The 115343-nt window shown below is 72.9% G+C and carries 93 protein-coding genes (1 of these 93 running past the window's edge); 37 read left to right on the forward strand and 56 right to left on the reverse strand.

What is annotated here, in order from left to right; genetic code table 11:
* The 4 genes from WMF42_RS33235 to WMF42_RS33250 form a co-directional block, all read right to left on the reverse strand.
* Positions 1-437 carry the 5' portion of an MXAN_6640 family putative metalloprotease gene (locus tag WMF42_RS33235; RefSeq protein WP_437686903.1) on the reverse strand. The gene continues 1210 nt to the left of window position 1, outside the view, so 437 of the gene's 1647 nt are visible here — the first part of the coding sequence; its start codon is at positions 435-437; the stop codon falls past the left edge of the window.
* A complete protein-coding gene (locus tag WMF42_RS33240; RefSeq protein ID WP_081426772.1) occupies positions 434-1252 on the reverse strand; it encodes an HmuY family protein in 819 nt (272 codons plus the stop codon). Before WMF42_RS33240 ends, WMF42_RS33235 begins: the two co-directional genes overlap by 4 nt.
* A 37-nt stretch (positions 1253-1289) precedes the next feature.
* On the reverse strand, positions 1290-2966 hold the full coding sequence (locus tag WMF42_RS33245) for a hypothetical protein (RefSeq protein WP_437686905.1): 1677 nt from the start codon (positions 2964-2966) through the stop codon (positions 1290-1292).
* Between the two features lie 760 nt (positions 2967-3726).
* The gene (locus WMF42_RS33250) at positions 3727-4530 is read right to left on the reverse strand and encodes a Uma2 family endonuclease (RefSeq protein WP_437686907.1); all 804 of its coding nucleotides are present in this window, start codon (positions 4528-4530) and stop codon (positions 3727-3729) included.
* A gap of 173 nt (positions 4531-4703) precedes the next feature.
* On the opposite strand from WMF42_RS33250, the gene WMF42_RS33255 reads away from it, so the two are divergent.
* The 3 genes from WMF42_RS33255 to WMF42_RS33265 all read left to right on the forward strand — a co-directional run bounded on the left by WMF42_RS33255 (position 4704) and on the right by WMF42_RS33265 (position 8476).
* The gene (locus tag WMF42_RS33255; RefSeq protein ID WP_437686909.1) at positions 4704-7007 is read left to right on the forward strand and encodes a glycosyltransferase family 39 protein; all 2304 of its coding nucleotides are present in this window, start codon (positions 4704-4706) and stop codon (positions 7005-7007) included.
* A 60-nt stretch (positions 7008-7067) separates the two neighbouring features.
* On the forward strand, positions 7068-7700 hold the full coding sequence (locus WMF42_RS33260) for a TonB family protein (protein WP_437686911.1): 633 nt from the start codon (positions 7068-7070) through the stop codon (positions 7698-7700).
* A 464-nt stretch (positions 7701-8164) separates the two neighbouring features.
* Complete coding sequence (locus WMF42_RS33265) at positions 8165-8476, forward strand: hypothetical protein (RefSeq protein ID WP_155798384.1); 312 nt, start codon at positions 8165-8167, stop codon at positions 8474-8476.
* A 100-nt stretch (positions 8477-8576) separates the two neighbouring features.
* On the opposite strand, the gene WMF42_RS33270 is transcribed toward WMF42_RS33265, so the two are convergent.
* From WMF42_RS33270 to WMF42_RS33280, 3 genes are all read right to left on the reverse strand, one after another.
* A complete protein-coding gene (locus WMF42_RS33270) occupies positions 8577-9014 on the reverse strand; it encodes a hypothetical protein (RefSeq protein ID WP_437686913.1) in 438 nt (145 codons plus the stop codon).
* A 259-nt stretch (positions 9015-9273) separates the two neighbouring features.
* Positions 9274-10425: a hypothetical protein gene (locus WMF42_RS33275; RefSeq protein WP_437686915.1), complete on the reverse strand. Its 1152-nt coding sequence runs from the start codon at positions 10423-10425 to the stop codon at positions 9274-9276.
* Positions 10412-11068, reverse strand: a complete 657-nt coding sequence (locus WMF42_RS33280; RefSeq protein WP_061613022.1) for an RNA polymerase sigma factor — start codon at positions 11066-11068, stop codon at positions 10412-10414. Before WMF42_RS33280 ends, WMF42_RS33275 begins: the two co-directional genes overlap by 14 nt.
* A gap of 749 nt (positions 11069-11817) precedes the next feature.
* Between WMF42_RS33280 and WMF42_RS33285 the strand changes: the two genes are divergently transcribed.
* Entirely contained in the window at positions 11818-12114 is a 297-nt protein-coding gene (locus WMF42_RS33285) for a hypothetical protein (protein WP_437686917.1), read from the forward strand.
* Here WMF42_RS33285 and WMF42_RS33290 read toward each other — a convergent pair.
* Together WMF42_RS33290 and WMF42_RS33295 are read right to left on the reverse strand one after the other, a co-directional pair.
* Positions 12083-12877 (reverse strand): class I SAM-dependent methyltransferase, encoded by a 795-nt coding sequence (locus WMF42_RS33290; protein ID WP_061613024.1) that lies wholly within the window; start codon positions 12875-12877, stop codon positions 12083-12085. The two genes, WMF42_RS33285 and WMF42_RS33290, sit on opposite strands and share 32 nt — an antisense overlap.
* A 69-nt stretch (positions 12878-12946) precedes the next feature.
* Complete coding sequence (locus WMF42_RS33295) at positions 12947-13993, reverse strand: glycosyltransferase family 4 protein (protein ID WP_061613025.1); 1047 nt, start codon at positions 13991-13993, stop codon at positions 12947-12949.
* A 427-nt stretch (positions 13994-14420) separates the two neighbouring features.
* Between WMF42_RS33295 and WMF42_RS33300 the strand changes: the two genes are divergently transcribed.
* Positions 14421-16142, forward strand: coding sequence for a hypothetical protein (locus WMF42_RS33300; protein ID WP_437686919.1), 1722 nt, complete (start codon positions 14421-14423; stop codon positions 16140-16142).
* A gap of 78 nt (positions 16143-16220) precedes the next feature.
* On the opposite strand, the gene WMF42_RS33305 is transcribed toward WMF42_RS33300, so the two are convergent.
* Positions 16221-18038, reverse strand: a complete 1818-nt coding sequence (locus WMF42_RS33305; RefSeq protein ID WP_437686921.1) for a glycosyltransferase family 39 protein — start codon at positions 18036-18038, stop codon at positions 16221-16223.
* A 363-nt stretch (positions 18039-18401) separates the two neighbouring features.
* Here WMF42_RS33305 and WMF42_RS33310 point away from each other — a divergent pair, with 363 nt between their 5' ends.
* A complete protein-coding gene (locus WMF42_RS33310) occupies positions 18402-19736 on the forward strand; it encodes a dihydrolipoamide acetyltransferase family protein (protein ID WP_437686923.1) in 1335 nt (444 codons plus the stop codon).
* Positions 19733-21004 (forward strand): serine hydroxymethyltransferase, encoded by a 1272-nt coding sequence (glyA, locus tag WMF42_RS33315; protein ID WP_437686925.1) that lies wholly within the window; start codon positions 19733-19735, stop codon positions 21002-21004. The genes WMF42_RS33310 and glyA overlap by 4 nt, the downstream gene beginning before the upstream one ends.
* 80 nt (positions 21005-21084) lie before the next feature.
* On the opposite strand, the gene WMF42_RS33320 is transcribed toward glyA, so the two are convergent.
* The gene (locus WMF42_RS33320; protein ID WP_081426228.1) at positions 21085-21906 is read right to left on the reverse strand and encodes a hypothetical protein; all 822 of its coding nucleotides are present in this window, start codon (positions 21904-21906) and stop codon (positions 21085-21087) included.
* 347 nt (positions 21907-22253) lie between these two features.
* Here WMF42_RS33320 and WMF42_RS33325 point away from each other — a divergent pair, with 347 nt between their 5' ends.
* Both WMF42_RS33325 and WMF42_RS33330 read left to right on the forward strand, forming a co-directional pair.
* A complete protein-coding gene (locus WMF42_RS33325; RefSeq protein WP_233561170.1) occupies positions 22254-22463 on the forward strand; it encodes a hypothetical protein in 210 nt (69 codons plus the stop codon).
* A gap of 219 nt (positions 22464-22682) precedes the next feature.
* On the forward strand, positions 22683-23300 hold the full coding sequence (locus WMF42_RS33330; protein ID WP_437686927.1) for a hypothetical protein: 618 nt from the start codon (positions 22683-22685) through the stop codon (positions 23298-23300).
* A 389-nt stretch (positions 23301-23689) separates the two neighbouring features.
* On the opposite strand, the gene WMF42_RS33335 is transcribed toward WMF42_RS33330, so the two are convergent.
* Positions 23690-24031 (reverse strand): HU family DNA-binding protein, encoded by a 342-nt coding sequence (locus WMF42_RS33335; RefSeq protein ID WP_061618793.1) that lies wholly within the window; start codon positions 24029-24031, stop codon positions 23690-23692.
* 365 nt (positions 24032-24396) lie between these two features.
* Positions 24397-36666 (reverse strand): tetratricopeptide repeat protein, encoded by a 12270-nt coding sequence (locus WMF42_RS33340; RefSeq protein ID WP_437686930.1) that lies wholly within the window; start codon positions 36664-36666, stop codon positions 24397-24399.
* A 714-nt stretch (positions 36667-37380) separates the two neighbouring features.
* On the opposite strand from WMF42_RS33340, the gene WMF42_RS33345 reads away from it, so the two are divergent.
* From WMF42_RS33345 to WMF42_RS33360, 4 genes are all read left to right on the forward strand, one after another.
* Positions 37381-38064 (forward strand): hypothetical protein, encoded by a 684-nt coding sequence (locus tag WMF42_RS33345; protein ID WP_061605661.1) that lies wholly within the window; start codon positions 37381-37383, stop codon positions 38062-38064.
* 551 nt (positions 38065-38615) lie between these two features.
* Positions 38616-39164, forward strand: coding sequence for a hypothetical protein (locus WMF42_RS33350; RefSeq protein ID WP_061605662.1), 549 nt, complete (start codon positions 38616-38618; stop codon positions 39162-39164).
* A gap of 194 nt (positions 39165-39358) precedes the next feature.
* Positions 39359-40369 carry a methyltransferase gene (locus tag WMF42_RS33355; RefSeq protein ID WP_437686932.1) on the forward strand — a complete coding sequence of 337 codons (1011 nt, stop codon included), beginning with the start codon at positions 39359-39361 and terminating at the stop codon, positions 40367-40369.
* A gap of 93 nt (positions 40370-40462) precedes the next feature.
* Positions 40463-41080, forward strand: a complete 618-nt coding sequence (locus WMF42_RS33360; protein WP_437686934.1) for an AAA family ATPase — start codon at positions 40463-40465, stop codon at positions 41078-41080.
* Positions 41081-41338: 258 nt separating this feature from the next.
* On the opposite strand, the gene WMF42_RS33365 is transcribed toward WMF42_RS33360, so the two are convergent.
* Together WMF42_RS33365 and WMF42_RS33370 are read right to left on the reverse strand one after the other, a co-directional pair.
* The gene (locus WMF42_RS33365; RefSeq protein ID WP_061605664.1) at positions 41339-42607 is read right to left on the reverse strand and encodes a PAS domain-containing protein; all 1269 of its coding nucleotides are present in this window, start codon (positions 42605-42607) and stop codon (positions 41339-41341) included.
* Between the two features lie 96 nt (positions 42608-42703).
* Positions 42704-43801, reverse strand: a complete 1098-nt coding sequence (locus WMF42_RS33370) for a Gfo/Idh/MocA family protein (RefSeq protein WP_437686937.1) — start codon at positions 43799-43801, stop codon at positions 42704-42706.
* An 81-nt stretch (positions 43802-43882) separates the two neighbouring features.
* Here WMF42_RS33370 and WMF42_RS33375 point away from each other — a divergent pair, with 81 nt between their 5' ends.
* Together WMF42_RS33375 and WMF42_RS33380 are read left to right on the forward strand one after the other, a co-directional pair.
* A complete protein-coding gene (locus WMF42_RS33375) occupies positions 43883-44584 on the forward strand; it encodes a TetR/AcrR family transcriptional regulator (protein ID WP_437686939.1) in 702 nt (233 codons plus the stop codon).
* 80 nt (positions 44585-44664) lie between these two features.
* The gene (locus tag WMF42_RS33380) at positions 44665-45588 is read left to right on the forward strand and encodes an alpha/beta hydrolase (protein ID WP_437686941.1); all 924 of its coding nucleotides are present in this window, start codon (positions 44665-44667) and stop codon (positions 45586-45588) included.
* A 37-nt stretch (positions 45589-45625) separates the two neighbouring features.
* Here the strand turns inward: WMF42_RS33380 and WMF42_RS33385 are convergent, their stop codons facing one another.
* The 5 genes from WMF42_RS33385 to WMF42_RS33405 all read right to left on the reverse strand — a co-directional run bounded on the left by WMF42_RS33385 (position 45626) and on the right by WMF42_RS33405 (position 50859).
* Positions 45626-46276, reverse strand: coding sequence for a glutathione S-transferase N-terminal domain-containing protein (locus WMF42_RS33385; protein WP_437686943.1), 651 nt, complete (start codon positions 46274-46276; stop codon positions 45626-45628).
* A gap of 548 nt (positions 46277-46824) precedes the next feature.
* Entirely contained in the window at positions 46825-48072 is a 1248-nt protein-coding gene (locus WMF42_RS33390) for a trypsin-like serine protease (protein WP_437686945.1), read from the reverse strand.
* Complete coding sequence (locus WMF42_RS33395; protein WP_155799082.1) at positions 48063-48956, reverse strand: hypothetical protein; 894 nt, start codon at positions 48954-48956, stop codon at positions 48063-48065. The genes WMF42_RS33390 and WMF42_RS33395 overlap by 10 nt, the downstream gene beginning before the upstream one ends.
* 320 nt (positions 48957-49276) lie before the next feature.
* Entirely contained in the window at positions 49277-49732 is a 456-nt protein-coding gene (locus tag WMF42_RS33400) for an SH3 domain-containing protein (RefSeq protein WP_437686947.1), read from the reverse strand.
* 158 nt (positions 49733-49890) lie between these two features.
* A complete protein-coding gene (locus tag WMF42_RS33405; RefSeq protein WP_061613041.1) occupies positions 49891-50859 on the reverse strand; it encodes a mechanosensitive ion channel family protein in 969 nt (322 codons plus the stop codon).
* A 197-nt stretch (positions 50860-51056) separates the two neighbouring features.
* On the opposite strand from WMF42_RS33405, the gene WMF42_RS33410 reads away from it, so the two are divergent.
* A complete protein-coding gene (locus tag WMF42_RS33410; RefSeq protein WP_437686950.1) occupies positions 51057-51887 on the forward strand; it encodes a helix-turn-helix domain-containing protein in 831 nt (276 codons plus the stop codon).
* Here the strand turns inward: WMF42_RS33410 and WMF42_RS33415 are convergent.
* On the reverse strand, positions 51844-53286 hold the full coding sequence (locus tag WMF42_RS33415) for a family 43 glycosylhydrolase (protein WP_437686951.1): 1443 nt from the start codon (positions 53284-53286) through the stop codon (positions 51844-51846). The genes WMF42_RS33410 and WMF42_RS33415 overlap by 44 nt on opposite strands.
* A 236-nt stretch (positions 53287-53522) precedes the next feature.
* Here WMF42_RS33415 and WMF42_RS33420 point away from each other — a divergent pair, with 236 nt between their 5' ends.
* Positions 53523-53744, forward strand: coding sequence for a DNA-binding protein (locus tag WMF42_RS33420; protein WP_081427086.1), 222 nt, complete (start codon positions 53523-53525; stop codon positions 53742-53744).
* A gap of 100 nt (positions 53745-53844) precedes the next feature.
* Here WMF42_RS33420 and WMF42_RS33425 read toward each other — a convergent pair whose 3' ends face one another.
* The 3 genes from WMF42_RS33425 to WMF42_RS33435 form a co-directional block, all read right to left on the reverse strand.
* A complete protein-coding gene (locus WMF42_RS33425) occupies positions 53845-54429 on the reverse strand; it encodes a hypothetical protein (RefSeq protein ID WP_061613044.1) in 585 nt (194 codons plus the stop codon).
* A gap of 130 nt (positions 54430-54559) precedes the next feature.
* Entirely contained in the window at positions 54560-54748 is a 189-nt protein-coding gene (locus tag WMF42_RS33430) for a hypothetical protein (protein WP_155799083.1), read from the reverse strand.
* Between the two features lie 599 nt (positions 54749-55347).
* Positions 55348-56265 (reverse strand): NmrA family NAD(P)-binding protein, encoded by a 918-nt coding sequence (locus tag WMF42_RS33435; protein ID WP_061613045.1) that lies wholly within the window; start codon positions 56263-56265, stop codon positions 55348-55350.
* 135 nt (positions 56266-56400) lie between these two features.
* Here WMF42_RS33435 and WMF42_RS33440 point away from each other — a divergent pair, with 135 nt between their 5' ends.
* The 3 genes from WMF42_RS33440 to WMF42_RS33450 all read left to right on the forward strand — a co-directional run bounded on the left by WMF42_RS33440 (position 56401) and on the right by WMF42_RS33450 (position 59052).
* Positions 56401-56544, forward strand: a complete 144-nt coding sequence (locus WMF42_RS33440; protein WP_155799084.1) for a hypothetical protein — start codon at positions 56401-56403, stop codon at positions 56542-56544.
* Between the two features lie 32 nt (positions 56545-56576).
* Complete coding sequence (locus WMF42_RS33445; RefSeq protein WP_061613046.1) at positions 56577-57311, forward strand: iron-containing redox enzyme family protein; 735 nt, start codon at positions 56577-56579, stop codon at positions 57309-57311.
* 280 nt (positions 57312-57591) lie between these two features.
* Complete coding sequence (locus WMF42_RS33450; RefSeq protein ID WP_437686955.1) at positions 57592-59052, forward strand: hypothetical protein; 1461 nt, start codon at positions 57592-57594, stop codon at positions 59050-59052.
* Between the two features lie 244 nt (positions 59053-59296).
* Here the strand turns inward: WMF42_RS33450 and WMF42_RS33455 are convergent, their stop codons facing one another.
* The 4 genes from WMF42_RS33455 to WMF42_RS33470 all read right to left on the reverse strand — a co-directional run bounded on the left by WMF42_RS33455 (position 59297) and on the right by WMF42_RS33470 (position 63666).
* The gene (locus WMF42_RS33455) at positions 59297-60325 is read right to left on the reverse strand and encodes a sialate O-acetylesterase (protein WP_061612571.1); all 1029 of its coding nucleotides are present in this window, start codon (positions 60323-60325) and stop codon (positions 59297-59299) included.
* Positions 60326-60963: 638 nt separating this feature from the next.
* Entirely contained in the window at positions 60964-61839 is an 876-nt protein-coding gene (locus tag WMF42_RS33460) for a hypothetical protein (RefSeq protein ID WP_437686957.1), read from the reverse strand.
* Positions 61840-62289: 450 nt separating this feature from the next.
* Positions 62290-63297 (reverse strand): cupin-like domain-containing protein, encoded by a 1008-nt coding sequence (locus WMF42_RS33465; protein ID WP_437686958.1) that lies wholly within the window; start codon positions 63295-63297, stop codon positions 62290-62292.
* A gap of 51 nt (positions 63298-63348) precedes the next feature.
* On the reverse strand, positions 63349-63666 hold the full coding sequence (locus tag WMF42_RS33470) for a hypothetical protein (protein ID WP_437686960.1): 318 nt from the start codon (positions 63664-63666) through the stop codon (positions 63349-63351).
* Positions 63667-64400: 734 nt separating this feature from the next.
* On the opposite strand from WMF42_RS33470, the gene WMF42_RS33475 reads away from it, so the two are divergent.
* Positions 64401-65345, forward strand: coding sequence for a hypothetical protein (locus WMF42_RS33475; RefSeq protein WP_061612348.1), 945 nt, complete (start codon positions 64401-64403; stop codon positions 65343-65345).
* Positions 65346-65390: 45 nt separating this feature from the next.
* Here WMF42_RS33475 and WMF42_RS33480 read toward each other — a convergent pair whose 3' ends face one another.
* On the reverse strand, positions 65391-66692 hold the full coding sequence (locus WMF42_RS33480; RefSeq protein WP_437686962.1) for a serine hydrolase domain-containing protein: 1302 nt from the start codon (positions 66690-66692) through the stop codon (positions 65391-65393).
* A gap of 361 nt (positions 66693-67053) precedes the next feature.
* On the opposite strand from WMF42_RS33480, the gene WMF42_RS33485 reads away from it, so the two are divergent.
* The gene (locus tag WMF42_RS33485) at positions 67054-68562 is read left to right on the forward strand and encodes a sigma 54-interacting transcriptional regulator (protein ID WP_437686964.1); all 1509 of its coding nucleotides are present in this window, start codon (positions 67054-67056) and stop codon (positions 68560-68562) included.
* Positions 68563-68566: 4 nt separating this feature from the next.
* On the opposite strand, the gene WMF42_RS33490 is transcribed toward WMF42_RS33485, so the two are convergent.
* The 9 genes from WMF42_RS33490 to WMF42_RS33530 all read right to left on the reverse strand — a co-directional run bounded on the left by WMF42_RS33490 (position 68567) and on the right by WMF42_RS33530 (position 81244).
* Positions 68567-71407, reverse strand: a complete 2841-nt coding sequence (locus WMF42_RS33490) for a serine/threonine-protein kinase PknK (RefSeq protein ID WP_434042656.1) — start codon at positions 71405-71407, stop codon at positions 68567-68569.
* Positions 71408-72098: 691 nt separating this feature from the next.
* Positions 72099-73019, reverse strand: coding sequence for a hypothetical protein (locus tag WMF42_RS33495; RefSeq protein ID WP_061607817.1), 921 nt, complete (start codon positions 73017-73019; stop codon positions 72099-72101).
* 261 nt (positions 73020-73280) lie between these two features.
* Positions 73281-74873: a cellulose binding domain-containing protein gene (locus WMF42_RS33500; RefSeq protein ID WP_437686967.1), complete on the reverse strand. Its 1593-nt coding sequence runs from the start codon at positions 74871-74873 to the stop codon at positions 73281-73283.
* 676 nt (positions 74874-75549) lie between these two features.
* Positions 75550-76491, reverse strand: a complete 942-nt coding sequence (locus tag WMF42_RS33505; protein WP_437686968.1) for a putative glycoside hydrolase — start codon at positions 76489-76491, stop codon at positions 75550-75552.
* A 105-nt stretch (positions 76492-76596) separates the two neighbouring features.
* On the reverse strand, positions 76597-77484 hold the full coding sequence (locus tag WMF42_RS33510) for a PfkB family carbohydrate kinase (RefSeq protein ID WP_437686970.1): 888 nt from the start codon (positions 77482-77484) through the stop codon (positions 76597-76599).
* A gap of 157 nt (positions 77485-77641) precedes the next feature.
* Positions 77642-77839, reverse strand: coding sequence for an ABC transporter permease (locus WMF42_RS33515; RefSeq protein WP_061608234.1), 198 nt, complete (start codon positions 77837-77839; stop codon positions 77642-77644).
* Positions 77836-78153 carry a thioredoxin gene (gene trxA, locus WMF42_RS33520; RefSeq protein WP_061608235.1) on the reverse strand — a complete coding sequence of 106 codons (318 nt, stop codon included), beginning with the start codon at positions 78151-78153 and terminating at the stop codon, positions 77836-77838. Before trxA ends, WMF42_RS33515 begins: the two co-directional genes overlap by 4 nt.
* Before the next feature lie 365 nt (positions 78154-78518).
* Positions 78519-79877: a hybrid sensor histidine kinase/response regulator gene (locus tag WMF42_RS33525; protein ID WP_437686972.1), complete on the reverse strand. Its 1359-nt coding sequence runs from the start codon at positions 79875-79877 to the stop codon at positions 78519-78521.
* A gap of 86 nt (positions 79878-79963) precedes the next feature.
* Positions 79964-81244: a hybrid sensor histidine kinase/response regulator gene (locus WMF42_RS33530; protein WP_061608237.1), complete on the reverse strand. Its 1281-nt coding sequence runs from the start codon at positions 81242-81244 to the stop codon at positions 79964-79966.
* 153 nt (positions 81245-81397) lie between these two features.
* Between WMF42_RS33530 and WMF42_RS33535 the strand changes: the two genes are divergently transcribed.
* From WMF42_RS33535 to WMF42_RS33555, 5 genes are all read left to right on the forward strand, one after another.
* Positions 81398-82012, forward strand: coding sequence for a response regulator transcription factor (locus WMF42_RS33535; protein ID WP_061608238.1), 615 nt, complete (start codon positions 81398-81400; stop codon positions 82010-82012).
* A gap of 693 nt (positions 82013-82705) precedes the next feature.
* Positions 82706-83224, forward strand: a complete 519-nt coding sequence (locus WMF42_RS33540; protein ID WP_061608239.1) for a peptidylprolyl isomerase — start codon at positions 82706-82708, stop codon at positions 83222-83224.
* Positions 83225-83429: 205 nt separating this feature from the next.
* A complete protein-coding gene (locus WMF42_RS33545; RefSeq protein ID WP_155798387.1) occupies positions 83430-83573 on the forward strand; it encodes a hypothetical protein in 144 nt (47 codons plus the stop codon).
* Positions 83574-83701: 128 nt separating this feature from the next.
* Complete coding sequence (locus WMF42_RS33550; RefSeq protein WP_437686976.1) at positions 83702-87688, forward strand: ATP-binding protein; 3987 nt, start codon at positions 83702-83704, stop codon at positions 87686-87688.
* Positions 87689-87742: 54 nt separating this feature from the next.
* Complete coding sequence (locus WMF42_RS33555; protein WP_437686978.1) at positions 87743-88741, forward strand: alpha/beta hydrolase; 999 nt, start codon at positions 87743-87745, stop codon at positions 88739-88741.
* A 75-nt stretch (positions 88742-88816) separates the two neighbouring features.
* On the opposite strand, the gene ureG is transcribed toward WMF42_RS33555, so the two are convergent.
* From ureG to WMF42_RS33590, 7 genes are read right to left on the reverse strand one after another with little or no spacing between them, the layout of a single operon-like run.
* Positions 88817-89461 carry an urease accessory protein UreG gene (gene ureG, locus WMF42_RS33560; RefSeq protein WP_061608242.1) on the reverse strand — a complete coding sequence of 215 codons (645 nt, stop codon included), beginning with the start codon at positions 89459-89461 and terminating at the stop codon, positions 88817-88819.
* A complete protein-coding gene (locus WMF42_RS33565) occupies positions 89458-90138 on the reverse strand; it encodes an urease accessory protein UreF (protein ID WP_437686980.1) in 681 nt (226 codons plus the stop codon). The genes ureG and WMF42_RS33565 overlap by 4 nt, the downstream gene beginning before the upstream one ends.
* Entirely contained in the window at positions 90135-90722 is a 588-nt protein-coding gene (locus WMF42_RS33570; RefSeq protein WP_437686982.1) for an urease accessory protein UreE, read from the reverse strand. The genes WMF42_RS33565 and WMF42_RS33570 overlap by 4 nt, the downstream gene beginning before the upstream one ends.
* A gap of 1 nt (position 90723) precedes the next feature.
* The gene (ureC, locus tag WMF42_RS33575; protein WP_437686984.1) at positions 90724-92445 is read right to left on the reverse strand and encodes an urease subunit alpha; all 1722 of its coding nucleotides are present in this window, start codon (positions 92443-92445) and stop codon (positions 90724-90726) included.
* A 12-nt stretch (positions 92446-92457) separates the two neighbouring features.
* A complete protein-coding gene (locus WMF42_RS33580) occupies positions 92458-92772 on the reverse strand; it encodes an urease subunit beta (protein ID WP_061608246.1) in 315 nt (104 codons plus the stop codon).
* 18 nt (positions 92773-92790) lie between these two features.
* A complete protein-coding gene (locus tag WMF42_RS33585; protein ID WP_061608247.1) occupies positions 92791-93132 on the reverse strand; it encodes an urease subunit gamma in 342 nt (113 codons plus the stop codon).
* Between the two features lie 10 nt (positions 93133-93142).
* A complete protein-coding gene (locus WMF42_RS33590; protein WP_437686987.1) occupies positions 93143-93997 on the reverse strand; it encodes an urease accessory protein UreD in 855 nt (284 codons plus the stop codon).
* Positions 93998-94450: 453 nt separating this feature from the next.
* On the opposite strand from WMF42_RS33590, the gene WMF42_RS33595 reads away from it, so the two are divergent.
* On the forward strand, positions 94451-95374 hold the full coding sequence (locus tag WMF42_RS33595; RefSeq protein WP_437686989.1) for a transposase: 924 nt from the start codon (positions 94451-94453) through the stop codon (positions 95372-95374).
* A gap of 553 nt (positions 95375-95927) precedes the next feature.
* Here the strand turns inward: WMF42_RS33595 and WMF42_RS33600 are convergent.
* Positions 95928-97184: a cytochrome P450 gene (locus WMF42_RS33600; RefSeq protein ID WP_437686991.1), complete on the reverse strand. Its 1257-nt coding sequence runs from the start codon at positions 97182-97184 to the stop codon at positions 95928-95930.
* A 190-nt stretch (positions 97185-97374) separates the two neighbouring features.
* On the opposite strand from WMF42_RS33600, the gene WMF42_RS33605 reads away from it, so the two are divergent.
* From WMF42_RS33605 to WMF42_RS33615, 3 genes are all read left to right on the forward strand, one after another.
* Positions 97375-98124, forward strand: a complete 750-nt coding sequence (locus WMF42_RS33605; RefSeq protein WP_061608251.1) for a TVP38/TMEM64 family protein — start codon at positions 97375-97377, stop codon at positions 98122-98124.
* A gap of 178 nt (positions 98125-98302) precedes the next feature.
* Complete coding sequence (locus WMF42_RS33610; protein ID WP_437686993.1) at positions 98303-99160, forward strand: hypothetical protein; 858 nt, start codon at positions 98303-98305, stop codon at positions 99158-99160.
* Between the two features lie 19 nt (positions 99161-99179).
* Entirely contained in the window at positions 99180-100511 is a 1332-nt protein-coding gene (locus WMF42_RS33615; RefSeq protein ID WP_437686995.1) for a PAS domain-containing protein, read from the forward strand.
* A gap of 39 nt (positions 100512-100550) precedes the next feature.
* Here the strand turns inward: WMF42_RS33615 and WMF42_RS33620 are convergent, their stop codons facing one another.
* Positions 100551-101498: a matrixin family metalloprotease gene (locus WMF42_RS33620; RefSeq protein ID WP_437686997.1), complete on the reverse strand. Its 948-nt coding sequence runs from the start codon at positions 101496-101498 to the stop codon at positions 100551-100553.
* A 132-nt stretch (positions 101499-101630) separates the two neighbouring features.
* Here WMF42_RS33620 and WMF42_RS33625 point away from each other — a divergent pair, with 132 nt between their 5' ends.
* Positions 101631-102239 carry a Mut7-C RNAse domain-containing protein gene (locus tag WMF42_RS33625; protein ID WP_437686999.1) on the forward strand — a complete coding sequence of 203 codons (609 nt, stop codon included), beginning with the start codon at positions 101631-101633 and terminating at the stop codon, positions 102237-102239.
* Between the two features lie 228 nt (positions 102240-102467).
* Positions 102468-102893, forward strand: a complete 426-nt coding sequence (locus WMF42_RS33630) for a hypothetical protein (protein WP_061607569.1) — start codon at positions 102468-102470, stop codon at positions 102891-102893.
* Between the two features lie 11 nt (positions 102894-102904).
* On the opposite strand, the gene WMF42_RS33635 is transcribed toward WMF42_RS33630, so the two are convergent.
* Positions 102905-103609 carry a hypothetical protein gene (locus WMF42_RS33635; RefSeq protein WP_061607568.1) on the reverse strand — a complete coding sequence of 235 codons (705 nt, stop codon included), beginning with the start codon at positions 103607-103609 and terminating at the stop codon, positions 102905-102907.
* Between the two features lie 544 nt (positions 103610-104153).
* On the opposite strand from WMF42_RS33635, the gene WMF42_RS33640 reads away from it, so the two are divergent.
* Together WMF42_RS33640 and WMF42_RS33645 are read left to right on the forward strand one after the other, a co-directional pair.
* Positions 104154-104744, forward strand: a complete 591-nt coding sequence (locus WMF42_RS33640; RefSeq protein ID WP_061607567.1) for a hypothetical protein — start codon at positions 104154-104156, stop codon at positions 104742-104744.
* A 34-nt stretch (positions 104745-104778) separates the two neighbouring features.
* Complete coding sequence (locus tag WMF42_RS33645) at positions 104779-105129, forward strand: 4Fe-4S binding protein (protein WP_437687002.1); 351 nt, start codon at positions 104779-104781, stop codon at positions 105127-105129.
* A 37-nt stretch (positions 105130-105166) separates the two neighbouring features.
* Here WMF42_RS33645 and WMF42_RS33650 read toward each other — a convergent pair whose 3' ends face one another.
* From WMF42_RS33650 to WMF42_RS33665, 4 genes are all read right to left on the reverse strand, one after another.
* Entirely contained in the window at positions 105167-106732 is a 1566-nt protein-coding gene (locus tag WMF42_RS33650) for a hypothetical protein (protein WP_437687004.1), read from the reverse strand.
* A 157-nt stretch (positions 106733-106889) separates the two neighbouring features.
* Positions 106890-107825 carry a hypothetical protein gene (locus WMF42_RS33655; protein ID WP_437687006.1) on the reverse strand — a complete coding sequence of 312 codons (936 nt, stop codon included), beginning with the start codon at positions 107823-107825 and terminating at the stop codon, positions 106890-106892.
* 350 nt (positions 107826-108175) lie between these two features.
* Complete coding sequence (locus WMF42_RS33660) at positions 108176-108340, reverse strand: hypothetical protein (RefSeq protein ID WP_437687008.1); 165 nt, start codon at positions 108338-108340, stop codon at positions 108176-108178.
* A gap of 229 nt (positions 108341-108569) precedes the next feature.
* Positions 108570-109385, reverse strand: a complete 816-nt coding sequence (locus WMF42_RS33665; RefSeq protein WP_437687010.1) for a formylglycine-generating enzyme family protein — start codon at positions 109383-109385, stop codon at positions 108570-108572.
* A gap of 1241 nt (positions 109386-110626) precedes the next feature.
* On the opposite strand from WMF42_RS33665, the gene WMF42_RS33670 reads away from it, so the two are divergent.
* Entirely contained in the window at positions 110627-112135 is a 1509-nt protein-coding gene (locus WMF42_RS33670) for a serine/threonine-protein kinase (protein ID WP_081426231.1), read from the forward strand.
* Positions 112136-112203: 68 nt separating this feature from the next.
* Here WMF42_RS33670 and WMF42_RS33675 read toward each other — a convergent pair whose 3' ends face one another.
* The 4 genes from WMF42_RS33675 to WMF42_RS33690 are packed head-to-tail and all read right to left on the reverse strand — an operon-like array spanning position 112204 to position 113951.
* Positions 112204-112707 (reverse strand): hypothetical protein, encoded by a 504-nt coding sequence (locus WMF42_RS33675; RefSeq protein WP_437687012.1) that lies wholly within the window; start codon positions 112705-112707, stop codon positions 112204-112206.
* Between the two features lie 43 nt (positions 112708-112750).
* A complete protein-coding gene (locus WMF42_RS33680; protein WP_061606536.1) occupies positions 112751-113143 on the reverse strand; it encodes an ABC-2 family transporter protein in 393 nt (130 codons plus the stop codon).
* Positions 113144-113173: 30 nt separating this feature from the next.
* Entirely contained in the window at positions 113174-113617 is a 444-nt protein-coding gene (locus tag WMF42_RS33685; RefSeq protein WP_061606537.1) for a hypothetical protein, read from the reverse strand.
* Between the two features lie 10 nt (positions 113618-113627).
* Complete coding sequence (locus WMF42_RS33690) at positions 113628-113951, reverse strand: carboxymuconolactone decarboxylase family protein (RefSeq protein ID WP_061606538.1); 324 nt, start codon at positions 113949-113951, stop codon at positions 113628-113630.
* Positions 113952-114210: 259 nt separating this feature from the next.
* Here WMF42_RS33690 and WMF42_RS33695 point away from each other — a divergent pair, with 259 nt between their 5' ends.
* Complete coding sequence (locus tag WMF42_RS33695) at positions 114211-115200, forward strand: phosphotransferase family protein (protein ID WP_437687015.1); 990 nt, start codon at positions 114211-114213, stop codon at positions 115198-115200.
* Positions 115201-115343 lie beyond the last annotated feature (143 nt).

Consider the following 115343-nt stretch of genomic DNA (forward strand, 5'->3'; position numbering starts at 1 on the left):
CTGAACACCCCGTCGCCGATGCCGGCGAAATCGACGAGGTAGACGTCGAAGCGGCCGTCGCCGCCGTTGTCGGGGAGGTCCTCGTCGCTGGCCGGCGGCCGGAAGCCGAGGACGTCGCGGTAGTGGACGATCACCTCGTCGTAGACGGCCGCGACCTCCTCGACGAAGTCGGGGACGCCCGTGGCGTCGGCGTCGGCCGCGGGCACGGCGCTGCGCCCCTCGCGCGCGAAGTGGATCAGGAAGCTGCCCGAGGCCGACGCGAAGGTCTCGACAACGTCGTCCGGATCGAACCGGAACTGGAGCTGGGTGCCGCGCGTGTCGGGCCGGTCGAGCGGCGCCGCCGTGGGCCCGTCGATCGGCCCTGCGGCCGGATCGCCGGCGGCGCAGGCCGCGAGCAGGGCGGCGAGCGAGGCCGCGGCCCCGGGGCTCCGCGTCACGGGAGGAAGGCCCACCGGATCTGGAAGCTGGCGGAGCCGTTGTCCATCATCGGGACCATCCCGGTCTCCTGGCACTGCGCCTGGGCCTCGTCGTTGTAGAAGTGCGTGACGGTCAGCTTGAGCATGCGCGCGTCGGCGAGCCCGAGGACGTAGACGAAGCCGCTCATCTTCACGCAGCCGGGGTACGTCCAGTAGCCGGAGAGCGCCGTCGCGGGCGACTCCAGCCCGGAGCCGTCGGGGATGAGCTCGCAGCTCTCGGTGAAGTACTCGTCCTGGCGGAGCCTCGGGTCCGCGGGGACCTCGGTGAGCGCGTCGTAGTCCGGCGTGCCCGGGAGCCGCGCCGCCGTCACGCAGGACGGCCCGGAGTGGCCGCTGTTGATGCGCACGACGTAGCGGCGGAACGCGATGTCCCAGTCCATGGATCCGAGCGCTTCCTCGTCGGAGAGCTCGACCTTCTCGAGGCCGCCGTCGGTGAACCGGGCATAGACGTAGGCGTCCGGCTCGGAGGCGAAGGCGCCGCCCGCGGTGGCGTCGATGAAGGAGCGGAACCCGCCGCCGTCCGGCTCGCTGCGAATCTCCCCGGGCGCCACGGTCGCCTGGAGGTTCATCTGCTGGAAGACATCGTCCTCGCACGGGACCGGCGTCGGCTCCACGCACGACGGCCCTGGCTCCGGGGAAGCGCCGCCGCCCGCCGCGCTCGATCCGCCGCCCTCGCCGCCCGCGTCCGGCGGGTCGTCGGAGCCGCACGCGCACAGGGCGAGGAGGGCGAAGCCGGCGGCGAGGAGCGCGGGAGCGGACGAGGGCGCGGTGCGCATGCGCGGCATGGTAACAGAGCCCGGGTCGGGGCGCGCGCTACGGCCCGCTGCTGCGCCGGTAGAGCCACCAGTCGCCGACGTGATCGACGGGGACGATGCTCGGGTCCTTCGCGAAGAGGCGATCGGCCCCCGCCCGCCGGCGGACGAGGAACCAGTCGAAGAAGGCGCCGTGGCGGCGCACGTCGAACTTCTCCGGCGTCCACTCCCACCGCAGCGGCGTGGGCGGCGGGACGACGGCGCCCGGCTCCGAGCGGGGCCTGTAGGCGACGGGCGAGGCGTCCCAGACGGCGAAGTGGAAGCTGAGCCAGCCGCCGCGCGTGGCCTGCACCCAGGCGGGGAGATGGATGAACGGCGTCGTCGTCCGGGTCGAGCCGCCGTGATCGAAGACGAGGTAGAGCAGCCTGGGGGCGGGCGGGATGCGGGCGATGATGGCGTCGAAGTCCCGGGTGCTCTCGTCGAAGCGGCGGTAGTTGTCCTGCGCCACGGCGCCGAGGGAGATGGCCGCGGCCGAGAGCGCGAGCACGGCGGGCGCCTTGAGCCAGGGCGATCGCGGCAGGTCGGGGAAGGCGCCGAGGGCGAGGAACAGGGCCGCGACGATCTCGCGCGGGTAGACGTACCACCAGAGGCCGATCTGGAGCGGCAGGATCAGGAACAGGCCCAGGAACACGGCAGCGCAGGCGACCGGGACGAGGGCCGCGAGGCGCGCGAAGGCGCTGTCGCGCGCGTCCGCGGCGGGCGAGCGCGCGGGGCCCGGGGAGGCGCCGGCGAGCTGCGCGGCGGCGCCGGCGGCGCACACGAGCAGCGCGGCGAGCACGAGGCGCGCCGCCCGCCGGGCCGCCGCCGCCTCGGCGGGATCCGTGAAGCTCGTGAACAGGAGCGAGGGGATCTCGCCGAGCCGCTCCCAGTGCAGCGCGGGCGCGAAGGGGGCGGCGTGCAGGGTGTCGGTGCGGACCGCGAGCCACACCGTGAAGAGGGCGAGCGAGGGCGCGAGCGGGAGCGCGATGGGGCGGAGCCGCCGCGTCGCCGGGAACACGACGATCGCGGCGCCGACAACGGCGGCGAGCGCGAACGGGAAGCGGAAGACGTGGGTGAAGAACAGCGCGACGAGCGCGAGGGCGAGCGCGATCTGCCGGCCGCGCGAGGGGCGATCGACGAGCAGGAGGGTCAGACCGACGACCATCGCGAAGAGGCCGAGCGCGCCCATGTGGTTGAGGAAGCCCCAGTGCGTGAGGTTGCACCAGACGAGGACGAGGCCGAGGACGCCGAGCAGGGGGCTCCGCTTCAGGCCGTGGAAGAGGACGGCGAGGCCGGCGGGCAGGAGCGCGAGCATCGCCCCCGCCGCGACCTTCACGGCGGCCGCGGGCGGCAGGACGAGCATGAGCAGGGCGCCGAGCGCGTACATGGACATGTACGGGACCGCGAGCGGCTGCAGCGCGAACTGCTCGCGGAAGTGCCACGCCGGATCGAGGTAGTGCCTGAGCGCCGCCGTCTGGGCCGCGTGGAACGGGAGGTCGGTCATCGGCGGATAGCGGGCGACCGCGAGCGGGACGGCGATCACGTAGACCGCGACGGTGATGACGACGAGGGCGAGCGCCGCGCCGAGCGGGGCGCGGCGCGCGGCGGTCAGCGCGCGGCGGAGCGGGCCGGAGAGCGGCGCGCGGCGCGGGCGGCCGGGCGCCGCCGGAGGCTCCGCCGGGGGGGACGGGTTACCCAAGGTGGCGGGAAGCTACCATCTCGGGACGGCGCAGGGACTGCGTCTGCCGTGGCCTGACGCCGCCGTGAGCTCACGGCGGCGGCGCCCGTCGCGGCGGTCCGTCGCGTCGAGGGGAGCGCGCGGAATCGTCGCCGGAACGCGGCGCACGCTGCCGTGAGCTCGGTGGACTTGCGGGTCTGCGGGTCAGCGCGCTGCTTCATCCTCGGGGCCGGAAGCGGGCGGCGCCGCGGCGGGGGGCCTGGGGCTGCCTGGCAAGAACACCGACAGATCCGGTTTGCGGCCCCGCGCGCCTTTCAGCGCGAACCTGGCGTCCGACGCAAACACGAACCCGACGCCCCGGAGGTCCGCGCGGAGAGGTCGCGATGTGCCCGCAGCCCCTCGCGAGGGGGTATGCGTCGATCCAGAACCGAAACCGACCCCCCCGGAAGCCCGCGCGGAGAGGTCGCGATGTGCCCGCAGCCCCTCGCGAGGGGGTGTGCGTCGATCCAGAACCGAACCCGACCCCCCGGAAGTCCGCGCGGAGAGGTCGCGATGTGCCGCAGCCCCTCGCGAGGGGGTGTGCGTCGATCCAGAACCGAAACCGACGCCCCGGAAGCCCGCGCGGAGAGGTCGCGATGTGCCCGCAGCCCCTCGCGAGGGGGTGTGCGTCGATCCAGAACCGAACCCGAGGCCTCGGAAGCCTGCGCCGAGAGGTCGCGGCATTCACCTCATGCGGCATCGCCGTGAGTCCGCGGCCTGGTGGAAGCGCTGTGATGAATGATCACTGCGCTCCGGGTCCCTTGCCGCCCGCCTCCGCGGCGCTCGCGATCTGCGCCTCGAGCACCGCGATGCGCTCCAGCGCCGCCTCCTTCGCCGCGCGCTCCGCCTGCTTCGCCGCGCGCTCCGCCTGCTTCGCCGCGCGCTCCGCCTCCACGTCCACGCGCTCGGCCTCCGCCGCCGCCGAAAAGAGCTCCTCGCCCTCGGGGCCCGTCGCCAGCCGCAGCCGCACCTCCTCGCCATCGCCGGTCACCCGCAGCCAGCAGCCCAGCACCCGCGCGTAGATCCGGTCGACGTTCGTCGCCTCCACCCGCACGAACCCGCGCGCCTTCAGCCTGCGGTAGCGCAGCCAGCGCACCCGGTCGCGGCTCTTCTCCCAGTCCGGGTCGAAGATCACGAGCTCCTTCACCCCGAGCTCGCGATAGCGCTCGAGCGCGTCCGCGTACTCCTTGTATGGGTCGTCCGACGAGACCACCTCCAGCGCGAAGCTCGGCGCGATCCCCGTCTCCCACACCTTCCAGCTACGCACGCGACGCCCTGGCGCCACGCCGGGCAGGACGTACACGTCCGGCGCCACCACCTTCGAGGGGTCGAACTGCTGGTCGTAGATGAACTGGTCCGCGCCCACGAACCTCGGTCGGCCCAGCTCGCTGTACCAGCGCTCGATCAGCGGACGGAGGAGCTCCACGATCCACGTCTGAAGCGAGTCCTCCCCCATCTTCTTCTCCACAGGATAGTGCGTCGGGTCGCGCCCCCTGCCGTCGCCCTGCGCCCGCCGATGCTCCTGCCTGTGCGCCTCGATCGACATGCCCCATTCTACCCGACCCGCGCCCGCTCAGCGGCCCGCGCCGCGCCAGGCGCCGAGCCACGGGCCGCCGCGTGCGCGAGGTAGACGCACGCCCGGGCGGGCCCCACATCGACGCGCCCGGCGGGAACTTCTCGCCTCTCCAGAGGGCTCCATCGACATAAGCTGCGCGCGCCTTGCTGCCGCCCCGCCCAGCCCCCCGCCCGACCGACCTCCGTGGCCTCCCCTGCGCGTCCCGGATCGAGACCCGCGCGGCGCTCGCCGTCACAGCGATCGCGACAGCGTGGTTCGCGCTCGCGGCGGCGTGGGAGATGTTCGGGCCCCTCCTCGCCGGCCACTACGCGTCGTCGGCGGGCGTCGGGATCATCGCGGAGAACATGCTCCGCTGGAAGATCGTCGGGCCCGTCTGGGAGTACACGGCGAGCCGGCCGCCGCCGGAGATGTACTACTGCCACCACCCGTGGGGGATCTTCTGGACGAGCGCCGCGTTCATGAAGGTCTTCGGGCGGCACGACGTCCTGTGCCGCCTGCCCGCCGTCCTGCTCAGCGCCGCGACGCCGCCCCTGCTCTACGCCATCGGCCGGAGCATCTACCGCCCCGCCGCGGGGGCGGCCGCGGCGGCGGCGTTCGTCGTCCTGCCGATCACGCTGTCGTTCGCGAACCTCAACGCGCTCGAGGTCCCTGTCATGGCCTGGACGCTGCTCGGGCTGTGGGGGTACGTCCGGATGACGCAGACGTCCCGGCGCCGCTACCTCGCGGTGAGCGCCCTCGGCCTCGCGCTCGGGATGAACGCCGACTGGCCGGCGTTCGTGCTCACGGGCGGGCTGCTCGTGTTCGGCGCGATCCGGGCGTACCTGCTCCCGAAGCGCGTCTTCGGCCCCGTCCACGAGCGGCGCTACGCGCAGTGGTGGGTGCTCACCGCCTTCACGGCCGCGCTGACCGCCGCGCTCTACCTCGCCCTCTTCCACCACGCCGGCAAGCTCGGCGACCTCCTGGCGAGCTACGGGTTCCGCTCCTCGGGCAACAACGAGCCGCTCAGCGAGGTGCTCGCGAGCCGGCGGTACTGGATCGAGCTCTCGTTCACGCCTGTCGCCATCGCCGCCGGAAAGCTCGGCGCGATCGTCTGCGCCGCGCGGCTCGCCCTGCTCCGGCGCGAGCACGACGCGCTGCCGCTGCTCTACCTCGCGACCGCGACGGTGCAGTACGTCGTCTTCCGCCAGGGCGCCGACATCCACATCTTCTGGCCCCACTACTTCGGCGCGTACTTCGCCCTCGCCGCCGCCGCCCTCGTCGACACAGGCGCGGCGCTGCTCGAGCGCGCCACCGCCACGCGGCACGACGGGCCGAGCGCGACGTCGGCCGCCCCGCCGCCCCCGTGGCCGGCGCTCGCGGCGCTCGCGCTGTGGCTCGCGCCGCTCGCCGTCGTCCTGCGCGACGGGCTCCCGGCGCTGCGCTACGCGCGCGAGACGGGCGGGCGCTTCAACGAGCGGGGGCACCTCATCGACTCCGACGGGGCGAAGACGGCGTTCCTTCGCTGGCTCGCGCCGGGGCTGCCCGCGGACGCGGCCGTCGAGCTGCACGAGGGGATGAAGGCCACCTGGGCCCAGGTCTGGGCGCTCGGCGGGCGCGTCGTCAGGACGAGCCGCCCCGCGCCGAGGCAGGAGCCGCCGCGCGGCGCCTACCTCGCGGACACGCGGTTCATGCTCGACAGGGACCAGGCGAGCCTCGCGCGGCGCTTCGACATCACCGCGGTGGGCCCGTTCTGGGCGCTCGGCGCGGCCGTCGGCGCGGACGTCGGCGCGGACGTCGGCGCGGACGTCGCCCGCGCGCGCGGGATCGAGGCGTTCTCGTTCCGCGAGCGGGAGCCGGGGCTCCTCGCCTGGTACCTCGTCTCGGGCACCGAGCCCGAGCGCGAGATCGTGCCCGATCCGTTCCTCACGTGGGAGCTCCGCGCGCACTTCGGACAGCCGGCGGACCCGCCGGCCGAGGCGCCGGAGACGCTGGAGCAGAAGCGGATCGCGCACAACATCGCCCTGGCCGCGGGCGACGGCGCGCGCGCGGCGGCCCTCTTCGCGGAGATCAGCGCCGCGCTCGCGCCGCTCGGGGCGCGGTTCGACGACGGCACGGAGCTGCTCGGGACGACGTTCCACGAGGGCGCGCGCTCGCTCCTCACGATCTTCGTGCGCGCGGGCGGCCCCGCGGCGGACGACGTGGCGCTCGCGGTGCGCTCCCGGGTCGTCGAGCGCGCCCCGCTGTCGACGACCATGGCCGACCCGGTCACCCGCGATGTCGGCCTCCCGACGGCGATCTCGCCGCAGCGCTGGAGGGCGGGCTTCCTCTACGCCGATCCGGTGCCGATCCGGAAACGCCCGGGGACGGAGGTGTTCTGGGCATCGATGAGGGCGCGCGAGCGGGGCCGCGCGCCGAGGCTCGTGGACCGCGGGGGCGCTTCGGAGGTCGAGGTGCTGCGGCTGCGCTGAGCGGGGGACGCGCCGCCATCCTCGTGGACAAGGGCCCGCATTCGGGTTTTACCTTCGGGCATGAGCTCTCGCCGAACAGGTCTGGTTCTGGTCCTCGCGCTCGCGGCGGGCTGCGCCGCGCCGCCGTCCGCCCAGGCGCCGGCGCAGCCCGCGTCGCCGGAGCCGTCGGGCACGGCCGCCCCCGACGCGGCGGGCACCGCCGCCCCGACCACGGGAGCCCCGCCGGTGACAGGGGGGGCGCCGGCCGCCGGGGAGGCGCCCCCGCCGGGGTCGCAGGTCCCCGGGGCGGCCGCGCCGGCCGCGACCGCCCCGCCGAGGCCGGGCGCCGCGAGCGGCGGCGGGGGCGTGAAGCCCGGCGCCGCCGTCGCGACAGGGACGCTCGGAGGCAGCATCTCGGAGGCGCAGGTCCGCGACGTCGTGGAGAGGCACGCAGAGCTGTTCGACGAGTGCTACAAGATCGGCGTCAAGACCTCGCCGAAGTTCATGGGCAAGGTGACCGTGAAGGCGACCATCGGGCCGAGCGGGAAGGTCAACAGGGCAGACGTCCTGAAGTCGACAACGAAGAGCCAGCAGGTCGACCGCTGCGTGGCCGACGCCTTCGAGAAGATGCAGTTCCCCAGGCCCGAGGGCGGCGTGACGACAGTCATCACCTTTCCCATCGAGTTCAGCGGCGTCGAGCTGGTGCAGCCCTGAAGGGGCCCCTGCCCGCAAACCCCGCTTCCGGGTCCCGCAGCGGGCTGACGGCGGCCGGCCTGCCGCGCCCGTGGAGCGTGGCGATCTGCGACAGCTGAGGCGGGATCGTCCGCCAGGGCCGCGCTGACCTCGCGTGCCGGTCGGCGCGCTCCCTCGGGCTCGGCCGGAGGAGGCGCTACGCCGGCCAGGGCACGGAAGCTGCTATCACGACAAGACAACCACAAGCCACGTGAGACGCTGCTGAGACGAAGCTGCAAACACGGTTGCATGTCGAGACGCTGGAACGCCGAGCGCCGACAGCGACAGCCGGCTGCCTGATCGGCCCTGCGGGCGCGATCAGCAGACGACCAGGGCGAGCCGCCTCCATGGATGGATGCACCGGAGGCGGGACAGCGCGACGCCCGCGGCAGGTAGCATCGAGATTGACCATCGCCGACAACGGAACGGGTGAAGGCATGGAGAGGATGGAAGTTCAGCGGGATGTTCGGAGCGCCATCGCGATTGCCTATGAGCTCTCGCGACACGAGCACGTGCAGCACCGGGAGCATGTGTCCCAGGCGCTCGGCGAGCTCAAGGACGAGCTCGCTCGCATCGAGGCGAAGCTCGGAGGAGAGCGCATTCACGAGGTCACCGCGGAGGGCTTGCCGCCCGTGCTCGAGCAGATCGAGGGGCTCGTCGAGGACGCAGGCCCGGTGGTCGGTGACCAGATCAAGACGTTGATGCAGAGCGTGCAGCGCATCGCCAGGGAGCTCGACCCGGGTCAACCGGGCCAGTAGCTCCCGCCCCGTCTGCTCCCGGGTGGCCCCCGTGGTCGGTCGTCCGGAGGGCGACAGCGTCGCGTCCCCGGCAGCCGGGCGCGGTCGGCGGCGTGTCGGGCTACTCCGGCAACGCAGGCCACGCCGGGCAGCAGAGGTACGCCGCCTGGAGCACCGCCCCGTCGCACACCTCGTAGTCCGCCTTGTCGACCTGGAGATCGCGCAAGACCAGCCCGAGCCCCTCGCAGAGGGGGATGCCCTGCGCGATCAGCGCGTTCGGATCCTGGCATGTCACCCCGTCGCCGAGGACGCCGCCCGTACAGTCGTCCGGACATGTCACCCCGTCGAACAGGAGGTCCGTCGAGCAGGCCTCCTCCTCTGGCGTCGCGCTCTCCTCCTCCTCCTCGGGCGTCGCGCTCTTCTCCTTCTCCGGGGCGACGCCCTGCTCGGCGGTTTTCGTGTCGAGGTCCTCACCGGACCTGGGATCCGTCGAGCAACCCACGATCAGCGCGGCGCCGACGATCGAGAGAGCGGTGATGCAGTCATGAGCCAATCGCATGGAATTTCCTTTGCCTCGCCGTGAGCCGCGAGGATGGCTGCGACGGGCGACAGCCCATTGCACGGCGCCGCGTCGTCATTCGCCATGATCCAACCGCGAGGGGGGCTCCGGTTTCCTGAGCGCGCGCCGTCGGGTGAAATGAATCGTCAGGGAGGCGAGGACATCCGCGGGAGATCGCCCCCGGCCCTCCGGGCTCCCCGCGAGCCTCTCGCCTGGCTGGAGCGATGCCTCGGCCCCGCCCTACCGCCCGGCAGTCCGGTCAAGGGCAGCAGGCATACATCGCCTTGAGCGAGCCCTTCTCGCACGGCGCGGTCGAAGCATCGAAGTGGCTCAGCGGCAGCCCCAGCGACGTGCAGATCGCGAGCGCCTCGTCCTTCAGCGCGTCCGGGTCCTCGCACGTCGCGCCGTCACCCACCACGCCTGTCGTATCGCAGCCGGGCGCGGCCGACGGCGGCGGCGGCCTGGGCTCCTCCGGTTGCCCCGCCCACGCCGGGCAACAGAGGTACTTCGCCTGAAGCACCTCCCCGTCGCACACCTCGTGGTCCGCCTTGTCGACCTGGAGATCGCGCAAGACCAGCCCGAGCTCCTCACATACAGGGATTGCCTGCTCGATCAGCGCGTTCTGGTCCTGGCACGTCACCCCGTCGCCGACGACGCCGCCCGTACAGTCGTCCGGACATGTCACCCCGTCGAACAGGAGGTCCGTCGAGCAGGCCTCCTCCTCGGGCGTCGCGCTCTCCTCCTCGGGCGTGCGCTCGGCCGCCTCGTCGCCAGCGCGTCCCGCCGCGCCCGGAACGCGCTCCTCGGGGCGGAGCACCGAGAAGATCGGCGGCTCGTGAACGCCGGACGACCCCATGTCGCCGGGATGGCGGCGGGAAGACGGATCGGGCCCGCGCCTCGGCTGCGCTGGCGGGCTTGTCGGGCCGGGCGGGCTCGCCGGAGCCACCCGCGGCGGGCCCATCCCGTCCGCCCGCGGCGGCTGCTCGACGGGCGGGCGTCGCGCCTCGGGCGGGCGCGCGCTGCGGCGCGGGGCGGGCGCGGGGGCCACCGGCGCGGGCGGCGGGGACACGCTGGGCCGCGCGGGACGCGGCTCGGCGGGAGCGCCGTCGGCGCGGGGCTCGCCGGCGATCGGCTCGGCCGGCGCGGCCAGCCTGCGGGCGGCCGCGCCCCAGCGCCCCACGGCGCGCCGGGCGCCGTCATCGACGACGAGCGCGAGCGCCGCAGCCGCGAGGAGGCCGGCCGCCAGCGGGCGACGGAGGCCCCGCAGCGCGGACGGCGCCGGGGCCTCCCCCGCGGCGCGGAGGCGCGCGCGGAGCCGCGCCTCGAGGTGCGGCCGCGGCGTCACGGAGGCGAGCTGCTCGTCGAGCGCCCGGAGCTGCGAGACGAGGTCGTCGCGATCAGACGTCGCCATGATCCACCTTCCATCCGGCGCCGCCGAGGTGCCGCGCCGCGCGCTGGATGAGCTTGCAGACGTAGCCCTTCGAGTGGCCGAGGACCCGCCCGATCTCCTCCTGCTCCTTGCCGTCGAGGTGGTACATCGAGAACGCGACCCGCTCCTTGATCGGCAGCGCGTTCAGCGCGTCGAACGCGCGGCGGAGGTCGTCGCGGGCGATGGCGAGCGCGTCCGGCGGCCGGGGCTCCTGCGGCTGCTCGCCGAGGAGCCATCGGACCGGGGCGAGCGAGAGGAAGCGCTCGCGCCGGAGGCGGTTGAAGCAGCGGTTGGTCGTGGCCCTGTACAGCCACCCCTCCAGGTCATCGAGATCGGTGAGGCTGGGCAGCGCCTTGAACAGGTCGAGAAAGACGTCCTGCGTGACGTCCTCGGCCCACGCCAGGTTGCCTTTGCCGTAGCGGAGCGCCAGCCGGTGCACGAGCCGGTGGTGTCGGCGGTAGATCGCCTCGACCGCATCGGCGTCGGCCGACCGCGAGGCAGCCGGCGCCGCGTTCGCCGGCCGCCCGGAGGCCGTGGCCGGCGGGGGCGCGTCGGACCGCTGCTCGCTCGAGAGCGGACGGAGCACCTCGGCGAGGTTCGAAGAGGCGAGATCGCGGCTGGGCAAGGACGGGTCCCTTGCTGCCATCACACACGAGCCGGCCGTCAGTTTCCTTGTCTGCCGATCGAACACGCGCGCCGCCCCGCGCGGGCCCGGGGCGCGCGTCGGGGGGCTCGGGTACCGCAGCAGCCCGGTGCCGCAGCACCCCGGATCAAGAAGCCGCCAGGACGCCAAGGACGCCCAGCCCGGGGAGAGGCTGAATTTTTCTGCCCCTGGCGTCCTTTGCGTCCTTGGCGTCTGCGGTTCGTCTCCTCGTCCGAGCGCCGCTCCCGGGCAACACCGCCGCCGGCTCTGCCTTCTTCTCGGCGGCTCCGCCGCGCAACGCATGACCCGTGGCCGGTCGCGAATCGCCACGAACGAGCGCCCCGCAAGCCGGGTCGAGCCCAGGTTCCAATTCACTCCACATCACCAGGGACATCGCCCCCATCACGCCAATCGCACCCATCACACCCATCACCCCAAAAAACCACTGCACACACGACGTCAGCCAACGCGTCTCTCATCGAAGCTCGCTCTTTCGCGTTGCGCAGAGACGCGCTCCGGGAAACGCTGAGAGGCTTCATATCGACGCTGTCCGGCGGCGCGCCGGGGCCGCCGCCGAGAGCGTCGCACCTCCTGGAGAATGCCATCCGGCGGAGCGCCGGAACGTCAACACGCTGCTCGATCCGCTCGGGATCGGCGATGGCGAGGGGCAGATCCTGCCGAAGGAAGGCGGCTCCACGATCCCGATCACGGCGTGGAGCGGATCGCACCCGGTGCTCGACGGGATCCAGGCCGTCGGCGTGGACAACGGCTACCCGCTTGTCGGCGAGGGCACCACGCTGGCGACCGGCGGCGGCCATGACGTGCTGAAGGCGCTGGAGTCCGGCGATGGCCGGGTGCTCGTCTGGGGCGACGAGTGGATCACGTACAACAGCGGGTGGGTCGAGCACCCCGAGTATCAGGTCGAGCGCTTCTGGCTGAACGCCATCAAGTGGATGACCCCGGCCAACGAGCGCCAGGTCGCCATCCCGCCGAACATCAACGGAGCGAGCGACGCGCGGCCAGGGTGAAGCCGAGCGTCTCGGTGGGGTCGGGCAGCGCGCGATCGAGCGCGCGCGCGCCCGCGGCCACCGCGATCATGGCCGGCGCGACGAGCGGCAGCGTCCAGACGCGCGCCCCGACCTCCGAGGAGGCCTCGTGGCCGAGCTTGCCCATCGCCTGCGCGACGCCGCCGATCCGCGCGACCCGCAGGGCCATGTAGCTGTTCACCTTGTGGCCGAGCAGGCTCCAGAGGCTGCCGTGCGGGTGGAGCTCCTCGACCGTCAGGCCGGCGCGGCCGCAGAGCGCGCGCAGGCCGTGAGGGGTGAAGCGGAAGTAATCGTGCGGCTCCTCGTGCAGCCGGAACGAGAACGGGGCGCTCAGGATGAGCAGGCCGCCCGGGCGGAGGACGCGCGCCATCTCGGCGACGAGCGCGTCCGGGCGGGGGGTGTGCTCGAGGACCTGCGCGCTCAGCACGGTGTCGAAGCTCGCGTCGGGGAACGGCAGCCGCTCGCCGTCATAGAGCATGTCCGCCTTGCCGCGCGCGCGCGCGGCGGTGGCGCCGAAGGTGGCCTCGTGCTCCACGCCGAGGTACTCGAGCACGTGCGGGCGGAAGAGGTGCTCGTACGGCTTGTCCCCGCAGCCGACGTCGAGCAGCCGCCCGCGCGCCCGCGGGGCGAGGCGAGCGAGCGAGTCGACGACGTGGGTGAGCTGGAGATCCACCCAGTCCGACGCGGCCCGCGCCGCGCGCCCGAGCGGCGGGCGCCGGAGCAGGGCCTGCAAGAGCTCGTTCATGGGCGCCTCTTACCACGGCGCCTCGCGCTCACGGCGACCGGCGGGGGACCGCCGCGGCGCTCCGCGGGCTCACGCTGCCCGGGCGCCCGCGGCCCGGCGCGGGTCGATCAAGCTCCGGTAGAGCGCCTCGTACCTCGAGACCATCCTGGCGTTGCAGAAGCGCTCGCGCGCGCGGCGCGCGCAGGCGGCGCGATCGAAGCGCGCGAGGGTCGTCGCGAGGGCGGTGAGGCGCGCGGCGTCGCCCGGCTCGGCCAGGAAGCCCGTGACGCCCTCGTCGACGATCTCGGGGAAGGAGCCGCGGCGGAAGCCGAGCACGGGGGTGCCGCAGAACATGGCCTCGATGGCGATGAGCCCGAACGGCTCCTCCCACTGGAGCGGGCAGAGCAGGGCGCGCGCCTTGCACAGGAGCGCGACCTTGCGGTCGTGATCCACCTCCCCGACGTCCGACGCCCCGGTCTCCCGGAGGCGCGGGACCACCTCCTGCAGATGATACGGCTGGTCGGTGGGGTGCGCGCGGCCGGCGAGCCGGATCGGCATGCCCGCGGCCCTCGCGATGTCGAGGGCGAGGTGCGTCCCCTTCTCCTCGGCGTAACGGCCGATGTGCGCGAGGTAGCCCTCGTCGACGAGGCTCAGCGGATAGCGCGCCGGCGTCACGCCGTGGTGGATGACGCACGAGCGCGGGAGCGGGATCTCCAGCGAGCGCTGCCGCTCGCTGATGGCCACATACGCGATCTCCGGGTGTCGCGCGTAGATGCGCGAGCTCTCTTCGCAGCGCTTGTGGTGCAGCGTATGCACGGCGGGCACGCGGACGAAGGGGGTGAACACGACGGCGAACGGGCTGTTCAGGTGGATGACGTCGAGCCTGTCCTCCCGCGCGATCTCCGAGAACGCCCAGGCGATGTGGTTCACCTCGTCCTCCGGCAGCGGGGGCCAGCGCGCGTCGGCGTAGAGCGCCCGGCGCCGGCAGGTGACCGCGGAGTCGCCCGTCGCGAAGAGCGTCACCTCGTGTCCGCGCGCCGACAGCCCCTCGGCGAGCTCATAACAGAACAGCTCGGTCCCTCCGTACCCGGAGGGCGGCACCCGGATGAACGGGGTGGAGATTATCCCGATCCGCATGGTTGTCGCTCCTGGGCCGCCGCGACGCGAGCGGGGCCTGTCCTCGACCCTGCTGGCGGCGGAGCGCATGCCCGCGATCGACGCATCAACGAGCATGCCAGCAGGGCGCGCCCCGCCGCGCGCCCGTCCGCCTCGCGGACGAAGCGCGCGGGGGCGGCGGCGCGCCGCGAGCGCAGCAGCAGAGCGGCTGCCCGCGGGCGCGATCCGGCGCGGCGGAGGCGGTGCGGCGCTTTCGTGATGCGCCCCGTCCGTCTAGGATGCCCGTCCGCTCCTCCCTGCGCGCGGCACCGCGCAGGAAGCGTCGAGGGCCCGAGCGCCCAGCCAATCCGCACACAGGTGGTCCATGACTTCGAGATCGAATCGATACGGTTCCGCGCTCGCTCTGAGCGTTTCGCTTGTGGCCACCTCGGGCTGCGAGCTGATCACGATGCCCGATCGCAGCCTGATCGGTGAGAACACAGGCGGGATCGGCGGACAGGGGGGCACTGGAGGACAGGGCGGCGACGGCGGCGCCGGTGGGGGCGACGGCGGCTCGGGCGGCAGCAGCGGCTCGGGCGGCAGCGGCGGCGCCGGCGGGGGCGACGGCGGCTCGGGCGGCAGCAGCGGCTCGGGCGGCAGCGGCGGCGCCGGTGGGGGCGACGGCGGCTCGGGCGGCAGCAGCGGCTCGGGCGGCAGCGGCGGCTCCGGTGGGGGCGACGGCGGCTCGGGCGGCAGCGGCGGCTCCGGTGGGGGCGACGGCGGCTCCGGTGGGGGCGACGGCGGCTCCGGTGGGGGCGACGGCGGCTCGGGCGGCAGCGGCGGCTCCGGTGGGGGCGACGGCGGCTCGGGCGGCAGCGGCGGCTCCGGCGGCGCAACCTGTACCAAGGACGTGGACTGCGACCAGCCCGCGAGCGAGTGCGCGGTCGCTGCGTGCGTCGACGGAGCGTGCGCCACCCGGCCCGTGGCCGCGGGGACCCCCGCGGAGATGCAGATGGCCGGCGACTGCGCAGAGCGCCTCTGCGACAGCGACGGCGTGGTCGTGGAGGTCGACGACGACGACGACGTGCCCAACGACCGCAGCCAGTGCACCGTCGATTCGTGCCGCGACGGCTCCCCGGTCCACGCGCCGGTCGCGGTGGGCACCTGGTGCTCCCTGGCCGACGGAGGGCTGTGCAACGCCGCCGGAGTCTGCGTGCAATGCCTGTCCCACTCGGACTGCCCGACCGAGGTCTGCATCGATAACGTCTGCCAGGTGCCCGCGTGCAACGACGGCATCCAGAACGGCGACGAGGGCGGCATCGACTGCGGCGGCTCGTCTTGCACGGCCTGCGGGCCCGCGGCGAGGGTCACCTCGGTCAACTACCCGGTCATCGCCGTCGGAGGCTCGCTCGTGCTCACCGGCACGAGGTTCACCGGGGCGACGACCGTGACCGTGGGCTACGTGCGGCAACAGTTCACGATCGACTCCGACACGCAGATCACGATCCCCGCGCTGTCGGACGCGACGGACATCGGCCGGGGGGACATCGTGGTGACCCGGCCGGGCGCACTGCGGACGCCGTTCGCGGTGACGGTGATCCGGCTGCAGATCAACGAGCTCGACGCGGACACGCCGACCGCGCCGGAGAACGACGACCGCGAGTTCATCGAGGTCAGCACGGGCGTGGCGGACGTGAGCCTCGCCGGCTACACGCTCGTGCTCTACAACGGCAACGCCTCGGGCGGCGACGCGTCGTACCGGGCGGTGGAGCTCGACGGGACGACGGACGGCGACGGCCTCCTGCTCGTCGGCAACCCCGCCGTGACCCCTGCGCCCACCGTGCTCCTCGACGCGACCCAGGCCGCCAACAACCTGGAGAACGGCGCGGACGCCGTCGCCCTGTACCAGGAGCTGCCCGCGGCCTTCCCCACGGGGACGCCGCTCACGGCCACGCGCCTCATCGACGCCGTGGTCTACGGCACGGGCGAGGCGGCCGACGAAGACCTCTTGAGCGCGCTGATCTCCAGCGATCCGGAGGCGCCCCAGCGCGTCCAGGTCGACGAGGGCGCGACGGGCGCGCTGTCGACGACGCAGTCGATCCAGCGCTGCGCCGACGGCCGCCGCGACGGCCGCCGCTTCCGGGCGGCGGCGCCCACCCCCGGCCTGCCCAACGACGTCTCCTGCCCCTGATCGCGGCGCCGGGCGCGGCCCGCCGGCCGCGCTGGCGCCCGGCGCTCGAGCCCGCCGCGCGGCGCGCGCGGCTGCCGCTCAGCGCTCGAGGTAGATCTCGAAATCCTCGATGAGCACGGCGAGCTCGTAGCGCTCCTCGATGAGCCCCGCGAGCGCGGGGAACCCGGCCAGCGTGTCGCGCGAGTCGAGCACGTCGCCGGTCACCGAGGGGAAGACGTCGCGGCGCTCGACGACGATCGCGGCCGGAGGGCTCGCGGCGAGATCGCGCATCAGCGCGTCGCGCGCCTCCTGCCGGGCCCACGCCGCGCGCTGCGGGACGTTGTAGAGGTAGCGCGTCGCCGGCGGGCGATCGGCGAGGTCGTAGATCACCGGCTCGAAGCCCCACACGAACACAGGCCGCCCCGGCGCGACGCGCTCGCGCAGCCACGCGGCGACAGCGCGGTTCGCCGCGGCGTTGACGTCCGCGACCGACGCGAGGCGATCGAGGCGGTCGAGGTCCCTCGCGCCCGCGGCGAGCAGCGCGAGGCGCTCGGCGCAGCGCTCGACGTAGTCGTCGGCCACGTCCTTCGTCGCCGAGCGGGCGAAGCCCGCCGCGACGATCACCGCGACGAGCGCCGCGAGCGCCCTGGCGCCGCGCCGGGCGCAGCGCTCCCACGCCTTCCAGAGGCCGAGCGCGGCGAGCATCGCCGTGAGCGGCCACGTCGCGCCGTAGTGGTAAGGGAAGAACTTCGCCTGCATCACCACGCCGACGAGGTGCATCGCGATAACGCCCGCGAGCAGCGCCACGCCCGCCCGCTCGCGGCGCTCCGGGTGCAGCGCGAGCAGGCAGCAGAGGCCGAGCGCGAGCGGGCCGGAGTACCGGACGAGCCACTCGCTGACGCCGTGCCACGCCATCTCGAGCACGCCCTCGTCGCGCCACCCGAGCGCTGTGTAGTGCGGCGTGAAGACGAAGAGGACCTCCCAGAGATCGCCGAGCGCCCCCTCCGCGGCGAACCACGCGACGCAGGCGAGCACAGGCAGCACGCCCCCCAGCGCGACGAGCAGCGCGGGCCGGAGCGCCGCCCACAGGAGCGCGGGCGCCGTGGCTGCGGCGCGCGCCGGCTCGCCCTCGATCGCGCGCGCGGCCTCCGCGCCCGCGCGCTGTCCCTCGCCGCCCGCCTCGTCGTGCCGCGCGCGGCGCGCCTGCACCGCGCGCGCCCCGCCGCGCAGCGCCCGGCGCGCGAGCTCCGCGAGGGCGGGCGCTGCCAGCGCGACGGCGAGCACGACGCCGCCGCCGGCGAGCGGCGGCTTGAGGAGGCCGGCGGCGCCGAAGAGCGCGCCCGACGCGACGAGCGCGGCGGCGCCTGGCGCGGGGCGCGGCGCGCCGGCGCGCCCGCGCGGCGTGGCCGCGAGCAGGGCGAAGACGGTGAGCATGCCGCCGAACGACTCGGGCTGCGCCGTGTGCCAGAAATCGAGCTGGGCGTGCACGAGCACGGCGAGCGCCGCGGCGACGATCCCGATCCGGCGGTCGCCGAACGCGCGCCCGGCGAGCGACGCCATCGCGAAGCACATGCCCACGAGGCCGACGACCTCGAGGACGCGGATGCCCCATTGCGCCGGGCCGAAGAGAGCGCGCGCGAGCGCGTAGATCAGGAAGATGCCGGGCGGCTTGAAGTCGAACGCGTCGCGGTAGGGCATGCCGCCGTCGAGCACCGCGCGCGCGACCATCGCGTAGATGCCCTGATCGCGGCCGTAGCCGTACGTCAGGATCTGCAGCAGCAGGAACGCGATGACGCCGGCCGAGATCGCGCCGATCGCCTGCGCGCCCGCGACGCGCGCCGGCCCGGCGGCGAGCGGCTCGCTCGAGGTGGCCCGGGGGCAAGGGGCCGCTGTCGCATCCGGCGCGACGTCACGCACCGGGGTCTTTTACCGGGTCGGGCGCGCCAGCGTCTACGTACGATTCCGGTCCTCCTGCGCCCGCTGTCCCGGCGGGGCTGGCCCGCCGTCGCCAGGGAGGCTCCCCTGGCGGGCCGGCGGAGATGGCGGCGGGTGGGCGCCCCGCGGGGGCGAGCCTCCGGTGGGCGCGCCGGGTCGCGCGGCGGCTCGACGTGGCGCACGCCGGGACGCCGCTCCGCCGACATGCTGACAAATGATGCAAAGGATGCGCACGGGACGAACATGTGTCGTTGCCCTCGAAGGGCGGGCGGCGTATACGACCGTGCCGCCGTTGCCCGGAGAAACGGGCGCTCCCGGCGGCGAGCGTTGGAGGAGCGAGAAGCGATGGTCGATGTTCGCATGCCGCAGCTCGGCGAGAGCGTGCTCGAGGGGACCGTCTCGAGGTGGCTCGTGCGCGAGGGCGATTTCGTCAAGCGCGAGCAGCCGCTGCTCGAGGTTGCGACCGACAAGGCAGACACGGAGATCCCGGCGCCGATCGCGGGTCGCGTCGCGCGGATCGCGGTGGCGGAGGGGACCGTCGTCGCCAAGGAAGGTCTGCTCTGCCAGATCGACGAGACGGCGCAGGGCGAGGCGCAGCCGGCGGCCCAGAGCCCGGCCGCCGCAGCGCCGGCCGAGGCGCGGCCCGCCGCGCCGGCGCCGGCGCCGGGCAGCAACGGGCACGAGGAGAGCGCCCGGCCGCTGTCCAGCCCGTCGACGAAGAAGCTGGCGCTCGAGGCGGGCGTCGACCTGCGCAACGTGCAGGGGACAGGCGACCGCGGCCGCATCACCCACGACGACGTGATGCGCGCGGCGCACGGCGAGCCGGCGCCGGCCGCGCAGCCGGCCGCGGCGCCGCAGCCCGCGGGCGGGGCGAGCCAGGCGGCCGAGCTGTCGCAGCTCATCCAGGCGAGCGGCGGGTTCGTGCCGCCGGTCCCCGGGGTCGGGTTCGGCGCGTACAAGGTGCCGCCCTACACCCCGAAGCCGGGCGACAAGGTGGTGCCCTTCAGCCGGCGCCGCCGCATCACCGCGGACCACATGGTCTATTCCAAGGTGACGTCGCCGCACGTGGTGACGGTCGCCGAGGTCGATCTGCACGAGACGTCGAAGCTGCGCGAGGCGCACAAGGACGAGTTCAAGAAGGCGGGCGCGTCGCTGACGTTCCTGTCCTTCATCTGCGCCGCGGCCGTCCGCGCGCTGCGCGAGCACCCGGAGTTCAACGCGCGGGTGCTCGAGAACTCGTACGTGGTGCTGCGCGACGTCAACCTCGGCGTGGCGGTGGACACGCCCGGCGGCCTCATCGTCCCGAGCATCAAGCACGCGGACGAGCTGTCGCTGCGCGGCATCGCGAGGAGCATCGACGAGCTGGCCGGGCGCGCGCGGTCGGGCAAGATCACGGCCGACGACCTCGCGAACACGACCTTCACTGTCTCGAACCCCGGCCTCAAGGGCAACCTGTTCGGCGGCGCGATCATCTCACAGCCGAACGTCGGCATCCTCAGGATGGGTGAGATCAAGAAGCGCGTCGTGGTGGTCACGAAGGACAAGGAGGACTCGATCGCGATCCATCCGGTCATGTTCCTCGCGCTGTCCTACGACCACCGCATCATCGACGGGGTGTTGGCGAACTCGTTCCTCTGGCGCGTCACCGACATCCTCACACGCGGGGAGTTCGAAGTATGAACGCGAAGAGCGACGTGCAGGGCCTGAGAGCGCTGAGCGAGGTCGATCCGGAGATCGCCGAGCTGATCCGGCTGGAAGAGCGGCGGGAGGCGGACACGTTCCGTCTCATCGCCAGCGAGAACTACGTGTCTCGGGCGGTGCTCGAGGCGACCGGCTCGGTGCTGACGAACAAGTACTCCGAGGGGTACCCGCACAAGCGGTATTACGAGGGTCAGCAGCAGGTCGACGTGATCGAGGAGCTCGCGCGCACGCGCGTGGCGAAGCTCTTCGGGGCCGAGCACGTGAACGTGCAGCCCTACTCCGGCAGCCCGGCCAACCTGGCCGTCTACCTCGCCTTCGCGCAGGCGAACGACACGATCATGGGCCTCGGGCTGCCCGCGGGCGGGCACCTGACCCACGGCTGGTCGGTGAGCATCACCGGGAAGTACTTCAAGAGCGTCCCCTACGGCGTTCGCGAGAGCGATCACCGCATCGACATGGACCAGGTCCGCGACCTGGCGCGCGCGCACCGGCCGAAGCTCATCTGGTGCGGGACGACGGCGTACCCGCGCATCATCGACTTCGCCGCGTTCCGCGCGATCGCCGACGAGGTGGGGGCGATCCTGGCGGCGGACATCGCGCACATCGCGGGGCTCGTGGCCGGCGGGGTGCACCCGTCGCCGGTGGGCATCGCGGACGTGGTGACGTCGACGACGCACAAGACGTTCCGGGGCCCGCGCGGCGCGATGATCCTCTGCAAGAAGGAGCACGCGAGCGCGATCGACAAGGCGGTGTTCCCGGGCCTCCAGGGCGGGCCGCACAACCACACGACGGCGGCCATCGCTGTCGCGGCGAAGGAGGCATCGGAGGACGGCTTCCAGACCTACGCGAAGCAGATCGTCGAGAACGCGAAGGCGCTCGGGCGCGCGCTGGAGTCGCGCGGCTTCCGGCTCATCACCGGCGGGACCGACAACCACCTGCTGAACATCGACATGACCCCGAAGGGGCTCGCCGGCAAGCCGTACGCGCAGGCGCTCGATCGCGCGGGCATCGTCGCCAACTACAACTCGATCCCGTTCGATCCGCGCAAGCCGTTCGACCCGTCGGGGATCCGCATCGGCACGCCGGCCGTGACGTCGCGCGGCATGGGCGTCGCCGAGATGGAGCGCCTGGCGGCGTGGATGGATGACGTGGCGCAGAACATCAGCGACGAGGCGCGCATCGCGCGCATCGCCGCCGAGGTCGCGGAGCTCTGCCGCGGCTTCCCTGCGCCAGGCATCCGGCTGTAGGGCTACGGCGAGCCGCGAGGCGCGCCGGACGAGGACGCCGAGGAGAGGTCTCTCCCGGCGTCCTCGGCGTTTCTACGGCGTCACTTCACGTAGAGCTGCGCGGCGGCCATGCCCGCGCCGGCGGTGGCCTTGACGATGTACTTGGCGTTGATGCCCACCGGCAGCGACCAGCGGAAGCAATTGCCCCGGCCGCCGAGCGCGGCGTTCGAGCCGGTCAGGGTGTCTCGCGCCAGCTCCGACGAGCCCATCGGGATCGGGGTCAGCGCGACGAGGCTGATGTCGAGCTCGGTGATCCCCGCGCCGACGCCGAGGATCGTGTAGCACTTGCCGGGCATGAGCTGGATCTGCTGCTCCAGCGTCTGTCCAGCGCTGAACTGGCCCGCGATCGGCCCCCCCTCCTTCGTCATGCCCTGCGCCTCTGTCGCGGCGAGGTTGTTGAGCGGGATGGTCGCGGCCGACGCGAAGTTCGGGTCGATCGGCGACGCGCTGCCTGTGCTCGTGCCGCTGCCGCTCGGGGCGGGCTGCTGGCCGCCTGTCGTCGTCTGGCCGGGGAGCGGGAACGGCCACGGGAAGCCGCCGGGCTGCGCCGAGGGCGCCGCGCCGGGCTGCTGCGGGGCAGGCTGCTGCGTCGTCGGCGCGGGCTGCTGCGGCTGCTGGTAGTCCGGCTGCTGCGGCTGCTGGTACCCGGGCGGCGGATACCCCTGCTGTGGCTGCTGGTACCCGGGCGGCGGATACCCCTGCTGGTACCCAGGCTGCTGGTAATAGCCGCCAGGGGGCGGGGCGTAGCCGGGCGGCGGCTGGTTCGCGTAGTTCGGCGGCGGGGAAGCCTCTCGCTGTTGACAACCAGCAGCGAGGGCTGCGGTGAGGACCATGGTTGACAGGACGCCAATCGTACGGAGCAAAAGAACCTCCTCCAATTTCCGGCAGAACGCCGCGTTCAATCTCACTGACGGGCGCGCGACGCAACGGGTCACTCGCGGGGAAGCTCCCCGGAGCAACGCCCCCGAAGCCCGATGAACGAGCCCCGACGGCCGTCCGCCGGATATCGCTTTGGACGGGTCACGCCCCCGCTTTCATCGCGCCCGCCCGGCAAATTGGTGCTGTTTCTGCCACGATTTCCCGGATCACGGCGGCCAGGCTCGGCTGGCTCGAGGAAAAAAGTGAGGTAGCCTACGGCATGACCGACCACGGCTCCCGTGCGAAGTTCGAACGTCCCGGAGAGTTTGCGCGGTGGTTCCTGGAACGGGAGATGCTGGCGAGCGCTGGCATGGGGCTCGCGGCCGACAGGGCGCGGCTGCACCTCGGGCGCGCTGTCGCTTTCCTGGACCAGGGGATGCTGCGCGAGTCGCTGACGGAGGCGAACTCGGCTGCGTACCTCGACCGGGCGATCCGGCCCGAGGCGCTCCTCGTCGCGCGCATGTGCGTCCTGCGCGAGCTCGTGGGCGGGGCCGGCGGCTGAGCGGCGCGCAGGTGCGACGCGCGGCGCCGCCCGCGCCGGCCCGCCTGCGCAGGGCGTCTCGCGCGCCTGCGCAGGGCGTCTCGCACATAGCCCTCGGCCCCTGTCGGGTGTATGAGCGCCCGCGGGCACAGCTTTCCGAGCCAGGAGCCGCGGCGTGCGGCAGGGCTGTGCGCGAGGAGGCCGCAGATGACGGTGACGGGTAGGTCGTTGGGTTCAGCAGTGCTCTTGGTGCTCTCGGCGGCAGCCCTCTCGGCGGCGGCGCTGAGCTGCGGCGGCGGCAGCAAGGAGTCGGAGTTCGCCGACGACCCGCCGGACGCGGGGGCACTGCCGCCTCCGCAGCCGACAGCGTCCGTCCCGCCCCCGGACGCCGGCTTGCCCCCGGTCGCGGTGCCCACGACGTCGCCCTGTGATGGAGTCCAGTCGCTCGCGATGACGACGATGTTCCAGGGCCGCGCCGCGGGCGAGGCGCCGAGGATGCAGCCGGAAGGGGCGCCTGTGTGCAACGTGGTGCCCGAGGGGCAGACGGCCTCGGGGCAGACCTTCATGCTCCAGCCGGGCAATTGCTACACGTTCCTGGCGCAGGCGCTGCCCACGGTCACCGAGGTCGATCTCCAGCTCGAGATCGACCTCAACGCGGGTGGACAGCCGGGGCTCGCGGCGTTCAACCTGAAACCGGTGCTCGCTGTCGACTCGGATACGGGGCCGACAGCGGCCATCGGGGCCAAGCAGAACTGCTACCAATGGCCCTTCCCGCTCCCGGCGACGGCCAAGCTGGTCGTCAAGGCGCGCACCGGGTCGGGGCCGGTGGCGGCGCAGGCCTACAGCCGCAAGAAGTAAGGCGACTGCTGAGGCCGGGAGGCCGGGGGACGGCGGCGGCGGGAGACAAGGTGGTTCCGGGCTGACCGGCCCCACGAACACCCTCTCCGGGGGGACTACCGTCCTTATAAGAGAGCTCTACCGGCAGCCCCGGGCCACGCCCGTACCGGCCGCCGAACCCCCGCTCCGGGGGCCTACCGTCCTTTGAGAGAGCTCTACCGGCAGCCCGGACCATGCCCGTACGGGCCGCCGAACGCCCCCTCCGGGGGTCGAGCGTCCGTCAAGGGAGTCCACCCTGTGTCGAGCGGCCTGGAGACCGAGAAGGGCGCCGGACGGCGCCGTGGAGGGCATGGAGCGAGAACGGCCACGTCGCCGTGACCGCCCTGCGCTCCGCGGGGAGAACCGCGAGCCTACAGGAGCGCGTCCTTGATGGCCTTGATGGGCCGCGCGCGGACGGACTTGCTCGCCGGCTTCGCAGCGAAGGTCATCGGCTGCTTGGTAAACGGGTTGATCCCCTGGCGCGCCTTCGTCGCAGGGCGCTTGACCACCCGGAACTTCGCAAAGCCGGGGAGCGTGAACACGCCCGACTTCTTCAGCTCACGATGACCGATCGAGATCAGGGACTCGAGAACGTTCTTCACCTGCTTGCGGCTCAGCTCATCACCGGCAGCTTCGGTGATGGCCTGGATCAGGCCGCTCTTGCTCAACGTCTTCTTCGGGCCGCCCCCGGCCGTCTTCTTGCTGGTCGCCATGGCACTCTCCTGGGACATGAGCTCGCGCGCGACACCTCGCCGCGCGCAGCCTCAGCGAACCTTACACACTGAACAGGACAAAAAAAGACAAAAATGCGGGGAGAAAACGCGATTTCTGAGAACGGGCATCGCGCGGACGCCTGAAAGGCCGCGGCGGAGCGGTGCGCCAGAGGGGGAACGAGGCGCTGGGAAGGGCGTCGGAGCGGCGCGTGGATGGGCCAGAGAGGCGCCGGAGAGGTGCCAAGGACACATCAAAAAGGCGGCTGGAATCGCGCGGTTCCGCGGCGCCGGGGCGCCGCCTCGGGCGGCCGCGAGGGGCGCGGCCGCGACCGGGGCATACCTGAGGAGACGCGCGGGAGGGGGGTTTAGCCGGCGCGCAGCTCGTCGAGGAGCGCCCGGGCCGCCTCGAGGGAGGCGTCCTCGGAGACGGACTTGTCGAGCATCAGGCGCGCTCTCCGGCGGTCGCCGGCGGCGAGCGCCATCGCGCCGAGGTGGTAATAGGCGAGCGCGCGCGCGGCGAGCGTGGTGCCAGCCTCACCGGGCTCAGGGGCAATCTTCATCAGGGTGACCGCGCGGTAAGCGCGCGCGGCGATGTCCTGCTCGCCGAGCCCGAGCGCGCTCTCGCCGAGCGCCATGGCCAGCTCGCCGTTCTGAGGGTCGTTCTCGAGCGCCCTCGTGAGCGCGACCAGCGACTCGCGCGGATTCCCTTCGGCGTCCTCGATCCGCGCGAGGCGGTGGTAGACGGCGCCGAGGAGCCGCGAGCGACGACCCTTGTTGGCAGCGATGAGCTCCGCAGTGACCGCGCGCGCCTCCTTGGGGTTGCCGGCGGCCGTGAGGGCGTCAACGAGCGAGACGCCGACCTCGTGATCCTGCGGGCGCAGCGAGCGCGCCTCCCGGAGCGTTGAGACGGCCTGAGGCGCGTCGCCTACCTCGAGGAGCAGGCGGCCGGCGGCGACGAGGAGCGCGAAGCGGCCCGCCACGTCGGGCGCGGCCGCGGCGTCCTCGAGCGTGATGGCGGCGAGCTCGCGGCTCGCGCCGATCTCGGCGTAGAGCGCGCGCAGGCGATCGCGGATCGCGGCGTTGCCCGGCGCGGCGCGGAGCGCGCGCTCGAGCCCTCCGCGCGCGTCGCCCAGGTGTCCGGCGCGCGAGCAGGCGCCGGCCAGGCGGAGCGCGGTGGCGACGAGGGCCTCGCCCTCCTCGAGCGCGATGAGCCTGCGGTAGACGGCGCTCGCGGCGTCCCAGCGCGCGGCGGACTCCTCGAGGCCGGCGAGCGCCTTGAGCGCCGCGCGATCCTTGGCGTCGGCGTGGAGCAGATCGCCCAGGTGAGCGCGCGCGCGCTCGAGATCGCCCGAGCGCGCGAGGATCTCGGCGAGGCGCAGCCGGAGCGCGCGCGGCGTGACGGCGGCCGCCCCCTCCGACGCGGGCTCCGCGGGCTCGGCGTCCGCGGGCCGCGCCGCCGCCCGCTCGAGCGCCCGCTCCAGGCCGGCGATGAGCTCGCGCGCGTACTCGGCGCCGCCGAGCGCGTGGGCGCGCTCGAGATCGGCGAGCGCGCTGTCGCCCTGCCCGAGCGCCCCGTACACCTCGGCCCGCGCGCGGTAGAGCCACGGGTCGTCCGGGCTCGCCTCGAGGGTCGCCGTGAGCGCGCGGGCCGCGCGGGCGTGCTCGCCGACCGCGCCGCACGCGTCGATCAGCGCGAGCAGGACGTCGCGATCGCCGGGGGCGACGCGGAGCGCGCGCTCGAGGAGCTCGGCCGCGGCGGCGGCGTCGCCCGCGCGATCGCGGAGGAGCTCGGCGGCGCGGCAGAGGGACTCGACGCGCGCCTCGTCGGTGCCCGCGACCTGCGCGGTGAGCACGTGCAGGTCGGCGAGCGCGTGCCACGCCTCGCGGGCCGCGTAGCGCGACGCGAGCTCCTCGCGGAGCCGGTCGCTCGCCGGGCAGACGGCGTAGCCGGCCTTGAGGGCGGCCTCGGCGGCGGCGTCGTCGCCGCGCGCGGCGTGGAGGCCGGAGAGCTCCAGGGCGATCTGCGCCGCCTCGCCGCCCTGCTCGACGCGCAGGAGCTTCTCGAGGGCGTCGACGAGGTCGTCGGTGGTGTCGCGCTTGCGGCCGAGGCGCACGAGCGCGCGCAGGACGTCGCGGTTCGCGCCGTCCCAGTCCGCGGCGCCGAGGTACACGTCGCGCGCGCCGCGGTCGTCGCCGCGCTGCTCGAGGAGGGCGCCGAGGCGCATCGAGATCGAGGCGATCGAGGCGAGATCGGCGCGATCCTTCGCGGCGTCGAGCTGGAGCGCGAAGAGCTCGCCGAGCTCCTCGGTGCGGCCGGCCTCCTCGAGCATCGTGGCGAGGAGGATGGCGGCCTCGACCTGGGTCGGATCCTCGTCGAGGATGTCGCGGAGCAGGAGCGCCGCCTGCGCCGGCGACTCGCGCGCGAGGAGGCGCGCGCGCTCGAGGCGCAGCGCGCAGCGCTCGGAGATGTCGTCGACGAGGGGGACCGTCTCCTCGAGCAGCGCGGAGAGCCGCGCGGCGTCGCCGCTCCGCCGGTACACGCCGGCGAGCGGCATCCAGATCTCGCGCTCGGCGGGCTCGCGGCCGCGGAGCTCCTCGTACAGGCGCGCGGCGCGGCCGACGTCGTCGAGCGGGCCGGCGGCGAGGGCCGCGGCGTGCAGGAGCAGCGCCCGCTCCTCCTCGGGCGCCGAGGCGCGCGCGGCGCGCTCGGACAGCCACGCGGCGGCCGCGAGATCGCCGGCCTCCTCGCGGAGCTCGGCGAGCGCGACGAGCGCCCACGCGGCGCCGGGCGGATCGGACGAGGGCGGCGCGACCACGCCGACGATGCGCTGCAGGATCGTCTCGGCCTGCTCGCGGTCGCCGAGCGCGCGGGCGGTGCGCACCGCCTCCTCGAGGACCCCGGGGCCCTCGATCTCCGCGAGGAGCAGGAGCGCGTCCACGAGGGCGCGCGGGCGCCCGCTCTGCCGGGCGAGCCGCTCGAAGAGGCGGATGGCGCTCGGGTTCCGCGGATCGGTGCGGAGCGCGTGCCGCAGGATCGCCTCGGCCCGATCCGGCTCGGCGCGCAGGTCGAGCGCCTCCTCGAGGAGCGCGATCGCCGGATCGACCTCCGCCGGATCGGCCGCGAGCAGCGAGGCCAGGCGGTAGCGCGGATCGGCGCGATCGGCGGGGCCCGCGCCGGCCGCCGGCGCGGCGTCGGCGTGGGCGATGCGCTTGCGGAGGACGTCGGCCTGCGCCAGGCGGTCGCCGAGGCGCTCGTAGATGGCCTCCAGGGAGCGCCAGAGCTGCTCGACGTCGATGCTCATGTCGCGCTCCGCATCGCGCCCCGCCGAGGGCGCGCCGGCCGCGATCCTCGCCTCGGCGCGGCGGTAGACGGCCGCGGCGCGCTCCGGGTCGCCCGGCGCGAGCTCGAGGGCGCGGCCGAAGCGGAGCAGCAGCGCGACCTCGTGCGGCTCGCCGGCCGCGCGGGCGACGAGCCGCTCGACGAGCTCGAGGTACCGGGGCACCTGGTCGAGCCGGCGCGCGAGCTCGAGGGCGGCGTCGTGGGCGGCCCCCGCGCCGGGGGTGAGGTCGAGCGCGCGCAGGCGGGCCGTCAGCGCGGGCTCGGGGCGATCGAGCGGCCCTTCATAGAGCGACGCGAGCTCGCCGAGCGCCGCGGCGGCGTCCTCGGCGGGCTCGAGGGCGGGGCCGCCGAGCCGCGCCTCGAGCGCGCGGGCGAGCAGGTCGTGGCGCCCGCGGGCGCGCAGCGCGGCGAGCAGCTTCTCGTGCTCGGCCTCGCTCTCGCGCGCCGCCTCGAAGGCCGACTCGACGTACTCGGCCTCGCGATCGGGCGCGCCCTGCCGCCGCGCGATCTCGCCGAGCGCGAGGAGGACCTCGGCCCGGCTGAACGACGTCGCCGCCGGGCGGCTCGCCAGGCTGGAGCGGGCCGGCGGCAGCGAGCTCCGCCGCGCGCCGGGGAGCCCGTCGCCCTCGTCCCGGGGGCGGCGCGCGACGAGCAGCAGCGCGCGGTAGGCGCGGTGCGCGCGCTCGAGCTGGCCGTCCTCGAGCGCGAGGACGGCGAGGCCGTCGAGCGCGCCCGTGTGCGCGGGGTCGATGCGCAGCGCGTTGTCGAACTCCGCCATCGCGCGGGCGCGGTCGCCCGTGGCGAGGGCGACGCGGGCGAGCTCGTCGTGGACGAGCGCGCGCTCCTTGGGGCGGCGGGCGCCGAAGTCGGCGATGATCCCGCGCAGGGCCGCGGTCGCGTCCTCGGTCCTGCCCGCGGCGGAGAGGGCGCGGCTGCGCGCGAGGCGCAGCGAGAGGTCGTCCGGGGCGAGGAGGATCGCCTCGTCGAACAGCGGGATCGCGGCGGCGGGCGCGCCGCCGCGGGTGAGGTAGAGGTCCGCGGCCTCGCGGAGGAGCGCGAGGCGGGCCGGCGCGTCGCCCCCTTCGCCGCGCGCGCGCGCGGCGTCGCCCGCGATGAGCGCGGCGAGCGCGCCCCACGCGCCCGACGCGCGGTAGAGGTACGCGAGCCGCTCGCGGAGCGGCGCGGGCTGCGCGGCGCGGGGCAGCGCCCGCTCGAGCGCGGCGCGGGCGCGGTCGGCCTCGCCGGCGGCGAGGTACGCGTCGGCGAGGCGGAGCGCGGCCTGGTGCAGCTCGTCGGCCGGCGCGCCCGCGCAGAGCCGCTCGAGCGCCTCGGCGGCCGCCGCGGGCTCGCCGCGGCGCGAGAGCAGCCGCGCGAGGGCGTCGAGCGCCTCGACGGAGCCGACCTCCGCGGCGCGGCGGTAGCTCGCGATCGCGCGCTCGGGCTCGTTGAGCTCGTGCTCGGCGAGCGACGCCGCCTCCAGCCAGAGCTCGGCCGCCGCCGGGCCGCCGCCGGCCGCCTCGCGCGCGGTCGCCTGCTCCTCGCGCAGCAGCATGAGCTCGCGGTGCAGGCCGCCCGCCTCGAGCAGCGAGGCGAGCCGATCGATCGAGGCGGCGTGGCCGGGGCTCTCGGCGAGGTTCTGGCGGAGCAGCGCGATCGCCTCGGCGGCGCGCGGCGCGTCCGAGAGGAGCTCCGCGGCGTCGTACCGGAGGGCGACGCGGCGCTCGACGTCGGCCGAGACCTCGATCTGCCGCTCGCGCAGGCGCACGAGCTCGTCGCGCCGCGAGGCCGCGTGGAGCAGCGCCGCGAGGCGCTCGCCGACCGGCTCGTCCGTCGGATCCTCGTCGAAGAGCCCGCCGTAGAGGGCGATCGCCTCCTCGGGCTCCGCCGCCTCGGCCGCGACGCGCAGCAGCCGGCGTCGCTCGCTCGACGCGAGCGGGAGCGCGGCGCCGCGGCGGCAGAGCGCGACGACCTGCGGCCCGTCGCCCGCGTCCGCGAGCATGCCGATGAGCGCGTCGATGGCCCACAGGGCGGCGCGCGCGGGCGGCCACGCGCCGGGGGTCGGGGCCTGCGCGTCCTCCTCGCCGAGGCGGCGCACGGCGATCTCGAGCAGCTCCGCGGCGATCTCGCGGGCCCGCGCCGCGTCGCCCGCGACGTCGCGCGCGGTCTCGACGGCCTCGCGGTAGAGGGCGAGGTCGTGCCCCGTCGCCGCGGCGAGCCGGAGCAGGGTCGGGACGAGCGCGGGGCCGCGCCGGAGCCGCAGGAGCTCCGTGAGATCGAGCAGGATCGCGCTGCTCGTGGGGTCGTGGAGGAGCGCCTGCTCGAAGGCGCGCTCGGCCGCGTCCTGGTCGGCGCGCGCGTCGCGGTGCCAGCGGCCGACGCGGAAGGTGAGGTCGCGGAGCGTGGCGGCGGGGACGTCGCCGCGGCGCTCGAGCGCGGGGAGCGCTTCGGCGATCGTGTGCCAGCGGGCCGCGACCTCGGTGAGCCGCAGGAGCCCCTCGGGCGGCTCGCCGCCGGGCGACAGCAGGAACGCGCGGAAGGCGAGCTCGAAGGCGCCCTCGCGGTCGCCCCCGCGCTCCTCGAGCAGCGCGGCGGAGGCCTTCAGGATGGCGACCCGATCGGCGTCCGTGCCGGCCGCGGCGAGCCGCGGCTCGAGCAGCGCGACCTGGCCGCGCCAGTCGTCCGCGGCGGCGCAGATCTCGAGCAGCGCGCCCACGGCGGCGACCAGCGCGCCGCGGTGCTCGGCCGACGCCGGATCGACGCGGCGGAGCAGCTCCTCGAGGCCCGCGCGCGCCGTCGACGACCCGCGCGCGGCCCCCTCCCCGCGCTCGCCCTCGCCTCCCGGGGCGCGCTCGTCTGCTTCGCCGAGCACGCCGCGCGCGGCCCGCTCGGCCTCGTGCGCGCGGCGGTAGCCCTCGACGGCGCGCTCCCACGCGAGCGTGCGATCGCGGTGCGCGTCGCCGAGCCGCCGGAAGAGCTCCGCGCTGCGCGCCGCGCCGGCCCCGCCGGGGAGCGCGCCGGCCGCGATCGCCTCGGCCTCGAGCAGCGCGACGAGGTCGCCCCAGCGCTCGGTGCGCGTGTAGAGCGCGGCCAGCGCGTCGCCGCTCTCCGGGTCGGGGGAGAGCTCCTCGCGGACGCGGCGCCAGGTGGCGACCGCCTGCTCGACGTCGCCGAGCTCGCGCTCGAACAGCCGCGCGACGCGCGCGAGATCGCGCCGGGCGCCCTCGCCGCCGCGCACGGCCGCGCGGCGCTCCAGCACGGCGGTGAGCTCCCGGTAGCGGCCGCCCGCCTCCAGGATGTCCGCGAGCCCGTCGAGCGCCTCGAGGTCCTGCCGGTCGTCGGCGAGGCGCGCGGAGTACGCGGCGATCGCCCGCGCCTCGTCGCCGAGCCGCGCCGACGCGAGCCGCGCGAGCTCGCCCAGCGCCGCGCGCCGCGCCGCCGGGTCCTCCTCGATCGCGGCGAGCGTGTCGAGCACGTCGCACCGCTCGGCGACGCGATCGCCCTCGGCGAAGAGCCGGTCGAGCGCGCGCGCGGCGTCCCGCGCGGCCGCGGCGTCGCCGTGGCGCTCGGCGAGCGAGAAGAGCCGGCGGAAGAGCGCGAGCGCCCCCTCCGCGTCGCGGAGCCTGTCGCGGCGGAGGAGCGCCGCGTCGCGGACGAGCGCGAGCGCCTGCTGCGGATCGCCGGCGCGCGGCTCGGCCGCGGCAAGGACCTCGGCGAGGCGGTCGTGCCGGCCGAGGCGCTCGGCGAGGTCGCCGAGCTCGGCGCGATCGCCCGCGTCCGACGGCCGGAGCTCGACGAGCTCGGCGAGCCGCGCGAACGCGCCCGGCTCGTCGGCGAGGGCGTCGCGCCGGAGCCGCACGATCTCGCGCAGCAGCGCCGGGCGGTCGTCGACGTCGGCGCCCTCGAGCTGGACCTCGAGCACGCGCACGAGGTCCTCGGGCCGCCCCTCCTCGCGGTAGCGCCGCGCGAGCAGCACGGCCGATCGCTGCCGCGCCGCGCGCGCGGGCAGCGCGCCGGCCTCGCCGGCGGGCGCCTGCTCGGGCGGGATCGCCCCCAGGATCCGCTCGAGCAACGGGAAGGCGGCGCCGGACGCGGGGCGCGCGTCGAGGAGTTGCTCGACCACCGGGAGCGCCGACGCGGCGTCGCCGACCCCGTCGATCCAGAGCAGCGCGATCCGCTCGCGGAGCCGCTCCGCGGCCTCGCCGGAGAGCCTCGGCAGCTCGGCCGTCAGGAGGTCGATGAGCGGGCGGTGCCTGCCGTGCCGCTCGTAGAGCCGCTCGAGCGCGGCGCGGGTGCGCGCGTCGTCCTGGAGCGGCAGGAGCAGCTCGAGGTAGCGCATCGTGCGCTCGCCGTCGCCGGCGAGATCGCGGGCGACGGCCGCGGCGTCCTCCAGGAGGAAGACGCGCTCGTCGGCCGCCGGGGTGCGCTCGAGCATCGCGTCGTAGAGCGCGAAGAGGTCCTCCCAGCGCTCGGCCGCGTTGTAGGCGAGCTTCAGGCGCTCGAAGCCCCAGAGCGAGCCAGGCACGAGCTCCACGAGCCGGCGGAGCAGCGCGAGGGCGGCCTCGGGCGCGTCGAACCACTCCTCGTGGTGCTCGACGCCGCGCCGGCCGATCTCCTCGATGACGTCGGGCGGGAGCGCCTCGCCAGCGCCCGCGCCGTCGAGCGCCGCGGCGTACGCGGCGGCGACGCGCTCGGGCTGCTTCGCCCGGCGCCCGAGGTCCTCGATCCGCTCCCAGAGGGCGAGCTCGCCCGGCAGCTCGGCGACCGCGCGCAGCGCGACCTCGAGGCCGCGATCGACGTCCTGGTCGTGGAGCTCGAGCAGGCGCTCGAACCAGCCGCGGCGGACCGCGGCGCGCTGCTCGGCCGCGAGCCTGCCCGCGTCGAGCAGCGCGCCGCGCGGGGAGCCCGGCGCGGCGTCCGCCGGCGGGCGCGGCGCCGCGTCGGCCGGCGGGCGCGGCGCGGGCGAGCTCGCGAGGAGCGTCTCGAGCAGCGCGACGCGCGCCGCGGGGTCATCGAGCGCGTCGCACGCCCGCTCGAGGAGCAGCGCGGCGCGCGCCTGCGTCTCGGGGCGCCGGAGCGCGCGCTCGGCGACGTCGAGCACCGCGGGCTCGATCGTCCCGGCCTCGATGGCGGGCGCGATCGCGTCGAGCGCGTCGGCCGGCCGATCCAGCCTGTCGAGCAGGAGCGTCGCGAGCTCGACGTCGAGCGCCACGCGCGCGCTGCCCTCGCTGCGGTCGCGGCGCATCGCGAGCACCTCGGCCGCGCCCTCGTGATCGCCGAGGTCGGCGAGGAGGCGCCCCCGCGCCGCGAGCGCGTCGTCGTTCTCGGGGTCCGCCTCGATCAGCCGCGCGTAGAGCGCCGCGGCCGCCGCGCGGTCGCCGATCTCCTCCTCCCACGCGGCCCACGCGGCGAGCGCCCGGAGGCGCTCGCCCTCGTGGGCGCGCTCCGCGACGAACGTGAAGAGCCAGCGCCGGTCCACGCGGCGCGCCAGCGTGTCCGGGCTCTGCGCGAGGAACGCGCGGAACGCCTCCAGCGCGCCGGTGTCGAGCGCGCCGGGCGCGGCGTCGCCGGCCGCGGGCGGCGCGAGCAGGCGGCGGTAGACGGCCGCGGCGTCGTCCTGCCGGTCGGGATCGGCGGCGAGCACGCGCGCGAGCGCGGCGTCGATGCCGCGGGCCCGGGCCCGCGCGAGCGCGGCGTCGTTGACGCGGGCCTCGGCCGCCGCCTCGCCGGCGGCCGCGCTCCCCTCCCCTTCGGAGGCGACGCGGTCGCGGACCTTCAGCGCGGCGTCGACGAAGCGCGACGCGGTGCGCGCCCGGATCGCCGCGTCCTCGAGGAGCGCGAGCGCGGCGAGGGCCTCCTCGTCTGTCGGCGCTGTGTCGAGCAGGACCTCGCCGACGGCGGCGAGCCGGTCCCACGCCCCCTGCTTGCGGTAGAGCGACACGAGCCGACCGGCGGCGTCGCGGTGCTCCGGCGCCACGGAGAGCACGCGCTCGTAGAGCTTCTGGGCCCGCTCCGGGTCCGCGAGCGACCCCTCGGCGAGCGCGGCGGCCCGCTGCCACGCCGCCATGGCTTCCTCGAGATCGCCCGGCGCGGCCGCGGCGCGGGTCGCCGCGTCGCCCGCTTCTTCCGCGTCTTCCGCGCCGCGCGCGGCATCCGCGGCGCGCGCGCTTCCCGCGGCGCCGATCCCGAACGCCGCGAGGTCGCCGAGCCGCTCCAGCCACAGCGCCTCGTCCTGCGGATCGCCCGAGGCGGCGACGCGCCGCTCGAGCGCGTCGCGGAGCAGCGGCGCCTCGCCCGCGGAGAGCGCGAGCGCCTCCATCGCCGAAAGCGCCGCGTCCGAGAGCGCCGCGCCGCCCGACAGGATCGCGCGGTAGTGCGCGACAGCGCCCGCGACGTCCCCGCCCCTCGCCGCCGCGTCCGCCATGCGCAGCTCGTGCGCCACGCGCTCCTCGGGCGCGACGCCCTGCAGCCGCTCGGCGAGCGCGCCGTAGAGCGCGTCCCACGCGCCGCCCGCCGCGTACGTCTCGAGCAGCGCCTCGTACGCCGCGTCGTCGCCCGGATCGTCCTCGATCGCCGCGCGGTACGTCGCCGCCGCGCCGGAGAGGTCGCCGAGATCGCGGCGCTGGATCGTGCCGATCGCGTGCAGCAGCTCGCGCCGCCGCGGCGGCGGGCACGGCTGCGCCAGCGCCTCGCGGTAGAGCGCGAGCCGCTCCTCGGGGCTGCCCTGCTCGCGCAGGAGCGCGTCGACCCGCGCGATGAGCTCGGGCGACGACGGCTCGAACGCGAGCGCCCGCCGGTAGAGGGCGAGCGCCTGCGTCACGTCGCCGCTCGCGAGCAGCGCCTCGCCCGCGCGCCGCGCGAGGTGCGACAGCGGCGCGCTGTCCACCGCGCGGTCGCCGAGCGCCCCGGCGAGCGCCGGCGCGCGCCGCGCGGACTCGCTGCCGTGCTCCGTCAGCCGCTCGACCTCGGCGACCCACCGGGAGAGCCGCTCCGGCGCCGCCGCTGTCGCGAGCGAGAGCCCGCGCGCCGCCAGGTCGAGCGCCCGCCTCGGGTCCCTGAGCTCGCGCTCGGCGATGCCCACCGCCTCCTCGAGCGCCGCGAGCCTGCCCCGGACGTCGGCCGCGAGGGCCGCGGGCGCGCCCTCGGCCCACGCGGCGGGCGCGATCTCCGCCCGCGTCTCGAGCACGCGCACGAGCAGCGGCGCCGCCCCCTCCGCGCGCGCGATCGGCTCCAAGACCGCGCAGGCCGCGATCCGCTGGTCGTCGGTCAGGTGGAGGTGGGCGCTCTGCCGCGACGACTCCGCGCCGCTGCCCCCGGCGCCGCTGCCCGGGGGCGGCCCGAGCATCTTCTCGACCGCGAGCCGGCTCGCCCGGTCGGTCGGATCGAGCGCGAGCGCCTCGCGGTACGCGGCGAGCGCGCCCGCCGGGTCGTCGAGCCGCGCCATGCGGATCGCGCCGATCCGGGCGAGCACCGAGGCGCGCTCCTGGCCGGCGGCGAGCTCGGCCTCGGCCTCGAGGAGCGCCTCGAGCTCGGCCCAGCGCCGCTCCTGGTCGAGCAGCGGGATGAGCCGCGCGTGCGCCTCGCGCGACGCCCCGAACGCCGCCAGGTAGCGGCGCCAGGCGGCGACGGCGCCCGGCAGGTCCGGCAGCCGCGTCCGCAGCTCGGCCGCGCGGAAGGCGAGCACCCGCGCCGCGCGGCGATCCGGCTCCGCCTCGGCGCGCCGCTCGAGCACCCACGCGAGCCCCTCGTGCCCGCCCGTGGCGTCGTACAGCCGCTCGAGCGCGGAGAGCGCGCGCGGCTCGCGCGAGGAGCCCGCCTCGGCGAGCTTGCGGTAGGCCGCGATCGCGCCCGGGATGTCGCCGAGCTCCTCCTCGTAGAGGCGCGCGAGCCGCTCCGCCGCGGCCTCGCGCGCCTCGGCCCCCGGCTCGGCCTCGACGAGCCGCTCGAGCGCGCCCGCGAGCCCGCGCGCGTCGCGCTCGCGCTCGCAGAGCTTCGCGAGCCCGCGCGCCGCGCGCCGCACGGCCACGGCGTCGGGCTCGCCGTCGAGCGCCTGCTGGAACGCCGCGCGCGCCTTCCGCCCGTCGCCGAGGCCCTCGTACAGCTCGCCGAGCTCGGCCGCGATGCGCGCCCGGAGCGGCTTCTCCTTGGCGCCGGAGGACGCGCGCACGAGCACGCGCGCCGCGTCGACGCGGCGGTCGAGCGCCGACGCGAGCGCGACGAAGCGCTCGCGCACCGCCTCGTCCGACGGGTCGACCGCGAGGATCTGCTCCGACAGCGAGAACGCCGAGGCGAGGTCGCCGACCTTCTGGAAGAGCAGCTCGACGAGCCGCTTCTGCACCTCGACGCGGCGTGGCCCGCGCAGGTTCTCGACCTGGAGGGACATCATGCGCGCCGCCTCCTGGGTCCTCCCGCGCCGCGCGTGGACGGCCTCGAGCGCCGCCGCGGCGCGCACGAGGGCGGTCTTGCGCCCGAGCAGGGCCTCGCCGGCGCGGAAGGCGCCCTCGTGGGCCGGGTTCTGCGCGAGCACCTCCTCGACGTGGGGCAGCGCCCGCTCGAGCTCCTTGAGCGGCCCGCTGTACAGGTCGATGAGCCGCGCGCGGATCTCGAGCGCGTCGGCGGGCGGCGGGTCCGTGGCGAGCGCCTGCTCGAGCAGGCGCGCGACGTCCTGGAGCCGCCCGGCGCGGGCGTAGCGCGCCTCGAGCGCCCAGCGCGCCGCGGCGTCGCCCAGGTCGATCCTGAGGATCTGCTGGAGCAGCTTGATCGCGCGCTCCTCTTCTTTCCCGCTGGCCTCGACGAGCTCGTAGGCGCGGCGGAGCAGCGCGAGCTGCTCGGCGCGGTCGGGGCGGTGGTTCGCGGCGAGGGCGTAGAGGTCGGCGAGCCTGGGCGGCTCGTTCGCTTCCTTGAGGATGCGCTCGAGCCGGACGAACGCCTCCTGGTGCGACGGCAGGACGGAGAGGGCGCGCTCCAGGTAGGGGCGCGCGCCGCCGGGGTCGCCGAAGGAGTCGGCGAGGAACTCGGCGGCGTGCACGAGGACCTCGGCCTGGGCGGCCTGCGGGAGCATCCCGAACCGCCGCTCGCTGGCGAAGCGCTCGTAAGCGAACGCGAGCTCGGAGAACCTGTCGTGGCGCGCGGCGGCCTCGTGGAGCTTCGCCCAGAGCTCCGGGTGCGGGTTCCCCTTCGCCGCGGCGGCCACGAGCACGTCGAGCGCCGCCGCTTCGTTGTCGATCCCCTGCTCGAGCGCGGCTTCGAGGTTCTCGATACGAAACGAGACGCGTGCGCCCTTCGTGTCCTGCTGCATGTTGGATCCGAACCTCGGCTGGCGATGGGGCGAGAGGCCGGGGTGCCGGCGCTGCCCTCGAACCTGCGCCGCAGTGCCTGCGGAGCGTCGCCCAAGGTAACAGGAGCGTTTCCCAAATGGGCTCGGGGATCGGGGCCCGCGCGGGCGGGGCAGCCGCCGATCGCTGCAGGCGGCGGTCGTGCGGCGCGGCGCGGCGCGGCGTGGAGGAGGAGATGCGACAGCGGTGGCCTGCACGGCTGTCCGGGTCGCGCAGCCTGGCCGTGGTGCCGCCGCGCCCTCCTGCGCGAGCGACGGGCTCGCGGACGGCTGGGTTCGCCCGCAAGAGCAGCGTTTACAGCGTCGCGGCAGCCGTGTGCACGCGGTGGATTCGCCGGAGACGGAGATGGATCCGCGCGGCGGAGCTGTCTTCGGGGCACCGACCGACGGCCAGTGTCTCTCCGTGGTTCAGCACGCGAGATCGGTCAGCGGCAATCGCCGGCGCCTGACGCGCGCCAGGTCCGCCGTTGCGGCCGCGCCTGCAGGGCGCCATCGGCTCGACAGACGGCCGCCGCCGGCTCCGGGCTCCGACGGCGCGCGGAGCGAGCGGCAGATTCGACGACAGCCTCTCACCTCCTGACCGCGCAACTCCGGTGTTCTCTCCCGGGCGGCCGCGGATCACCGGACGGCGAGCTGTGATAGTGGTCGTCCTTCCCGGGGGGGGAGAAAGACAGCACCATGTCGGAGTCGAAGCTCGCCGCGCCGCAGATGGTCATCGATAGCCGGATGCTCTACTCGAGCTGGGTCCCAGCCGATCCAGACGCCGCCGCCGCGCTCCTGCCGAGCGGGATCAGGCCCGCCGCGAACAGGGCCATTTACATGAACCAGTACGTGGTCGACAGGCCGGAGCAGACGTCCGGCTTCGGCGCGTATTCTCTCACCTACCTTGGGCTGGATCTCGCGGATCACACGACGCCGGACGGCGGGAGCCCGGCGCGGTTCTTCACGCACTACTTCAACTCTTCCGACGCGGTGCGACGGTACGTGGCCGAGCGCGGCGTGCCGGCGTCGCCCGGGGAGACGACGCTCGAGCTGCGCGGCCGGGAGCTCGTGGCGACGACCTCGGTGGACGGCGTGCCCATCATCCGGACGACAGCGCGTGTCGGCAACAAGATCGGCACGGTCGCGCGCGGACACCTCACCTACGTGACGAAGGTCGGGAACCGGCTCACCGCCGGCAACTACCCCTATATCGCCGACATGGCCGACCCGTTCGAGCTCCTGTCCGTCGAGTTCCTCGCGAAGGATCACCCGGTGTACGCGCTGCGGCCCGGGAGCCCGCTGCAGGTGGTGACGACCGCCTCGTGGCACGCGCCCCGCAGCTCCTTCGTGTATCCGGGCGGGGAGCGGGACCTCCTCTGACGGCCATCACCCCCGGCCAGCCGGCGCTCGCGCGCGCCGCTGCCCTGCGCTCCGCGCGTTGATGCCTACATCGCCGCCACCCCGCTCGTCCCCGCGGTACAGCCCAGCTCTCGCCCTGCAGGGAGGCTCGGGCACGCCCGGCACAGCGGCCCGGAGAAAGAAAACCGGCAGCACGCCACGGACGCCAAAAGAATCCATCAAGGATTCTCTTCCTGGCGTCCTGGTGATTCATGTTGTTCTCGTCTGAGCGCGAGGGCCGTCCACGGTGAGACGGAGGCTCTCCGGCGCGGCGAGCAGCGCTGTGCCCATCTTGCCCGCGCTGGCCAGCGCGCGCGCACGCGCGCCGGAGGGGCAGGCCGGCAGGGTGGATCTCGCGGGATCTCGTCAGAGCGCCCGAGCAGGAAGGCAGGAAGGTTGGAAGACCGATGCTTTCTCGCGCGCCGCGCGGTCGCCGCGCGCGGTCCCATCGTGCACAACGAGGCCACCGGTACGTCGGTTGCTCCGAGCCCCCGGGCGGCCGGAGACGGCCGCTCGTACAAGGGAGAGAACGAATGAACCGACTGACTCGTTTCGGGGCGCTCTCGGTCTTCCTGTCGCTCGTCCTCTGGGGCGGCAAGGATCTGGCCGCCGCTCCGATATCTGCCGCTCTGAGCAGCAAGCAGCTCAAGGACCTGACGGACGCGGACGTCGCGTCTGCGTGCCAGACGATCGCGCCGAGCCTCTCGCTCTCCAAGGAAGATACCTGTGAGTTCGCCGGCATCCTGTGGTCCACCGTCGGGCAGGCGTGCACCGCGGTGAAGGAGAAATGCATGACCGAGGCCGATCAGCCGCAGACGCAGCCGGACGACGCCGCGCCGGCGCCGCCGCCGAGCTGTCTGCCGCCCGCCGACGCGCGCACCGGCTGCACCGCCACCGTGGCCGAGTACGAGGCTTGCCTCCTCGCGCACGTCGCCAGGCTCCGCGCGCTCACGTGCGATTCCCCCGTGAGCACGATCGAGGCGCCTGTCACCGAGTGCGCGTTCATCACGCAGAAGTGCCCCGATCTCGCCGCCAGCGACGACGACGACGACGGCGGTGGTCAGGGCGCCGCTCAACCCTGAGGTCCTCGCAGGACGCGCCTCGCTGGCAGTCTGGATCGGACGACGGCCGGCGAGGCGTCGCGCGCGGCTCGGGAGATCGCCTCCAGAAAGGGTGGTTCGAGGAAGCCGGCGTGAAGGTCGACTTCATGCGGCTCGCGTCGGTCGCGCATGTCGCGGCTTGACGAGGTGCAGAGAAGTCCCGTACTGGTTGGCGTATGGACCCCGCTTCTGCCGCTTCACCGCATGAACACATTATCCACCTGAGCTGGGCATACCTCTACTCCGCCGCGCTGAATGCGGTCGCCGAGCTGGGCGTCGCCGATCGCCTCGAGGCAGGGCCGAGATCCGCCGCGTCGCTCGCCGACGAGCTGGGGGTGCAGGCGCAGCCCCTCTACCGAGCGCTGCGCTTGCTGGCCACGGTGGGCGTCTTCATCGAAGACGAGAGCGGGCGCTTCGCCCTCACGCCGGCCGCAGACGTGCTCCGCACGAACGCGCCGGGATCGATGCGCGACGCCGTGCTCATGGTCTCCCACGAGACCTTCTGGATGCCAGCCGGCAAGCTCGGGAGCACAGTGCGCACGGGCGAGACGCAGTTCACGCGCATCTTCGGCGCTCCGTTCTTCGAGCACTTCGCCCGCGATCCCTCGGTCGGCCCCATCTTCCACCGCGGCATGGCCAGCTTCTCCGATTCCGAGAACGCCACCATCGCGGGCTCTTACGATTTCAGCCGCTTTCAGCGCGTCGTCGATGTGGGCGGCGGACACGGCGGCTTCCTCATCGAGGTGCTCAGGGCAGCGCCGTCGGCTCGCGGCGTGCTCTTCGACGCCGCTCACGTCCTGCGCGACGCGCGCATCGGGGCAGCGGGCCTCTCGGAGCGCTGCGAGCTCGCGACGGGCGACTTCTTCAAGGAAGTACCAGGCGGCGACTGCATCATCCTGAAGCGCATTCTCCACGACTGGTCGGATCAGACGGCGATCGAGATCCTGCGCGTGTGCCGCCGGGCCCTCGCCGAGGGCGGTCGCGTCGTCGTGGTGGACACGGTGATCCCGCCCGGTAACGAGCCGCACCCGGGAAAGCTGCTCGACGTGTTGATGATGGTCTCGATGCCGGGGCGCGAGCGAACGGAGGAGGAGTTTCGCAGCATGTTCGCTGCGGCCGACCTGCGCCTGGAGCGCGTGGTCAAGACGCCCGCCATGCTGAGCGTGATCGAAGCCTCTGCCGCCTGAACGTCCGGGGTCGTTTGATGAATCGCCAGCCCTCCGGCTGGCGTCCTCGTTTCTGAGCCGCTCGCGACGAGCTCGCTGCGCGAGGAGAGAACGATGACGGAGAGATCGATGACCGAGAGATCGATGACCGAGAGAACGACCACCGAGGAGAGAACGTCTGCGAGGCGCGCCGCCCTTGACGAGCAGCGCGCAGCTCCGCGCAACACGCCGCGCATCCACCTCATCGTGGGCCCGGTGGGCGCCGGCAAGTCGACGTTCGCGCTGCGGCTCTCTCGAGAGCAGCGCGCCGCGCGGATGAACCTGGACGAGTGGATGGCGACGCTCTTCAGCCCGGACCGCCCGTCCACGGGCACCATGGAATGGTACATCGAGAGGACCGGGCGGTGCATCGAGCAGATCTGGAGGTTGACCGAGAGGCTGCTCGAGGTGGGCTCCGATGTCGTGCTCGAGATTGGCCTCATTCGCCGGGACGAGCGAGCGAGGCTCTACGAGCGGGTCGACGCCGGCGGGCATGATCTGACGATCTACGTGCTGGATGCGCCGCGCGACGTGCGCCGCGAGCGTGTGCAGCGACGCAATGATCAGAAGGGAGACACGTTCTCGATGGTGGTACCGCCTCCCATCTTCGAGCTGGCGAGCGACATGTGGCAGCCGCTCGATGACGTGGAGCGCGAAGGACATGACGTGAGGATCATGTCCGCCGAGGGCTAGCTGGCGACGCGGCCAGCTCCGCGCGCGATCAGCGCGGCACGAAGACGTTTTGCTGGTGGGTCAGCGCCTTGACGACGACCTCGATGAAGGCGTCGGCCGCGATGAACCCCTTGCCGAGCTCATCCTACGTCGCGAGCACCTTGGCCTCCGCGTCGTCGACCTCGAGGCGCACGGCGCCGCAATAAGAACATTCGGTCATGATGGCGTCCAGGGCTGGGCTGTCCCGGGTCGAACGTTGTCGTCCCTCCCTTGGCTTTTTCAAGGCCTGCGCTTCGACCGGCGGCGCCGGCCGAGGGCGTAGGCCACCCCGGCCTCCAGCGTCCCGCGCGTGACCACCCCGCTCAGATCGGTCCCGATCTCCACGAGGGCGCGCGCGACCTCTGGCGAGATGCCCGTGAGGATGACCTCCGTGCCCAGCAGGCGGGCGGCGCCGGCGGTCCGGAGCAGGGAGCTCGCTACCTGCTCGTCCATGCTCCGCACCCCCGTCGTATCCAGGATGGCCACCGCGGCCTTGTGCGCGGCGATGCCCTGGAGGAGCGTCTCGAGGATCTGCTCGGATCGAGCGCTGTCGATGGTGCCCACGAGCGGCATCACGACAAGCCGCCTGGCGAGCGGGATGAGCGGCGTCGAGAGCTCGCGTATCGCCCGCTGCTGCGCGGCGATGAGATCTTCCTGCAGGTTTTGCTGCTCCTGCTCGGCGCGCCGCCGCTCGGTGAGATCGCGGAAGATGGCGCCCTCGGCGTCGATCTGCCCGCCCTCGTCGCGGATGGGGAACGTCGAGATCTCCCCCGGGAAGGTGCTCCCGTCGCGGCGGCAGCAGGTGATGCTGGCCTGGATCGCGCCGGGCGACGCGCCCTCCTGGCGGCGGGCCTCGAGGAGCGCCCAGCTCTCGTCGTCGACCAGGTCCGGCAACGTCGCCTCGACGATCTCCTGGCCGTACCCGGACATGCGGCGGAACGCCGGGTTCGCGTACGTCACCCGGCCGCGCTCGGTGACCACGATGCCGTCCGGCGCGTTCTCGGCCAGGGCCAGGAGGGTGCGCAACCTGCTGTTCAGCGACTGCACCTCTTCCTGCGCGCGGAACTGCCTGGTCACGTCCATGCCGTGAAAGACGATCCCGAAGATCTCGCCGCTCTCCCGGCGCAGCGCGCTGTAATGGAAGGTGAGGAAGCGCCCCTCCGTGGAGCCCGGGAGCGAGAAAGGCACGTTGGCGGCGATCAAGGGCTCACCCGTCTGGAAGACGCGATCGAGCATCGAGGCGACGCGCGGCCCGAGGGGCGGCGGGATGACGTCGACGAGGGGCTTGCCGAGGGGCTCGTACGACGGCTCGAGGGCGCGCCACGCGTCGTTCACGAGCGTGAACACGTGCTCCGGGCCGACCATCACCCCGATCGCAGCCGGCATCCCCAGGATGGCGGTGCGCAGCTCGTCCCGCTCGCGGCGCGCCTCGTCCCGCTCGCGCGTCAGCGCCGCGTTCTCCTCGCGCACGCGGGCGAGCTCTGCCTTGAGATCCTCGACCGACGTCATGCGCCACCTCTATCACAACACCGGAGGGCGCGAGCGCACGAGCCGGGTTCGCGGCGTCCGCCGGCGCAGCGGGGAGGACCTCTCCGCGCCGCGCGCTCAGCCCTTCCAGGGGAGGCGCCGCCCGGACGCGGAGGCCTCGGCGATCGTGTCGACCAGGCGGTGGAGCTTCAGCGCGTCGCGGAACGTCGGCGCGACCGAGGTGCCCTCCGCGACGTCCCTCGCGAAGGCCGCATACACGTGCGCTATCTGGTGCGCGTCGTCCGACAGGCCCCCTCTCGGGATCCAGGTCAGGCGCTCGGGCGTCGGGATCGGCTCGAGAGGCTGCCCATCGCCGCGGGCGCCCGAGATGCCGAGATCGTGGGACAGGACGAGGTCGCCCTCGGTGCCCGTGAAGGTGCAGCCCATGACAGGGCCATTGCGCTTCCCCGTCTCGAAATGGGCCGACACGACCGCGCCGCCCACGAGCGTCCCGCTGATGAGCGTCTGATCCGGCGCCGTCACCGGGACGACCTCGCCCGTCTCGATCAGCGTCGCCTCGTCGATCTGGCGGGCGACGACGCTGGACAGGCTCTCGATCTCGCCGACCGCGGAGAGGACCGTGTCGAGGAAGTGCGCGGCGAAGATCGTGAGCACGTTGGCGCCGCTCTTCACGTCGGCCGCGTACGCGTCCGAGCGCGACCGGCGCGCGCCGGCCATCGGCGACGCGACGTGCATGGTCACCGAGCGCAGCTTGCCCAGGTACCCGCCGGCGACGAGCTCGCGCAGGTGGCGCACGCTCGGCGCGAGGCGCCGCTGGAGCCCGATCACGGTGCGAACGCCGGCCGCCTCGGCGGCGCCGGCGAGCTCGGTGGCCTCGGCGAGCGAGACCCCGAGCGGCCACTCGCAGAACACGTCCTTCCGCGCGGCGACGGCGGCGCGGACGTGCCGGGCGTGCTCGGGCGCGCGGACGGAGACGACGACGAGATCCACGTCGGGGTGCTCGATCAGCGGCTCGGCGCGGTCGAACGCGTGGCGCGCCCCGAAGCGGCGCGCGGACTCGTCCGCGCTCGCCTGCCTCGTGGTGCTCACCGCCGTGAGCTCGTACGCGTCGAGCGACGCGAGCGCAGGCAGGTGCGTCGCCGCCGCCCAGCCCCTGTCCGGGCTCGCCCCGATGACGCCGACGCGAATCTTCTTCGGTTCTGTCGTTCCGCCCATGACCTCTCCTCGATGGATGAGCCCTCCACGCTAACCGGAGGGTTGCTCCGTTTAACATACGGAGGGATCCTCCGTTTTGCAATGCCCTCCGCGCGCTCGACCCCGAAGCCCCCGCCGGTCCCCTCGAGCGAGGCGCCGCGCCCGCTGCGCGCGGACGCGCGGCGCAACCGCGAGCGGCTCCTCGCCGTCGCGGACGAGGTGTTCTCGGAGCGCGGCGCCGACGCGTCGATGGAGGACATCGCCCGGCGCGCCAAGGTCGGGATCGGGACGCTGTACCGACATTTTCCTACCCGCGAGGCGCTGCTCGTCGCGACGGTGGAGGAGCAGCTCCACGCGCTGGCGCGGAAGACGCGATCGCTCACGGCGTCGGCGTCGCCGGGGGATGCTGTCGCGGAGTTCCTCGCGGCGTTCGTCGAGCACGCGAGCACCTACCGTGGTCTGGCGGCCTCGCTCGGCGTGGTGTTCCAGAGCGGGACGCCGGGGTGCGCCGCGGCGTCGGAGGCGGCGACCCACCTGCTCTCTCTCGCCCAGGCAGCAGGCGAGATACGGAGTGACATCGATCTGGACGACATCGTGTCTCTGGTGATGGGCATAGCGCTCGCGGCGCAGCAGACCCCCGCGGAGCCCGGGCGCGCGCAGCGCCTCATCACGACGTTCATCGAGGGGCTCCGGACGCCCGCGCCGCCGAAGGAGGCGCCCGGCCCGTCGAGGCCCGCGGGAGCGGCGCGGGAGGCCGGGGGGGCGGGCAGATCAGGAGCGTCGCGGACGTCGAGATCCTCGTAACGGTCGCGCCGTCATCGTGTCGCCGCGATGGCGTCGCCGGGGTTTCAGCGGGTGCGGCAGCGTTGTATATCGGCGGCGTGATGACGATCGAGCGGACGCCTCTCACGTTCCAGTCCGGAGGGGCCGTCTGCGCGGCGACGCTCTTCGCCCCCGCCGCGCCTCGCGCGCGGATGCCGTGCGTGGTGATGGCCAACGGGTTCTCGGGGACGATGGATTGGATCCTGCCCTGGTTCGCAGAGCGGTTCGCGACGGCGGGCCTCGCGGTGCTGACCTTCGATTATCGCCACCTGGGCCAGAGCGGGGGTGAGCCGCGCCAGATCGTGGACGTGCAAGAGCAGCGCGCGGATCTGCGCGCCGCCGTCGCGCTCGCGCGCAGCAGGCAGGGGATCGATCCGGAGCGCGTCGCGCTCTGGGGCACCTCGCTGGGCGGGAGCCATGTGGTGGAGATCGCCGCCGAGGATCCGCGCATCGCCGCGGTGATCCTCAACATGCCCGCGCTGGACGCGCTCGCCGGCGCGAGGGCGAAGGCCAGGCGAGAGAGGGCGCGCGTGAGCCGGGCGACGATGGCCTGGGTCACGGCGCGGCTGCTCGCGGCGGCGGTGCGCGACGCGGCGCGGGGCGCGCTGGGGCGGCCGCCTCGCTACCTCGCCGTTCACGGCGCGCCGGGCGAGGCGTTCTTCACGGATCCCGGGCTCGCGCCGCGGTTCGAGCGCGTCGCCGCGGAGAGCGCGACCTGGCAGAACCGGGTGGCCGCGCGCTTCCTGCTGCGCTTGCCCCGGTACCGCGAGGGCACGATGGAGCGCATCGCCGCGCCCATCCTGGTGTGCCTCGCCGAGCACGACGTCGAGGTGTCGGCCGAGTTCGTGAGGGCGAAGGCCGCGAAGGCCAGGCGCGCGGACGTGCGCGTGTACGCTGCGGGCCACTTCGACCTGTACCACGGCGACACGTTCGAGCAGGCGGTGGCCGATCAGACCGAGTTCCTGCGCGCGCACCTGGCGCCGTGAGCGCGCGCCCGCCGGAGAGCGGGCGTGCGCAGCCGGGTCACGGCGCGTCGAAGCGATAGGCGGTCGCCTGGGCGGAGGCGCGCTGGGCGAAGTCGTCGCAGAAGGCCGTCAGGGCGCGGTAGCCGCTCGTGGGCAGCACGCTGCGGAACTCGAGGTGCGTGACGAGGCAGAACGTGCAGACCTCCAGGTAGCTGAGGTCGCGATCCTGGGGCAGGGCTTCGCGCGCTGCGTGGATGTTGTCGTCGAGCCAGGTGAGCATGTTGAGCAGGCTCTTCTGCGGCTTGGCGAGCTGCGCGTCGTCCTTCGGCGTCCCGGCGAGCTGGCTCATGATCAGCGCGACCTCGGTGGCCATGGCTTGCACGGCGAGCTCCTGGGCGTTCGCGGTCAGCGCGTCGGTGAGATGCTCGGGCCATACCAGGCGGCGCTGCGCCGGCGCCCGGCGCGCGAGCTCGCGGCAGATGTTGAGCGCACCGAACCACGTGGTCGCCCCCGTTCGCAGGATGGGCAGGCGCAGCGCGGGGTTCCCGGTGTAGTCCGCGGCGTCCACGGAGCGCAGGTCGGGTACGACCTGGAAGGCATACGCGACGCCGAGCTCCGCGGCGAAGATGCGGGCGACGCGGGTGAAATGGGAGCTCGAGCGACCGATGAGGGTGGGGGCGGAGGTGCGGTCGGGTGTGGGGTCGGTCACATGAGCTGACTACCACGCGCGCCAGCCGGGTGGCCAGGGGGGGACCTCAACCTGGGTCGGGTGGGGCACCTCGGGCACCTCAACCTGGGTCGGGTCGGGGGCACCTCAACCTCGGTCGGGCGGGGTACCTCGGGGCACCTCAACCTGGGTCGGGCGGGGTACCTCGGGGCACCTCAACCTGGGTCGGGCGGGGTACCTCCGGGCACCTCAACCTGGGTCGGGTGGGGGGCACCTCAACCTGGGTCGGGTCGGGGTGGGGGGCACCTCAACCTGGGTCGGGTGGGGGCACCTCAACCTGGGTCGGGTCGGCAGGGTCGGGTCGGCACCGCAATCTGGGTCGGGTGGCGGTTACCTCAACCTGGGTCGGGTCGGGTGGGGGCACCTCAACCTGGGTCGGGCGGGCGGGTGGGGCTCAACCTGGGTCGAGTCGTCGCACAACCTGCGTCGATTCGTGCCAAGCCACACAACCTGCGTCGGATCGCGCCAGCCTGGGTCAGTCAAACATCGACCGGCTCAACCTCGGTCGGGTCACGCCGGCCTGGATCAGGTCAACCTCGGTCGGCTCGCGATCGGGTCGCGGGTCGCCTCAGGCGAGCGCACGCCAGGGCGAGCAGCACGAGCGCAGGGGCGCTCCGGCTGGCCGGTAGCGTCATGCGCGCCTCCCCCGCGAACGCACACCCGCGTGAAGACGAGGGCTCCGGCCCCGGCGACGCCATCAGGAGCTCCCTGCACGAGGTGAAGCAGTGGCACGTCTGCTCGGAGCCGGCGCCAAAGGCGACGCAGGGCCCGTCGCAGTCGTCGGACACGCTGCAGGCCTCGCCGAACAGCCCGCTCCGCAGCTCCCGGTAGCCGCATCGCTTCCCGAACGCCTCGGGCAGGCACAGCATCCCGGTGGGGCAATCGGCGTCCTCGGCGCACGCGCGAGCGCAGAAGTCCTCCCCCGGATCCAGCCCCTCGGCCCCACCCGGCATTGTCGCCTCCACCGCCTCCAGGTAAGGCGCCACGAAGTCCGCGAGGTACGCGTCGACCCGGGTATGGACGCCGAACTCATCGCAGGCCGCGTCCCCCGAGCGCGCGATCCCGAACACCCGCTCCACCCCGTCCTCCACGAGGAGCGCCGCGCTGCCCGAATCGGCGCCGCAGATCAGCGAAGGTCCGGGCGCCGTCCGAAACGTTGTCGCGTCGACCGAGGTGATGAGCGTATTCCCCGTCTGCTTTGCGCCAGCATCGCCGTTCGCGAACGACGCGCCAAAGCCGACGATCCGGATCGTCTGCCCCACAGCGCCGGCCTCGAGAGCCGCCTCCCGTAGCTGCGCCGGACGAACGGGCGCCGGCTCCGCGAGCAGCAGCAGCGCGAGGTCGTTCTGCCGCGTGTCCGGATCGTAGGCGGGGTGCAGGTGCGCCTCGACGATCCGCGCGTGGTAGCCCAGGACCGCGACATGCGAGCCGAAATACGCCTCCATTTCCTCGACGCGCCTCGCGGAAAGACAATGGGCAGCCGTGAGCAGCACGCGGGGCGCGACCAGCACCGCCGAGCAGAACGTATCGACGTCGTGCCCTTCAGGGCAGAGGGCGCGTCGAGCCCGCAACGCCGCCACCGCGGGATCACCGTCGGTGGGAGCCCCCTCGGTGATCGCCGCCCGGACGCTGCCCGTCGGGGGCTCCCGGCCATCGGCGCAGCCGACCGCGACCGCCGCGAGCAGCGCCAGCGCTCCCGCGCAGCGCCCGACCGAGACAGGGACGCCGCCGTCCCCTCCCCCGGCCCGCCGCACGACCCCGCTCTCGGTCAGAGGCACCTGCCGATGATCGAGTTGAAGAAATCGTCGTCCGCCTCCCAGTACTCGTCACCACACTCGGCGTCCCAGGGATTGACGGAGCCCCCGTGCTTGCGGCCGCAGCGATCGTGATCGAGGCAATCGTAGGTGTACCCGGCGGTGCCGAACCCGCACCCGCCGCCGCATTTGCCCATGCAGTCGTTGCTGTTCGGGCCAGCAAAGATGGACTCGTACTGCAAGCAGTGGCCGTTCGCGTCATGGGTCGCCAGCGAGGTCGCGTTGCACCGGATATAGCGGATGCCGTCCTCGTCCGAGCCCTGGTGATCGACCTCGATCCCGCCGGTCTCCGCGCGCTCGTCGCCCTCCTCGAAGACGGTGACGCCGGGCGGAGCCACGCGGACTGTCTCCCCCGGGGGCTTGCTCAGGTCGAGCTCTCGCTCCGGCATCGTCAACCCGGCCGGCGCCTCCGACCAGAACGAGATGCGCCGCACCAGGAAATCCTCGTGAACGCGGAGGCTCTCCTGGTCGCCGCCGAAGTGCTCGCCCAGCGCGGCGAGCGCGCGCTTCAGAGCCGCGAGATCCTCGGCGTACAGCGCGCCGTTGTAGCCGTTCCAGCGAGCGCGCATCGCGCCGCCATCGTAGCTCGCATCGAACGGTTGCCCGTTGACCTCGAGGTGCAGCGTGGCGGTGGCCAGCCCGGTCCGGTGCGCCTCGAACGCGACGCGCTCCCCGCCCGCCTCGAACGACCCCGAGAAATCCGTCTCGGTGTGCGCCGTGATGCGGAGCGCCGACTCGCCGGCCTCCGCCCCGAGGGACGCCGACGGCTCCTCTCCGCTGATCGCGGTGCAGGCCGCCGCCCCCAGCGCGATCGCGACCACGCCACCCACATGCATCCTTCTTGACATGTGCACTCCTCGATGCCCGATTTCACAGGAACCGGGCCCCGCTCGTATCATGCCATCGAACCTGGAGCGCGCCTGACGCTACCCACGCGAGCAGTTCGCTGCCCCGGACGCGGTCCTGCGGCAGATCCAGACCAGGCATCCATCGATGTACGACGTCAAACGATGGAGATCAAGGCAAATGGGGCCCTGACCAGCGCAGATGAGCCTGCATGCGCCCATGTTTCACGGCATGGTGTCACGGCTCGGTGTCAATCGCGTGAACGGGCTGGCATCCCGGTTTGCGGCGATCGGGGGCTGGCCGCCTGCGCCCGCGCGGGCGCTCAGGACGAGCCGCCGGAGTCCTCGAGCTTCTTCATGCCCCAGGCCAGATCCTCGCGCAGCCAGCCTTTGGCGCCTTCCACGTTGACGACGCGGAGCCAGCGCCCCTTCCGGTCGAGGACCTTGAACACCTCCCCGCGCTCGGTCCGGAACGCCACCTCCGCGGAGGTCGTCGGCGCCTCGCGCACATTGCCCCGTGGAACCTTGATCACGATCGTCCTGACCTTGGCCAGGAGTCGATCGGCCACCCACGCGAGATCACCCTCGAAATCCTTGATCTTGCACCACCCGCCCTCGCGCTCCACGACCTTGACCGGGTAGTACCGGGTGGCGGTGAACTCGACGGGCTCGCTCGTCGACGGGCCCGCGCGGAAGTTCGCCACAGGGACCTTGACGCTGAGCAGCTCGGCCCGAGCCACGCTCGAGAGCGCTACAACGGCGAAGATAACTGGCACCATCGGCCGCATGTTCACGGCTGCCTCCTCACGTTCATGTCACTCGCTCGCGCCCCTGCCGGCCCGGTCGATGCTGTCCATCTCCAGAGGACCCCGCGCTCGCAACCCAGGCCGCCGCCACGAACGCGCGAGTCCACCTCTCATCCCTCATGACAACGGCATCACGCCTGCACGCCGGTCTCCTCGAACCGCGCCCCGCTCGCGCCGTTCGCCGCCCGGGCGTCGGCCCTGGACGGCGCCCTCTCATGGGCCCAGTGGATCGTCCGGTGAGGGAGCGGCATCTCGATGCCGTGCGCGTCGAACGCCTTCTTGAGGCGCCGGCGGTACTCCCGGCCTATCTGCCACGGCTCGGTGGGCTGCGTCTTGATGCGAGCGCGGACGACCACCGCGCGATCGTCGAACGACTCCACGCCAAGGATCTCCAGCGGCTCGAGGATGCTCGCCTTGTAGCGCCTGTCCTCCTGGAGCTCGCGCCCGGCCTCGCGCATCACCCGCATCACCTTGTCGACGTCTTCCTTGGAGGCGACGCCGACGTCGAACACCATGGCAGACCATTCCCTGGTCATGTTCGAGAGCGCGTCGATCTTCCCGTTCTGGAAGACGTGGACCACGCCGGACTCGTCGCGCAGCGTCACCGTCCGGAGGCCGACGTGCTCCACGAGGCCGCCGGTGCCGTTGACGATCACCATGTCGCCGATCCGGATGTGGTTCTCGAGGAGCAGAAAGAAGCCGGAGATGACGTCGCGCACGAGCTCCTGCGCTCCGAGGCCGATCGCCAGACCGGCGATGCCCGCGCCCACGAGGAGCGGCGCGACGTTGACCCCGAGCTGAACGAGGACGAGCATCACCACAATCCCCCAGACGACAACCTTCCCGGTCGTCCGGAAGACGCCCAGCAACGTGTCGGACCGCTTCTCCATCTCGCGCGCCGTCCTCACATCACCGCTGCGGCCCCGCCTCCTCAGCGACACGTCCACGCGCTTGCACAGGAGGTGGAGCACCTTGAGCAGCGCGAGCGCGAGGAGCAGGATCAGCAGCAGGCCCGGCAAGACGTGGATTGCCCACGTGACTGTGTGCCGGAGGACCTCCCGCCAGAACGTGACGTCGAGCCATGAGTGGATCTGCGGCATGGGCGCGGGCACCTCCTCCGGGCGGCGCCGGCAACCCATGTGCCAGCGGGCTCGGGGCTGCGAGGCCGGGCCGTGGGCGCGCGCGGCTGCGCGGCGGGCGGGCCACGCGCGCGTGCGCGGCGGGCCGGCCACGCGCGCCGATGCGACACGATGTCGCACAGGAGCCGGATTGTCCCGCGAGGTGGTACGCTCCTCGGATGAGCCACGACGATCTCGGACCCGCGCCGATCCGGTTCCTGCGGCCTCCAGGCTGCGGCGACACCGTGCGGCCGATGCGGAGCCCGGCGGTCCACACCTATGTCGCCCTCGCCCTGCACGTCGGCGGTCGCATGCGGGTGGAGCATCGCGGCGAGTTCGAGCTGCGCGCCGGACACCTCCACATCATTCCTGCCGGGGACCCGCACCGCGTGCTGTCCGCGAGCCGCCCCGAGATATGGGGGCTGGGCTTCTGCCGGACGTGCCTCGATCCGGCGCGCTACGGCGGCCTGTTCGCGCCGCTCGACCGCGTCCGCGGCGGGGCCTCTCCCGTGATCGAGCTGCCGACGGCGCGGCAGGCGTACGTGCTCGACCTGCTCCGGGAACTCGAGCGAGAGCAGCAGGCAGCGGCCCCGATGCCCGTGATCGCCGAGAGCCTGCTCGCGCTGGTCCTCGCGGAGGTCGTGCGCGCGAGCGGCGGTATCCAGGCCGCGCCGGCGCAGCGGCCGTCGCTCGTGGCCGAGGCCCTGGCCATGATCGAGGCCCGGTGCCTCGGGCCGCTCTCGCTGAAGGAGGTCGCGGCGGCTGTGCGACGGTCGCCTGCCCACGTGACCACTGCGGTCAAGCAGGCCACCGGGCGCACTGTCGGCGCGTGGATCATCGAGGGGCGCCTGGCCGAGGCGCGGCGCCGGCTCGTCGCGACCGACGAGTATGTCGACGTGATCGCCGAGCGCGTCGGCTACGCCGATCCGAGCCACTTCGTGCGGCTGTTCCGGCGCCACCACGGCGTCACCCCCGCCGCCTGGCGTGCCCAGCACCGCCGCGCCGCCTGACCAGCGAGACGACGCCGCCCTCGAAGCGGATCGGCGCGGCGAGCAGCGCCCGGAACGCCTTGTACCCCGCCACCCCCGGGCGGAAGGCGTGCAGGAACACGTGGTGGCGCCCGTCGGCGCCGATGGCCACCGACGGGTGCCCTGGCCCCCACCATTCCTCGCTGGAGCTCAGGAAGGCCTCCGACGACTTGCTGTACGGGCCCGTGGGAGCGTCCGCCACGGCCGCGCCGATGCCGTAGTGCGCGGTCGAGAAGTCGTTGCCGGCGTACAGCAGGTGATAGCGACCGCCCTCCTGGGTGATCCAGACGCCCTCGATGATGTGCGCTTCCCAGGGCCTATCGTTCTCGAGGATGACGGCGGGCTCCCCCTCCAGCCTGCGGCCGTCCGCCGACAGCCGCTGGGCGTAGATGCGGGTCCTGAGCGCCCGCGATATCAAGGCGATCTCCTCCGCCTGCGCGCCGCGCGCGCGCGCCCGCAGCGTCTCCAGCCGCTCCGCGAACCCCGTGAGCTCCGCGGCCGCCGCCTCGATCAGCGGCTGCAGGACGAAGAACTGCTCCATGGGCTCGAGGGTCTCCACCCACGGCCACAGCGTCAGCGCCAGGACCGCGGTGCGCTCGTCTTCGCGGGCCACGAACAGCTCGCGCACCCAGGCGGGCTCCCGGTGAAGCAGGGCGGCCAGCAGGCGGGGCCACACGCCGTTGTCGTCCTTTTTCCAGACCAGCCAGGGCGCGCCGTGGGCGTCCACGAGGAGGTGGGCGTCGATCACGTCCCCGGTGACGATCGGCGCGTCGTCCGCCTCGAACGGGCCGTCCGGGCTCGCGCCTCGGGCGAGGCCGATTGCGAGCGAGCGGTCCTGCGTGCGGGCGGTGAAGCAGAGCCAGTATGCATCCCCGACCCGGTGCATCTCCGGCGCCCAGAAATCCGCCCGGTTGAAGCCGGTCAGCGTCCAGGCCGGCGTGCGCCCCTCCGGGAAGACGAAGCCGGTCAGCCGCCAGGTCGTCAGGTCGTTCGAGGCCAGGATGGGGAAGGCGTTCGGCGCGTCGTTCGAGGTCACGAGCAAGCGCCACGCGCGCTCGCCCACCCGCACCACGCACGGGTCGCCGTAGCCGTAGAGGATCTCCGGCGCGATGGGCTCGGTCAGCAGGGGCTGCAGCGGCGTCCCGCCATTCCGCTGCGGCGGCGGGGTGCGGGCGAGCGGCATGCGGGTCCCGACGTCGCGCGCCAGCGCCTCGAAGAGGTCGAGGTAGTCCGGCTGCTCCGCCCGGGCGAGCTCGTAGCGCCGCGCGTCCTGCCCCGGCTCGGTCACCTGGAAGCTGCGCGGCCCTCGGCGGTTGAGCGTGACGCCGAAGGTGAACGGCGCGAGGGGCGGCGTCTGCAGGGCGATGGCTTCGGCGTGCATGCGATGGGCTCCTCGAGGACTGCCATGCTCGGCAACAGGGACCTGGACCCGGTCGCGCCGCTGTCCGCCGAAGGCTCGCCGGGCGCGGCACGGCCCCGGCCGCTGCTACCCCGACCCGGGAATGCTGCGATGTTGTACCACGGTCGCTGTCCTGACATGCTGTACGGGGTGATGACGCTGGGGCTCGCCGGCGACGCTGAACGCTGGCGATCCAGGCGACACATGGAACGACGCGCATGCCGAGCAGAACGAAAGAACGACCGGAATCCTCGCTTCCGAAGGGCATCGGGAAGCCGGCGCAGCGGGCGCTCGCTGCGGCCGGCGTCTCTCGCCTGGACGATGTCGCTCGGCTCACAGAAGCCCAGCTCATGGGGCTTCATGGCGTGGGCCCCAAGGCGATCGGGGTCATCAAGGCTGCTCTCGAAGCAGAAGGAAAGTCTCTTGCCAAAGAGACGTAGCCCGCGTCGTCCGGGCACCGCATCCCGCGTGCGCCTGCTCGCGGGGGCGCCGAGTATTGGATAGCGGATAGCGCGCGCATGGGCCGCAGCGTCGAGGTGCTCAGTCGTCGCCCCGGACGCGATGGAGGATGTACCTCGCCGTCAGCTTTCCGAGCTGGCTCGCCGCGTCCCGCGCGCGCCCTCCGCTCGATGGGTTGTACAAGGACGCTGGCGACTTCGTCTCGAACAGGACCTCATCGAGCACCCTCCCGGCCGGGTCGGTGATCTGCACCGTCGCCTTGAGGACCGTGTCCATGTTGAAGACCCCCGTGAAGATGCCGGGCTCGTAGAACGTCACGTTCGAACGGATGAAGAACGGCGCGTCGGCAGCGCTCGTCGCCTGGACGACGGCGACGTCCTCCGACGCTGCCTGCGCGAGGAGAGCCTCGGTGAACTGCTCGTTGATCGCCGCCTTGTCCCCCTGCCAGTTCATCCGCTGCTCGTCGTCCTTCTCCGCCATCCAGTCGGCCTCGGTGACGTCGCCGACCTCGAGGGCGTGGAACGTCACCGGCACGACCCCGAAACGCCCCTTGCCGTAGAACGGGTTCGGAACGGCCTGACGGGTGGTCTTCCAGGGATGCCCGCACCCGGCGAGCAAGGCAGCCAGGCATAGCATCAGGATCCAGAGCGCAGGTCGACGGTGCACAGAGGGCCTCCTTCTCAAGCAGTGGCGGCGCGCGGGCGCATGACGCCGCGATCCTAGCGGCAAGCGCCGGCGGCGGCGTGAGAAAGCGCGCGCCAGTCGCGGCGGTGGGCGATAGGCCAGCTCTGGGCCGTCAATCCCGCAGCTTGGACACGAACGCGACCTTGGCCTCGATCTCGCCGCAGCCCGCGCGCTTCGACATGACGCACAGGGTGGCGAGCAGCAGAACCCTGGCGAGATCCCGCAGCCGGGCCAGGTTGGGCGGCAGGTCGGAGGCGCACACAGCGCCGACGCGAGGGGGGCTGCGGTGAGAGGCGGTCACGCGCGACGTGGAGCCGGAGCGGGGTGCGGGGCTCGCGTGGTGTCACTGGGCAGACGGAACTGTGAATCAACAGTCACACTCGGTCTTGTGTCACAGGGTTCGCTGTAAACGACAGGACACACGTAAGGTCACCCACAGCGGTGCGACCCCAACCTGGGTCGGTCGGTCGCTGCGACCCCAACCTGGGTCGGTCGTACGGGGTCGGTCGCTGCGACCCCAACCTGGGTCGGTCGTACGCTGCGGCTGTAACATTGCAATCGGGCAGCACGACCCCAACCTGGGTCGGTCGGTCGCTGCGACCCCAACCTGGGTTGGTCGCTGCGACCCCAACCTGGGTCGGTCGCTGCGCAACCTGGGTCGGTCGCTGCGACCCCAACCTGGGTCGGTCGTGCGCTGTGGCTGCAATATTGCAATCGCAATCTGCGCGACCCCGACCTGGCGCGACCCCGCCCCCAACCTGGGTTGGGTCGGCGCCAACCTGGGTCGGGTCGGCGGGTCGGCGGGGTCGCCGGCAGCATCACCTGCGCCGAGGCGGCCGATCCTCGCTTCGCCCCCTGCCCGGCCTCCAGCCCGGCTCGGGTCACCGGGCGACGCACGCGCTAGGTCGGGTTCGCATAGGAGAACGCAGCGCGGCTTCCCTCGATGTAGTCGCGCAGCGTCATCGGCGCGCGCCCCGTCAATCGTTGCACCGTATCGAACGTGTCTGCGGCGTCCTTCAGCGATCCATTGCGCGTCCGCTCGAAGACGTTGCGCACGCAGGCCATGTACACCGGGTCCGCGCCGAGCGCCGTCATGGTGCCGAGGAACTCGCCCGGCTCTCTCGCCTCGTCACGCCACGGCAGGCCCGTGACCGCCGCGATCATCGCGGCGATCTCCTTCATCGAGGCGACCTCCGTGCCGAGGCCGTAGGCGCGGCCCGCGTGCGCCTCCGGCTCGCGCAGCACCGCCGCAGCGACGCGGGCGATGTCGCCGGTGTCGACCCAGCTCGTGCGCGCGTCGCCGATGTAGTGGGGCAGAACGCCGGGCGCTGCGCCTCCCACCTGCAGGAGCAGCGGCAGGTTTTGCATGAACGACGTCGGGCGAAGGTGCGTGGCGTCGACGCCCGACCTGTCGATGTAGGCCTCGACGACCTGGTGCCAGGCGAAGTGGACGATCGTCGTATCGGGGCTCGCGTGCGCCCCGAGGTGCACGAGCTGCGTCGCCCCGACGGCCCTGGCAGCGTCGATCGCCGCCTTCGATTGCGCGATCATCTTGAGGTCATACCCGGTCAGCAAGAACACGCGGTCAACGCCGCGCATGGCGCCGACGATCGGCTCGAGGCCTCGCGTCTCGGCCAGGTCGAGGTCGATGAGCCGCGTCTCGACGCCGCGCGCCTCGAAGGCGGGCGCCGCCTCCGGCCGGCGCACGGCGGCGACGAGCTTCACCCGCCCGGCGGCGTTGTCGGGCAACAGCTCGTCGATGAGCGCGCCGCCAATCTTACCGGTCGCGCCGAAGACAAGAATCGTGGGAATGGCCATGTTACGTATCCCTCTCGGTGCAAGCTCGACAGCCTCCATGCTGCGGCCCGCGCTGCGCCTCCGCCATGACCGTTCGTACGGATTGCTTGGCCGTTCGTCCGTGGACCCACCGCACAGCCAGGACCTCGCTGGAACATGGCGCTCGCCCTGCTGCGGCCGGCGACCGGCTGCGGCGACCGGACCAGCGCGACAGCCTCGACCGCGGCCCGGCCGTGGCGCCGCGGCGTCCCCGGCTCGCCCGGCCACAACGGCCCTGGGCAGACGCCGCCCGTGCGGTAGAACGAAGTCCCCCCTTGCCGAGGAGCTGCCGCATGACGAGCCGTCTTCAGGAGCGCCTGCTCGCGATCATGGACCGCAAGAACCACTGGGCCTGGACGCACCTCACCGGCCCTGGGCTGACGCGCGATCAGCTCGCCGTCCACTTCCGGCACGAGTACCGCGTCTACGTGCGCGACTTCCCGGTGCTGCTCGCGCGCGTGCTCGGCCAGTCGCCCCCGGCCGGCGTGCGCGGCGCCCTCGCCGAGAACCTCTTCGAGGAGCAGACAGGCAAGCTCTCGCTGGGCGTGTCGCATCCGGAGCTCTTCCTGGAGATGATCGACGGCCTAGGCATCCCGCGCGCGTCCATCGAGGACGAGTCCCTCCCGATCGAGCCCGAGGCCCGCGCCTACCGGGCGTTGCTCGACCGCGTGAGCGCGGCCCCGCCGTGGGAGGTGGGCGCGGCGGTGCTGACGATCTTCGTGGAGGGCAGCGTTCACGAGCGCGCCGAGCTGGAGGGGCGTCGAGAGATGCCGCCGATCGAGGAGGCGCTGCGCGCGCACCCGATGGTGCGTCACAACGGCTGTCCGCCGGAGCGCATGCGCCTCGTGAGGGCGCACCGGGCCGTGGAGGGCGGGCACCGGCGGGACGCGTGGGAGATGGTGCTGGGCCACGTGCCGGACGAGGGCCCGATGGCCGACGCTGTCGCGTCGGCCGTCGCCGCCGCGCACACGGCGTGGCTTGCCTACCGGGATGGAGTCGCGCGCGCGATGGGCCTCCGGCAGGGGTGAGCGAGCGCGCGCGAGACGGGATCATGGGCGTCGGTGCGCGAGCGGCGTCACCGACGTGACGACGCGTGACACTGCAATCCTACGACCGTGAGCGAACCCATCGTCGCTCGTCGAGAACCGTGATTGAATTTGCCCCCGCACCGACACCCTCCTGACGACTGCGGCGCTGCAGGCGCGCAGCGTTGCCCAGCGAGGGGCCCGGATTTCGAGCCCCGGCGCGAGCGTCGGCCGGGCGGCGGCAACTCCCTCTCACCGTTCGGAGCCGAAGATGATGACTCGAATGCGCGCGCTCTCTGTGATGTCCGCCACGCTCGTGGGGCTGCTCCTGTCCGCGGGCTGCGGCTCGGACGCAGCCGGCGACCCGGAAGGCAGCGGCGGCAGCCCGGCCGCGGGCGGCACGTCCTCCGGCAGCGGCTCGGGCGTGGGCAGCGGAGCCCCGGCCGTGGGCGCGTCGGGCGCGGGCGGCGGAGGCGCGGGCAGCGGGACACCGGGGGCCGGCGGGCCTGGCTCGGGCGGCACCGCCGGAGCCCCCGCGGGCGGCGCCGGCGGCGAGGGAGGAGGCTCCGGCGAGGCGGGCGGCGGCTCCGAAGGCGCGGGCGCCGGAGGCGCCGAGGCAGACGGGACCGGCGCCGGCGGGTCGGGAGCGGGCGGCAGCGGCGCCGGGGATGCGGCGTATCCCTGCGACGGGGACACGAGCGGCTACGACGCCGTGGTGACCCGATCCGGCTCGAGCTGGGTCGCGCAGAACGGCGCCCGCAGCGTCTACAGCGGTGGCGACATGCGGGCCGCGGTGCAGGCGGCGCTCGACAGCCTGCGCTCCGGCCGCACCACCAAGGAGAGCGTCCTGGTCCAGGGCTCGGGGACCATGACCGCGGGCTCGCGGCTGAGCGTGCCCAGCTACACGGTGCTCAACGTCTGCGGCACGATCGACGTCACCGGCAGCGGCTCCGGCGACATGGCGCCCATCTATGCGCGCGGCCGGACCGACATCGAGATACCGAACGTCACGATCAGCGGCACCCCGCTCTACGCCATGTTCTTCCGCGACGTCGAGAACCTCCGCCTCGGCCGCGTCGCGCTGCGCGTCTCGAGCGGCCTCGGCATCCGCATCGACAACCACGGGCGCTCGGACCGCTCCGACAAGGTGACGAACATCGACATCGACCACGTCGACGCCGAGGGGACGAGCTCCCACGCCGTCGAGACCTACGGCGTCGACGACCTCCGCGTCGGCACGGTCATCGCGCGCGACGTCGGGGAATGTGGCCTGCTCCTGAACGACACCACCAACGCCGAGATCGGCAAGGTCGACGCCGTGAACGCGGGCGCGGGCACCGGCTACGCCGCGTTCCGCCTCGCCAACCGCGCGGGGCGCATCGGCAGCAGCTACCCCACGAACATCCGCGTCGGCGAGGTCATCGCCCGCGGCGGCGGCCGCGGGATCTTCTGCGTCTCCGAGAGCGGCGGCGTCACGATCGACCGCATCGACCTCGCCGACACGGGCAGCAACGCGATCCTGCTCGAGAACTGTCACAACGTGAACATCGCCGCTGCGTCCGGGAAGGTCACCGGCGGCGGCGACATCCGGCTCGCCGCGCGCGCCGAGTTCGAGAACTCCTCGGACATCACGATCCAGAACCTCACGGTCACGAACATCGCGGTCAACGAGAACCCCTGCGCGACCAACAGCACGTTCCGCAACCTGACGCTGGTGAACTCGCGCGAGAACACCTGCGATTAGCGAGCGGCCGCGGAGCCAGACGCCGCCCGCGTGCGCTGGAACGTGCCGGCGGTCGATGCGGTCTGGCGCGGCGAGCGGCTGGCGACGCTCCAGGGAGCGTTCGAGGGCCCCCACGTGCGGACGTACACCGGCGAATGAGGAGTTCTCAGCCCGCGATCCCCGCGGCCGACATCATCAAAGGCCGCTCGAATCCAGGGGATCCGAGCGGCCTCGGCTGCGCGGCCCCCCGCCGCGAGCCGCCTTGTCACCACCCCAGAGCTTCGATCATCTTCTCACCATAACGCGTGCCCATGAGAACAACGGACGCATGATCGAAGTGGTACTGATCCATGACGTTGGTCCCCTGCTGAGTGACCCAGTACCCATCAGGCAACATGTCGGCCGCCTGGTGCACGAGGTTGTTATGCCCGCTGCAGCATCCGCCCGCGGGGAGCTCTCCAAGAATGAAGGGGACGTCGTAGTCGACGCCCCAGGCTGCCTTCACCTCGTTATAGAGCTGAACGACCTTGCCGGGCCACGAGCTCTGGCCGCTGTCGGACTCACCCTGGTGGAAGATGATGCCCGCGAAGCGCGCATTCTCAGCCGTCTTCGCCTTGGCGATCTTGTTCAAGATCATCTGGTGATGTGTGCCACCAGAGATGAACGTGTTGATCGACTCACCGCTCTCAGCAGTGGCGACCAACCCGATCGTATCCCCCGCAGCCAGCTTTCCGAGCAGGGTCTTGCCGAACCAGATGCCCGGGTCGACGGCGGTCGACAGGTTCCATCCTTTTTCACCAGGGCAATCGCTGAGCGGCGGATTGGCCACGTTCCACTGTCCGGCCGGCTGATTGCATCCGCCGAGGACCTTGAGCCGCTCGTCAGAATTCTTGTCACTGTCCTGTTTGTCTGCGACACCAGCCATGTTCGACTGGCCCATGAGCATGAAGACGTGAAACGTCGGACGCGAGCTCGGTGCGCCACCGGTGCCTGCCCCGCTGCTAGCCGATCCGGTCCCTACCGTGGCGCCACCTCCAGTTCCAGCGTTCGTGCTGCCTGTCGCGTCGCCTCCGGTCCCCGCGCTCGTGCTGGCTGTCGTGCCGTCTCCGGTCCCCGCGCTCGTGCTGGCTGTCGTGCCGCCTCCGGTCCCCGGACCGGCCCCCCCGGTGTTGTCGTTCTCACCGGTCGCGCCGGACGAACCGGACTCGCCACAACCGGACGCAGCGATGATGAAGAGAAATGGGAGGAGCAGGAGGCCACGTGTGCCTCGGATTGTGCGGTTCATCTCGGTCATGGTCGTTCCCTCGTCGCGCCAGGGCGCGATTTGAAGAGAATGGCGGAAGTGGTCGGCCGGCGTCGCGATGCCGGTGCGGCGAACCTCGCCCGCAAAGAGCTCAGCGCCGGGGCCTAGCCTATCGCATCTCGGGGGCTTGGCATCCAGGATTCGGCCTCAGGACAACACAAGGAAAGACCGTTGACGTTAAATTATTTCATCATCAACGTCGTACGTTCTTCGCTGCGCCTCAAGCGCCGACCGATCGTTTCGAGGCGAAGCGGTTTCATGGTACGGGACCGCGGAAACTTGAAACGGACGCGTCGCGAGGGCAACGCAGGGGACCCAGCACGAGGCAACCGCGCTGCGTCGCGAAACTGGCCAGCCTCCCGGAGTCCCTGGTTCCGTGCGTCAGACGGGTCACCCACCATGTCGAGCTCGGCGCACCACGGAGCGGCTCTCGTGCCGCTTGCTGACGATGCGAGACAGGAGGTCCGCCGCGCTCGCGTCGCAGGGCACATGGCCGAGCTCGTCCGGGCTCAAGAGTTCAGGCCCGGTGGTTCGACGCAAGCGCCGCTCGATCGCAGGGGGCGTCTCGTGCCGTAGCAGACCCGCGCGCGCCGCCGCCAGCGTCGTGAAGCGCACGTTTGTCTGTCGCTCTAGCTTCGTGTGCGGCGGACGCGCGCGCCGAGCTCCTCGAGCCGCGCCACCGCGCGGGCAGGGTCGATCAGGCTCTCCGGGTGGTAGAGCCCCGGGCCGACAGGAGGGCCGCCCTCGAGCCCCAGCAGGCGCTCCGTCGCGATCGCGGCGCCATACGCGCTGAGCCGTGCATAGCTGTCCGCGTCGACGATGTCGTAACGCAGCCGCGCGGCCGTTCCGTCGTCGAGCCGCCCCGACACCTCGACGACGAGGTCCGTCGCGTGGCCCGCGCCGCGCGTGGACGCGTCGCGCGCGGCCATATCGACGCGGATCGACAGCGCGTCGGTCGCCGCCGCGAGGCTGACCACGTCCATCAGCGGCAACGCATGGCCCACCTGCTCCACGCCCTCGGCGTCCGCGAAGCGCCGTGTCGCCGCGTCGCCTCGCGCCCAGGTCCATCTCCCGTCCTGGAGGACGAGCGCAGCCTGCCCGATCTGCTCGTTCCGCTCGAAATCGGCCTGGGACGCGGGACCGCCGCGGTCGTCGGCGTCGACCACGCAGCCGATCGCGATCGCGTCGACGCTCCGGAGATCCTGCGCGAGGTGCAGCGCCGCCAGCGTCGCCGCGCCGCCGAGGGTGTGGCCCAGCAGGAGGATGGGCGCGCGCGTCGGTCGCGCGACGTGATGGGCGACAAGGGGGCCTATCTCCGAGACGAAGTCCGAGAAGGCGATATGAGGCACGCCGTCCGCCTGGGCGCGCTTCACCGCGTTCGACGCCTCGTCCTTGACGAGCGTGACCACGGCGCTGAACGAGGCGCCTCGCTCGAGGCCCAGGTCGCCCCGGCCAACGTCGGCCGTCGTCGCCGTCGTCGGACCGCCGACCTCCGCGGCGACCACGGCCGCTCTCCGCGCGTCGCGCCCGGCGATGGCGATCGGAAGATCTGGATGCAGGCGCCGGAGCGCCCTCGCCGCGCGCGCGCCGACGTGGCCGGAACCGCCGATCAACAGAACAGGTGACATCGCTCGTGTGGCCATCTGGATGGACTCCTCCCGTCGGGTCGCGCAGGCGCCCGGGATGTGCTCGACGCAACTTACCCTCGGCATGTTACCTTCAGTAAGTTACCTTTGGTAATATGTACCGGCCCGCAGTCGTGTCAAGGCGGAGGGCGAGCTCGAACGCGACGCGACGCGCGCTCGCGGCCGACGTGCTCCGCGGCCGCATCGACAGATCCGCCGCTGCGCGGGGGCTCGAGTCGCTGATCGTGCGGTGGCCGTCGATGCGAGGCGGAGCGGCAGCTCGGGCGCCGCGGTTCCGGGCGGCGGAGCGCCGCGCCCGGCCTCGGGGGGCTACGCGACGGTGCTCGGCCGGTACCAGTCGAAGTTGTTGTGGAACGGGAAGCTGTTGATCCCCAGGCTGATGCTCACGTCGAGCGCGCGGACATGGTGCCACCAGCCGACGGGGATGAAGAGCGCGTCGCCCGGCTCGAGCACGACGTCCTTCACGAGCACCGGATCCATCGAGCCCTGCTCCGGGTCCCGATCCGCGTACATCGCGCGCGCGCCGTCGAACAGCGACGTCTCGAACGGCGCGATCATGCGGTAGCGCTTCCTGCCGTACACCTGGCCAAAGAGGATGTTGGATGTGTCGTAATGCAGCGGCGTGACCGTCCCCGCGGGGCCGAGCCACAGCGCCGAGCTGCCGAGGAGGCGCTGCGCGGCGCAGTACCCGTCCGGGAGCACCACGTCGTTCAGCAGGGCGCCGAGGCTCGTCCGCTCGAGGACACGGTTGTTGGCGACCATGTAGAAGTCGTTCGTCTCCGTGCGCGCGGCGTCGATGCGCGCGACGAAGTCGCGCAGCAGCGTGCTCTCCGTGTGCCTGGCCGCGTGCATGTCGTAGTCGGGGTCGCTCAGGCGCCCTGTGGTGACGTCGACCGCGACGTCGCCGAAGGTCTCGGCGAGGTACGCCGGCGTCCACCGGCCGAACGCGGGCCAGCGGGTCACGACGTCGGTCAGGATGACCGGCATGTTCCCGGCGACGTAGACGTCGCGAAGCTCCGCGGCGGACACGCCGGAGCGCCGCGGGATCCCCGTCGGGTCGAGGGCCGTCGACGCCATCCGCTGCTTCAGCCGCGCCAGCATCTCGTGCTGCCGCGCAGCGCGCGCGAACGGCCGAGCGGCGAGGAAGATGGGTGAACCGACGATCGCCGAAAGGAGCTCCTTCGCCTGTGCGCTGCTCACGCCCGCCGCCTGGAGCTGCTCCGAGACCAGGCGCTCCGGCACGCCGCGCAGCAGGTTCTCCGTGGCCCAGCGCCACCATTCAGGCGCGACGTCCAGCTCCCGATCCTGTTCACCCATCGTCGACCTCGATCTCAGCTCAAGGGAACCACCGGCGCGACGCGCGAGACCTCACTCGCACGGAGGAGGCATCGGCGGCGGCATCGGCGGGATGGGATCCCCCGCCTCGCCGTCCGGAAGCGGCGGCGGCATCGGCGGGATGATCTCCCCCGCCTCGCCGTCCGGAGGCGGCGGCGGCATCGGCGGGATGATCTCGCCCTCCTCGCCATCCGGAAGCGGCGGCGGCATCGGCGGGATGATCTCCCCCTCGTCGCCGCACGGAGGAGGCATTGGCGGCGGCATCGGCGGGATGGGGTCACCCGCCTCGCGGTCGAGAGGCGGCGGCATCGGTGGGATGACCTCGCCCTCGTCGTCGATCGGCGGATGCATCGGCGGGATCACCGTCCCGCCACCACAGCCCTCTTCGGTGTGCGTCCCGGCGCTGGACTGGTCCCCCTGGCTCCCGTCCTCGGTGCTCGGCGCGTTGCAGGCAACAACAAAGACAGCAGCAGCCGCAGCGGCAGCTCGGGATACCCCCCGTACCAGGGCCGCCGTGCGAGGCGGGGGCGTGGGCAGCGGCGATAACAAGGCCGCATCGTCCGGAAGAAAGACACGTGACATGAACACCTCCGCTGCGGACGTCGTGCACGGCATGTGCCAGCTCCCATCCGCCGAAAATCTCTGGAGATCTCGCTGCCTGCGGCCGGGACCGGACACCCCCGGCCAGTCACTGGCCCAGAGTGGCGCAGCGGGGATGGCTCTGTCACCCCGATTCGGTCGGTGTCGCTGCCGGCCCGGACCGCCGGATGCCCTGCCGCGCCGGCGGCGCGCGCGGCGACGCACGCCCGGCGCCGGGCGGCGCGCTCGGCCTCGGGCCGGGCCCGCGCGAGCGAGGCGTCGTCGAGGGTGAGGCCGCACCTCCTCGGGGTGAGCGCGGCGCCGCGGCAGTCGGCGGCGAGCTGTCGAGGAACGCCTCCACGACGGCGAACCAGAACATCGCCGCGCCCGCAACGACGCTGACGCGGCGCGCTCCTCCGGTTGTGACTGACACGCGGGGGGTTCACTGGTAGAGTCGCGCGCATCGCTTGGGCCATTCTGCGCCCTTCTTTGAGGAGATCTCCAGCATGTCGTTCTCGGTTCGTTCCTTTGGCTTGTTTGCTGTGCTCACGCTTGCATCCCTGGTCGCGTGCGGCGACGACTCGAACTCCGGAGGCGCCGGCGGCGCGGGCGGCTCTGGCGGCGACGCCGCTGGCCCGGGGAGCACCTCTGCCGGCACCGGCGTGACCAGCGGCGTCTCCAGCGGCGTCACCACCAGCGGCGCGACCTCGGGCGGCGCGACGACAGGCGTGACGACCTCCGCCACCACCGGCACGGGCGTCACGGGGACCGGGGGCGGCGACAGCACGACCAGCACGGCGACCGGCGGCACGGGCTCCGGGTCGTGCGATATCTTCTGCTCGGACTTCGAGGGCGGCGCGCTGCCGTCCGAGGTCCAGTTCTACCCCGAGTACCTGCGCGCCAACATGGGTGACTACGTCACGCTGGACAGCACGGGTCACAGCGGCTCGCGCTCGGTCAAGGTGTCGGGCACGGGCTTCAGCCAGATGCTCGGCGTCCCCGTGCCGAGCGCGTTCTGGGGCAGGATCTACCTCAAGGGCGACTCCGCCAGCCAGATGGGCCACAACACCTATATCGCGGCGACGACAGGCAACGGGGACCCCAACGAGGGTGAGCACATCCGCATCGGCGAGCATCAATGTCAGCTCGAGCTGAACCGCAAGAGCGACGACGCCGAGAAGCTCTCGAACGGCGGCATGTACACGTGCTCCGGCGGCGTGAAGCTCGCCGCGGACACCTGGTACTGCCTCGAGTTCCACTACGACGGGCCGGGCCGCGAGGTGCGCGTGTTCGTGGACGGCGCCGAGGTCGAGGCGATGCACGTATCGGACTGGGGTCCGTACGACTACAAGCTCTTCAAGTTCGGGTTCGAGAAGTACCACGGTGGAAACAAGACGATGTGGTACGACGATATCGCGCTCGGGACGGAGCGCATCGGCTGCGACACGTGACGGTCGCGCCCGTCGCCGAGGCCCTCTCGCAGCGCCTCGTGCAGGTCAGTCGTCCATGACCGCGTTGACGATCCCGTCGAAGAACTCCGCGCTGCCGACCGAGTCCAGCATGCGGTTCCAGCCGGGCTCGTCGAACGGGGTCGGCAGACCGTGGTTGGTCAAGAGCACCCCGAACAGCTCGCGGCGGGGGTCGATCCACAGGAACGTCCCCGCGCCGCCGACCTTCCCGTAGGCGGTCCTGCCGAGGCGCATCCCGCCGTTCGAGAAGCGGTGGGTCGCGAGCTCCCAGCCGTAGCCCTTGGGGGTCAGCAGGAGGTTCGAGAGCGGGGAAACGTCGGTGTCCGCCGCCCTGACCTCGGGCGTCTGGCAGCTCACCATCGCCGCGGCGGCCTGGTGGCTCAGGATGCGGACGCCGCCGTACCGGCCGCCGTTCAGCATCATCTGGCAGAAGGCAGCGAGGTCCCGCGCCGTCGAGAAGACGCCGTCACAGCCGGCGACGCCGCCGAGGGCGTAATCCTGGTCGTCCTGCACCTCGCCGCGGACCACGCGGCCCCGGAGCTCGGAGAAGCCCGTGGCGGCGGTGCGCTGGATCAGCGCGGCCGGCGGGTTGAAGGTCGTGTCGCGCATGCCGAGCGGGCCCCAGATGCGCGCCTTGGCGAACGTGTCGAGGTCCATGCCCGAGGCCGCCTCGATCACCCGGCCGAGCAGGCGGTAGGTGAGGTCGCTGTAGAGCACCTGCGTGCCGGGCACGTACTCGAGCGGCGCCTCGGCCATGCGCCGCCAGACGCGCTCGGCGTCCGGATCGTCGAGGAACTGGCTGTCGAGCGGCAGGCCGGACGTGTAGCGGAGCATGTCGCGGACCTTGACCGCTCGCTTGCCGTTCGCCGCGAAGCCGGGCACGAAGTCGGAGATCCGGTCGTTCAGCCGCAGGACGCCGTCCTGCACCAGGATCATCGCCGACGTCGCGGTCGCGAGGACCTTGGTCATGGAGAGCAGGTCGAACAGGGTGTCGAGCGTGACCGGCTCGTCCTCGCCGCGAACCCGGGTGCCGAACGCCCGGTGGCCGACGATCCTGCCGCGACGGGCGATCAGGGCGACAGCGCCCGGGAAGAGGCCGTCGGTCACGCGGCGCGAGACGCGCGCGAAGACGTCCTCGATGCGGTCCGAGCACATGCCGACGCCCTCGGGCGAGCCGGGGAGGAGCCGGTCGTGAGCGAGCCCCCCCAGCGGCGGCGTCCCGACCCAGGTTGAGGGCGGCGGCGGCGGCGGCGGCCCGACCCAGGTTGAGGGCGCCGCCTCGGCGACCCGGGTTGAGAGCGCCGCCGCCGCTGGCGCGAACGCTGCCACCGCCGCCGCACGACCAAACCCCTGGAGAAGACGCCTGCGGTTGAAAGTTCCATCCTCAGTACACATGACCACTCCTGAGCCGTGGGGGGAAGCGGGGCGAGCTGCGCCACCGGGGCCGCGTGGCCGGCGGAGCGCGCAGCGCGCTGCCGATCGCGGTCGGCCGCGCTGCTCGCGCGCGGTCATCGCGGAGGATGAGCAGGACGTATGCCGGGACGCGCGCCGGGGGCGGACCCGACATTTGGCGGCGCCAGGGCCTGCGCGCTCCGGCCCGCGACGCGCGGGTCGTGCAACCGCCTGCACGATGTGCAGGGCGCTGCATGAATCGTGCAGGCCGGCGCACGGCGCCGCGTATCATGTGCCTGTGGACGAAGGCTCTCCGGGCGGTGCGCGGGGCTCCTGCACGACGCTGCGGCTCGCGATCGTGGCGGGCAGCTCGATCGCCTTCGCGCCGCTGCCGGCCCGCGGCTCGGTCGTCCTCGGCCGGGACGAGGGGTGCGACGTGCGCATCGACGATCGGTCGGTGTCGCGCCGGCACGCCGCCCTCCACGTGGGGCCCCCGCTCCGGATCGAGGACCTCGGGAGCGCCAACGGCACCTTCGTCGGGGAGCAGCAGCTCCCCGCCCTGACGGCGCGGACCCACCGGCTGCGGCGCCTCTCGCGGGAGAGCGCCGAGGTTGTCGTGGGCGAGAGGTTCAACCTGGGTGCGACGACGGTCGTCGTCGGGCGGGCGCCCGCAGGGCCGGCCGAGGAGGCCGACCGCGGGAACGCGCCCGAGGGCGTCGTGGTCCGCGCCCCGGCCATGGTGGCGCTCCACGAGCAGGCCGCCCGCGCCGCGCGGAGCTCCATCAGCGTGCTCATCCTCGGCGAGACGGGGGTCGGCAAGGAGGTGCTCGCACGGACCCTCCACGCGCGCTCACCCCGCGCCGGCGGGCCCTACGTCGAGCTGCACTGCGCCTCGCTGCCGCCGTCGCTCCTCGAGGGGGAGCTCTTCGGCCACGAGAAGAGCGCCTTCACCGGGGCCATCCAGGCGCGCCCAGGCCTCATCGAGTCCGCCGACGGTGGAACGCTCTTCCTGGACGAGATCGGCGAGCTGCCGCTCGCCTTCCAGGTGAAGCTGCTCCGGGTGCTCGAGGACCGGAAGGTGCTGCGCCTCGGCGGCCGCACGCCCCGCCAGATCGACCTGCGCTTCGTGGCGGCCACCAACCGCGACCTCCAGGCCGAGATCGCGCGCGGTAGTTTCCGCCAGGACCTCTACTTCCGCCTGAACGGCATCTCGCTCGTCGTCCCGCCGCTCCGCGAGCGGCTCCCCGAGATCGCCCCGCTCGCCGGCAAGTTCCTCGAGGACGCGTGCCGGCGGCTCGACCAGCGCAGCGTGCCCCGCATCTCCCTCGAGGCGCTCGGCGCGCTCGAGGCGTACTCCTGGCCAGGGAACGTGCGCGAGCTGCGCAACGTGATCGAGCGCGCGGCGATCCTGTGCGCGGGGGACGCGATCGTACCCGGCGATCTGCCGCCGCACCTGACGAGCGGCGCCGCGCCGCCGCTGGGCGGCTCCACGCCGCCCCCGGCCGGCTCCGTGCCGCCTCCGGCCAGCGCGAGCGCCCCGCGCGCGCGCGGGGTGGCCGCCGAGAGCGACGGCGCCGCGTGCGCCCCGCCCCCCGCGGAGGCCCCGACGCCGCAGCCCGGCGCCGACGCGATGGCGAGGCTCCGGCAGGAGATGAAGGCGCTCGAGCGGCAGCGCGTCGTCGAGGCCCTCGAGCGGTCCGCGGGCAACCAGACGCGCGCCGCGAAGCTCCTCGGCATCTCGCTCCGCACGCTGATCAACCGCATCGACGAGTACGGCATCCCGCGGCCGCGGAAGCGGATGTCGTGATCGCTCAGGAGCCGGGCGAGACGCCGGGCGAGAGGGGGGCGCCGGTGGCGCGCAGCGTGTCCGACACCCCGTCCAGGATGCCGTGGAGCGCCGCCTCGACGTCCTGGCCCGCGCCGAGGGCGAGCCCGCGCTCCGCCAGCGCTGTCGCGGCGGCGGAGTCGCTCCCGGCGAGCGCCTGCTCGGCCGCGCGCAGGTAGAACTCGACGGCGAGCTGCGGCTCGCCGCCCCGCTCGAAGTGCTCGGCGAGCACCTTGGCGTCGTGTTCCCCCGCCTGCAGGAGCCACTCGGCCGCGAGCCGGTGGCCGAGCGCGCGATCGTGATCCGGGAGCATCGCGTAGGAGCCGTCGCGGATGAGCGCGTGCCGGAACGCGTACTCCTCCTGGTCCGAGAAGCGGCTCTGCTCGCGCCGCTCTAGGAGCTCGCGCTGGAGCATCCAGGGCAGCCAGTCGACCGCCAGGGTCGAGCCCTCGGCGTCGCCGAGCAGGGCGAGCGCCCCCTTCTTCCAGAACGTCTCGCCGAAGACGCTCGCGGCCCGGAGCAGCCGCCTCGCCTCGGCGGGGATGGCCTCGAGCCGCGCCTCGACCATGCCGAGGATCGTCTCCGGCAGCCGATCGGCGCGCCCCTCTGCGACCGCCCGGATGAGCTCCTCGAGGTAGAAGGCGTTGCCGCTCGCGCGCTCGACCAGGCGGGCGACCTCCGAGGGCGGGGCGCTGTCGCCGAGCATCTGCCGCACGAGCTCCTCGGCGGCGCGGCGCGGGAGCGCGCCGAGCGTCATCTCGTGGATCTCGCTGCCCTCCCAGAGGACGGGGAAGGCCTTCCGCACTTCCACACGCGCGAGGTAGAGCACCGCGAACGGGCGGTCGCGGAGCTCCCGGAGGGCCCGCGCGATGAGCTTGAGCGACGCGGCGTCGCCCCACTGGATGTCCTCGAGCACGAGCAGGTAGGGGCCCGCCGCGCACGCGGCCTCCATGAAATCGAGGTAGGCGAGCGGGATCTGGTCGGCCAGGAGGGCGGGGCTCTGCCGCGCGGCGTGGAACCTCGGGTCGGCCTCGCTCGGGAAGGGCGTGCCGACGATCTCGCCGAGGAAGGCGGCGATCCGGGTGCGGTCGCCCGGGTCGAGCGCCGGGGCGCGCGCGACAAGCGAGAGGAGCCGCTCCCGCTGCGCGGCGGCGGGCTCGCCCCCGGTGATGCCGGCGGCGCCCCGGAGCGCGGAGCCGAGGAGCGAGAACGGCGAGCCCGCGCTGAGCGAGTCGCCGCGGCCGACCGCGATCGTGAGCTCGGGGTGCCGCTCTCGCAGGATCTCGATGAGCTCGCAGCGGAGGCGGGACTTGCCGATGCCGGGCGGGCCGGTGATCAGGATGGCGCGGGGCTCGGGGCCGCCGAAGCTGTCCTCGAGGAGCTCGCGCAGGTTGCGGAGCTCCCTGTCGCGGCCGACGTAGGGGCTCGGCTTTCCGAGGAGCGTCCGGGCCGTGCGGCCGACCTCGCGCTCCTGGAGCAGGAGGAAGGTGCCGGACCGCGCGGCCTCGATCTCGAAGCGGGCGTCGAGGAGCGCGCGGGTGACGTCATCGATGCGCACGGGCGACGGCTGCCGCTCCGGGCGCGCCTCGCGCTCGGCGAGGGCGAGGAGCGCGGCGGCGCGGTCCATGACGGGGCCGACAGGGAGGCTGCCGGTCTGCTCGGCGCGGCCGGTGGCGAGCACGACGGAGGCGCCGGGCAGGAGCTCGCCGAGCTCGAGGGCGCACCGGGCCGCGCGGGCGGCCTGCTCGATGGCGTCGCCGACGCCCGCGATCGAGAGCAGGAGCGTGCCGTCGGCGAGCGTGTCCACGCGGGCGCCGAGCGACTGCGTGCGGGTGTGGAGCTTGGTCGTGAGCTCGCGGGGGAGCGCGGAGACGAGGGTGCTGGCGGCGCTGCTCGCGGAGGTCTGGCGCGGCTCGCGCGCGGCGACCATCGAGAGCAGCCGGAGCTCGACCGTGGTGATCGCCTCGTAGAGGACGGGCGTGACGGCGAGGCCGCTGCTCGGGTCGCGCTCGAGGGCGTCGAGCGCCTCGACGACGGCCGAGCCGTCGCGCGGGCGCTTCTCCGGGTCCTTGGCGAGCATGCGGGCGACGAAGTCGTCGAGGTCCTGGGGGATGTCGGGCCGGAGGTGGCGGACGCGGGGCGGGTCCTCCATGAGGAGCTTCGCGAGGAGGGCCATGACGTGCTGGCCCTGGAACGCGGGCCTGCCGGTGAGGCACTCGAAGAGCACCGCGCCGAGCGAGAAGATGTCGGCGCGGGCGTCGAGGCGGTCCCTGTCGCCGGTGGCCTGCTCCGGGGCCATGTAGCCCGGGGTGCCCATCACCGAGCCGGTCCGCGTGAGGGCGCCGATGGTGCGCTTCATGCGGGCGATGCCGAAGTCGAGCACCTTGAGGCCGGCGACCTCGCCGCCGACGAGGAGGAGGTTGCCCGGCTTGACGTCGCGGTGGACGATTCCGCGCGCGTGCGCCGCCCCGAGCGCCTCGGCGGTGGCGCGGAGGAGGGCAACGCTCTCCTCGAGGTCGAGGCGCTGCCGGGCGAGGCGCTGGGCGAGGCTCTCGCCGTCGAGCCATTCCATGGCGAGGTAGGGCACCCCGTCGGGGGTGACGCCGTGCGCCACATGGCGGACGATCCTGGGGTGGTCGAGCTCGGCGAGGATGCGGGCCTCGTGCTCGAAGCGGTGCACGCCGGTCCGGTCGGGCTGGCCGAGGAGCTTCAGCGCGACGGGCGTGCCGGTGGTCCGGTCGAGGGCGCGGTAGACGGTGCCCATCCCCCCGGAGGCCGCGACGCGCTCGATCTCGAAGCGGCGGTCGATGACCTCACCCGGGCGCATGGGGCGGAGAATGCACCGGCGTCGAGCCGTCTTCAACGGTCGGGCGGCGGGGGGACCGGTGACCCGGTGACCCGACCCAGGTTGGCGGTGACCCGACCCAGGTTGGGGTGACCCTGACCCGACCCAGGTTGGGGTGACCCGACCCAGGTTGCGGAGGAGGTGACCCCCCAGGTTGCGCGCGGCCCGACCCAGGTTGAACCAACGCGACCACGACCCGACCCAGACGTAGCCGGCGCGACGCTCCGACCCACATCTTGAGCCGGTGCACGTTGTTCCCCACGGCTGCGACCCATCCCACAGATTGAACCGACCCCCGTTGCGACCCCAGGTGGGTAACCCGAGCCACGTCGGTTCCCTACTGGTGGAACCCGCCTCACACATCGAATCGAACCAGGTTGCGGGCCGGCAGGTTGCGGGCCGGCGGGCCCGGCGGTCCCGCAGCTTGCGGTCCAAGAACAAGACATCATGGTGTCCGTCTACTGACACCGGAAAATCCCGCTGAGTCGAGCAGAGCTTACAGCAACCTTCGCGCGCTCAGCGCAGCATGACTCAGCGCATGGGCTCGCATAGCGCCGTTCGAGCAAGCCGCCGCCCATTCCGCCTCCTCGAGAGACGGATGCTCCCCGCGACGACGCGCCGAAGGCGTCGCACAATCCTGCCCGCCGCACCTCGTCACGCACTGCCGCAGCGTCTACATCGTAAGTACGACGTCAGTCACGCTGACGCCGTGAAATGTGCACATCCACCACGTCCCCGCCGGGAACACGACGCTGCGTACACCGGCACGCCAGCGCTCGAGCGCCGCGCGGTACGACGCGCGAAAGGCCCGCACAGCGGCCCCCGCGATTCGCCCCGCTTCGCCCTGCTGGCGGCCAACCGCGAACGTTGGATTGCGACCACGCAGCGTCTCGAAGGTCGCGACCCGGTCATAAGGGGAGACCTCGCCGACTCGCACGGCGCCAAGGAAACCGAGCCCTTTCCGCCGCACCTCCGCGTGAGCCTGCGCTTCCTGTCGCTCGAGCTCGGCCGCAACCTCATCGCGGAAGGCATCCGCGCTGTCAGGCTCAATGACCGGGGGCAGCGCGAGCAGGAGCGACACTTCCTCGGGCCACTGTGGATTTTCCGGGTCGAGGTACGCCGTCGGGCGCGCGGCGCGCAGCACGCCCCGGCCGATTTCGCGCACGTCCGCCTTGGCGCCCGGCCACTCACCCGCATGCTGGACCAGCCCTGCGGCCACAGGGTTCGCGAGGACGTAAGCGATCTTCTCCACCACCGCCGCGCGCGTCAGCAGCCGCACCACGCTCGTGGCCTCATGGTCCCATACCGGTCCTTCCCACTGGCGCAGCACCTTGGTGCCGAGCGCGACGATGCGATGGAAGAACTGCAGGAACCGCGGCAGGACGCCGTTCGCATCCGTCACGACGAGGTGCAGATGGGTGGACATCGCGCAAAGCGCATGGACCTCGATGCCGTAGCGGCGGGTCGAGACCGCGAGCGCGTAGACCAGGAGCTGGTTGATCGCCGCGTCCGGGCGGAAGAGGAGATGCCGGCGCAGGACGCGACGGGTGATGAGGTAGGTGGCGCCGGGGGCGATCTCGCGGGGCTGGCTCATGGCCGACGCACATCCACAAAGGCCGTGCCGGGTTTCGAGGCGAATCATTTCAATGACTTGCCCCGCGCCCGGGTTGGCGGCCGCCAGCTTTTTCCGCCACCCCGCCACCCAGCGCAACCTCAACCTGATCGACCTCAACCTGGGTCGGGTCGCGCGACCTCACGACCTCAACCTGGGTCGGGTCGCGACCTCACGACCTCAACCTGGGTCGGGTCGCGCGGGTCGCGCGACCTGGGTCGGGTCGCGCGCGCGGCGGCGGGATCACGGCACCGTGTCCTTGCGGGCGACGGACGACGTGCGGAAGGCGGCGATCTTCGCGTCGACCTCGGCGGGCGACAGGATCGCCTCCTTGGCGAAGTAGACCCAGTCGGCCTCCTCATAGTACGTCCGCGAGCTGGCCTGGTTCCCATCGAGCTCGGCGAACCAGACCTGGAAGCTCAGGAACTGGTCCTCTTCGGGGACGAACCTGGCCGCGTGCGTCGCCCTCAGCACCCCGTCGATGTAGTAGCTGATCGTCGTGCTGGTGATCTGGAGCACCAGCGTGTGCCACCCGTCGTGGCTCGCCGACACGAACGTCGATGAGTTGTCGATCGTCGTCTCCCACGAGGTCAGCCACATCGTGCTCTTGTCGCCCTGCCCCCAGCCGCCGTTGGGCATGTACTCGAAGTCTTGCTCCGAGTAGTTCGGCTCGTCGTCGACATACTCGGTGATCGTGAAGAAGGTCTCGATCGGCTTGTCGGCGAAGAAGCGCGCGCCGGACAGCGGCGCGTTGTAGAACTTCATCCGGGCGGCGTAGGTGCCCAGGCGGAACTTGCTGGAGGACGACATGACCTCGGCGTGCGAGCTGCCGGCAGGCTCGCCGTTCGTGGTCGCCTCGAGCCGCATCAGCTTGTTCGCGCCGTTCAGCGCGTCGGTGACCAGAGAGACGTTGGACGGCAGCCACTGTGCGCCCATCACGCCGGGTCCGCCCGACCAGCTCCGCAGCGACCACCGGGAGAGGAAGCTGCTGTCGCCGGTCCCTGTGTAGCTGAAGTCGTCGAAGAGCTCGGCGATGGCGGCGCCTGCGGCGCGCGTGCTCGCGTTCGCCTCGTTCGACGCGACCGACTCGCCGGCCGCGTTCGAGGCCGTGACCTTGTAGTAGTACGTGGTGGACGCCGAGAGGCCGGTGCTGTTGTAGCTCGTCCCGGGCACGCTGGAGGCGATCCGGTTGCCTGTCCCGGGGGCGAAGCCCGGCGTGGTCGACCGGTAGACGTTGTAGCTCGTCGCGCCAGAGCTCGCGGACCAGCTCAGGGAGATTGCGCTCGGGCCCGACGCCGTCGCCGCGAGCGACGTAGGGGCAGCAGGCCGCGACACGCTGCCGCTCGGCGGCGTCCCGCCACGCACGCCGCTCAGGGGCGCGGAGCCGGCGTCGTGCACGGTGATATGGCTCCATTCGCCGAAGGAGGTCTGATCCTTGTACGAGTAGTCGTCTGCCTCGTCGACGTTGACGCCGAGCAGGATCCCGAGGTCGATCGCCTCGGTCATCGTCCCGGAGGCCAGGCTCCCGGCCGCGCTCGTGAAGCCGATCTCCACGTACTGATCGGCGCCTGGCGCGGAGACGGTCCCGGTCGTCAGCGCGATGGCGCTGCAGGACGGGCTCCACCACCAGCACGCCGGGGTCACCGACGTTGCGCCGTTCTTCGTGAACCAGTACCGCACGACGATGCTCCTCAGCGGAACCGATGCGCTGGTGTTGTTGCGCACGCGGATGCCGGCCTCGATGATGGTGTCGTTCGGGTCGTCTGCGTTGTGATTGTCGTAAAGAACGGTGAAGTCGGCCGTGCCTGCGAAGCTCTCGCCCGGATGGCACGCCATGGACAGCACGACGGCGAGGCTCAGCCACGCGACGCAGCCGCGGCCAGATCGCAGGAGGATAGCCGCCCTGCGGCGGGGCGCACCTCGCCTGCGCGCTCCCGATCGCTTCTGGCGCTGGTCGCCGCGCGGAGATCTCGATTGCGGTTCTATCAAGTGCGCCTCCTCATGAAAGATGTCCGCTGTTCCTGAAAAGAAGCGGTGGCACGGCCTTCCGCCATGCTCGCACGCGACCATGTCGGAAGGAACGGCACAGCGTCATCCAGGCGGAAGTTTCGTTACAGCTTCCAGGAGCAGCGTCGAACCGCGGACCGGGACCGGCGAGCGCTCATGGTGGGCGATTCGTCGACATTGCGCCCGAGCCCTCCCCTGAATGCCGGCACGGGCGCCCATCCTTCAGGAGATCATCGCCACCGGGAACGGTCAAACTATGCGGAGCGATGCGGGCTCTTCTTGCTGCTTCCGGCGCTCCAAGCTCTGGAGCAGGTCGGCTGCGAGGACAGCCTGCACGCACGTGCCCGTCGCCCTGGCGAGTTCACTCCTAGAATGCAGAAATATCCATCCGAGCTGCACAGCACCCTCCTCGCCCAACCTGGGTCGGATCCCCAACCTGGGTCGGATCCCCAACCTGGGTCGGATCCCCCAACCTCGGCCCGGCCGTCAACCCCGGCCCCCCTCGTCAACCCGGGTCGGATCGCCCGCCCGCCACCTCCCGCGGCTCGGCCACGAACGCCCGCTCGTCGTAGTCGCTGCGGGGATTCCACGCCGCATACCCGGCGCACCCCGCGTCCTCGATCGCGCGGATCTGCGCCTGGATGTGCCACGGCGTGTACCTGTACCGCCTCATCGGACGCGAACTGTCCAGGTCGAACGCCTGAATCCAGCTTCGCAGCAGCGCCATCCGCCTCGGCAGCTCAGCCACCCTGCGCCAGCCTGCCGAGAGCGACGCATGGAGGGTCTCGTACGGGTGATGCGCCGGGTTCGCGAGCCCGAAGCTGCCGGGCTCCCAGTGCGACGGGTACGGCATCGGCATCACGTAGTCGAACAGCTCCACCGCATCCTCGAGCCGCTGGCCCACGCCGTCCTGCGGTCCGAGCAGCGTGATCCCGAAGAGGTCCGCCGAGATCGGACGCGACGCCGCGTCGCCGACCTCCGCGCGAAGGAACTCGAAGAAGGCACGGATCGTCGGCGCCCTCTCCTGGATCGGCGTCCGCGACCGCGGCTCGCGCGCTGCCCCGTAGCGCACGTAATCGTAGTTCACCTCGTCGAACCCCGCCTCGAACGCCCGCAGCGAGATCTCCGCGATCTCCCGCCACCGCGCCTCCGAGCCCGGATCGTACCACCCCCGCGGCCCGCCCTTGAACGCGACGACCCGCGCGATGAGGTAAATGCCGGCGCCGCGCAGGGCCCCGAGCTGGTCCCTGGTCGTCTCGTCGTCCTCGTGGAGGAGCGCCCCTCCGTTCGATCGCACGTCGATGACCAGCGAATTCAGCTCTGTCCGCTGGACCAGAGACGAGAGCCGATTCATCCGGTCCGCGCTCCTCGCTGCCGTGAAATTCACGTAAACCGCCTTGGTGACCGTGGTCATGCTGTTCCCCCGGTCGAGGGGAGAGCACGTCACCGGCCACCCGGACACCGAGCGCGCCGGAGCACCACGCCGCCCCCCGCCCCCCGCGCCGCCGCTCCCTCCCCCCTTATCGCTGCTCCAACGCCACACGCCTGCGCATCACGGCTCTCCCGTCGCCGCCCCGAAAGGGTGCTCCCGCATGTACGCCAGGATCGTCTCGCGCCCTGGAATCCCGCCCATACCCGCATGCTCGACACCGAACGAAGCGGCAACGTTGGCGAAGCGCGCCGACTCCACCGGATCGCCCGTCTCTTCGAGCCGGATCATGAACGCCGTCGCAAATACGTCGCCCGCGCCCGTCGGATCGACCTCCTCGGCCGGACGAGGAGGTATCCTGGTCTTCACGATCGCCCCGCGCCCGCCACGCTGATAGAGCGTGCTCCCTTCCCGCGACGCGGTGACCACCACGAGCGGCACGCGCTCGAAGAACGGCTCGAGGCGGCTCAGGTCGTGCTCGATGTCCTCCTCCGACAGCACCACGACGTTCAGACAAGCGAGGATCCCGCCCGCGTCGTCCCATCGCTCGCTGTACACGCGCCCTGCGTCGTCCCACCGCCGCATCCACCCCTGCGGCGTGGCGACCACCAGCGTCGCGTCGTCGAAGATACCCGCCACGTCGGGGCCAATCTCGTTCACGAGCGGACCGAGCAGCACCGCCCGCGGCCGGCGCAGGCGGCCCTCGACATCGCCGGACCTGATCGGCAGCGCCTGCGCATGGCAGAGCTGCACCCGACCCCGCTCGGTGTACACGTTGGCGAACGTCGTCGTGGCCGGCGACGGCAGCGCCATCACCTCCGCCTCCGCCGGGAGCGCCGACAGATCCGTCGACGCCGCGGCGCGCGTGACAACCGTCGGCGCGCGGCCGAGCCGCGCCGCCGTGACGGCCCCGAAGCTGACCGTACCGCCGAGGCGGTAGTCGCTCTGCAGATCGGCGCTCAGCAGATCTCGGGTGACATGCCCGATGAGCAGGATATCCGGGTGGCTCATGGCCTCGAGTCTCCCAGGCGCGCGATCGTAGCACCCCCCCCGCCGTCCTCGATCGATGGGCCGCCCCCGGAGGCGGCCCATCGGCCCCACGATCGGCTCCCCGACGCCACCCCTCCGGGCCGGAGTACCCTCCAGCTCCCCTGCCCCCTTGTCCGGATCAGCCGCGCATCGCCTGGATCGGGCTGATCCGCGCCGCACGCAGCGCCGGGAAGAAGCCGCCGAGAGACGGGGGCGGCGGGCGGCGCGCGCTGAGGAGGTCGAGGCGGCGGGCGGCCCCGCTCGCGGCGGTGGCGCGCGCCATCGCGCGCGACGCGCAGGCGCGCGCGGCCCGGAGCGAGCAGAGGCGCTCGATCACAGGCCGAGCTGCTTGACGATCCTGTCGCGCGACGTGAGGCCCATGATCTGACCTGCCTTCTCGCCGCCCTTGAAGAGGATCAAGGTGGGGACGCTCCTTATGCCGAATTTCTGCGCTGTCTTCGGCGCGGCGTCGATGTCCACCGCGAACACCTTGATCTTGCCCGCATAGTCCTTCGCTATCCCTTCGACGATGGGGGCGAGCTGCCTGCAGGGCCCGCACCAGGTCGCGCCGAAATCCACCAGCACCGGCTCGCCGGAGCTCTTGATCGCCTCATCGAACGTGGAGTCATCGAGTGCAGGGAGGGTTGCCATCTGCTCCTTCTACCACGCGCCCCGGCGCGGCCGCCACTGGACCAAGGTCCCGTGCAGCGGGCTCGACGTCCGACCTCCTGATCCGCACGGAGGGGCCGTGGGGGCTTGTCGCGATGAGCCCGAGGCGCCCCGTCGAGTTCTTCGGAAAATTCACACGGAGGCGGGGAGACGAGGAGGGAAATCTTCGAAATGCTCCCTGTCTCCCCGCGCCTGCCTGCTCAATTTTCCCGCTGAAAGGGCTGCAAATAAGGAGATCCCTCAGGTGATGAGCCGAATGACCTCGTGTGTCGGCCTTCGTGTGGCATCGACGAGCGATCGGGAGGGCGCCCGGCGCGCGCTGCGCGACAGGGCGCGACGCGCCGGGATCACCCCGCGGGGCGCGCGTCGTCGCCCCACACCGGCAGCGCGCAGCGGAACGTCGCCCCCTCGCCGGGGCTGCGCTCGGCCCACAGCCGGCCCCCGTGCGCCTCGACGATCGACCGGCTGATGGCGAGCCCCACGCCGAGCCCGTGGGCCTTCGTCGTGAAGAACGCCTCGAAGATCCGCTCGAGGTCCTCCGGGGGAACGCCCTCGCCGGAGTCCGTCACCGACAGCTCCACGCGGCGCCCCTCGGCCGGGCGGGTCCGCACCACCACGAGACGGGCGTCGGGCGGACGGCGGGCGACAGCGTCGAGCGCGTTGGTGAGCAGGTGGACGAGCACCTGCTGGAGCCGGACGCCGCAGCCCCGGACCGGCGGCAGGCCCGGCGTGAGCTCGAGCCGCACTGTCGCGCCCGCGAGGCGCGCGGCGCTGGCCACGAGGCGGACCCCCTCGCGGACGAGCCCGCCCAGGTCCAGCGCTGCCTCGCCGAGCTCGCCCTTGCGGAGCATCGCGCGCATCCGCTGGATGACCGCCGCGGCGCGGCGATCGTCCGCCACGATGTCCTCGAGGGCGGCGCGCACCTCGGCGAGGTCCGGCGGCGTCCGCGCGAGCAGCCGCTGCGCCGCCTGCGCGTTGCTCAGGATGGCGGCGAGCGGCTGGTTCAGCTCGTGCGCGATCGAGGCCGCGAGCTCGCTCATCGCGGACACGCGGTTCAGGTGCGCGAGCTCGTCCTGGGCCCTCTGCGCCTTGATCTCGGCGGCACGGCTCAGCCGGAGCTTGCGCTCGAGGCGCTCGATCTCCGCGCGCAGCTCCTCGGTCCGCCGCGCCGCCTCGAGCTCCGCCGAGGCCCGGGCGTGCGCGAGCTCGTCGCCCATCGCCGAGAGCGCCCCGGCCGCGGCACGGGCGGCGAGCTGCGCCCGCACGCGGGCCACGAGCTCCCCGCGGACGATCGGCCTGGTCACGCAGTCGACCGCGCCGAGCGCGATGGCGCGCGCCCGGCCCGACGTGTCGGCGGCGTCGGCCATGAACAGGACCGGGATCTCGCGCGTCGCCGGGTCCGCCTTCAGTCGACGGCAGACCTCGAGCCCGTCGAGGCCCGGCGCCGCGGCGTCGAGCAGGACCAGATCCGGCAGCTCGCGCCGGATCTGCTGGAGCGCCTCCTCCCCGTGGCCGGCCGCCGCGACCTCCAGCGCCTCGCCAGCGAGCGCCTCCGCGAGCCGGTCGAGGCCCTCGGGATCGCCGTCCACGAGCAGGACGAGCGCAGGGCGGGCGGACGCCAGCCTGGAGCCCGACCGCAGCGGGTCGGGTGGCGCGTCGCCAGCGTCAGCCTCTGCGGCCCGGGTGTGGGGCGGTGAACGTGCCATGGGGGTGACCGAGGTGACCGAGCGGAATCCTGGATTCTGACATGCGGACCGCAGGGCGGGCCATGGGACCAAGGTCCCATGCGACGTCACCCCGATCCCCCGGCGCGCGCGTCCCCCTCCCAGGCCGGCAGCGCGCAGCGGAACGTCGCCCCCCCGCCGGGGCTGGACTCGGCCCACAGCCGGCCCCCGTGCGCCTCGACGATCGACCGGCTGATGGCGAGGCCCACGCCCAGCCCGTGGGCCTTCGACGTGAAGAACGGGGCGAAGATCCGCTCCAGGTCCGCCGGCGGGACGCCGTCGCCGGCGTCCGCCACGGAGAGCTCGATGGGGCCTTCGTCGGCCAGCAGGGTCCGCACCACCACGAGGCGGGCGTCGGGCGGACGGCGGGCGACAGCGTCGAGCGCGTTGGAGAGGAGGTTGACGAGCACCTGCTGGAGCTGGATGCCGTCGCCCCGGACCGGCGGCAGGCCCGGCGCGAGCTCGAGCCGCACGGTCGTGCCCGCGAGGAGCGCGGCGCTGGCCATGAGCCGGACCACCTCGCGGACGAGCTCGTTGATCTCGTGGGCGGCCACGCTGAGCTCGCTCTTGCGGAGCATCGCGCGCATCCGCTGGATCACGAGCCCGGCGCGGCGGCCGTCCGCCGCGATGTCCCCGAGCGCGGCGCGGGCCTCGGCGACGTCCGGCGGCGCGCGCGAGAGCAGCCGCTGCGCGGCCTGCGCGTTGCTCAGGATGGCGGCGAGCGGCTGGTTCAGCTCGTGCGCGATCGAGGCCGCGAGCTCGCTCATCGCGGACACGCGGTTCAGGTGCGCGAGCTCGTCCTGGGCCTTCTGCACCCGGAGCTCGGCGGCCCGGTTCAGCTCGAGCTCGCGCTCGAGGCGCTCGTTGGCCGCGCGGAGCTGCTCGGTCCGCCGCGCCACCTCGAGCTCCAGCGAGGCCCGGGCGCGCGCGAGCTCGTCGTTCTTGGCCGCGAGCGCCGTCGCCGCGGCCCGGACGGCGAGCTGCGTCCGCACGCGGGCCAGGAGCTCCTCGCGCACGAACGGCTTGCTCAGGTAGTCGACAGCGCCGAGCTCGAGCGCGCGCACGCGGCTCGCCGTGTCGGCGAGCACGGTGGTGAAGAGGATCGGGACGTCGCGCGTCGCCGGGTCCGCCTTCAGGCGGCGGCAGACCTCGAACCCGTCGAGGCCGGGCATCCTGGCGTCGAGCAGGACGAGGTCGGGCGCCTCGCGCCGGATCTGCCGGAGCGCCATCTCCCCGTCGATCGCCACAGCGAGGGAGAGGTGCTGGCCCGCGAGGGCCTCCGAGAGCAGCTTGAGGCTGCCGGGATCGTCATCCACCAGCAGGACGAGCGGGGGGCGGTCCGGCGCCATGGGGCAGCAGATGCCAGCGCGCCGCCGGGCGCGTCAAGCGCGCTCCGCTGCCGCCCGGCGCCGCGCGCCGTCGCGCGCTTTCCCCCGCGCTTGCCGCCGCGCCTGGCCGCGGTTGACGCCCTCGCCGCCCGGGCGTGGAATGCGGCGGCGGGCATGGCGGAGAGCGCGAGCACTGTGTTTGTGGTGGACGACGACCCGTCGGTGCTGCGCGCCCTGGAGCGGCTGCTGCGCTCGGCGGGGTACGCGGTGGAGGCGTACGCGTCGCCCGGCGAGTTCCGGGACCGCGCGCCGTCGGAGCGGCCGGGCTGCGCGGTGGTCGACCTGCGCATGCCCGGCCTGGGCGGGCTCGAGCTGCAGGAGGAGCTCGAGCGCCGGGGGTGCCCCCTGCCGGTGGTGTTCCTGACCGGGCACGGCGACGTGCCGAGCTCGGTGCGGGCGATGAAGGCGGGCGCTGTCGACTTCCTCACGAAGCCCTGCGACGACACCGACCTGCTCGCGGCGGTGGCGCGCGCCATCGCGCGCGACGCAGCGGCGCGCGCGGCCCGTAGCGAGCAGCAGGCGCTCCGGACGCGCTTCGATGCGCTCACCCCGCGCGAGCGCGAGGTGTGCCTGCGGGTCGCGCGGGGGCTCCTGAACAAGCAGATCGCCGACGAGCTCGGCGCGGCCGAGAAGACGATCAAGGTGCACCGCGGCCGGGTGATGGAGAAGCTCGGGGTCGAGTCGGTGGCGGAGCTCGTGCGGCTCGTGGACCGGCTCCAGGGGCCCTGAGCCTGACGCGCGGGCCGGACCGGTGGGCCGGGGCGCCCCGCGGAGGCGAGGGCCGCGCTCGCCGCGCGCCGGCCCTTCCCCGGGGAGCTATCGAGCTCCACGGCGCCCGCGACAGCGAAGGGCGCTTGACAGCTCGGCTGCGTGTACCGACATCCGCGTTCCCCCGGCCCGGGGCGGACATGCGGGCTCCGGGCTGGAGTCCGCCAACCGTCGCAAGCGTGCGCGTTCAGCGCCCAGGGAGACAGCATGATGTCTTCAGGCCTTCTCCCGGTGATCGGCCTGGAGATCCCGGTCAGTGGCCATGCCGTCGAGGTCCCGTTCAAGTGCACGGCATCGACGTCGCCAAGCCGGACTTCAAGGGCGGGATCGACGCTCAGGGTCGAGCGCAACGTTCCATCCCGTCTCGGCGGCGTCAACCTGAAGGTCACCGGGCCCCGTGCGCGGCGGCACGGCGCTGCCGAAGGGCTCAGGGCCACGCCCGCCTCGCGCTGCGGGACATGCTGTTCACCGAGCACGCCCGGTGGTTCGCGGACAAGCACTCGAAGGTGGCTGACACGCGGTGGTACTACTTCAGCTATGTGCCCTCGGGAGGCGGACCCCGGTAGGAGGCCCGCGCGCTGACCGGGGCGGACGCGCACGCGGCGCCTCGCCGGCGCTTGCCGCCCGCCCGCGCCTTCACTTACCCTCCCGTTCATGGCCAACCCGACCGCGCTCCTCGAGACCTCCCTGGGCAACATCAAGATCGAGCTCTTCCTCGACAAGATGCCCATCACCGCCGGGAACTTCGTCAAGCTCGCGAAGAGCGGGTTCTACGACGGGCTGCACTTCCACCGCGTCATCAACGGCTTCATGCTCCAGTTCGGGTGTCCGCGCAGCCGTGACCCGAAGAGCTCGCTGGCAGGCACGGGGGACGGGCCCGACGGGTGCATCCCGGACGAGCACCCGGCCAACGCCAAGCTCTCGAACGAGCCCGGCACGCTCTCCATGGCCAACACGGGCGACGCCAACAGCGGCTCGTGCCAGTTCTTCATCAACACGGTCCACAACGCCTACCTCGACTGGTTCACGCCCGGCCCCTCGAAGCACCCCGTGTTCGGCCGCGTGATCGAGGGCATGGACGTCGTGCGCAAGATCGAGACGGCGCGCACCGACGGGAGCGATAGGCCCCTCACCCCGATCCGCATGAACCGCGTCGTCGTGCAGGATCCCTGATCCGCGCCGCCGCGCTCGCGGCGCTCCGTGCCCCATCCCCCGCCATGACCTCGGTCCTGCGCCGCAGCGGGAGCGAGCCGTGGGCCACCGCGGCCGCGACGCCGCGCGAAGCGCCTTTGCAGGATTCGTGCTCTCCACCGCGCCGCGAGCGCCAGTCGTTCCCGGCGACATCGCGCTGCCCCGCGCGCGCCGTCAAGGACTCACGATGGATTCCTCGAACGCGATCGTGGCGCCGGAGGGCGTCGTCCCGGGAGCGTCCATGGAGACGGACCTCCCGAGCCTGATCAGGTGGCTTGAAGAGCGGTTCACGGACATGACGCCCGAGGAGCAGGCGGCCGGCCCCGGATGAGCGCTCGGCGCGGGCCGATCGGCGCCGCTCCGGAGGCAGTCCATCTCCCCAGCTCTCCGCGGGGCGCGCTCCCGTGTTCCATCCCGAGAGGCATCGCCTGGACAGGCATCGTCTAGGATGCGGCCTACATGCTCGGCCGATCCTCTCTCCCCCGCCGGCGCCTGCGCGCCGCCCTCGCGCTCGGGCTCGGCGCGGCCCTCGCGCCCGCCCCCGCCGAGGCGGACACGCGCGTCCCCCCCGCCGCCGGCCTCCGGGCGCTCGGCGCGCCGTCCATGCGCGTCTTCGACGTGGAGGACGGCATCCCCCAGATCACCATCAACTCCATCGCCTTCGAGCCCGGCGGGCGCCTGTGGATCGGCACCCAGAACGGCGCCGCTTCCTACGACGGGCGCCGCTTCACACCCCTGCCCTTGCCGACAGGCGGCGGGTCGAGCTGGGTGCAGGGGGTCGCCGTGGGACAGGACGGCGCCGTCTGGTTCGGGATGGTGACCGGCCAGATCATCCGCCACGCCGAGGGGCGCTTCACGCGCTTCGGGGCGGCCGAGGGGCTCACGGCCGAGAAGCCGATCCGGATGCTCCTCGAGGCGCCCACCGGCCAGGGTCGCGCGGTCTTCGCCGGGACCACGGACGGCCTCTACCGGCTCGACGGCGAGCGGTGGACGCGGGTGGACCTCGGGCCCGGCTTCGAGCACCCGGACGTGCGCGCGCTGCACGCGGCGACGCTCCCCGGCGGGGAGCCGGGGCTCTGGGCCGGCACCGGCGCGGGCCTCTTCCGGTGTGACGCCCGGGGCTGCGCCCGCTTCGCGTCGAGCGCGGAGGGGCTGCCCGCCGACGTGGTCACGAGCGTGCTCGAGACCCCGGGGGACGCGGGGGGCCGCGTGCTGTGGGTCGGCACGCGGGGAGGCCTCGCCCGGCTCGCGGACGGGCGGTGGGAGAGCTTCACCCCGGCGAGCGCGCCGGCGCTGGCGCACCCCGTGCGGGCGCTCGCCGAGACGGTGAGCGGCACCGGCGCGCGGACGCTCTGGGTCGGCACCTACGGCGGCGGCCTCGCGCGGCTGCAGGGCGGGGCCTGGACGGCGCTGACGAAGACGAGCTCCACGCTGCCGGACGACCACGTGATGGCGCTCGCGACGGCCGGCGGGGTCCACGGCGGCCGCACGCTCTGGATCGGCACCAACGCCGGCGGCCTCGCGCGCCTGCGGCACGACGGGTGGGTCGGGTTCACGGAGCGCAATGCAGGCCTGTCGGGCAGCATCACCTCGATCGCCGAGGTGCGCGCGCCGGGACAGGGCGGCCCGCCGGAGCTGTGGGCGGCCGTGAACAACACAGTGGTCCGGTCCTCGGGGCAGGGCTTCGCGCCGCTCGACGCCCCGGAGCTCGCCGGCAAGCTCGGCGACCTGGTGACGTTCCTCCTGCCGTCGACGCGCGAGCCCGGGGTGGTCTGGATCGGCAGCGACACCCGCGGGATCCACCGCTGGGCAGGGGGGCAGCTCACCGCGTACACGAGGCAGAGCTCCCCGCTCCCCCACGACGGTGTCCGGTGGCTGTCGGAGTCGCTGGACGGGCGCGCGCTCTGGATCGGGACGGTCGGCGGGGCCGCGCGCCTCGAGGCGGACGGCGCGTGGCAGGTCTTCACGAGGGAGCGGGCGCCCCTCGCGGACGACCACGTGACCAGCATCCTGGAAACATCCAGCCCAGATGGAAAAACCTCAACCTGGTTCGGTACCATGAAGGGGCTCTCACGGCTCGAGGACGGGCGGTGGCGGAGCTACACGGCCGCGGACGCGCCGCTCGCCTCGGACGCGATCGCCGCGCTCGCCGAGCTCCGGGACGCGCGCGGCCGCCGGGTGCTCTGGGTCGGCACCCAGGGCGGCATCTCGCGCTACGACCTCGACGCGGAGGCGTGGCGCGATTCGCTGAACGAGCGGAGCCGACCGGCGCTGCCGGACAGCATCGTCTACGGCGTGCGCGCGGACCGGCAGGGCCGGATCTACGCCTTCACCAGCCGCGGCGTCACCCGCTTCACCCCGCGCGCCCCGACGCCGGACGACCCCGCCGAGCTCACCGCCTACACGTTCACCACCGACGATGGGCTGCCGAGCAACGAGTGCAACCAGAACGGCTCGTTCCTGGACGGCCAGGGCCGCGTCTGGGCGGGCACGGCCGACGGGCTCGCGGTGCTCGATCCGGCCGAGGAGGTCCCGGACGTGACGCCCCGGCCGCTCGAGCTCGACGCGCGCGCTCTGCGCGCGCGCGGCGCGCTCGCCCTGTCGCCCGGCGCGTCGCTCGCCTGGGACGAGAACACCGTCTCGTTCGAGTATGCGCTGCTGAGCTTCTTCCACGAGCGCAGCACGCGGTACCGCACCCAGCTCGTCGGCTTCGACGCGGCGCCGGGCGCGTGGAGCGCGGACGTGAGCGCGCGCTACACGAACCTCGCCCCCGGCGAGTACACCTTCCAGGTATGGGGCCGCGACCACGCCGGCAACGTCGCCGGCCCGGCGGCCGTCGCGTTCCAGGTCCGGCCCGCGCCGTGGCGCACCGCCTGGGCTTACCTCGGCTACGCGGCGGCGCTGTCCGGGCTCGGCTACGGCGGCGTGCGCCTGCGGCTCCGGGCGCTGCGGCGGCGCACGCGCGAGCTGGAGCTGCTCGTGGAGCAGCGCACCGCCGAGCTCAAGGCCGCCAAGGACGCCGCCGACGCCGCGAACCAGGCGAAGACAACGTTCCTCGCCAGCATGAGCCACGAGCTGCGCACGCCCCTCAACGGCATCCTCGGCTACGCGCAGCTCCTCCAGCGCTCGCCCCGGCTCGCCCCGGAGGACCGGTCCAGCGTGGACGTGGTGCGTCGGTCGGGCGAGCACCTGCTCACCCTGATCGACGACGTCCTCGATCTCGCCCGCATCGAGGCGGGCCGGATGGACCTCGCGCCGGGCGACGTCCACCTGCCGTCGCTCGCGCGGGCGGTCGCGGAGCTGTGCAAGGTGCGCGCGGCGCAGAAGGGGCTCGCGTTCGAGCACGAGGTCGCGGAGGGCACGCCGGGGTGGGTGCGGGTCGACGAGCGGCGGCTGACGCAGGTGCTGCTCAACCTGCTCGGCAACGCCATCAAGTTCACCCGGGAGGGGCGGGTGAGCTTCCGCGTCATGGCGCGCGACGCGGGCGCGGGCGGCGGCGCCCTCTTCCGCGTCGAGGACACCGGCCCCGGCATCGCGCCGGCGGATGTCGCCCGCATCTTCGAGCCGTTCGAGCAGGCAGGCGACGAGCGCGCGCGCCTCGAGGGCGCGGGCCTGGGGCTCGCGATCAGCCGGCGCATCGTGGACCAGATGGGCGGCCGCATCGACGTGGAGAGCGCGCCCGGCGAGGGCAGCACCTTCACCGTGGCCCTCGACCTCCCCGCGCTCGCCGGCGAGCCGCGGGTCGACGAGCGGCGCGGGGCCGCGGCGATCACCGGCTACGAGGGCGCGCGCCGGACGATCCTCGCCGTCGACGACAACGAGGACAACCGCGCCTTCCTGCGGGACGCGCTCGCGCCGCTCGGGTTCGAGGTCCTCGAGGCCGCGGGCGGAGAGGCGGCCGTCGCGCTGGCGGAGGGGCGCCGGCCGGACCTCGTGCTGATGGATCTCCGCATGCCCGGTCTCGGCGGCGACGAGGCCGCGCGCCGCATCCGCCGGCTCCCCGGGCTCGCCGGCGTGCCGATCGTCGCCACGTCGGCGAGCGTGGAGGCCCCCGAGCGGGCGCGCAGCGCGGCCGCGGGCTGCGACGGCTTCCTCGCCAAGCCGATCGCGCTCGGCGCCCTGCTCGAGCTCCTGGAGCGGCGCCTCACCCTCACCTGGATCCGCGCGGCCCCCGCGAGCGCGCGCGGCGTGAACGACGGCGGCGACGGCGAGGCGCTGCCGCGCGAGCCGGTCGTGCCGCCGCCCGCGGACGAGCTCGCGCGCCTCGCCGAGCTCGTCGACCGGGGCCGCATCCAGGACGTCGTGCAGCGGCTCGCCGCGCTCGAGGTGGAGGACCCGCGGCTCGCGCCGTGGCTCCGGGAGGTGCGCGGGCTGGCCGAGGAGTTCCGGATCCGCGAGCTCGGCGAGCGGCTGGCCACGCCGGAGCGCGGCGCCGCGGCGTCATGAACGAGATCGTGCGGCCCGGGTGCTTCGCGCCGTATCCTGGCTTACGATGCCGGGATGAACCTACGCTTTCGAACCCTGAAGCATCACCGCTCCTCTGTCGTCGGGGCCGCGCTCCTGGCCATGGCGTCCGCCGGCCTCCCCGTCGCGCGCGCGGACAGCGGCCCTCTGGAGCGTACTCCGGCGACCTACCGCGTGACGGATCCCTACGCGCGGAGCGTCGAGCGCGAGATCCACGGCTTTCGCGTCGACCCGCCGTGCGCGGCCACGTCGGTCGTGCTGCTGCTGCACGGCCTCTCCTATGGCGCCGAGGCCTGGGATTTCAGCCCCGAGCAGGGCTATTCCTACGCGCGCACCCTGGCCGACGCCGGCTACACCGTGGTGGCCATCGACCGGCTCGGGTACGGCGCGAGCACCCTGGATGACGGATACCGGGCGACGGTGGACGTGCACGCCGAGTTCGCTCACCAGATCGTCCAGCAGCTCCGCGGGGAGTTCGCGCACGTCGCGATCGGCGGCCACAGCGCCGGCGCCGAGATCTCGGAGCTCGAGGCGGGCCTGTTCAACGACGTCGATGCCCTGATCGCGATGGGGTACCACCAGTTCCCCTCCACGCGGTTCCTCGTCGATTTCGCGACCGGCGACATCCCGCGCGCGCTGCGCAGCGATTACGAGTACTTCCTGGGCACGCCGTCGCATCGCGCCCAGATGTTCTACACGGCCGCCGCCGAGCCCTGGGTCGTCGCCGCGGACACCGCCGCCGCCCACCTGACGCCCAGCGGCGAGATCCTCACGATCACCCTCCAGCCCTCGCGCGTCCTCGCGCCGTTCGTCCGTGTCCCTGTGCTCCTGCAGCTCGCCGACGGCGATCGGCTGTTCCCCGCGGCGTTCGCGCCCCTCGCGGCGGCCAGCTTCATCCATTCGCCGTCGGTGACGCTCGATACCGTGCGGCAGGCAGGACACACGTACATGCTCCACCGCAGCGGCCCGGCGGCCGGCGAGCGCATCGCCGGCTGGCTGCGCGGCAGGCCCGAGACGCCGAGCTGCCTGCCCTGACTCCCCTGAGGAATGCCAGCCCGCTGCCCTGGGCGCAGGAGCCCAGGGTGCACCGCCTCCGGCGCCCGCGGCCCCTCAGCCGCCTGCCGGGGCGCGGTTCCCCGCGTCGAGGCCGCCCTTCTTGACGATGAAGGCGGCGATCTCCTCGACGCCCTTGTTCTCCTTGAGGTTGGTGAACAGGAACGGCCTGTCGCCCCGCATCTTGCGGGCGTCGCGGTCCATCACCTCGAGGCTCGCGCCGACCATGGGGGCGAGGTCGATCTTGTTGATGATGAGCAGGTCCGAGCGGGTGATGCCCGGGCCGCCCTTGCGCGGGATCTTGTCGCCGGCCGACACGTCGATGACGTAGAGGGTGAGATCGGCGAGCTCCGGCGAGAAGGTCGCGGCCAGGTTGTCCCCGCCGGACTCGACGAACACGAGGTCGAGCGGGGCGAGGCGCTGGGCGATCTCGCGGACGGCCGCCAGGTTGATGGAGGCGTCCTCGCGGATCGCCGTGTGGGGGCAGCCGCCGGTCTCGACGCCGACGATGCGCTCGGGGCTGAGCGCGCCCGAGCGGGTCAGGAACTCGGCGTCTTCCTTCGTGTAGATGTCGTTGGTGACGACGGCGACGCGCCACTCGTCGCGCATGCGCTTGCAGAGGCGGTCGACGAGCGCCGTCTTGCCGGAGCCGACCGGCCCTCCGATACCGACACGGAGGGGGCCGTGGGTGCTTGTTGTCATGAGCGGAATAACCTCGTGTGCTGGGTTTCGTGTTGCATCGACGAGAGATCGACGCCCGGCGTCGCGGCGCCGATGCGATCGAGCGGCGTCTCCCGGGCGCGCCGGGCGGCGTCGACGATGACGGGCTCGAGCGCCGCCACGACCCGCTGGCCGTCCGTCTGGCCGAGCGGGATGAGCCGGATGCCCGCCGAGACCAGGCCGGAGCCGAAGGCGTGCAGGTACGCCGTCAGCGCCGGATCGAGGGGTATGCCGTGCGCGGCCGCGGCGAGCCCGACCGCGACAGGGAGCGACGCCTCGCCCGCGTGGCGCGCCGCGAACGCGTCGAGGCGAGGGTGCGGCCACGCGGCGCGGGTGATGGTGAGGAACGCGGCGCCCTGCTGCGCGCTCTCCAGCGCGAGCTCGCGGGTGCCCCGGAGCGCCGCCGCCAGCTCGGCCACCTCGTCGAGCTCGAGGTCCTGCTCCGCGCGGTAGGCGGCCGCGAGGAGCGCCGCGTCGACCTGGCCGGAGCCCTCGCCGAGGATCGTCGCGACCCACGCCCGGAGCTGCTCCGCCGTGCCGAGGAGGCCTGCCTCGACCGCCCACTCCAGCCCGTGGCTGTAGCTGAAGCCGCCGATCGGGTAGGCCGGCGACATCCAGCTCATCAGGCGGTAGAGCGCTCCCTCTCCCACGGCGATCACCCGCGTCGGCCCTCGCGATCGTGCTCATGGTCGTGGGAATGCCCGTGATCGTGGGAGTGCCCATGCTCATGGGAGTGCCCATGTTCATGAGAATGCCCATGCTCATGAGAATGCCCATGCTCATGAGAATGCCCATGACCGTGCCGCGACTGCCGATCGTACGCGCCGCGCTCCGGCGTGAAGGGCGCGCGGAGCGGCGCCGCCTCGGCGCCGAGCCCCCGGACCATGTCGACGATGACGTGATCGTGGCGGATGAGGATCCGCACGCCGTCGAAGGCCGCCGGGATATGCCGGTTGCCTATGTGCCAGGCGATGCGGGCCAGGTCCGTCGCATGACGGCACGTGACAGCGACGAGCTCCTCGTCCGCGGCGCGGACCAGGAGCCAGGCGCCGTCCTCGAGGCGAAGGCCGTCCCCGTCGCCGAGCACTGTCGCCTCCGGAAGGTCGAGCAGGAACTCCCACCCTCCGTCGGTCGCGAGCCGGATCCGCCGGCGGTGCCGGTCGTCGTAGGCGAGCGTCACGCACGCCTCGGCGGCGGTCTCGGGCGTGCTCGTGCGGGGAATGACCTCGATGGCGCGTCGCATGTCAGTACAGGAAGTAGCGCTGGGCCATGGGGAGCACCTCCGCCGGCTCGCAGGTGAGCAGCTCGCCGTCGGCCTTCACCGTGTAGTGCTCCGGATCGACCTCGATGCGCGGCGTCTCGCTGTTGTGGATCATGCTCGCCTTCGAGATCCCGGACCGCGTGTTCTCCACAGCGAGCAGCGGGCGCGACAGCCCCGCCGTCGACGCGACCCCGCGCTGGAGCGACGCCTGGCTGACGAACAGCACCGAGCTCTCGATCGCGCTCCGGCCATACGCCGCGAACATCGGCCGGTAATGCACGGGCTGCGGCGTCGGGATCGCGGCGTTGGGATCGCCCATCGGCACCGTGACGATCGAGCCGCCCTTGAGCACCATGTCCGGCTTGACCCCGAAGAAGGCAGGCGACCAGATCACGAGATCGGCGAGCTTGCCGACCTCGACCGAGCCGATGTGCCGGCTGACGCCCTGGGCGATGGCCGGGTTGATCGTGTACTTGGCGACATACCGCTTGGCGCGGAAGTTGTCGTTGCCCGGGCCGTCCTTCGGCAGCTTGCCGCGCTGGCTCTTCATCTTGTGGGCGGTCTGCCAGGTCCGCAGCACGACCTCGCCGACGCGCCCCATCGCCTGGCTGTCGCTCGCCATGATGGAGATGGCCCCGATGTCGTGCAGGATGTCCTCGGCCGCGATCGTCTCCTTCCGGATGCGGCTCTCGGCGAACTTCACGTCCTCCGGGATCTCCTTCTTGAGGTGATGACAGACCATGAGCATGTCGAGGTGCTCGACGACAGTGTTCCGGGTATAGGGCCGGGTCGGGTTGGTGGACGCCGGGAGCACGTTGGGCTCCCCGACCAGCGCGATGACGTCGGGCGCGTGGCCGCCCCCGGCCCCCTCGGTGTGGAACGCGTGGATCGTCCGCCCCTTGAAGGCGCGGATCGTATCCTGGACGAAGCCGCTCTCGTTCAGCGTGTCGGAGTGGAGCGCCACCTGGACGTCGTACGCGTCGGCCACGGAGAGGCAGTTGTCGATCGCCGCGGGGGTGGTGCCCCAGTCTTCATGGAGCTTCAGCCCGCAAGCGCCAGCCTCGATCTGCTCGACGAGGGCAGCGGGCCGGCTCGTGTTCCCCTTGCCGAACAGGCCGATGTTGACCGGCAGCGCCTCGGCGGCCTGGAGCATGCGCCGGAGGTGGAAGGGGCCGGGCGTACAGGTGGTCGCGGCCGTGCCCGCCGCCGGTCCGGTGCCCCCGCCCATCAGCGTTGTCAGGCCCGAGCAGAGCGCCTCCTCGACGAGCTGCGGACAGATGAAGTGCACGTGCGTGTCGATGCCGCCGGCGGTGACGATCTTCCCGGCGCCCGCGATGACCTCGGTGCCGGGGCCGATGATGATGGTCACGCCGTCCTGCACGTCGGGGTTGCCGGCCTTGCCGATGGCGGCGATCCGGCCCTCCCGGATGCCGATGTCCGCCTTGACGATGCCCCAGTGGTCGAGGATGAGCGCGTTGACGATCACCGTGTCGACGGCGCCCTCGGCCTGCGTCCGCTGGGACTGGCCCATGCCGTCGCGGATGACCTTGCCGCCGCCGAACGTGACCTCCTCGCCGTATCCCTGGAGGGCAGTGAGGTCCTGCTCGACCTCGATGAGGAGATCGGTGTCGGCGAGCCGCACCTTGTCGCCCACGGTCGGGCCGTACAGGCTCGCGTAGCTGGAATGAGAGATCGGATGGGGCATCGCCGGAGTCTCCTAGAGTGAGCCGTTGATCTTGCCCTGAAAGCCCACGACGACGCGGGCGCCGCCGAAGGCCACGAGCGGCACGTCCTCGCACGTCTCGCCCGGCTCGAAGCGCCTCGCGGTGCCGGCCGGGATGTCGAGCCGCATGCCGCGCGCCTTCTCGCGGTCGAAATGGAGCGCCTCGTTGACCTCGTAGAAATGGTAATGGCTGCCGACCTGGATCGGCCGATCGCCGGTGTTCTTGACCGTGATCGTGGCGACCGGCCGGCCCACGTTGAGCTGGAGGTCGGCTTGCCCCGCGGGGGTGATGATCTCTCCGGGAATCATGGATGCTCCTCCTCGCCTCTACGCCTTGTCCTGGGGCGCCGCGTGAATCCCGAGCCGCGGGCCGATAGGGTTGTGGACCGTGACGAGCTTCGTGCCGTCGGGGAAGGTCGCCTCGACCTGGACGTCGTGGATCATCTCGGCGACGCCCTCCATCACCTGATCCAGGAAGATCACGCGCGCGCCTCGGCTCATCAGGTCCTCGACCGAATGGCCGTCGCGGGCGCCCTCGAGCACGAAGTCGGAGATGAGCGCGATCGCCTCCGGGTAATTGAGCTTGACGCCGCGCTCGAGCCGCCGGCGCGCGACCATCGCGGCGACGGAGATCAGCAGTTTGTCCTTCTCTCGGGGGGTGAGATTCATCGACTCCTCCTCAGATCGACCAGAACCGCGGCATGCGCGCCGGATGGCCCGAGCGCGCCGCCCTGAGCCACGAGACAAGATCGGTGAGATCGCGGCGCACGTGCGCCGGCTCCGCGCCGAGCGCCCGGGCCACGAGCACGCCGCCGACGAGCGTGGCGCCCGCGCGGGACGCCCCGCGGGCGAGCCGCGCGCGCGCCTCGTCGACCCAGGCGGCCGCGTCGTCGGCGACGAGCAGCGCGAGCCCCGCCGCGGTGGCGCCGCCGAAGCCGGCGGGGCTCGCGATCTGCGCGGCGAACTCGCCGGAGAGGGCGAGCGCGTCGGCCCACACGAGGCGCCCTCCGCGCCGGACGCGCCAGACGTCGTGCAGCGCGCCGGCCGTGAAGCGCTCGCCGCGTGCCAGGCGGCCGAAGACGGTGAGGTCGAGCGCGAGGAGGCTCCCGCCGGGGTCGACGTCGAGGTCGACGCGCCGCTCGAGGTGGGCGTTGTTGAACAGGATGGTCTCGCGGGGCAGCCACTCGAGCGCGGCGCCCGCCTCGACGCGGAGACGGAACGAGAGGCGGCTCGGGGCGCCCAGCGAAGGGTAGATCTTCTCGGCGGCCTGGCTCGTCACGGTGGCGGTGGCGCCGCGGCAGGCCTCGACCGAGACGCGGAGGACGTCGCCTCCGGCCATGCCGCCGGATGTGGTGATGAACACGCCGAGGAGCGGCTCGTCCGGCTCTTGCCGCGGGAAGAGCATGCGGCACGGGGCGCGGTGGGCGAGGTGCACAGCCCTGGTGCGGTCGTGACGCTCGAAGCGGACGTCGAGGAATCCGTTGTCCCGCTGCAGACCCAGGCGGTGCTCGGGGTGATCGGTCGGGTCAGCCATGGGGAACCCTTGTCGCTTGTGCGCAAGCATCTTACCCCGCCGCGGTGAGGTGCTCGTCGATCCGGCTTGGGGCTTGTACTCCAGCCAACGCAGCGCTGTCCATGGAACTTTGCCCTCCCGGTGATGGCCTGACCCGACCCAGGTTGGTGGCCTGACCCGACCCAGGTTGGTGGTGGCCCGACCCGACCCAGGTTGGTGGGCGACCCGACCCAGGTTAGGCGACCGGTGTGACCCGACCGAGGTTGGGGCGACCCGACCCAGGTTAGGCGACCGGTGTGACCCGACCGAGGTTGGGCCAACAGCAGCGAGGTTGGGCGAACATCAGCAGCCCAGGTCAAGGCTACCTGGCGGGATCGGCGGAACACCCTGGCGGCCGCCACCCACGGAGCGCTCCCAATGTTCGAAATGCCCCACCAGGACGGCCGGCACGCCGTTTGATGATGTGTAACGGCCATGAGCCAGCCCCGCAATATTGCCCCCGGCGCCACCTACCTGATCACGCGTCGCGTCCTCCGCAGGCACCTCCTCTTCCGCCCCGACGCGGCCATCACCCAGTTCCTGATCTACGCCCTCGCGGTCTCGGCGCGCCGCTACTGCATCAAGGTCCATGCGCTCTGCGCGATGTCATCGCATCTGCACATCGTCGTCACCGATGCGAACGGCGTCCTGCCGCGCTTCCTGCAATTTTTCCACCGTATCGTCGCGCTCGGCACCAAGGTGCTCCGCGGGTGGGAAGGGCCGGTATGGGACCACGAAGCCACGAGCGTTGTGCGGCTGCTGACACACGCGGCGGTGGTCGAGAAGATCGCCTACGTTCTCGCGAACCCTGTGGCCGCTGGCCTGGTGGGCCATGCGCGTGAGTGGCCGGGCGCCAAGGTGGATGTTTGCGAGATCGGCCGCGGCGAGCTACGCGCGACCCGTCCCGTGGCGTATTTTGACCCGGAGAACCCGCAATGGCCGGAGCAAGTGACGCTCCAGCTCGCGCTGCCGCCCACCGTCGAGCAAGACAGCGCGGAGGGCTTCCGTCATGCGGTTGCCGCCGAGCTCGAGCGCTACGAAGCGCAGGCACATGCGGAGGCACATCGGCAAGGGTTGCGCTTCTTGGGCGCCGAGAGCGCCAGCAAGGTCTCCCCCTACGAGCGAGCCACGACCTTCGAGGCGATCCGCGATCGCAATCCGACATTCGCGGTGGGCCGTGAGCAGCGTGATACGTGGAGAATCGCAGCCTCCGCTGTTCGGGCATTTCGCGCCACGTACCGCGCCGCGCTCGAACGATGGCGTGCTGGTGTACGCAGCGCCGTATTCCCGGGGGGTACGTGGTGGATGCGCATATTTCACGGCGTTCACGTGACCGACGCTGTGCTCACACCGATGTAGTCTCGGCGCGGGTTCAGTACAGCGAGACGGGCAAGAGGGCGCGGCGTCGACGCGCGCTCTTGGGGGACGTGCGCTCCGAGAAGGCTAAGCGGGCGAAGGATCATTCACGCGCGCTGCGCGAATGGGCTCACTTCGTGCTGCACCGAGCGTGGAGGAAGCGGGGCTCAACCTGACCCGGGTTGCGGTTGCCGAGTTGCCGACCCCGGGTCGAATGGCTGGTAGCTCAACCCGATCGGGTTTCCCACCCCAGATCGGATGGCTTGCGGCTGCACGGATCGAGCTGCCGAACCCCGAGCTGCCGAACCCCGGTCGAGCTGCCGAACCCCGGTCGGGTTGGACCGTGGGCTGGTCGGGTGGACCGTGGACTCAACCCGGGTCGGGTGGCTCAACCCGGGTCGGGTGGCTCAACCCGGGTCGGGTGGCTCAACCCGGGTCGGGTGGCTCAACCCGGGTCGGGTGACTCAACCCGGGTCGGGTGACTCAACCCGGGTCGGGTGACTCACAACCCGGGTCGGGTGACTGCAACCCGGGTCGGGTGACTCCGTCCCGGAGCTCACGGCCCGGGCGGTGCGTCCCAGAGCGCCACGAGGCGCGCGTAGCCGCGGAAGCCGATCGACGTGGCGCGCTCCGGCGGCTGCTCCGGATCGAGGCGCAGGTTGGGCAGCCGCGCGAGGAGCCGCTCGAGCGCGACGCGGGCCTCCAGCCGGGCGAGCGGCGCGCCCAGGCAGAAGTGCGCGCCCCGGCCGAAGCTGAGGTGGCGGTCGGCGTTCGGCCGGCACGGTTCGAACGTCGCCGGCTCGCTGAACAGGCTCTCCTCGCGGTTGGCCGCGCAGGCAGCGAGCTGGAGCGTCGCGCCCGCCGGGATCGTCACGCCGCCCAGCTCGACCTCCACCGTCGCCCGGCGGCTTATCCAGAGCACCGGCGCGTCGATCCGCAGCGCCTCCTCGACGACGTGCCCCATCAGCCCCCGGTCCGCGCGCGCCGCGGCGAGGAGCGCCGGGCGCTCCAGCAACGGCACAAGCGCGTTGCCGATCAGGTGCAGCGTCGTCTCGTGCCCGGCCATGATGAGCTGCATCGGCACGGCGATCAGCTCCTCCTCGCTGAGCCGCGCGTCGTCGTCGAGGTGCGCCTGGATCAGCGCCGAGAGCAGATCGTCGCCCGGGCGGCGCCGGCGCTCCGCGATCACCTCGGCGAAGTAGCGCTGGAACGCCGCCAGCCCCCGCGCCGCCTCGATGAGCTGCTCGACGGGCTCCACGTTCCACACGAGCCGGATCCAGTCGTCGGACCAGCGCTTCAGCCGGGCGATGTCCGCGCGCGGCATGCCGAGCATGTCGCCGATCACGAACGACGTGAACGGGAACGCGAAGCGCGGGACCAGGTCGGCCCTGCCGTCGGCGACGAAGCCGTCGATCAGCCCGTCGGCGATCGCCTGGATCTCCGGCTCCATGGCGGCGATCCGCTGCGCGGAGAAGCCCTTGCTGAGCAGCCCGCGGAGCCGCGTGTGATCGGGCGGGTCGGTCGTGAGGAGCGTCGGCAGCCGCGCGTCGGCGTCCCCGAGCAGCGCGACGATCTCCGGCGCCAGCGGGGTCCTCGGGCTCATCAGGTATTTCGACGAGAAGCGCTCCGTGTCGCGCAGCACCGCCAGGATGTCCTCGATGCGCGTGACCATCCAGCAGTTCGCGGACGCGTTGAAGAAGACGGGCGCAGCGCGGCGGGCCTGCGCATAGAGCGGGTACGGATCGGTGATGTGCTCGGGGCTGAAGAGGTTCTCCGCGGCGAGGGCGGCGCGCAGCGCGTCGGGTTCGGTCATGCTGAAGATCTCCTCTGCGTGGGCGAAAGGGTGACGGAGCTCGTCCCGGCGCCGGAGAGCCCGGCCCGTGGACTGTCCAAAGCGCATCTCTTGTGATCTACATCACCCGGAGCTGTGGTCGCCAGCGTCTGGTACAAGGGCCGGACGCGCCGACCGCCTGGATGCCAGGCGCGCCGGGAGACCTCCGAACTTGCCGTCTTCGCCCCCTGGCTCCACCTCGCCCCGCTCCCCGGAGAGCTCTTCCGCCCCCGGCGCGCCGGCGCGCGCGCGGCGCTCCTGGGCGGGGTGGGCGGGCTTCTCCGGCCTGCTGCTCCTGGCCATCCTCGTGCCCTTCTTCCTCTTCGCGGACCGACTCGAGGCGGCGGCCCGGGGGCTGCTCGCGTCGCCTCCCCCGGCCGCCGCGACGGCGCTCGTGCTCGCGGGGTTGCTCGCGGGCGACGTGCTCCTGCCGGTCCCGTCGAGCTTCGTGAGCACGGCGGCGGGCGGGCTGCTCGGCTTCTGGCGCGGGACGGCGGTGTCCTGGGCGGGCATGATGGCGGGCTCGGCGCTCGGGTACGCGCTCGGCGCGCGGGCCGGGGCGCCGGCGCTCCGGCGGATGGTGGGCGAGGCGGAGCTCGCCCGCCTCGCGCGGGCCGCCGAGCGGCACGGCCCCTGGTTCCTGCTCCTCTTCCGCGGCGTGCCGGTGCTCTCCGAGGCCTCGGTCGTCTTCGCCGGCGCAGGCCGCATGCCGCGCCGCGCGTTCTTCGCGGTCACCGCCCTGGCGAACCTGGGCATCTCGGCGACCTACGCGGGGCTGGGCGCCTCCGCCGCGCGGCTCACGTCGATCCTGCTGCTGTTCGCGGGGATCGTGCTGCTTCCCGCGCTCGCGCTGCTGGTGATCGTGCGCCTGCCGGAGCGCTGGCGCCGGGCGGCGCGGGAGCGCGGGGCGCCGCCGCGATGAGCCGCTCCTGGCGAGCGTCCTTGCGGCCCGCGCGCCTTGGGAAATGCTCCTTACTACCCCCGAGCAAAGCGCACACGCGCTCGCCATGTGGGATGGCAGGAGCACCTGATGGGCTGGCTCGCCTGCGGTGGTACCTGCCCGTCTCGACGCGCCGAAGCCGCACGTTTACGCTCGCCGGATGGGTTTCATCGCCAGCTTCCTCATCGTGTACGGGGTCGCCGGGGTGGTGCTGGGCGTCGCGTTCGCGATCGCGATCGGGCGCTGCATCCACCACCAGCGGCGCTCGCAGGTCGCCGCCTATGCGCGGAGCCCTTCGGCCTCGCCGGACGCGATGCGCGAGGGGTTCGCCCTGCTCCGCGGCGAGGTGGGCGCGGACGACGCCGCGCCCGACGCCGCGGTGATCGCGGTCGAGATCCCGGGCGGCGGCCAGAGCGTCCCGGGCGCCTCGCCGGGCGCGTGGGACACCCGGGCGCGCGCGTTCTCGCTCCGGCTCCCCTCGGGGGCCGCGGTGCGCGTCGAGCCGGCGAGCGGTCGTTTGACCCTCGACACGACCTTCGTGCCGGCGAGCCGCGGCGGCGCCTTCATCTACAGGTCCGAGGTCCGCCCCGGCGACGCCATCTACATCGCGGGCTCCGTGCGCCGCGAGATCGACCCCAGCGCCGCCGGCAAGGGGTACCGCGACGCGGCGCAGGCCTGGGTGCTCCGCGCGCCCGCGCACGGCAACCTCTGCGTCTCCTCCGACACGGTCATCGCCCACCACGCCCGGCGCGCGCGCTTCCACCGCGCCTGGGCCGTCGCCCTCGGCGCGGCGCTCACAGCGCTCCACCTCGGCCTGTTCCGCGCGTTCCACGCGGACGTCCTCGGCGCCCTCGGCCCGGCCGGCGACGTCGGCGTCGGCCCCGCCGGCGGCATCGGCATCGGCCCGGCCGCGCTCGCGCTCTTCTTCGTCGGCGCCGTGGCGCTCGCGTACCGTACCCTCGCCGAGCAGACGTCTCCCTGGACCGAGCTCCGCGTGGAGCGGCCCCGGACCGCGTGAGCTCGACGAGCGAGGAACCATGAGCACCCAGGGGCATGATGACGCGATGTCGGCCGAGAACGCGCGCCTGCGGGCCCGGATCGAGGAGCTGGAGCGCCGGCTCGGCGAGGCCGCGCCGCAGCAAGCCACGCCGCCGCCGGCCGCGCAGCCCTCCGCGAGCGAGCCTCGCATCCCCTTCGAGGCGGTCTTCGAGCTGCTGCCGATGCCCGTCTTCGTCTACCGCACCGACGGGGTGGTGGCCGCGGTGAACGAGGTCTGCTGCACCTGGTACAAGACCCCGCGGGAGTACCTGGTCGGCAAGTACAACATGCTGCAGGACCCCGAGGTTGTATCGAAGGGCTTCGCGGAGCCGTTCCTGCGCGCGGTCGCCGGCGAGACGGTCACGCTCCCGGCGATACCCTATGTGATCAAGCACGAGGTCCACGAGGACCTGGGCCGCTGGTGCTGGCTCGAGGTGACCTACCTGCCGCTCCGGGACGAGACCGGGGTGAGGTTCGTCATGGCGGTGGTCCGCGACGTCTCGGCGCACCGGGAGGCCGAGGCGCAGCAGCGCCGGAGCGCCGCGCTGCTGCAGAGCATCATCGAGAACGCGCCCCTGCTCATCTACGCGGTGGACGCCGAGGGCCGCTACACCGTCGCGAACCGCCTGGTCGAGGCGGCGGCCGGCAAGCCCCGGAGCGAGCTCATGGGGCGGATGCCGAGCGAGTTCCTGCCCGGGGACACCGCCGCTCGGTTCGCCGCGCAGGACCGCGAGGCCATGGACTCCAGCGCGCCGATCGCCGTCGAGGACCGGGTCGAGATGCTCGACGGCACGCACGTGTTCATCACCACGAAGTTCGCTCTCCGCGACGACGACGGCAAGGTGACGGGCGTCTGCGGCATCTCGGCGGACATCACCGAGCGCGTGCGGGCCGAGGAGCACAACCTCCGGCTGCAGGAGCAGATGTTCCGCGTCCGCGAGGACACGCTCCGGTCGATCTCCACGCCGCTCCTGCCCATCGCTCCCGGCGTCCTCGTGGTGCCGCTCGTCGGCAAGATGAGCCGCGAGCGGGCCGATCTGGTCATCGAGGCGCTCCTCGACGGGATCTCGAGCCAGCAGGCGAGGATCGCGATCCTGGACGTCACCGGCATGCCGGAGGCGGGGGCCGAGGTGACGGACGCGCTGATCCGGGCTGCCCGGAGCGTGCGGCTGCTCGGGGCCGAGATCGTGATCACCGGGGTCCGGCCGAGCGTGGCCCGGTCGCTGGTCCAGCTCGAGGCCAACCTCGGCGGCATCGTCACCCTGGGGACGCTGGAGCGGGGGGTCGCCTACGCGCTCTCCCGCCGCAGCCACCGCGGCGCGGCGCCGTAGCCGGCGTCCCAGGGGCGCCCGCCGGCCAGGCCCCGCCGGTCAGCGCCTCGCGCGCCGACCGCGCGCGCCGGCGCGCCGCCAGGCGGCCGCGCCGATCGCGGCGGCCGCGAGCGGCGCGCCCCAGCCCGGGCCGCCCGCGGCGGGCGGCGACACCCCGCAGGCGACCATCTGGTCCTCCCCGCACTCCGGGGCGAACCCGTGCGGCGGGATGGGGTTGCACGTCGACGTCGAGAGATCCCGAGGGGGATAGACCTGGCAAATCCCCGTGATGTCGTCCTCGTGCAGCGTCCGGAAGTTGATCGGGTCCGACCTGTCGTACCGGTAATGCATGGTCGCCTCTGGACCGATCATCGAGTGATCGAGGCCCAGGAAATGCCCCGCCTCGTGCGTGACGACGGCGAGGAGGTCTTCCCGCGGCGCAGCGGAGTCGTCCCCGACGGAGAAGTCGTAGAGATTGGAGTTGATCTCCATGTCGGCCCCCCAGAGATCACCGGTCTTCTTGTCGAACTGCACCGTGGTGAGCGCCAGCATCTCGCTGTTGTGCCCGGCGGCCGCGAGCCAATCGAGGTCGCGGAAGACGACCACGTTGGCGTTGCCCGGCACGAGCCCGTCGACGAGCTTGGTCTTGCCGTCCCTCGCGTTCAGCTCCACCGCGCCGCACGCCACGGGGCCGAGGTTCTGCACGCGGATGCCCGGTGTGCCTCCCCCGGGGCAGGGCGCCTGCTGCCACGCCGCGAAGGCGGCGTCGAGGACGTCGGAGATCTCCTGGTAGGAGACCTCGCTCGACGCGTCCTCCTGGACGGAGAATCCGATGCAGTCGCCCGTCCAGCGGAGCGGCCTGCAGTCGCCCCGCGGCAGGTCGTCCTGGAGGCACAGCTCCGGTATCTTGCAGGTGTTCGAACGGCAGTAGGCCGAAGCCTCGTGAGCGCTCGCCAGCACGGCGAGCGCGAGGGCCGCACAGGAGCACCTCGCACCTTTCGTCGACATCCACTCCTCCACCACGTCGCCGCGATCGATTCGCCACGACGGTACCAGCGCTCGAGCGAGGCGTGGGGATTTCGCGTCCGGCGCCTTGCCGCCAGGTGGCCCGGCGCCATCCTGAGCGCATGGGGCGGGCTCGTGGATGAGGCGGGCGGCGGGGCGGCCCGGGCGCCGGACGAGGCGGCGGGGCCGAGCTTCCTGTGCGACGCGATGCTCGGCGGCCTGTCGCGCTGGCTGCGCGGCGCCGGGTACGACGCGACGTTCGAGCACGGCATCGACGACGGCGAGCTCGTACGCCTCGCGCAGCGGACGGGCCGCGTGCTGCTGAGCTCCGACGCCGGGGTGTTCGAGCGGCGCCCCCTGCGCACCGCGGCCGTGCGCGGGCTCTACGTGCCCCGCGGGCTCCGGCCGATGGAGCAGGCCGGCTTCGTGCTGCGGGAGCTCGGGCTGCCCGTGCGGGACCCGCGCTGCATGGCGTGCGGCGGCGCGCTCGCGGCCGCGCCGAAGGACGCGGTGCGGGGCGCGGTGCCCCCGCGGGTGGCCGAGCGCCACGACGAGTTCTGGCGCTGCGAGCGCTGCGGCAAGGTGCTGTGGAAGGGCAGCCACTGGGAGGGCATCGTCGCCGGCGTGGCCGCGGCGGCGGCCGGCGCGGCGGGCGCGGAGGCCACGCCGGAGGGTGCGGAGGCCACGCCCGACGCAGGTGCGCCCTCCGAGCCGCCGCCGGACGGCCGCGAGCCGTCGTCGTGAAACGGTAAGCAGGCGCCCCGCGCGCCGCGGGATGGCAGGCAACGTGCCAGCGCCCCGGCGGTGGTTCGTCGCCCCGCCCCTGCTGCGGGGTTGGCAAGGGTCACTCAGCTGCGGTAAAAATCGACCCATGGGCGGGGCTGCTTCGACAGGGGCGGGGCGACGAACCACCGCCGGCAGCGCTCTTCGGCAAGCGCCCCAGCACGCCACAGGCAGCAAGGAAAAGTTCTCATGAGAGAGGTTCGCTCGATACCGTTCGTGCTCGCCGCTTCCCTGCTCGCGGGGGCCGCGCTCGCCGGTTGCAGCGGCTCGATGCGCTTCGTCTCTCAGGGGACGGAGATGGCGCCGAACGCGAATGCGCTCATCGTGGCCGAGATCGACCGCAATACGTCAACGACGGAGCTCCACCTGAAGGTCGATCACCTCCCGCCGCCCGAGCGGCTCGGAGGGATGGCGTTCGTGGCCTGGGCGAAGCCCGAGAACGACGAGTGGCGGCGCGTCGGCACGCTCGACTACGACCCCGTGATGCACAGGGGCGAGCTGTTCGGCGCGAGCATCGCCAGGACGAGCTTCGATCTGGTCATCAGCGCCGAGGCGGACAGCTACTCCGAGGTCCCCTCGTCGGTGGTCATCATCAGCCAGGACATCTCGGATTAGGCGGCGCGCCGTCACAACAGGCACGTGTTGTCGACGACCACGCCCGTCGCCTTCACGTGGTACGTCCCGGGCTCGCCCTCGAGCGCGAGGGTGACGTCCATGTCGATGACACACGGGATACCGGTGTTCGGCTCGGATTCCCACGACAAGGCGCCGGTGGCGCCGGTCACGACGTGGAGCCCATCGTCGTCGGGCGTGCGCGGCGCTGTGCAATCGCGCATCTCCCCGGTGAGCATCACATCCACGAGGGCCCAGTGCTCCGGAAGCTCGACGCCCGTGAACCGCGGATCGCTCTCGGTCGGCCAGGCCAGGGAGAGCGTCAGGCACCGGTTCGCCTCCAGATCGGCGCTGTGCACGTAAACTCGGTCGTTCACGCCGACGACGTACTCTCCGCTCGAGCACGACGTGTCCTTCGACGCCCTCACCCCGGCCGCGCGCGCCAGGCACTCGTTGCAATGGACGCGCTGGTCGCACCCGCAGACGCCCGGGCAATCCTCGGGGCACTCCTCGACCCTCGGCCGCGCGACGCACACGCCGATCGCGCGCTCGTCGCACACCTCCGCGCCGGGCTCGCGGAGTTCGCAGTGCTCCGTCTCGGTACAGGTGTCGCCCAGGCTCCCTCCGCACGAGACCAGCGCTCCGCCCCCGTCTCCACCGCCGCCGGTCGCGCTGGCGCCGTCCTCGCCGCCGGCCCCGCCGCTCCCGGTCGGCGTCATGGCGGGGGGGCTGCTGCAGGCCGCAAGGAGGACCCCGAGGACCGATGAGCGAAGGAGTTCACGGTTCATTGGGCGGACCATGCCATGAGCGGCCGCCGCAGAGGAGCGGCACCGGAGCCCCGCGACCCGACCCCGCGACCCGACCCAGGTTGAGCTCCGCGACCCGACCCAGGTTGAGCTCCGCGACCCGACCCAGGTTGAGGACGTAGCCCCGCGACCCGACCCAGGTTGAGGAGCCCTCGCCCAGGTTGAGGAGCCCCCGCGACCCGACCCAGGTTGAGGAGCCCTCAGCCCTCCCAGGTTGAGGAGCCCCCGCGACCCGACCCAGGTTGAGGAGCCCTACCCAGGTTGAGGAGCCCTCAGCCCTCGGCAAGTTCGTCCTCAACGTACGCGGTACCAGCCGCCGACGAGCTCGGTGGCGAGGGCGGCCAGCCGCCCGCGTTGCGTTGACCGGCGTGGGTGGAGCTGGTAGCCCCCATGTCCGGGCCGCCGCGCGCCCGCGCTGCGCGCGGCCCCGGCGCCGATACGTCCCTGGAGGTCACGCATGTTCCGCAAGACGCTCGCCGCTGCTCTCCCGGTCTCGCTCGCGCTCTCCGCCGTGACCCGCGACGGGGCCGCCTCGAACTACCCGCCGAGCTACGATTACTGCGGGCCCACCACCACGGTGCACACCGGCCCGTTCGAGCTCATCCAGGATCCGGTCCGGACCGACGCCGCGAAGCTGACCATCGCCTACCGCGGTTACCTGCGCGACCTCTACCCGGACCACGAGATCAACCTCTATGTCCGGCTGAACGGCAGCGACGCGTTCCTCCCCGCGAGCGCGGGCGCGCACGGCGACGCCTACGTCCTCGTGAGCAACGCGCCCCGCGACTGCGCGTGGTGCTCGCCGCCCCCCGACGCCTCGGGACAGCGCATCTGCGGCGGCGCGCCGCTCCCGCCCGCCTCGAGCGGCACATGGGTCTGCAACGAGCCGACCGCGACCGAGGAGGCTCTCTTCCTCTGGGCCTACGATCAGTACGGCCGCATGAACGCCTGGGACATCGAGGTGGCCGCCGAGTCCCACGGCGCGTGGGACAGCAACCTCGGCGCGAACCACGCGGCGCGCTTCGAGGCGCGATCGACCTGTTTCTGAGCGCTCCGCGCGAGCGGCGGCGGGAGGCACACACATGGCGGATTCGTTGAACAAGGAGAAGGCGCGGCGCGCGGCCGCGCGCCCGGACAGGCCGGGAGAGCAGTGTCGCGCCGAGCCCGGCGCCTTCCGGCCCGTGGTGGACCGGAACCGGTGCGAGGCGAAGGGCGATTGCGTCGAGGTCTGTCCCTATCGGGTCTTCGAGGTCGCCCGCATCGCGCAAGCCGATTTCAATGCCCTCTCGCTGCGCGGCAAGCTCAAGTCGCTCGTCCACGGCCGGAAGACGGCGATGACGCCGAACGCGGCGCTGTGCCAGGCGTGCGGCCTCTGCGTCGTCGCCTGCCCGGAAGAGGCGATAGAGCTCGTGGCGGCGCCGCAGCCCGGGTGAGCGCGGCCGGCCCGCGGGCGCGCGCCCCCGCGGGCCCTCACGGCGCCGGCGGATACTCCGGGGTGAAGGTGGTCTCGACCGCGCGCTGGGTGGTGAGGAGCGGCGACCGCGAGGCCTCATCGGCGTAGATCGGCTGGACGATGCAGGTACGCTCGCCGCACGCGTCGGGCTCCGGAAAGAGCACGTCGGCGACGAGCCAGAACCTGGTTCTGGCGTCGGCGGGAGCGAAGGTGACGGGCTGCTCGGGCTGATAGAAGCCCCTGGGCCCGAGCTCGGCCGCGAGCGCGCCGTCGCAGAAGACCTTGATCCGCGGGTGAACGTCGGATGTCACGCTGTCCGCGCCGTAGTAATGCACGCCGATCCGCATCCACTGGCCCCTCGGCGGGAAGTCGATGTTGATGTTCTCCGGCGCGCAGAAGTCTGTGTCGTTGGGGTCGGTGACGGCGGGGTCGCAGACGACGTTGTCGAGGTCGAGCCGCGGGCTGTGGCATCCGCGGCCGAGATTCCGCCACGCATTGCCCCGGCCCCGCGGGGCGTGATAGCAGGTGTTGTTGGTCTCCTCGGGGTCGAGGTACCAGTTCACCGGCTCGGGCGGCGTCGCCGTGTCGCTGAACCAGCGGATGTCCGAGGAGGACGAGAGAGCGTCGATGGTGCAGTTGCTGTATCCGCAGTCCTCCGGCGAGCCGTGGATTCGCCACGGCCGCGTGCTGTTCGGCCTGTGGAGGTGCAGGTCGAGATCGACGCTGCGGGGGAGGTGCTCCCACTCGAGCTCGACGCGGAGGCCTCGCGCGCCGACGAAGAGCGGGTATGTGCAGCTCCTCGTGCCCCCGTCCATGAGGCCGCGCTTCGTGTAGGTGACCGTGTACTCCCCGGATTGCAGCGGCTTGAAGTCGTCCGCCGGCTCGGCCCCGCCGACCTCGGGGCACGGGTCCACGCCCTCGGGGCATGCCACCGTCCACCGCTCGGCGCCCGCATCCTCGCTGAACGAGCCCGTGCCCTCCTTGAGGTCGACGTCGGCGAACGGAGCCGCTTGCATCGCGTGGCAGCCACTGGCGTCGTCGAGGAAGCACATGTCGGCCGCGTGCAGGCCACCGACGCAGGGGCCCCACGTGCCGGCGTCATCGCAGATCTCGGTGCCAGGGAAGCAGCCCGCGTAGGCCAGGTACGACGGATCCCCGCGGAAGCAGGCGTGCGCCTGACCCGCGGTGCACCCGCACGTCTCATCGACCTCGCCGTCGCAGTCGTCGTCCACGCCGAGGTGGCTCTCGTCGCACAGCTCCTCGTCGCCGCACGCGCTCCCGCAAGGGTTCATCGGCACGGCGGCCCCCTCGCCGCCCGCGCCGCCGCTCCCCCCGGCGCCGCCCGCGCCCGCGCCGCCCGCGCCCGCGCCGCCCGCGCCACCGCTCCCCCCGGCGCCGCCCGCGCCACCGCTCCCGCCCGCGCCGCCCTCCCCACCAGCGCTCGACGTGCTCGCCGACACGGCGCCGCCGCCACCACCGCCGCCCGACGCGGTCGCTGACGCCGCACCGCCGTCACCGCCGCTCACAACGATGGAGCCGCAGCCGCCCGCGACGACGCTCCCCGCCAGGGCGGCTGCACACAAGAGAAGATACGTCCCCTCACGAAAGCACCCCATCGGAACTCCCACGCGACGACCCGGCGCGGCGGCCCGGTAAGGACGCACTTCCAGCGCCATCATGAAATCGATCGCACCGATCGTATCAAGGTTCGACGCCGCCCGGCAACGGGCGCACGGCGGCTCAGGCGACGCTGCGCGCGGCGCCGGACGCGGGCGCGGCGCCGTACGCGGCGCGGTAGCGCGCGTACCGTTCCATGAGCTCGCTCGTCGTCTTGGGCATCGGCACGCGCGCGCGGGTGATGTACGAGATCACGTTCTTGCCGCGGACGATCAGCTCGACGCCCCGCGCCGCCTGCTCCCGCTCGGCGGGCGAGGCGTCCGGGCCGAGCAGCGGCTGGAAGGCGGCGAGCTTCTCCGCCGACACGACGAAGGACGTCCAGACCTCGAAGATCTCGGCGTCGGTCCGCAGCGTCTCGCACTTCACCTTGGCCGCGTGGGCGAACTCGCGGGCCAGGCGGTCCACCCCGGCGAACATCGGTGGTCCCGCGAAGGTGGCGATCATCTCGTCGCGAACGCCGTCGATCGCCCTCATGCTCTGGGCGATCTTGACATAGCGGCTGTTGTAGAACGCCTCGATCGGGAAGGAGAAGGCCTTGAACGGCTCTCCCCAGAGCTCGTCGAGCCCCTCCTCCCCGCTGCGGTGGAGCACCATCTTCCCGAGCGTCAGCGCCTCGAGGAGGTGCTCGCCGCACTCGCGCATGAGGGCGTTGTCGGGCTCGATGGTGACGCCGAGCGCCTGGATCTCGACGAGCTTCGTGAAGATGTCCGCCGCGCGATTGAAGATCGCGCCGGCGAGCATGGCGCCCTTGACGCGCTTGCGCTGCGGGTCGGTCTCCGACTCGAAGGCGCGCCGCGCCTCGTCCAGCCGCTTGCCGGGCACGTTGATGCCGTGCTCGACGTGGTTGAACAGGCGCCGCGTCAGCGCCTCGATGAGGCGCTTCTTCGCGAGCAGCGTGTCGGCCGGCGCCTCGTACGCCTTGATCCAGTAGCCATAGTAATAGACGCGTAGCTGGCCGTCGATGATCTGCTTCTTCCCGAGCGGTATCGCGCTGTCCATGGCCCGCCTCCGATCGGCTGCCGGGCGACGCCCCTGCGCGAGCGGCGCGGGGCCTCGCGTGCGTGCCTGTGCGACGAGCGATTAGCATGGGCCGGAGGCGACCCGCAAGGCGACAGCGGCGCGGCCCCGCGCATTCGATCGCTCGAAACAGGGACTTAACCGACAGGAAAGATAGCTGTCGGCTGTCGACAACGGGGCGACGTTGACGATGAGACGTCTCGCGATCCCGCGTGACCTGTCGCGGCCGCCGGCGGCGCGCCTCCTCAGCCCGCCTGGCGCCCCGGGGCGAGCGGGCTGACGACGAGAGGGCCCGCGCGCGGGCGGCGCCTCTGCCCGCCCGCGCCCCGCGGCTACCGCGCGCCGCCCCCCTCGAGGGCGGCCATCATGCGCCAGAAGGCGCGGGCCTTGTCCTCGCAGCTGTCCTGCGTCGTGTGGGTGTGCTCGTACGCCGAGTTACCGGACACCCGCACGTCGAAGCGCGGGTGCTGCATCGGGATCTCGGTCCGGTCCACCACCGCTGTGTGCCGCTCGCCTCTCCAGTGCGCGTCCAGGTCCTCGAAGTCGAAGAGGATCTTCCCGTCGTCGCTGCGAAAATCGCGGTGGTGGAGGCGCCCTGCGTCCAGACAAGACGGAAACGCATCGTACGGCGTGGCGAGGCGTTGCTGCTGATGGCCGACGGCGCAGCCCGCGGCCGCCGTTCCAGCTCGCAGCAGAACGGTTCCGCTCGGTGGACTCGCCTCGCAACTACGGGTTTTTCGCGCAGCGGACCCCGACGTAGGGGCGGCGGGTCGTCGCGTCGTAGCTGTCGCGGGTGGATGAAAGCAGGTATTGCGCGTCATCCGAGAAGGAGCCGCCCCGCAATACCCGTTCGGCTCCCCCCTCCAAGTTAGCGCAGTCCGTGCAATCTTCGGAATAGTCCCGCTTCGTATCCAGGGCCCATTCTCGCACGTTCCCGGCCAGGTTGGCCTGCCTCCATCTTCCATCCCCTGTCATCCGTGATCCGACAGGCAATATGTCCGTGAACGTACACTTCTCTGGAGTATCCGTGAAGGTGCAGCCATACCCCGCAAAGCTCTTGTCGATCGTCTCATCCGTAGGCGACGTCGACCACGGGTACGGCCGCTGCTGGTCTCCGCCCGCCGCCGCGTAGTTCCACTCCGCCTCCGTTGGCAAGCGGCCCCCATCCCAGGCGCAGAACGCGAACGCAGCATACCAGCTCAGGCAGTTCATTGGCAGACTCTCGTTGTCGCCCGCCGTATCCGTCCACGTCCGGAACATCGAGTCGCAGTTCACCGCGTCCTTGAGCAACGCCGCGCTCGAAGCCATATACCCGTTCCACCCCGAATCCCACCCGCTCCCCTCGATCTTCGGGTGTTTCCCGGCTCCCGGCTCGGGGAAGCTCCCCGGGTACGCGTCGACGAACGCGCGGAATCGCCCCACGGTCACCTCGAACCGGTCCAGCAGGAAGTCGCTCACCGTGGCCGGATGTTCGCTGACATTGCTCCGGTTGAAGCTCCCGCCCGATACCGCCATCGTCGCGCAGCAGCTCTCGTTTCTCATCGGCCCGCACGTCGGTGCCAGGCCGGCGCAGCTCGGAGGTGTCACGCAGGTCCCTCCGCGGCACACCGGCGCCCTGGCGGGGCACGGCGCCTCGTCTTGCCACGCTCCGCTGTCGTCGCACCGCTGCGGCGCGTTCCCCGAGCACCGCGTGTCGCTGTTCGGAGCGCACACACCGCCGGGAGCGCCGCCTGAGCCCCCGCCCGCCGATGCACCCCCCGATCCATCTGCGCCGCCCGACGTGGCAGTCCCGGCTCCATCCGAGGAGGCGTCAATCCCTCCGCTACCCCCGCCGCCCGGCGCTTGAGCGTCGGTGAAGTCATCGAGGCCGAGCAGCGCCCCGCACGACGCGCCCGTCAGCGCCGGCAACACGGCAAGCAACGCAGAACGAAGGCCACGTTTCATGATCCGATTGTACACGAGGTGGCGCGCATCTCACCCCTCGGCTGGAGCCCGGGCGGGCTCAGCGAGCAAAGCCCGCGCGAGCGAGCGGCGGGCGCGACGTTCGGCCGCCTGCTCACCCCTCCGGTGCCACTGGCAGCCCGAATTGCGGAGATCTGCCTCGACGCCTCGTTCAGCTCCCCGGCGGGCGGCTGCGCCAGTCGTAGCGAGCGCCACTGCTCGCAGAGCTCGCGCATATAGCCCACGTCGGCGCCGTGAGCTCACCCGCCGCCGGGGAGCGGATCCGGCAACGAGCGCGTCGAGATCGGCCAGCGGGGCCGTCAGCGTCGTGCTCCCGATCGTGACCTCGCCGTTGAGCTCCCCCGCGAAGAGCACGTTGCCCGACCCGTCGACGGTCACCGCGTTGGCCGCGGATCGCTCCTCCGTGACGATGGGCGCCGACCAGCGGAGGTCGCCGTCGCGATCGAGGCGCACGAGGAACGCGCCCCGCTCGGTGATCGTCCGATCGCCCAGCGACGTCTCGCCGAAGGCCTCACCGGGACGACCGGCCGCCTCGGACGGCGTGGACGCAGGTGGCCCAGCGATCGCGACGGGGAGCAGCGCCTGAGTCGGCCGGGTTCCCCCCGACTGCCCGGTTCAGGGTCGGAGCACCGCTCCCGCCCCTGGCTCGCGGCGATCGTCCAACGTGCCAGTCGCCGCGTCGCTGTGTGAAGCGCAAAGGTGCCCGGAACGTCGCGCACACAAGGACAATCTCTCGCCATCTCCCGCCTCCTCATGGCCGGACCCTTTCCTATCCTGTACGCTCATCCCATCTCCCTTGGCATCCAGAAGGAAGCCATCGCATGCATTACGCCCCGGATTCCGTCGTAGGTGGGAAGTACCGTCTCGAGCGTCCGCTCTCGTGCGGCGGGATGGGCTCGGTGTGGCTGGCGCGGCATATCAACCTCGGCTCTCCCGTCGCGGTCAAGTTCATGGCGCCGACGTTTGCGACGTCGGCCGCGTTCCTGGCCCGCTTCGAGCGCGAGGCGAGGATCGCCGCGAACCTTCAGAGTCCGCATGTCGTCTACGTCCAGGACTATGGCATTGACGACGACACCCCGTACCTCGTGATGGAGCTGCTCCAGGGCGAGGATCTCGGCACGCGGCTCGAGCGCGTCGGCCGGCTCTCGCTCGCGGACGCCACGCGGATCCTCGCGCAGGCCGGCAAGGCGATCCGCCGCGCGCACGACGCCGACCTCGTCCACCGCGACCTCAAGCCCGCCAACCTCTTCCTCGTGCGCGGGGAAGACGAGCAGGAGGAGATCGTCAAGGTCCTCGATTTCGGCATCGTCAAGGAGACCGGCGCTCGGCTCACGGACGAGGTGACGCGCACAGGCGAGCTGCTCGGCTCGCCCCATTACATGAGCCCCGAGCAGGTCCGGGGCGAGAAGGACGTGGACCAGCGCAGCGATCTCTGGTCGCTCGCTGTCATCCTGTTCTACGCCGTCACCGGCGAGCTCCCCTTCAAGGGCGACCAGCTCGGCGCGGTGATCGCCAACATCCTTGTCGCGCCTCTGCCGAGCGCGTCCCGGCTCGCGCCCGATCTGCCGCCGACGATCGACGCGTTCTTCGCGCGGGCGCTGGCCCGCGACAGGGCGCAGAGGTTCCAGTCGATAGGAGAGATGATGGGCGAGCTCCGCCGGCTCGCGGGCATGACGTCGCCGTCGATCCCGGATCTGCATCAGGCAGGCTCCGGCGCGCCGAGCTCCTCTCAGCCGAGCCCTGGCATGACGATATCGCTCGACGATCTGGAGCTCGTCACGCCGGCGGCCGCGCCCCGCTCGATGAGGCCAGGCACCCTGACCGGCGCCACCTCGACGGCGCGGGAGGCCGCGCATCCGAGGCCTTCGCGCGCGAGGCTGGCGCTCGGCGTCACGATCACGGCGCTCCTCGGCGCCGGCGTCACCGCCGCCGTGAGCCAGGGCAGCGCGACAGGCCGGGGCGCGACAGGCGCGGAGGTCGCCCCCGCGGCCACCTCCGTCGCGGAGCAGACCGCTGCTCCACGGCCGGCGGAGCCACTGGCGTGGCCTGAGCCTCGGCCGAGCGTGACGCCCGGCGACGCGTCCCCGCCTGAGCCGCTGCCGAGCGCGACGTCCGGTGAGCCGGCTGCATCGGCGGCGAGATCGGCGGCGTCCGCTCCCCGGGATGCGAGGGTGCGCTCATCCCCCTCCGCAACGGCATCACGACCGTCGCCGATCGCCAGGCCGAGGACGCCGCAGGCAGCGGCCTCCGATCCGGCCATGAATCCGCCGGCTCCGCAACCGACAGCCCCCGAGCCCGACCGCGTCCCGATCCCGGAAGTGCCCTTCTGATAACGCGTCCTCCAGGACAGCGCTGCGGTGCCGGACCGCGCGTGGCCGCTCCCGCCCGACCCAGCTCATCACGCGATGACGCCTGCGCTGGCCGAGGGGGCGACCTCGGCGCTGCCCGAGGGAGCGCGGAGCGGGGCGGGCGGCGCGGACAGGAGAGCGTTTACACACGGCCCGATGACCTCGCGCACGGCGTCGAGGTGGCAGCGCGCCCGCTCTGCGTCGGTGAGCCGGCCGTTGTCGTGCCACGCGGCGGCGTCGCCCCCGTCGCGCTCCGGCTCTCGCGCGGCGCGCAGCGGGGCGAGCGCCTCGTCGAACGCGCGGGCGACGGCCGCGCGTTCGACGAGGCGCTCGCCGCCGCGCGCGATGGCCCAGCGCACGAAGGCCCAGGCGAGCTCGGCGTGGGCGGCCTCGTCGGCGGCGATCCGGTCGAGGACGCGGCAGACCTCGGGGTCGCGCGCGCGGCCGCGTTGCTCGGCGGCCTGCATGGCGGCGAGCGTCTCGCCCGCGCCGCCCGCGCCGCCGTCGCGGATTTCCATCTGGCAGCCGACCGACAACGGCAGGCCGGCAAACACGCCGGCTCCAGGATCCACAGGATGCGCCCGCGCAATTCCCTGCTCATGATCGTGTGCCTCCCTGCGAAGCTCCGCGACCCAGCATCAAACATGCCAGTCTGCGTTCCCGCGCGAGGACCGCTGCAGCGCACCGGAGAGGGGGCAGAGGCGCTCGCGGCTTCACGCCCTCTTTGCTCGCAGCGGAGAGGTGCTCGTGAGCTGATGTCAGGAACTGGAACTCCCGCGTCGCCACCTGGAACGCCGTCGAGCGCGGGCGCAGCAGGAGCCGGTCGAAATCGCCCGACTTCACCGTGGCGGAGAAGGTGTCGAATCCGCGGCCGAACGACTCCGCGAGCGCGAACGAGACGTTGACGAGGCCGAACAGGAGCGCGACCTCGGCGAAGCGCCACCCCCGGACCGCGCCGAAGCGAGCGCCCCGCGGGCGGCGCGGGAGCATACAGGACCCGGGTCGAGCGGCCAGCCCCGTTCAGTCCCGGATATAGACGCTGAGCCCCTCGAAGCTGGCCGAGTTGCTCCTGTTCGCGAGCCTCGCCACGACCCGGATCGCGTCGCTCCCGCCGGCGGGGACCGTCATCGAGCAGCCGCTGTTCATGTGGGTCGCGCTCGATCCGCAGCCGGCGCCGCCTTCGAGCTCGAAGCCGTCGCACGCCATCGCGCCGACCGGCGCGCCTCCGCGGAGCAGCGTCACCTCGATCCGCACGTGGTTACCGCCGCTGTGCTCGTAGCTGTCGGCGTGCACGGGGAACTCGAGCTCCTTTCCGGCCGGGAAGGAGATCGCCTTCTCGACGGGGACATCGAGCCCCGGCAGATCGACCTGTCCCGCCGTCGGGCCCAGGCAGCTCAGCAGCGCGCCGACCCCGAGCGCCGCCACGACGGCGCGCGTCCGGCCGCGGTTCGCGGCGCGCCTCACGAGCCGCGCCTCACCCGCCGGACTCCTCGAGGACGTCGCGCACCCAGGAGTAGACGGCGACCGCGCCGGGCAGGCCGAGCGTCGCCGCCGAGATCGCGACGACCTGCTCGATCTCCTCGGCCGATATCCCCATGGCCAGGGCCTTGCGCACGCCCGCATGCACGGCCCCCTCGCGCATCGCGCCGCACGCGAACGCGAGCTTCAGCAGGCGCACCGTCTTCTCGGGGAGCGGCCCCTCCGCGCCGGCCTCGCCGAGGAGCGCCCAGGCCTCGCCGAGCTTGGGGAAGCGGCTGATGAACTCCTTGTGGGTTTCCGGGGGATCCGGCATCTGCATGGTGGAACGCTCCTCTCGGGAGAAGGGGGGTGGTGTCGGGGGACGATGTCTCCCGCGAAGGAGTATCCGACGCCTCGGGTCCGGCCACCAGATCTCCCCTCTTCCGCGGCCGTCGCCGGTCGAGAGCGCCCCCTTGAAGGCGAGTCGCTCGCGTCGCTGGCGCCGAGGGCCTGCGGCTTCCTCCCTGATCGCCAGCGCCGCGCGGGTCGACGTCGCGATGGCGGCCCCGGCGCGCGCGCGTTACGGTCTCCGCCGCCCCATGCCGTCCGATCCTGGCGCGCCCCCCGACGACCGCTCTCTGTTCCCGTCGTTCGACGGCCCCGCCGGATTCGACCGGATCCGCGCCGACCTGGAGGCCTTTCGCCCGGCGGTCCTCGCGGTGTGCCAGCGCCACGGGCTGGCGACGAGCGGGCTCTCCGCGTTCGCGCACGGGACGAACGTGGTTGTCTCGAACGACGCGGGGCAGATCATCAAGCTGTTTCCGCCCTTCCTGCGGCACCAGTTCGAGGCCGAGCGCCTCTCGCTCGCGCGGTTCCATGGCGAGGTCCCCGCGACGACGCCGGAGCTCCTCCAGGAAGCGGAGCTCGACGGGTGGCCCTATCTCGTGATGTCGCGCCTTCCCGGGCGCCCCCTGGAAGAGGTCTGGCCCGCGCTGGGCGACGCGGAGCGGGTCGAGGCGCTGGCGCGGATCGGCGAGATCATGAGGGCCGCCCACGCGCTGCCCACCGAGGGGCTGGAGAGCATCGACCTCGGCTGGGACGCGTTCGTGGAGCGCCAGATCGCCGGCTGCGAGGGCCGCCACCGACGGATGGGCTTGCCCGGACACCTGGTCTCCCAGCTCCCATCGTACCTGGAGTCGGCCCGCCCTCTCCTGCCGCGGTCCGTGGTCCCGGTGCTCCTGACCGGGGAGTACACGCCGGAGAACCTCCTCGCGACCCGGACGGGCGAGAGGTGGAGCGTCACCGGCATCATCGACTTCGCGGACGCGTGCCTCGGGCCGCGCGAGTACGACCTGCTCGGCCCGTGCCTCTTCCTCGCCGCGGGCAGCGCGGACCTCCAGCGCGCCTTTCTGTGCTCCTACGGATACCCGACCACCGACCTCACCCCGGCGCTGAGCCGCAAGCTGATGGCGCTCTCGCTCCTGCACCGGTACAGCAACCTCCGGTTCCAGCTCAGGATGGATGGCTGGGAGTCCCAGGTCTCGTCCCTCACCGAGCTGGAACAGAGGATCTGGCCGTTCTCGGCCTGATTTCCACGCCGAGCGGCGCGCGACGGAGTCGGACTTCAGCCTGGAGACGTCGCTGAAGCTCACGAACTGCGAACGACGCTGGCCCTGACCCTGTAAGCGCGCGTCCGCTGGGAGATGTCCATCCACGGAAGCGGACGGCCAGA

Origin of the sequence: Sorangium sp. So ce176, assembly GCF_051519835.1 — a bacterium.
GTDB classification, from domain to species: Bacteria; Myxococcota_A; Polyangia; order Polyangiales; family Polyangiaceae; genus Sorangium; species Sorangium cellulosum_G.

Coding starts and splice junctions, on each gene's coding strand:
- WMF42_RS33670 (WP_081426231.1), top strand. CDS start 110,627: ATGCATTACGCCCCGGATTCCGTCGTAGGTGGGAAGTACCGTCTCGAG.
- WMF42_RS33400 (WP_437686947.1), bottom strand. CDS start 49,732: ATGGTGCCAGTTATCTTCGCCGTTGTAGCGCTCTCGAGCGTGGCTCGG.
- WMF42_RS33440 (WP_155799084.1), top strand. CDS start 56,401: ATGGCGCTCGCCCTGCTGCGGCCGGCGACCGGCTGCGGCGACCGGACC.
- WMF42_RS33535 (WP_061608238.1), top strand. CDS start 81,398: ATGGCGGAGAGCGCGAGCACTGTGTTTGTGGTGGACGACGACCCGTCG.
- WMF42_RS33465 (WP_437686958.1), bottom strand. CDS start 63,297: ATGGGTGAACAGGATCGGGAGCTGGACGTCGCGCCTGAATGGTGGCGC.
- WMF42_RS33455 (WP_061612571.1), bottom strand. CDS start 60,325: ATGACCGAGATGAACCGCACAATCCGAGGCACACGTGGCCTCCTGCTC.
- WMF42_RS33405 (WP_061613041.1), bottom strand. CDS start 50,859: ATGCCGCAGATCCACTCATGGCTCGACGTCACGTTCTGGCGGGAGGTC.
- WMF42_RS33690 (WP_061606538.1), bottom strand. CDS start 113,951: ATGCAGATGCCGGATCCCCCGGAAACCCACAAGGAGTTCATCAGCCGC.
- WMF42_RS33395 (WP_155799082.1), bottom strand. CDS start 48,956: ATGTCAAGAAGGATGCATGTGGGTGGCGTGGTCGCGATCGCGCTGGGG.
- WMF42_RS33595 (WP_437686989.1), top strand. CDS start 94,451: ATGAGCCAGCCCCGCAATATTGCCCCCGGCGCCACCTACCTGATCACG.
- WMF42_RS33375 (WP_437686939.1), top strand. CDS start 43,883: ATGCCCTCCGCGCGCTCGACCCCGAAGCCCCCGCCGGTCCCCTCGAGC.
- WMF42_RS33600 (WP_437686991.1), bottom strand. CDS start 97,184: ATGACCGAACCCGACGCGCTGCGCGCCGCCCTCGCCGCGGAGAACCTC.
- WMF42_RS33525 (WP_437686972.1), bottom strand. CDS start 79,877: ATGGCACGTTCACCGCCCCACACCCGGGCCGCAGAGGCTGACGCTGGC.
- WMF42_RS33260 (WP_437686911.1), top strand. CDS start 7,068: ATGAGCTCTCGCCGAACAGGTCTGGTTCTGGTCCTCGCGCTCGCGGCG.
- WMF42_RS33620 (WP_437686997.1), bottom strand. CDS start 101,498: ATGTCGACGAAAGGTGCGAGGTGCTCCTGTGCGGCCCTCGCGCTCGCC.
- WMF42_RS33295 (WP_061613025.1), bottom strand. CDS start 13,993: ATGCGGATCGGGATAATCTCCACCCCGTTCATCCGGGTGCCGCCCTCC.
- ureG (WP_061608242.1), bottom strand. CDS start 89,461: ATGACAACAAGCACCCACGGCCCCCTCCGTGTCGGTATCGGAGGGCCG.
- WMF42_RS33580 (WP_061608246.1), bottom strand. CDS start 92,772: ATGATTCCCGGAGAGATCATCACCCCCGCGGGGCAAGCCGACCTCCAG.
- WMF42_RS33680 (WP_061606536.1), bottom strand. CDS start 113,143: ATGCTCCCGCGCCGCCCGCGGGGCGCTCGCTTCGGCGCGGTCCGGGGG.
- WMF42_RS33475 (WP_061612348.1), top strand. CDS start 64,401: ATGTCGTTCTCGGTTCGTTCCTTTGGCTTGTTTGCTGTGCTCACGCTT.
- WMF42_RS33300 (WP_437686919.1), top strand. CDS start 14,421: ATGCCCGATCGCAGCCTGATCGGTGAGAACACAGGCGGGATCGGCGGA.
- WMF42_RS33380 (WP_437686941.1), top strand. CDS start 44,665: ATGACGATCGAGCGGACGCCTCTCACGTTCCAGTCCGGAGGGGCCGTC.
- WMF42_RS33585 (WP_061608247.1), bottom strand. CDS start 93,132: ATGAATCTCACCCCCCGAGAGAAGGACAAACTGCTGATCTCCGTCGCC.
- WMF42_RS33530 (WP_061608237.1), bottom strand. CDS start 81,244: ATGGCGCCGGACCGCCCCCCGCTCGTCCTGCTGGTGGATGACGATCCC.
- WMF42_RS33290 (WP_061613024.1), bottom strand. CDS start 12,877: ATGAACGAGCTCTTGCAGGCCCTGCTCCGGCGCCCGCCGCTCGGGCGC.
- WMF42_RS33335 (WP_061618793.1), bottom strand. CDS start 24,031: ATGGCGACCAGCAAGAAGACGGCCGGGGGCGGCCCGAAGAAGACGTTG.
- WMF42_RS33250 (WP_437686907.1), bottom strand. CDS start 4,530: ATGTCGATCGAGGCGCACAGGCAGGAGCATCGGCGGGCGCAGGGCGAC.
- WMF42_RS33540 (WP_061608239.1), top strand. CDS start 82,706: ATGGCCAACCCGACCGCGCTCCTCGAGACCTCCCTGGGCAACATCAAG.
- WMF42_RS33450 (WP_437686955.1), top strand. CDS start 57,592: ATGCGCGCGCTCTCTGTGATGTCCGCCACGCTCGTGGGGCTGCTCCTG.
- WMF42_RS33240 (WP_081426772.1), bottom strand. CDS start 1,252: ATGCGCACCGCGCCCTCGTCCGCTCCCGCGCTCCTCGCCGCCGGCTTC.
- WMF42_RS33655 (WP_437687006.1), bottom strand. CDS start 107,825: ATGGACAGCGCGATACCGCTCGGGAAGAAGCAGATCATCGACGGCCAG.
- WMF42_RS33345 (WP_061605661.1), top strand. CDS start 37,381: ATGTCGGAGTCGAAGCTCGCCGCGCCGCAGATGGTCATCGATAGCCGG.
- WMF42_RS33610 (WP_437686993.1), top strand. CDS start 98,303: ATGGGTTTCATCGCCAGCTTCCTCATCGTGTACGGGGTCGCCGGGGTG.
- WMF42_RS33275 (WP_437686915.1), bottom strand. CDS start 10,425: ATGGCGACGTCTGATCGCGACGACCTCGTCTCGCAGCTCCGGGCGCTC.
- WMF42_RS33590 (WP_437686987.1), bottom strand. CDS start 93,997: ATGGCTGACCCGACCGATCACCCCGAGCACCGCCTGGGTCTGCAGCGG.
- WMF42_RS33470 (WP_437686960.1), bottom strand. CDS start 63,666: ATGCATCCGCCGATCGACGACGAGGGCGAGGTCATCCCACCGATGCCG.
- WMF42_RS33695 (WP_437687015.1), top strand. CDS start 114,211: ATGCCGTCCGATCCTGGCGCGCCCCCCGACGACCGCTCTCTGTTCCCG.
- WMF42_RS33665 (WP_437687010.1), bottom strand. CDS start 109,385: ATGAGAAACGAGAGCTGCTGCGCGACGATGGCGGTATCGGGCGGGAGC.
- WMF42_RS33645 (WP_437687002.1), top strand. CDS start 104,779: ATGGCGGATTCGTTGAACAAGGAGAAGGCGCGGCGCGCGGCCGCGCGC.
- ureC (WP_437686984.1), bottom strand. CDS start 92,445: ATGCCCCATCCGATCTCTCATTCCAGCTACGCGAGCCTGTACGGCCCG.
- WMF42_RS33555 (WP_437686978.1), top strand. CDS start 87,743: ATGAACCTACGCTTTCGAACCCTGAAGCATCACCGCTCCTCTGTCGTC.
- WMF42_RS33265 (WP_155798384.1), top strand. CDS start 8,165: ATGGAAGTTCAGCGGGATGTTCGGAGCGCCATCGCGATTGCCTATGAG.
- WMF42_RS33545 (WP_155798387.1), top strand. CDS start 83,430: ATGGATTCCTCGAACGCGATCGTGGCGCCGGAGGGCGTCGTCCCGGGA.
- WMF42_RS33570 (WP_437686982.1), bottom strand. CDS start 90,722: ATGCGACGCGCCATCGAGGTCATTCCCCGCACGAGCACGCCCGAGACC.
- WMF42_RS33370 (WP_437686937.1), bottom strand. CDS start 43,801: ATGGGCGGAACGACAGAACCGAAGAAGATTCGCGTCGGCGTCATCGGG.
- WMF42_RS33270 (WP_437686913.1), bottom strand. CDS start 9,014: ATGCGATTGGCTCATGACTGCATCACCGCTCTCTCGATCGTCGGCGCC.
- WMF42_RS33365 (WP_061605664.1), bottom strand. CDS start 42,607: ATGACGTCGGTCGAGGATCTCAAGGCAGAGCTCGCCCGCGTGCGCGAG.
- glyA (WP_437686925.1), top strand. CDS start 19,733: ATGAACGCGAAGAGCGACGTGCAGGGCCTGAGAGCGCTGAGCGAGGTC.
- WMF42_RS33500 (WP_437686967.1), bottom strand. CDS start 74,873: ATGGCGTGCCATCCGGGCGAGAGCTTCGCAGGCACGGCCGACTTCACC.
- WMF42_RS33410 (WP_437686950.1), top strand. CDS start 51,057: ATGAGCCACGACGATCTCGGACCCGCGCCGATCCGGTTCCTGCGGCCT.
- WMF42_RS33635 (WP_061607568.1), bottom strand. CDS start 103,609: ATGACGCCGACCGGGAGCGGCGGGGCCGGCGGCGAGGACGGCGCCAGC.
- WMF42_RS33435 (WP_061613045.1), bottom strand. CDS start 56,265: ATGGCCATTCCCACGATTCTTGTCTTCGGCGCGACCGGTAAGATTGGC.
- WMF42_RS33340 (WP_437686930.1), bottom strand. CDS start 36,666: ATGCAGCAGGACACGAAGGGCGCACGCGTCTCGTTTCGTATCGAGAAC.
- WMF42_RS33490 (WP_434042656.1), bottom strand. CDS start 71,407: ATGCGCCCGGGTGAGGTCATCGACCGCCGCTTCGAGATCGAGCGCGTC.
- WMF42_RS33510 (WP_437686970.1), bottom strand. CDS start 77,484: ATGAGCCACCCGGATATCCTGCTCATCGGGCATGTCACCCGAGATCTG.
- WMF42_RS33615 (WP_437686995.1), top strand. CDS start 99,180: ATGAGCACCCAGGGGCATGATGACGCGATGTCGGCCGAGAACGCGCGC.
- WMF42_RS33550 (WP_437686976.1), top strand. CDS start 83,702: ATGCTCGGCCGATCCTCTCTCCCCCGCCGGCGCCTGCGCGCCGCCCTC.
- WMF42_RS33415 (WP_437686951.1), bottom strand. CDS start 53,286: ATGCACGCCGAAGCCATCGCCCTGCAGACGCCGCCCCTCGCGCCGTTC.
- WMF42_RS33630 (WP_061607569.1), top strand. CDS start 102,468: ATGAGAGAGGTTCGCTCGATACCGTTCGTGCTCGCCGCTTCCCTGCTC.
- WMF42_RS33325 (WP_233561170.1), top strand. CDS start 22,254: ATGCTGGCGAGCGCTGGCATGGGGCTCGCGGCCGACAGGGCGCGGCTG.
- WMF42_RS33355 (WP_437686932.1), top strand. CDS start 39,359: ATGGACCCCGCTTCTGCCGCTTCACCGCATGAACACATTATCCACCTG.
- WMF42_RS33360 (WP_437686934.1), top strand. CDS start 40,463: ATGACGGAGAGATCGATGACCGAGAGATCGATGACCGAGAGAACGACC.
- WMF42_RS33420 (WP_081427086.1), top strand. CDS start 53,523: ATGCCGAGCAGAACGAAAGAACGACCGGAATCCTCGCTTCCGAAGGGC.
- WMF42_RS33445 (WP_061613046.1), top strand. CDS start 56,577: ATGACGAGCCGTCTTCAGGAGCGCCTGCTCGCGATCATGGACCGCAAG.
- trxA (WP_061608235.1), bottom strand. CDS start 78,153: ATGGCAACCCTCCCTGCACTCGATGACTCCACGTTCGATGAGGCGATC.
- WMF42_RS33310 (WP_437686923.1), top strand. CDS start 18,402: ATGGTCGATGTTCGCATGCCGCAGCTCGGCGAGAGCGTGCTCGAGGGG.
- WMF42_RS33495 (WP_061607817.1), bottom strand. CDS start 73,019: ATGAGCCAGCCCCGCGAGATCGCCCCCGGCGCCACCTACCTCATCACC.
- WMF42_RS33350 (WP_061605662.1), top strand. CDS start 38,616: ATGAACCGACTGACTCGTTTCGGGGCGCTCTCGGTCTTCCTGTCGCTC.
- WMF42_RS33640 (WP_061607567.1), top strand. CDS start 104,154: ATGTTCCGCAAGACGCTCGCCGCTGCTCTCCCGGTCTCGCTCGCGCTC.